This window comes from Bremerella cremea (assembly GCF_039541315.1).
Taxonomy (GTDB): Bacteria; Planctomycetota; Planctomycetia; order Pirellulales; family Pirellulaceae; genus Bremerella; species Bremerella cremea.
Map to the genome: position 1 here is coordinate 1,728,399 of NZ_BAABFZ010000003.1, position 115,343 is coordinate 1,843,741.

92 protein-coding genes and 1 tRNA gene (2 of these 93 cut by a window edge) are annotated in these 115,343 nt (G+C 57.1%); 48 read left to right on the forward strand and 45 right to left on the reverse strand.

The window, feature by feature from the left end; all coding sequences use genetic code 11:
* The 5 genes from ABD890_RS09225 to ABD890_RS09245 all read left to right on the forward strand — a co-directional run.
* Positions 1-574, forward strand: the final stretch of a protein-coding gene (locus ABD890_RS09225) for a glutamine synthetase III family protein (RefSeq protein ID WP_345088099.1). Its footprint begins 1,640 nt before the window's first position; the window shows 574 of its 2,214 coding nt (coding positions 1,641-2,214); its start codon lies beyond the left edge, outside the window; it ends in the stop codon at positions 572-574.
* 269 nt (positions 575-843) lie between these two features.
* Positions 844-2,757 carry a M48 family metallopeptidase gene (locus tag ABD890_RS09230; protein WP_345088101.1) on the forward strand — a complete coding sequence of 638 codons (1,914 nt, stop codon included), beginning with the start codon at positions 844-846 and terminating at the stop codon, positions 2,755-2,757.
* Positions 2,758-2,962: 205 nt separating this feature from the next.
* Positions 2,963-3,655, forward strand: coding sequence for a hypothetical protein (locus ABD890_RS09235; RefSeq protein WP_345088103.1), 693 nt, complete (start codon positions 2,963-2,965; stop codon positions 3,653-3,655).
* Entirely contained in the window at positions 3,648-5,231 is a 1,584-nt protein-coding gene (locus ABD890_RS09240; RefSeq protein WP_345088105.1) for a methyl-accepting chemotaxis protein, read from the forward strand. The genes ABD890_RS09235 and ABD890_RS09240 overlap by 8 nt, the downstream gene beginning before the upstream one ends.
* Before the next feature lie 221 nt (positions 5,232-5,452).
* Positions 5,453-7,354: a M48 family metallopeptidase gene (locus ABD890_RS09245; protein WP_345088107.1), complete on the forward strand. Its 1,902-nt coding sequence runs from the start codon at positions 5,453-5,455 to the stop codon at positions 7,352-7,354.
* 33 nt (positions 7,355-7,387) lie between these two features.
* Here the strand turns inward: ABD890_RS09245 and ABD890_RS09250 are convergent, their stop codons facing one another.
* The 7 genes from ABD890_RS09250 to ABD890_RS09280 all read right to left on the reverse strand — a co-directional run bounded on the left by ABD890_RS09250 (position 7,388) and on the right by ABD890_RS09280 (position 13,708).
* Positions 7,388-7,888 carry a DUF1569 domain-containing protein gene (locus ABD890_RS09250; protein WP_345088109.1) on the reverse strand — a complete coding sequence of 167 codons (501 nt, stop codon included), beginning with the start codon at positions 7,886-7,888 and terminating at the stop codon, positions 7,388-7,390.
* A 185-nt stretch (positions 7,889-8,073) separates the two neighbouring features.
* Positions 8,074-9,114: a DUF1559 family PulG-like putative transporter gene (locus tag ABD890_RS09255; RefSeq protein ID WP_345088111.1), complete on the reverse strand. Its 1,041-nt coding sequence runs from the start codon at positions 9,112-9,114 to the stop codon at positions 8,074-8,076.
* 592 nt (positions 9,115-9,706) lie between these two features.
* Positions 9,707-10,120 (reverse strand): hypothetical protein, encoded by a 414-nt coding sequence (locus ABD890_RS09260; protein ID WP_345088112.1) that lies wholly within the window; start codon positions 10,118-10,120, stop codon positions 9,707-9,709.
* Between the two features lie 170 nt (positions 10,121-10,290).
* Positions 10,291-10,713: a transthyretin-like family protein gene (locus tag ABD890_RS09265; protein ID WP_345088114.1), complete on the reverse strand. Its 423-nt coding sequence runs from the start codon at positions 10,711-10,713 to the stop codon at positions 10,291-10,293.
* 41 nt (positions 10,714-10,754) lie between these two features.
* Complete coding sequence (locus ABD890_RS09270; RefSeq protein WP_345088116.1) at positions 10,755-11,735, reverse strand: DUF1559 family PulG-like putative transporter; 981 nt, start codon at positions 11,733-11,735, stop codon at positions 10,755-10,757.
* A gap of 486 nt (positions 11,736-12,221) precedes the next feature.
* A complete protein-coding gene (locus ABD890_RS09275) occupies positions 12,222-12,962 on the reverse strand; it encodes an SDR family oxidoreductase (RefSeq protein WP_345088118.1) in 741 nt (246 codons plus the stop codon).
* Positions 12,963-13,072: 110 nt separating this feature from the next.
* On the reverse strand, positions 13,073-13,708 hold the full coding sequence (locus ABD890_RS09280; RefSeq protein WP_345088121.1) for a DUF4272 domain-containing protein: 636 nt from the start codon (positions 13,706-13,708) through the stop codon (positions 13,073-13,075).
* 196 nt (positions 13,709-13,904) lie between these two features.
* On the opposite strand from ABD890_RS09280, the gene ABD890_RS09285 reads away from it, so the two are divergent.
* The 3 genes from ABD890_RS09285 to ABD890_RS09295 all read left to right on the forward strand — a co-directional run bounded on the left by ABD890_RS09285 (position 13,905) and on the right by ABD890_RS09295 (position 15,673).
* The gene (locus tag ABD890_RS09285) at positions 13,905-14,489 is read left to right on the forward strand and encodes a TetR/AcrR family transcriptional regulator (RefSeq protein ID WP_345088123.1); all 585 of its coding nucleotides are present in this window, start codon (positions 13,905-13,907) and stop codon (positions 14,487-14,489) included.
* Positions 14,490-14,569: 80 nt separating this feature from the next.
* Positions 14,570-15,040 (forward strand): nuclear transport factor 2 family protein, encoded by a 471-nt coding sequence (locus ABD890_RS09290; RefSeq protein WP_345088125.1) that lies wholly within the window; start codon positions 14,570-14,572, stop codon positions 15,038-15,040.
* 90 nt (positions 15,041-15,130) lie between these two features.
* The gene (locus tag ABD890_RS09295) at positions 15,131-15,673 is read left to right on the forward strand and encodes a carboxymuconolactone decarboxylase family protein (RefSeq protein ID WP_345088127.1); all 543 of its coding nucleotides are present in this window, start codon (positions 15,131-15,133) and stop codon (positions 15,671-15,673) included.
* An 80-nt stretch (positions 15,674-15,753) separates the two neighbouring features.
* On the opposite strand, the gene ABD890_RS09300 is transcribed toward ABD890_RS09295, so the two are convergent.
* The 5 genes from ABD890_RS09300 to folE2 form a co-directional block, all read right to left on the reverse strand.
* Positions 15,754-16,404, reverse strand: coding sequence for a LysE family translocator (locus tag ABD890_RS09300; protein WP_345088130.1), 651 nt, complete (start codon positions 16,402-16,404; stop codon positions 15,754-15,756).
* A 200-nt stretch (positions 16,405-16,604) separates the two neighbouring features.
* On the reverse strand, positions 16,605-16,820 hold the full coding sequence (locus ABD890_RS09305) for a hypothetical protein (protein WP_345088132.1): 216 nt from the start codon (positions 16,818-16,820) through the stop codon (positions 16,605-16,607).
* Positions 16,821-17,296: 476 nt separating this feature from the next.
* Entirely contained in the window at positions 17,297-17,644 is a 348-nt protein-coding gene (locus ABD890_RS09310) for a nucleotide pyrophosphohydrolase (RefSeq protein ID WP_345088134.1), read from the reverse strand.
* Entirely contained in the window at positions 17,641-18,579 is a 939-nt protein-coding gene (locus tag ABD890_RS09315) for a sugar phosphate isomerase/epimerase family protein (protein WP_345088136.1), read from the reverse strand. The genes ABD890_RS09310 and ABD890_RS09315 overlap by 4 nt, the downstream gene beginning before the upstream one ends.
* 38 nt (positions 18,580-18,617) lie before the next feature.
* Positions 18,618-19,628, reverse strand: a complete 1,011-nt coding sequence (folE2, locus tag ABD890_RS09320; RefSeq protein ID WP_345088138.1) for a GTP cyclohydrolase FolE2 — start codon at positions 19,626-19,628, stop codon at positions 18,618-18,620.
* Positions 19,629-20,036: 408 nt separating this feature from the next.
* On the opposite strand from folE2, the gene hemB reads away from it, so the two are divergent.
* The 6 genes from hemB to ABD890_RS09350 all read left to right on the forward strand — a co-directional run bounded on the left by hemB (position 20,037) and on the right by ABD890_RS09350 (position 25,563).
* Entirely contained in the window at positions 20,037-21,047 is a 1,011-nt protein-coding gene (gene hemB, locus ABD890_RS09325) for a porphobilinogen synthase (protein WP_345088140.1), read from the forward strand.
* A gap of 179 nt (positions 21,048-21,226) precedes the next feature.
* Entirely contained in the window at positions 21,227-22,096 is an 870-nt protein-coding gene (locus ABD890_RS09330) for an EboA domain-containing protein (RefSeq protein ID WP_345088141.1), read from the forward strand.
* Positions 22,097-22,161: 65 nt separating this feature from the next.
* Entirely contained in the window at positions 22,162-23,076 is a 915-nt protein-coding gene (locus tag ABD890_RS09335) for a TatD family hydrolase (protein WP_345088144.1), read from the forward strand.
* A gap of 199 nt (positions 23,077-23,275) precedes the next feature.
* The gene (locus ABD890_RS09340) at positions 23,276-23,782 is read left to right on the forward strand and encodes a DUF1569 domain-containing protein (RefSeq protein ID WP_345088146.1); all 507 of its coding nucleotides are present in this window, start codon (positions 23,276-23,278) and stop codon (positions 23,780-23,782) included.
* A 217-nt stretch (positions 23,783-23,999) separates the two neighbouring features.
* The gene (locus tag ABD890_RS09345) at positions 24,000-24,785 is read left to right on the forward strand and encodes a YceH family protein (protein WP_345088148.1); all 786 of its coding nucleotides are present in this window, start codon (positions 24,000-24,002) and stop codon (positions 24,783-24,785) included.
* Positions 24,786-25,203: 418 nt separating this feature from the next.
* Positions 25,204-25,563 carry a helix-turn-helix domain-containing protein gene (locus ABD890_RS09350; protein ID WP_345088150.1) on the forward strand — a complete coding sequence of 120 codons (360 nt, stop codon included), beginning with the start codon at positions 25,204-25,206 and terminating at the stop codon, positions 25,561-25,563.
* Positions 25,564-25,815: 252 nt separating this feature from the next.
* On the opposite strand, the gene ABD890_RS09355 is transcribed toward ABD890_RS09350, so the two are convergent.
* On the reverse strand, positions 25,816-27,465 hold the full coding sequence (locus tag ABD890_RS09355) for a vWA domain-containing protein (protein ID WP_345088152.1): 1,650 nt from the start codon (positions 27,463-27,465) through the stop codon (positions 25,816-25,818).
* 258 nt (positions 27,466-27,723) lie between these two features.
* On the opposite strand from ABD890_RS09355, the gene ABD890_RS09360 reads away from it, so the two are divergent.
* From ABD890_RS09360 to ABD890_RS09370, 3 genes are read left to right on the forward strand one after another with little or no spacing between them, the layout of a single operon-like run.
* Entirely contained in the window at positions 27,724-28,260 is a 537-nt protein-coding gene (locus tag ABD890_RS09360) for a type 1 glutamine amidotransferase domain-containing protein (RefSeq protein WP_345088154.1), read from the forward strand.
* A 3-nt stretch (positions 28,261-28,263) separates the two neighbouring features.
* Positions 28,264-28,650 (forward strand): VOC family protein, encoded by a 387-nt coding sequence (locus ABD890_RS09365; RefSeq protein ID WP_345088156.1) that lies wholly within the window; start codon positions 28,264-28,266, stop codon positions 28,648-28,650.
* A gap of 17 nt (positions 28,651-28,667) precedes the next feature.
* The gene (locus ABD890_RS09370; RefSeq protein WP_345088158.1) at positions 28,668-30,131 is read left to right on the forward strand and encodes an ArnT family glycosyltransferase; all 1,464 of its coding nucleotides are present in this window, start codon (positions 28,668-28,670) and stop codon (positions 30,129-30,131) included.
* On the opposite strand, the gene ABD890_RS09375 is transcribed toward ABD890_RS09370, so the two are convergent.
* Positions 30,128-30,967 carry a purine-nucleoside phosphorylase gene (locus ABD890_RS09375; protein ID WP_345088160.1) on the reverse strand — a complete coding sequence of 280 codons (840 nt, stop codon included), beginning with the start codon at positions 30,965-30,967 and terminating at the stop codon, positions 30,128-30,130. The two genes, ABD890_RS09370 and ABD890_RS09375, sit on opposite strands and share 4 nt — an antisense overlap.
* 66 nt (positions 30,968-31,033) lie before the next feature.
* Entirely contained in the window at positions 31,034-31,864 is an 831-nt protein-coding gene (locus ABD890_RS09380) for a purine-nucleoside phosphorylase (RefSeq protein ID WP_345088162.1), read from the reverse strand.
* A gap of 260 nt (positions 31,865-32,124) precedes the next feature.
* Between ABD890_RS09380 and ABD890_RS09385 the strand changes: the two genes are divergently transcribed.
* Both ABD890_RS09385 and ABD890_RS09390 read left to right on the forward strand, forming a co-directional pair.
* On the forward strand, positions 32,125-33,420 hold the full coding sequence (locus ABD890_RS09385) for a hypothetical protein (RefSeq protein ID WP_345088164.1): 1,296 nt from the start codon (positions 32,125-32,127) through the stop codon (positions 33,418-33,420).
* A 645-nt stretch (positions 33,421-34,065) separates the two neighbouring features.
* Complete coding sequence (locus tag ABD890_RS09390; RefSeq protein ID WP_345088166.1) at positions 34,066-34,908, forward strand: sugar phosphate isomerase/epimerase family protein; 843 nt, start codon at positions 34,066-34,068, stop codon at positions 34,906-34,908.
* A gap of 93 nt (positions 34,909-35,001) precedes the next feature.
* Here ABD890_RS09390 and ABD890_RS09395 read toward each other — a convergent pair whose 3' ends face one another.
* The 11 genes from ABD890_RS09395 to ABD890_RS09445 form a co-directional block, all read right to left on the reverse strand.
* Entirely contained in the window at positions 35,002-36,435 is a 1,434-nt protein-coding gene (locus ABD890_RS09395) for a sulfatase (RefSeq protein ID WP_345088168.1), read from the reverse strand.
* A gap of 43 nt (positions 36,436-36,478) precedes the next feature.
* Positions 36,479-37,117: a TMEM175 family protein gene (locus ABD890_RS09400; RefSeq protein WP_345088170.1), complete on the reverse strand. Its 639-nt coding sequence runs from the start codon at positions 37,115-37,117 to the stop codon at positions 36,479-36,481.
* A 33-nt stretch (positions 37,118-37,150) separates the two neighbouring features.
* Positions 37,151-37,945 carry an ABC transporter permease gene (locus ABD890_RS09405; protein ID WP_345088172.1) on the reverse strand — a complete coding sequence of 265 codons (795 nt, stop codon included), beginning with the start codon at positions 37,943-37,945 and terminating at the stop codon, positions 37,151-37,153.
* 114 nt (positions 37,946-38,059) lie between these two features.
* Positions 38,060-39,127: a type 2 periplasmic-binding domain-containing protein gene (locus ABD890_RS09410; RefSeq protein ID WP_345088173.1), complete on the reverse strand. Its 1,068-nt coding sequence runs from the start codon at positions 39,125-39,127 to the stop codon at positions 38,060-38,062.
* Between the two features lie 52 nt (positions 39,128-39,179).
* Positions 39,180-39,992 (reverse strand): hypothetical protein, encoded by an 813-nt coding sequence (locus ABD890_RS09415; protein ID WP_345088174.1) that lies wholly within the window; start codon positions 39,990-39,992, stop codon positions 39,180-39,182.
* A 51-nt stretch (positions 39,993-40,043) separates the two neighbouring features.
* Positions 40,044-40,763: a hypothetical protein gene (locus ABD890_RS09420; RefSeq protein ID WP_345088175.1), complete on the reverse strand. Its 720-nt coding sequence runs from the start codon at positions 40,761-40,763 to the stop codon at positions 40,044-40,046.
* Positions 40,764-40,799: 36 nt separating this feature from the next.
* On the reverse strand, positions 40,800-42,347 hold the full coding sequence (locus ABD890_RS09425) for a phosphate ABC transporter substrate-binding/OmpA family protein (protein WP_345088176.1): 1,548 nt from the start codon (positions 42,345-42,347) through the stop codon (positions 40,800-40,802).
* Between the two features lie 93 nt (positions 42,348-42,440).
* Entirely contained in the window at positions 42,441-43,352 is a 912-nt protein-coding gene (locus tag ABD890_RS09430; RefSeq protein ID WP_345088177.1) for a vWA domain-containing protein, read from the reverse strand.
* A gap of 85 nt (positions 43,353-43,437) precedes the next feature.
* On the reverse strand, positions 43,438-45,276 hold the full coding sequence (locus ABD890_RS09435; RefSeq protein WP_345088178.1) for an ABC transporter substrate-binding protein: 1,839 nt from the start codon (positions 45,274-45,276) through the stop codon (positions 43,438-43,440).
* 153 nt (positions 45,277-45,429) lie between these two features.
* Positions 45,430-47,205, reverse strand: coding sequence for an AAA family ATPase (locus ABD890_RS09440; protein WP_345088179.1), 1,776 nt, complete (start codon positions 47,203-47,205; stop codon positions 45,430-45,432).
* The gene (locus ABD890_RS09445; protein ID WP_345088181.1) at positions 47,202-48,296 is read right to left on the reverse strand and encodes an aromatic ring-hydroxylating oxygenase subunit alpha; all 1,095 of its coding nucleotides are present in this window, start codon (positions 48,294-48,296) and stop codon (positions 47,202-47,204) included. Before ABD890_RS09445 ends, ABD890_RS09440 begins: the two co-directional genes overlap by 4 nt.
* 102 nt (positions 48,297-48,398) lie before the next feature.
* On the opposite strand from ABD890_RS09445, the gene ABD890_RS09450 reads away from it, so the two are divergent.
* The 3 genes from ABD890_RS09450 to ABD890_RS09460 all read left to right on the forward strand — a co-directional run bounded on the left by ABD890_RS09450 (position 48,399) and on the right by ABD890_RS09460 (position 54,056).
* Positions 48,399-49,307: an ABC transporter ATP-binding protein gene (locus ABD890_RS09450; protein WP_345088183.1), complete on the forward strand. Its 909-nt coding sequence runs from the start codon at positions 48,399-48,401 to the stop codon at positions 49,305-49,307.
* 228 nt (positions 49,308-49,535) lie between these two features.
* Entirely contained in the window at positions 49,536-53,636 is a 4,101-nt protein-coding gene (locus ABD890_RS09455) for a WD40 repeat domain-containing protein (protein WP_345088185.1), read from the forward strand.
* A 192-nt stretch (positions 53,637-53,828) separates the two neighbouring features.
* Positions 53,829-54,056, forward strand: a complete 228-nt coding sequence (locus tag ABD890_RS09460; RefSeq protein WP_345088187.1) for a coiled-coil domain-containing protein — start codon at positions 53,829-53,831, stop codon at positions 54,054-54,056.
* 57 nt (positions 54,057-54,113) lie between these two features.
* Here the strand turns inward: ABD890_RS09460 and ABD890_RS09465 are convergent.
* The 5 genes from ABD890_RS09465 to ABD890_RS09485 all read right to left on the reverse strand — a co-directional run bounded on the left by ABD890_RS09465 (position 54,114) and on the right by ABD890_RS09485 (position 59,072).
* Positions 54,114-54,186: transfer RNA gene (locus ABD890_RS09465), tRNA-Lys, on the reverse strand.
* A gap of 194 nt (positions 54,187-54,380) precedes the next feature.
* Positions 54,381-56,309 (reverse strand): sigma-54-dependent Fis family transcriptional regulator, encoded by a 1,929-nt coding sequence (locus ABD890_RS09470; protein ID WP_345088189.1) that lies wholly within the window; start codon positions 56,307-56,309, stop codon positions 54,381-54,383.
* 355 nt (positions 56,310-56,664) lie between these two features.
* Positions 56,665-57,684, reverse strand: coding sequence for a S1C family serine protease (locus ABD890_RS09475; RefSeq protein ID WP_345088190.1), 1,020 nt, complete (start codon positions 57,682-57,684; stop codon positions 56,665-56,667).
* A 91-nt stretch (positions 57,685-57,775) separates the two neighbouring features.
* Positions 57,776-58,495, reverse strand: a complete 720-nt coding sequence (locus ABD890_RS09480) for a hypothetical protein (protein WP_345088192.1) — start codon at positions 58,493-58,495, stop codon at positions 57,776-57,778.
* A gap of 22 nt (positions 58,496-58,517) precedes the next feature.
* On the reverse strand, positions 58,518-59,072 hold the full coding sequence (locus tag ABD890_RS09485; protein ID WP_345088194.1) for an RNA polymerase sigma factor: 555 nt from the start codon (positions 59,070-59,072) through the stop codon (positions 58,518-58,520).
* Between the two features lie 379 nt (positions 59,073-59,451).
* On the opposite strand from ABD890_RS09485, the gene ABD890_RS09490 reads away from it, so the two are divergent.
* Together ABD890_RS09490 and ABD890_RS09495 are read left to right on the forward strand one after the other, a co-directional pair.
* A complete protein-coding gene (locus ABD890_RS09490; RefSeq protein WP_345088197.1) occupies positions 59,452-60,495 on the forward strand; it encodes an aldose epimerase family protein in 1,044 nt (347 codons plus the stop codon).
* A gap of 224 nt (positions 60,496-60,719) precedes the next feature.
* A complete protein-coding gene (locus ABD890_RS09495) occupies positions 60,720-63,134 on the forward strand; it encodes a serine/threonine protein kinase (protein WP_345088199.1) in 2,415 nt (804 codons plus the stop codon).
* 27 nt (positions 63,135-63,161) lie between these two features.
* Here the strand turns inward: ABD890_RS09495 and ABD890_RS09500 are convergent, their stop codons facing one another.
* The gene (locus tag ABD890_RS09500; RefSeq protein ID WP_345088201.1) at positions 63,162-63,596 is read right to left on the reverse strand and encodes a SufE family protein; all 435 of its coding nucleotides are present in this window, start codon (positions 63,594-63,596) and stop codon (positions 63,162-63,164) included.
* A gap of 64 nt (positions 63,597-63,660) precedes the next feature.
* Complete coding sequence (locus ABD890_RS09505) at positions 63,661-64,239, reverse strand: thioredoxin family protein (protein WP_345088204.1); 579 nt, start codon at positions 64,237-64,239, stop codon at positions 63,661-63,663.
* A gap of 1,068 nt (positions 64,240-65,307) precedes the next feature.
* Here ABD890_RS09505 and ABD890_RS09510 point away from each other — a divergent pair.
* On the forward strand, positions 65,308-65,646 hold the full coding sequence (locus ABD890_RS09510) for a P-II family nitrogen regulator (protein WP_345088207.1): 339 nt from the start codon (positions 65,308-65,310) through the stop codon (positions 65,644-65,646).
* 129 nt (positions 65,647-65,775) lie between these two features.
* On the opposite strand, the gene ABD890_RS09515 is transcribed toward ABD890_RS09510, so the two are convergent.
* Complete coding sequence (locus ABD890_RS09515) at positions 65,776-66,174, reverse strand: GlsB/YeaQ/YmgE family stress response membrane protein (RefSeq protein WP_345088209.1); 399 nt, start codon at positions 66,172-66,174, stop codon at positions 65,776-65,778.
* Between the two features lie 288 nt (positions 66,175-66,462).
* Here ABD890_RS09515 and ABD890_RS09520 point away from each other — a divergent pair, with 288 nt between their 5' ends.
* Positions 66,463-67,071: a hypothetical protein gene (locus tag ABD890_RS09520; RefSeq protein WP_345088211.1), complete on the forward strand. Its 609-nt coding sequence runs from the start codon at positions 66,463-66,465 to the stop codon at positions 67,069-67,071.
* 64 nt (positions 67,072-67,135) lie between these two features.
* Positions 67,136-68,230 (forward strand): bifunctional transcriptional activator/DNA repair enzyme AdaA, encoded by a 1,095-nt coding sequence (locus ABD890_RS09525; protein ID WP_345088213.1) that lies wholly within the window; start codon positions 67,136-67,138, stop codon positions 68,228-68,230.
* 10 nt (positions 68,231-68,240) lie between these two features.
* Here ABD890_RS09525 and ABD890_RS09530 read toward each other — a convergent pair whose 3' ends face one another.
* The 3 genes from ABD890_RS09530 to ABD890_RS09540 all read right to left on the reverse strand — a co-directional run bounded on the left by ABD890_RS09530 (position 68,241) and on the right by ABD890_RS09540 (position 72,103).
* A complete protein-coding gene (locus tag ABD890_RS09530; RefSeq protein WP_345088215.1) occupies positions 68,241-69,413 on the reverse strand; it encodes an HD domain-containing phosphohydrolase in 1,173 nt (390 codons plus the stop codon).
* Positions 69,413-70,633, reverse strand: coding sequence for an HDOD domain-containing protein (locus ABD890_RS09535; protein ID WP_345088218.1), 1,221 nt, complete (start codon positions 70,631-70,633; stop codon positions 69,413-69,415). The genes ABD890_RS09530 and ABD890_RS09535 overlap by 1 nt, the downstream gene beginning before the upstream one ends.
* Positions 70,634-70,891: 258 nt before the next feature.
* On the reverse strand, positions 70,892-72,103 hold the full coding sequence (locus tag ABD890_RS09540; protein ID WP_345088220.1) for a sensor histidine kinase: 1,212 nt from the start codon (positions 72,101-72,103) through the stop codon (positions 70,892-70,894).
* A 586-nt stretch (positions 72,104-72,689) separates the two neighbouring features.
* Here ABD890_RS09540 and ilvA point away from each other — a divergent pair.
* On the forward strand, positions 72,690-74,279 hold the full coding sequence (ilvA, locus tag ABD890_RS09545) for a threonine ammonia-lyase, biosynthetic (protein WP_425548471.1): 1,590 nt from the start codon (positions 72,690-72,692) through the stop codon (positions 74,277-74,279).
* 2 nt (positions 74,280-74,281) lie between these two features.
* Here the strand turns inward: ilvA and ABD890_RS09550 are convergent, their stop codons facing one another.
* The gene (locus tag ABD890_RS09550) at positions 74,282-75,094 is read right to left on the reverse strand and encodes a c-type cytochrome (protein ID WP_345088222.1); all 813 of its coding nucleotides are present in this window, start codon (positions 75,092-75,094) and stop codon (positions 74,282-74,284) included.
* A 365-nt stretch (positions 75,095-75,459) separates the two neighbouring features.
* Between ABD890_RS09550 and ABD890_RS09555 the strand changes: the two genes are divergently transcribed.
* The 8 genes from ABD890_RS09555 to ABD890_RS09590 all read left to right on the forward strand — a co-directional run bounded on the left by ABD890_RS09555 (position 75,460) and on the right by ABD890_RS09590 (position 89,642).
* Positions 75,460-76,413 (forward strand): DUF1559 family PulG-like putative transporter, encoded by a 954-nt coding sequence (locus ABD890_RS09555; RefSeq protein WP_345088224.1) that lies wholly within the window; start codon positions 75,460-75,462, stop codon positions 76,411-76,413.
* A complete protein-coding gene (locus ABD890_RS09560) occupies positions 76,414-76,836 on the forward strand; it encodes a hypothetical protein (RefSeq protein WP_345088226.1) in 423 nt (140 codons plus the stop codon).
* Positions 76,837-77,120: 284 nt separating this feature from the next.
* A complete protein-coding gene (locus tag ABD890_RS09565; RefSeq protein ID WP_345088228.1) occupies positions 77,121-79,034 on the forward strand; it encodes a chloride channel protein in 1,914 nt (637 codons plus the stop codon).
* A 215-nt stretch (positions 79,035-79,249) separates the two neighbouring features.
* The gene (locus ABD890_RS09570) at positions 79,250-81,256 is read left to right on the forward strand and encodes a hybrid sensor histidine kinase/response regulator (protein ID WP_345088230.1); all 2,007 of its coding nucleotides are present in this window, start codon (positions 79,250-79,252) and stop codon (positions 81,254-81,256) included.
* A 78-nt stretch (positions 81,257-81,334) separates the two neighbouring features.
* Complete coding sequence (locus tag ABD890_RS09575) at positions 81,335-81,976, forward strand: 3-keto-disaccharide hydrolase (protein ID WP_345088232.1); 642 nt, start codon at positions 81,335-81,337, stop codon at positions 81,974-81,976.
* Positions 81,977-82,053: 77 nt separating this feature from the next.
* The gene (locus ABD890_RS09580) at positions 82,054-86,463 is read left to right on the forward strand and encodes a DEAD/DEAH box helicase (protein WP_345088234.1); all 4,410 of its coding nucleotides are present in this window, start codon (positions 82,054-82,056) and stop codon (positions 86,461-86,463) included.
* A gap of 104 nt (positions 86,464-86,567) precedes the next feature.
* Positions 86,568-87,563 carry a 3-keto-disaccharide hydrolase gene (locus tag ABD890_RS09585; RefSeq protein WP_345088236.1) on the forward strand — a complete coding sequence of 332 codons (996 nt, stop codon included), beginning with the start codon at positions 86,568-86,570 and terminating at the stop codon, positions 87,561-87,563.
* 132 nt (positions 87,564-87,695) lie between these two features.
* A complete protein-coding gene (locus tag ABD890_RS09590; RefSeq protein ID WP_345088238.1) occupies positions 87,696-89,642 on the forward strand; it encodes a carboxylesterase family protein in 1,947 nt (648 codons plus the stop codon).
* On the opposite strand, the gene ABD890_RS09595 is transcribed toward ABD890_RS09590, so the two are convergent.
* The 4 genes from ABD890_RS09595 to ABD890_RS09610 all read right to left on the reverse strand — a co-directional run bounded on the left by ABD890_RS09595 (position 89,639) and on the right by ABD890_RS09610 (position 93,771).
* Positions 89,639-90,223, reverse strand: coding sequence for an HD domain-containing protein (locus tag ABD890_RS09595; protein WP_345088240.1), 585 nt, complete (start codon positions 90,221-90,223; stop codon positions 89,639-89,641). The two genes, ABD890_RS09590 and ABD890_RS09595, sit on opposite strands and share 4 nt — an antisense overlap.
* A 123-nt stretch (positions 90,224-90,346) precedes the next feature.
* Positions 90,347-90,823: a PilZ domain-containing protein gene (locus ABD890_RS09600; protein ID WP_345088241.1), complete on the reverse strand. Its 477-nt coding sequence runs from the start codon at positions 90,821-90,823 to the stop codon at positions 90,347-90,349.
* Positions 90,793-91,770: an HD-GYP domain-containing protein gene (locus ABD890_RS09605; RefSeq protein WP_345088243.1), complete on the reverse strand. Its 978-nt coding sequence runs from the start codon at positions 91,768-91,770 to the stop codon at positions 90,793-90,795. The genes ABD890_RS09600 and ABD890_RS09605 overlap by 31 nt, the downstream gene beginning before the upstream one ends.
* Before the next feature lie 276 nt (positions 91,771-92,046).
* Positions 92,047-93,771, reverse strand: coding sequence for a pentapeptide repeat-containing protein (locus tag ABD890_RS09610; protein ID WP_345088245.1), 1,725 nt, complete (start codon positions 93,769-93,771; stop codon positions 92,047-92,049).
* A 158-nt stretch (positions 93,772-93,929) separates the two neighbouring features.
* Here ABD890_RS09610 and ABD890_RS09615 point away from each other — a divergent pair, with 158 nt between their 5' ends.
* Positions 93,930-95,726, forward strand: coding sequence for an ABC-F family ATP-binding cassette domain-containing protein (locus ABD890_RS09615; protein ID WP_345088247.1), 1,797 nt, complete (start codon positions 93,930-93,932; stop codon positions 95,724-95,726).
* 232 nt (positions 95,727-95,958) lie between these two features.
* On the opposite strand, the gene ABD890_RS09620 is transcribed toward ABD890_RS09615, so the two are convergent.
* The 3 genes from ABD890_RS09620 to ABD890_RS09630 all read right to left on the reverse strand — a co-directional run bounded on the left by ABD890_RS09620 (position 95,959) and on the right by ABD890_RS09630 (position 100,235).
* On the reverse strand, positions 95,959-96,570 hold the full coding sequence (locus ABD890_RS09620; protein ID WP_345088248.1) for a hypothetical protein: 612 nt from the start codon (positions 96,568-96,570) through the stop codon (positions 95,959-95,961).
* A gap of 1,015 nt (positions 96,571-97,585) precedes the next feature.
* Positions 97,586-98,599, reverse strand: a complete 1,014-nt coding sequence (locus tag ABD890_RS09625) for a hypothetical protein (protein ID WP_345088250.1) — start codon at positions 98,597-98,599, stop codon at positions 97,586-97,588.
* Positions 98,600-98,753: 154 nt separating this feature from the next.
* Positions 98,754-100,235 (reverse strand): Gfo/Idh/MocA family protein, encoded by a 1,482-nt coding sequence (locus tag ABD890_RS09630; protein ID WP_345088252.1) that lies wholly within the window; start codon positions 100,233-100,235, stop codon positions 98,754-98,756.
* 367 nt (positions 100,236-100,602) lie between these two features.
* Here ABD890_RS09630 and ABD890_RS09635 point away from each other — a divergent pair, with 367 nt between their 5' ends.
* The 11 genes from ABD890_RS09635 to ABD890_RS09685 form a co-directional block, all read left to right on the forward strand.
* Positions 100,603-101,259 carry a hypothetical protein gene (locus ABD890_RS09635; protein WP_345088254.1) on the forward strand — a complete coding sequence of 219 codons (657 nt, stop codon included), beginning with the start codon at positions 100,603-100,605 and terminating at the stop codon, positions 101,257-101,259.
* A gap of 198 nt (positions 101,260-101,457) precedes the next feature.
* Positions 101,458-103,014, forward strand: a complete 1,557-nt coding sequence (locus ABD890_RS09640) for a DUF1549 and DUF1553 domain-containing protein (protein ID WP_345088255.1) — start codon at positions 101,458-101,460, stop codon at positions 103,012-103,014.
* A gap of 14 nt (positions 103,015-103,028) precedes the next feature.
* Positions 103,029-104,348 carry a DUF1501 domain-containing protein gene (locus ABD890_RS09645; RefSeq protein ID WP_345088257.1) on the forward strand — a complete coding sequence of 440 codons (1,320 nt, stop codon included), beginning with the start codon at positions 103,029-103,031 and terminating at the stop codon, positions 104,346-104,348.
* A 1-nt stretch (position 104,349) separates the two neighbouring features.
* Positions 104,350-106,095: a hypothetical protein gene (locus ABD890_RS09650; RefSeq protein WP_345088259.1), complete on the forward strand. Its 1,746-nt coding sequence runs from the start codon at positions 104,350-104,352 to the stop codon at positions 106,093-106,095.
* Between the two features lie 366 nt (positions 106,096-106,461).
* A complete protein-coding gene (locus tag ABD890_RS09655) occupies positions 106,462-107,433 on the forward strand; it encodes a PstS family phosphate ABC transporter substrate-binding protein (protein WP_345088261.1) in 972 nt (323 codons plus the stop codon).
* A 129-nt stretch (positions 107,434-107,562) separates the two neighbouring features.
* Entirely contained in the window at positions 107,563-110,262 is a 2,700-nt protein-coding gene (locus tag ABD890_RS09660; protein WP_345088263.1) for a hypothetical protein, read from the forward strand.
* Positions 110,259-112,748, forward strand: a complete 2,490-nt coding sequence (locus tag ABD890_RS09665; RefSeq protein WP_345088265.1) for a phosphate ABC transporter permease PstA — start codon at positions 110,259-110,261, stop codon at positions 112,746-112,748. The genes ABD890_RS09660 and ABD890_RS09665 overlap by 4 nt, the downstream gene beginning before the upstream one ends.
* A 42-nt stretch (positions 112,749-112,790) precedes the next feature.
* Positions 112,791-113,645 carry a phosphate ABC transporter ATP-binding protein PstB gene (gene pstB / locus ABD890_RS09670; protein ID WP_345088267.1) on the forward strand — a complete coding sequence of 285 codons (855 nt, stop codon included), beginning with the start codon at positions 112,791-112,793 and terminating at the stop codon, positions 113,643-113,645.
* A gap of 36 nt (positions 113,646-113,681) precedes the next feature.
* Complete coding sequence (locus tag ABD890_RS09675) at positions 113,682-114,515, forward strand: hypothetical protein (RefSeq protein ID WP_345088269.1); 834 nt, start codon at positions 113,682-113,684, stop codon at positions 114,513-114,515.
* 31 nt (positions 114,516-114,546) lie between these two features.
* Positions 114,547-115,242 carry a phosphate signaling complex protein PhoU gene (phoU, locus tag ABD890_RS09680; RefSeq protein WP_345088271.1) on the forward strand — a complete coding sequence of 232 codons (696 nt, stop codon included), beginning with the start codon at positions 114,547-114,549 and terminating at the stop codon, positions 115,240-115,242.
* A gap of 100 nt (positions 115,243-115,342) precedes the next feature.
* Position 115,343 carries a 1-nt sliver of a winged helix-turn-helix transcriptional regulator gene (locus ABD890_RS09685; RefSeq protein WP_345088273.1) on the forward strand. 716 nt of this gene lie beyond the right edge of the window, so a 1-nt sliver of its 717-nt coding sequence is all that appears in the window; only part of the start codon is in view: it crosses the right edge, with 1 base visible at position 115,343; its stop codon lies off the right edge, out of view.

Consider the following 115,343-nt stretch of genomic DNA (forward strand, 5'->3'; position numbering starts at 1 on the left):
GGTCGTGTTCAACGGCGACGGTTACTCGGAAGAATGGCACCAGGAAGCTGAAAAGCGTGGTCTGCTGAACCTGAAGACCACCGCCGATGCTCTGCCTTTCCTGGAAAAGCCAGAAGTCAAAGACCTGTTCACCAAGTACGGTGTCCTCTCGGAACGCGAGCTGGAAAGCCGTCTGGAAATCTACCTGGAACAGTACTGCAAGTCGATCAGCGTCGAAACGAAGCTCACCGTCGAAATCGCTCGCACGATGATCTTCCCAGCTTCGATCCGCTACCAGAACGAACTGGCTTCGACTTGTGCGAACCTTCAGGCTCTGGGTTACGATTTCGACAAAGACACCCTGGACAAGATGACCACCCTGGTCAAGTCGCTCCAGGACAGTGTCGCCACCCTGGAAGCTGCCGCTGCCAAGGCCGACGAAATCGAATGCTGGCACAAGAAGGCCAACGCTTGCTGCTACGATGTCCTGCCGGCGATGAACGAAGTTCGTAAGTACGCCGACGAACTGGAAGGCTACGTTGCCGACGACCTGTGGCCACTGCCAACCTACCAGGAAATGCTCTTCATCCGCTAAGCGGAAGTTGGCGTTGCCAATTCAATCTTTCCACGGAAGCAGGCCGAGACTTCACATCTCGGCCTGCTTCTTTTCTTGGGATTCACACCAATTCTTTCTGGCGCTAATTGCCTCTATCGTGCAAGTTTAGCCCCCTAGTCCAATCGGATCATACACTCCCATTAGGGGAGTCTCGTTAGGCCGTTCCAATCTTCTCGGCCGCTTATTCAGCTTGGGCTCCTACGAACCACTCGCACACTGTCTCTCTTCGCCCAGGAGACTCTCTCGCCATGCCACAGCACTCGCCACCGCTCTCGCTAGTACGCTCATTCGTATTGCCGGCCCTGACCCTGTTTCTAATTCCAATCGGTGCCCTGCTGGTCTGTGGCCACTTTCAACCTGAATTTGAACAGCAACTGGCGGCGCGGTTTCAGCGTGCCATCAATACCACCCCTGGGCTCAATCTGCAGCAGAAGAACAGTGCCCTGAAAGCCCTGGAAAAGACCTCGACCTGGTCGATCCTCAACAAAGAAAACAAGACGTTAAGCCGCTGGGACAGCGAACTAAGGCCGCTCGATATTCCAACCTATTTGACCTACAAAGGGGTCGTTCTGCTGAGTTGGGGCTGCATTGGATTGGGGCTGGCGACGCTGCTGCTTATCTCGATTGGCTCAGGCCTTTCGATTCGCTCGAACGAAATGCTTTACTACTCGCTGCTCGGCGGATGGTATCTCATCAGCATCGTTGGCCTGCTGGAGCTGATCGCTCAAACGACCATCATCATCGGCTTGATCTCGGCGTATCTCTTCTCGCATAGCAGCCTCGGAGCGACGAAGTTCCTTTTCTTCATCGGTGGCGCTGGCCTCGCAGGCGTTGGTGCTGCGGCGGCTGCCATGTTCAAACGTGTCGACCTGCGCCATGAAGTCTCTGGTGTGCTCATCGAACGTGAGAGCGCCCCGCTCTTCTGGGATGACCTGGATCGCTTGTGCTTCAAAGCAGGAACATCACCACCCGACTATGTCGTCGCAGGCATCGAAGATGGATTCTGGGTAACCGAGTGCCCGGTCGTATTGCCGATCGACGATGTCATGCGACGCACGTTACGTGGAAGAATCTTGTACGTCAGCCTACCGCTACTGAAGCAGTTGCCTGACCACGAAGCCGACGCGATCCTGTTGCACGAGATGGCTCACTTCAGCGGCAATGACACGATTTATTCACAGCGAATCGCTCCACTGTTCGAACGACACTACGCCTATGCCGAGAGTCTTTACGAGCACTGGCTGACGCGCCCGATTCATCACCTGGCGATGCTGCAACTAGTGATCAATCACTCGCTCCATGGCAAGGTTGCTCGCGATCGCGAACACCGCGCCGATCAGATTGCCGCTCGATATACATCGCCGGAAGCGTTTGCTTTTGCCTTGCTGCGTGCTGTCGCGTTTTCGCAGTATCGCGACCAATGCGAAGAAGAGATCTACGAAGCCGCAGCGATCGACGCCAACTCAACCATCTCGAAACGGCTGGACGAAGGCTTCCGCCCCTTCGTGGAAAGTTATTTCGACGACCATCCCATTGGCGAGTTGACCTCGGTGCATCCGTTCGACTCGCATCCTCCGGTGCAGCAGCGACTCCAGTTCATCGGCTTTCAGGCCGACGCCCACACGCTACGAACGGCCCTGGCGGACGAGTCGGCTGGGCCTTGGTATCGCAATATCTACGATGCCGAAGAGATCGAACGCCAGCAGTGGAGTGTCTACGAAGCGGAGTTCCGAACGTTCCACGAAACGATGCTCGTGCATCGCTATCTCCCTTCCAACGACACCGAACGGGCGCTCGTCGAAAAGTATTTCCCTCCGATCGATATCCCCGTGGCCTATGGACGGCGACTGTTTCTCGACTTCGAGAAGATGTCATTTGAAAACTGGGAGCATCCCATTTATTACCACGAGGTCGAAACGTTCGAGATCTTCCGCGAGGAGCAAACCTATATCATCGTCTCGTATCGCCGCATGGAGATTCCGTTGAAGGTGAAGATTCCACTTACCCGCAACGATGTCGAGCAGGAAATGGCCGTTCGTGAAAATATGGAACGGTACTCCAACCGCAGCGATTTTGCCCATGCCTACCAGGCCGAATGCGAGGCCGCCTTAGCCTCGCAAAGCGATAGTCGGCTGATCGATCCGAGCCTGGCGACCTCCTGATCGCAAGGCTTTTGACGGGGACTGGACTACCTCGAATCAGGGTGCGTAATCGCTACATCCGATTCGACAGGTAGAACGTCACCATCATCGTCAGCAAACGATGCGAGGTGATACTCGGGTTGCCGTAAACGTGCAGCCTTCTGATCCCTGATAACCTAGGCTCTCGAAAATTCTTAAATTTTCCGGAACGTTCGGGAGCCCCCTCATGACGGCCCTACCTACGTCGAATCGAGGAAGCTTGGTTGCCTTTGGTGTCTGGCTGTTTGCCGTGCTGATCACGTTTGGTTGGTTGACGCAATACGGCTCGACTCCCGGCGTTGCCATGCGCCCCCCCGAGAACTGGCCGAACGACTCTGCGATTCATCACGAGTCAGGCGAGTCTTCGCTGCTGGTGTTTCTGCATCCTGATTGCCCCTGTAGCCGTGCTACTCTCGACAATCTTGAACGCATCGCGGAACAACATACGATCGCGATCACACTGGTCTGCCTGAGTGATTCGCATCACGAAACATTCGAATCGAATTGGCTGACCACCGGCAGTTGCCGCGGACATGTGGCACGCTGGCAGTCGCGTCCATCCATTGAAGTTCATCGTGATATCGACGGCCACGAAGCAGATCGCTTTCGCGTGACTACCAGCGGCCATTGCCTGCTGTTCGATGAACTGGGCAATCTTCGCTTTAGCGGAGGCGTGACCTCTCGGCGGGGCCATGAAGGCAATAACTCCGGCCTGGCCTGCCTCAGTTCGGTGATCGAAGGCTGGTCGACTGGTCGCAAGCAGTTCCCTGTGTTTGGCTGCCCACTGAAGGGAAGCGAGCCGCTTGCGACGTCGAATCTGGCCTCGGCCGAAACGTTCATTCCTTCCCCATGCTGCGAAAATGGGAACCATCATGAATAAAATTTTGTTTCCACAATACGAAGGCCTCGATCCGCAAGAGACCGCCCTCGTCCTTCAAAGAGAAGTGGCAGCCGACCAACGAACCAATCGCCTGTTTGCCAACCTTATGTTGCTGCAGGCGGCCATCGCCCTGGCTCTAGCCATCTTCCTGACACCACGGACCTGGGCAGGCCATGAAAGCAGCATCCACAATCACGTGTGGGGCTCGGCGATTCTGGCGATCTTGCTGGGCGTTCTGCCGGCGTACCTCGGTTACTACCGCTCTCGCGATCGCATGACTCGCTACGTGATGGCGATTTCGCAGGCCGCTTTTTCGGCATTGTTCATTCACATTAGTGGCGGACGCACGGAAGTCCACTTTCATGTCTTCGCATCGCTGGCGTTCCTTTCGCTTTACCGCGATCCCCTGGTGCTGCTGGCCGCCACCGGGTTTACGGCTGCTGATCACTTACTGCGTGCGGTGTTCTGGCCGTACTCGATCTTTGGCCTCTCGGATCCAGCCGTTGTTCTAGCACTGGAACATGCCGCGTGGGTCGTGATTGAAGATGCGGTCCTGCTGGTTGGCATTTATGCTTCCCTACACGATTCGTCGAGCCTGGCTCGCGAGCAAGTTGCCAGCAGCCGCCAGCACGAAGCCCTGCGATCGGCGATTGACTCGCTCCGCCCGGTCTTTGATCGAGCCAGTCATGGCGATCTGACGGTGACGATTCCAGAAGTGCACGATGGCATGGTGAGATCACTGCGAACCGACATCCAACACACGATCGAATCATGGAACCAGGTGATTGCCACTTTCTCGCGCAGCGTGAAAGGCGTGACCTCGAGTTCGACACAACTGCATACCAGTTCGTCGACGCTTTCCGATGGTATCACCAGCCAGGGACATTCCCTGAACCACATGGCAAACGAAGTGATCGCGATCAACGAGTCGATTCAAGCGATTCGCGAAAATGTCTCCCAGGCCGAAGCGACTTCGATCGCAGCCAACCAGATCGCTCATCTCGGCTCCGAAGCGCTCGCCGACTCAGAAAGATCGATGAAAACGATTCAAGACAGTGCCGACGAAATGATCTCGACTATCGGCACCATTCAGGAACTTGCCAAGCAAACCAATTTGCTCGCACTGAATGCCTCGATCGAAGCGGCACGTTCCGGCGAAGCAGGCCGCGGATTTGCGGTGGTGGCCCAGCAAGTGAAAGAACTTGCCGGCCGCTGCGATCACAACATCGCCCAGGTCACCGCCTTGATTGAACAAACCCGGCAGCACATTCAGACAGGTGTTGAGAAAAGCAACCGAACCGCCGAACAATTCAAACAGGTGGTTGCGTCGGTCGAGTCGATCACTTCGCAAACGACGAGTATCGGCCACCTGACTCACTCGCAAGCCGAGTCCGCGATGCGTCTTCAGTCGCAATTGACACGACTGCAGGAGGCCCAATCGATCACACGTAGCAACGGGGACCAGCTCTCTGATGAAGGGGACGTGCTGGCAAACCTGGCTCAAGAGCTTAGCCAATGCGTTGGTAAGTTCCAATTCCGCGACACCGACACCCGGCAATTAGCGAGCTCGCCGTAGGCCGCTCGTCTACCGTCGAACAACCACTCAGGCCGCTTCCTGATGAAGGAGGTGGCCTGCTTTCTTTTCGAACCGAAAGTTTTTCTTGCCCTGGAACGCAAGCTTCCTCATACTGCGAGCATGCCAAGATAACGCAAGACGCGTCTTTCCCTTCTCTGCTGTCCACTGCGAACGTTTCGTGCCCCATCGTACGAACGGTTCCCACGCAGGCACCTTGTCGCATGTCGCAAAACTTTTCGAGTCTCGGGTTCGTTAAAACTTACATCTATCCGGCATTGGCTCTGTTCCTGATTCCGGTGGCGTGCCTGTTCTTCTACGAGCATGTTCAAGGGACGTACGACGAATTCTTCCGCCAAGGCATGCGGGACGAAATCAAAGCCGATAGGACGCTCAATCCACAAGAGCGAGCCGAAGAATTGGCTCAGATCGAGAACGTCGATCTGTCGTCGCTGCTGGTCTCCAGCGAGCCGGAACTGGTCGCTTGGCGAAACGGATTGCCGGCCGATTACCTGTACATGCAGCTCTCGATCATCTGGGCGATTCGCGTTGCGTGGTTCTGTATTCTGGCGGGCGTAGGGACCTGTATCCTGATTGGAATCAGCGTCCTGCTCTCGCTTCGTTCGCAAGCGATGCAGTATTACAGCCTGCTGGCCGGATGGCATACTCTACGCCTGTTTTGCACACTGGAAGTGATCGCCCAGTCGCTGCTGGTGTTCTCGCTTTCATTCTGGATCCCGGCCTTTTTCTTCGAGATTTACATCATCAAACTGCTGGTGGTGTTTGGCGTAATGGCCCTCGCTGCGATGGGTGCCGTGGTCATGGCGATCTTCAAGAAGGTCGACGGCGACTTCGTGATCGAAGGACACAAGATCACACCCGAGATGGCCCCGCAGCTTTGGTACGACCTGGAACGGCTCAGCGCGGCGATGCAAACCGCCCCGCCGGACCATGTAATTGCGGGGATCGACGATAGCTTCTTCGTGACGCAGTGCCCCGTGAAGCTGAAGGTGAAAGATAGCGACGAACTGGAAACCTATACCGGGCGGACACTGTTCGTCAGCCTCTCCCTTCTGAAGAAACTGCCGGGGGACGAAGCAGACGCGGTGCTGCTGCACGAACTGGCACACTTCAACGGCGACGACACCCTATACACGCAAAAGATCAGCCCACTGCTGGCCAAGTATGGCCACTTCCTACAAGGTCTGCACGACGGGGGTATTTCGCTACCGGTCTTCTACTTCGCCGTGATGTTCCGCATGCTGTTTGAAGTCTCGTTGGGCAGTCTCAGCCGCCAACGCGAGTTCAGAGCCGATCGCCTGGCCGCCAGCGGCACCTCGCCGCAGTCGATGGCCCAGGCCCTGCTTCGTATCACCGCTTACTCGTACTATCGCAACGAACTGGAACAAGAGTTCTTCGACGCCGATCAGGCTCACCAACAAGTCAATTTATCGCAACGAATCGACGGCGGCTTTCTTGAGTATGCAACCGCTTTCGTCGACAAACGCGACGCCGGCGAACTGACCACCACGCATCCGTTTGATTTCCATCCCCCGCTACACGCTCGCCTGGAAGCCCTCGGCTTTTCCGCGACCCCAGATGTCATGCGACCTGCCTTGGGAGACGACTCGCTGGGGCCTTGGTTCCTGAAGATCGAGCGAGCCGACGACCTGGAACGAGAGCAATGGGAACATTACGAGGAACAATTCCGCCAGTTCCACGAGAACATCCTGGCGTATCGCTATATCCCCTCGAATGCTGAAGAACAGGAACTGGTCGAGAAGTTCTTCCCGGCAGTCGACGCCCCTGCCAATAAGAACCGCACGGTGTACTTTGACTTCGAGAAGCTCACGTTCGAGGACTGGGACCAGCCGACCTATTACCGCGAGATCGAGAGCATGACCCTTGAAAATCAGTGGGGTGCCCGCCTCGATTTGGTTGTGAAGCGTGACGGAAAGAAACGGACCATCAAGCTGCCACTGAGCGGCAAGCAAGCCGAACAGCAGCAAGCGATTCATATCCTCGAGCAATATTATGCCCGGGCCATGTCGGCCATCGCCTATCAGCAGTCGCAGGAGGAGCCTGTGAACGTCGCTGAGCCTGGCGAGACCTTCTCCTTCGATTAGGTCTCGGAGGGCGTCAGAGCGGCTCTCGGACGGTTAAGCATCGGCCATTGCTGACGATGCGACGTCTTGCTGCACCTTGAGAAAGCTCATGTGCATCTCGCAGTGCCGCAACTGGAACTGCGTCCACTCCTCGGGCGTCAGCTTACCGAAGATCGGGTGCAGTGCTCGGCGTGGGTCCTGCAAGTAGCGACCAATCGCATCTTCCAGCCTGGCGAGACCGGCATCGGTGTCGATCGGCTCTGGCACGAAGCGTTCGTTCGTTGGCAGTCCAGGTGGTAACCCTCGTTCCAGAAACTTTCGCTTCAGAAACAGCGTCGCAAACCACCGCAGCAGAAAGAAGGCACGAAAGTTGGCACCATCGATCGCCATATCAAAAGCCTTTGCCAGATGATCGAAGATCTGTCCAGGACTCCAGTTCCCCAGCGTCTCGATATGCTCGGCTTCGGCAAGCTGGCGTGCATCGGCCAAAACCTCTTGCGGCGTGCGATAGTGTACTTCGCGTCGCCCCTGGACTCCCTTCGTGTTGACTGCCATCGCCTCTGCTCCTTCTGCTTTGCTTCGATTGGCCCCGCCTTCAAGAATCGCGCTCTGCAGGAAATACTTCCGTCGGTTAGCTTACAGTTTCAGCCATGACTTAGCGAAAATCGGCGCATAAAAAAAGCGAGAGCATCGATGGATGCTCTCGCCTTCTGGTGAATCAAGCGGTTAGCCCGTGACCATTAATAATCCGGGATAACGTTGCCGTCTTGACGGTTGGCCAAGCTGACCAGAACCTGACCGGCAACGGTTTCCGAGATGAACTGGCACGAACCATCGGCCAGAACGGTCAGCACACCACCTGGGTGAGCTGCAGTCAGCGGAATCGCAGCGTTGCCTTTAGCGTTGCCCAGAACTGGCGAGCTGCCGGCGTTGACGCCCGAGTTGATGTTACCCAGGTAAGGAACCGTAGTGTTGCTGGTTGGATCGAGGTCGATGAACGTAACGTTCTGAGCAGTCGTGACCGTACCGGTACCGGTGCTGGTGAAGCCCAGACCGTTCCAAGCACCACCGACGCTGTTTGGCCCCATGCTGGTACGAATGGTGTCAACTTGCTTCACGCGATTGGCATCGTAGAAGTAGTTGCTGCATTCGCTGATCATCATGGTATTGCTGGTGCCGTCGGTTGCACTTTCCAAACCGATTGGGTTCGAACCGTCACCCTTGGCGACCACCATACCGTTGTAGTACTGGGCCTTCTTGGTCGAGTCGATGTTCTGAACCGCGGCAGCCGAGGTGCTCCACTTCTGAGCAGTACCACCGATACCGGTGTAGCTGGTCAGCTGAACATTGTTCAGGGTTTCTGGCAGTGGGCTCGATGGGCACCACAGGCCGTCAACACGCAGGGCCAGCAGTGGATCGCCGGTCTGGGTATTGTCGGTGATGAAGGTACCGTTGTTGAAACCGCTCCAATCCAACGCATCGTAAGCAGCGTTCTGTTCGACGAACGGCAGCAGACGCACGAAGAACGATGGAGCAGTGGTGTTGCCCGACCCGCTGATGTAGCACGAGTTGAAAGGCAGTTTGCTGATGTACGTGTCGTGGTAGTTGTGCATGGCCAAACCGAGCTGCTTCAGCTGGTTGTTGCACTGAATACGACGAGCGGCTTCACGAGCCTGCTGGACCGCCGGCAGAAGCAGGGCGATCAATACGCCAATAATGGCGATCACAACGAGCAGTTCCACCAGGGTAAACCCCCGGCGGGCATTCCAAGAATGAGTCACGAACGTCTCCTTCTCTGTCCCCAGAGAGATGCAAGAAAATTAGAACTAGATGTGAGTGAGCTCCCGCCGTTGAACTGATGCGAGAACCGGTAGTACGACCCCGGAGAGTTGATCTCCCCGTGCCTCTATGGCCGTGTTACCCAGCGAGGTTTGCAGAGAGATTGATGAGAAACCCTACTGCATGAAAAGCGCTGCGTATTTCTTTATACTCAACTTTCTTATCTTCACGAGTGCTAATCAGGCAACAAAAACAAACTAATTTACCTAACAGGTATCGCACCCCCTTAATGTACGAGAATCGCTCCTTGGTATTCGTCAGCAGCGTATCTACCGACTAAGGGGGCACCTTCGAAATATTTCTCAGGCAATTTATCCATTTTCTTCTGACTACACCATGAGAAAATATGACGAATAAATAGGTTCGTCACCGTTAAGATCTCCCAGCATCAATTAACGCGAGATAATCCCCCGTTGACAAAATACAGAGCTGAGGTGGATGAGCGGAAAGCTTAAACTTTGTTCTAGGCAAAACTCAATTTGCCACCTCGTTGCTGCACCATCATAAGTCATAAATCAACACGCTTTGCGACAACTACGATTCAAGGCTTTTTTCTTCCTTAATCGATTCTCGGCGCTCACAAAGCGCAACGAGTCGCGTATGAGGAGTACTCATGATTCCGCCACCAACCCAAGAGACCCATTTTACGTATTCGATCGCCATGGCAGGCTCAGCTCGATAGAGGGAGGCATAAGATCTCTGTAAAATCCAATAGCCGACAAATACCAACGCAAACGCTGGTAACACGCGGACGAAGAATGGTGTCGCGACGACGGTGGTTGTGCTGATGGCAATCAAGAAGACCGGCACCAACAGATACAACACCGCCACGCTAAACAGATCGCGGAGCTCGCCGTCGATCTGCCGTAGCGACATCGTTTCAACCGGCATCCGATATGGCTCGTCCGGCTCTGGGACATCAGGGAGGGGCTGTTGTTCTTCGATCATCTCTTACTCCGTTTTCGATGGGGTAACATTGCCATCCTATCGGCGCAAGGCGATTCAACGAAAGATGTCCCCGGCAATAGTAGGGGCAAGAAGAGAAGAGAGCGGTGCCAGATCAGGTTCGATCCAGCACCGCTCGTCAAGAAGGTGGAGGGAGAGTGACTGAGCGGGTGCTATTTGCCCTTTAGGTCAAAGTCGAAGTTGTTCGAGCCTTTTTCGACTTCCGCCGTTAGCTCGGTCACCCGGTTGTACTTCGCGGGAATGGGATCTTTGAACGCAGGACCTTGGTAGGTGTCGGACTCGACCGGGGCGACGGTCACAATCGAAACCTTGTGCGAGCCAGGTTCGGCGCCCTTGGTATCGCGAATGTAAAACAGTTCGTAGACACCGTTCTCGTCGGTCATCCCGCTGGAAGGGCGACCTGCGGCTGGTGTAAATGTGACCTTGGCATTCGCATGCGGCTTACCATCCAGCGTGACCGTACCGGTAACGCCGCCAAGCGAGCCATAGCTTTGCTGAGAACAGCCAAGCACCAGCAGCATCAGGGCGGCCGTAGCCATGGTGGCCCCGATGCTGGTCAGGGTTGGAATCTTCATTGTTCCGCCTCTCATCTGTTCAGTTCGATTCTGCGTTTGGATTAGAATTCACCCAGCACGTTGCCGTCCTGGCGATCGCCCAGGCCAGTCAGAATCGCGAAGTTCGTTGTTTCCGAAAGGAAGCGAACGCTGGCGTCCCCGAGCAGAATCATCACGCCGCCTGGGTGGGCCGAGATTGGCGGAATGTTGACGTTGTAGTTCGCGGCATTCCCGGTTCCCCCTTCTTCGCCAATGGCATAGCGAATGGTGGTTACGTTCGAGGTCCAGTTGCCTGCCCCCGCCCCGTTGGCCCACGAACGGCCGGCATGCCCCGAGCTACGACGGGCAACCTTTGTTCCGGAAGAGTTGATGAAATAGTCGCTTTGCTCGGTGACCATCATCGTGTTGCTGGTCCCATCGGTGCACGCGGCCAGATTGATCGCGTTGCTCTTGGACGAAAGCGGAACGATCATCCCGTTATAGACCGCATCGCCGTAAGAGTTGTCTTGTGGCGAGCCCGATACGACATTGGTCGTGCCACCCTTGTAATACGAACCGGTGATACCGATGTAGTTCACGACCTGCAGCGAGACGGTACCGTTGGCATTGGTCGATTGCGATTCGAGCTCTGGCAGCGGGCTCGAGGGGCAATTGAATCCTGGCACCCGCAACTGTCCCAAGATCGTCGCATTCGGGCTTGGTCCATCCTGCATCGACCAGTCGCCGGTGAATTGGAACTGATCGTACGCGGCGTTCTGCTCGACGTACGGCAACAGACGAACCAACCACGAAGGGCCACGCTGCACTGGAGTGGTGCTGACCTGCGGCACCGCGTTGTATGGCATCTTCAGGTAGGTGTCGTGATAGTTGTGAATCGCCAGACCGATTTGCTTCTGGTTGTTGGTGCACTGCATACGGCGGGCAGCTTCACGAGCCTGCTGCACGGCCGGCAGCAGCAGAGCGATCAAGACACCGATGATCGCGATGACAACCAACAACTCGACGAGCGTGAAAGCGCGTCGTGAGCGAAACTGGATGGTCATTGTGGGGAGTTCCTTAGCAAATGATGGCGGTTTGCCAACGGAGCTCGGGCCTCCGTTAGCGAGATTAACAGCCTGGGTAAATCAAATGCCGTTCCATTTCGCCACAAGTGTCTCGCAGTTCGCGAATCGATTAGAGAGAATTTACATCAACGCGCTATCATTTATCGTTAACCGCTGATTTTCAGTAGGTAGTGAGATATTCCCTTCGATAGACATTTACAATTTCACATTGTTTCTGTCTTACCACCCTCCAGCGAGAGGCCTGATGCTCTGAAACAAGGCATGGTTTTAGAACTGTTGCTTAAACAAGCGACTATCCCGTGATATTTACCCACCACTTCGACTACCATCGGACGCCCCACCAATCGGGCACTCTCATCGAACGCATGGTGGACGCAACCCCTGCCAAGGAAGTACGCGGAAGATAATCCGCCATTAAGGCCCCCCCGGGACCGGGGCCTTACGCTGGGAATACCGCAGGACGGACTAGGCTGTTCCGCCGTTCACGGGGAGGACCTGGCCTGTGATCCAGCCCCCATCGTCGCTGGCGAGAAAGAGGACGACCGGGCCCATGTCTTCCGATTTGCCAAGCCGGCCGAACGCGGACAGGCTTCGCATTCGCTCGATCTTGTCCTGGTCGTTGTTGTCCATGAATAAGTCGGTCTCGGTCGGACCTGGCGAAACCGCGTTGACGGTGATCCCACGCTTCCCCATCTCCTTGGCGAAGCTACGCGTCATCTGCTCGACCGCTCCCTTGGTGGCACAGTACGGACCGTAGGTCGGCAGCATCATGCGGACGGCGGAACTGGAAATGTTAATCACGCGGCCTCCTTCGGCCAGGCGTGTTGCCGCTTCTCGCAGAGCATAGAAGACGCCGTACGCATTGACCTGCATGACCCGGTCGAACTCTTCGTCGCTGGTTTCTTCAATCGTTTTGTAATGCACGATGCCGGCATTGTTGACCAGGATATCGACCGGCCCCCACTGCTGCTCCGCGGCATCGAACAGTTTCCGTACGTCCTCGACCTGAGAGACGTCGGCCTGAACAGCAATCGCAGCGCCGCCATCCGACTCGATCTTGGCGACCACCTCGGCTGCTGCTTGATGGTTGCTGGTGTAGTTCACAACCACCTTGGCCCCAGCCGCTGCCAATGAAGTGCAGATATTGGCACCAATCCCTCGGGATCCGCCGGTGACAATGGCGACCTTGTTTTCCAACTTGTGCATCGAGGTAACTCCAATCGAAACCATGTCTCGCAGCAAACGAGTGCCGCGTCTTGTGCCGGGGCGGCCCTGATCCTTCAGCGATCAGGGCGAAGCTGCGTTGCCAGAGAGAACTACGTATCGAGGTGCACTTCGTCCCAAGGATCGTCGCAGACCAGCCACTCCAGGGCGAGGCGTCGATTGACGATGATGTAGGGGCGAATCCGTTTTGGCTTCTTGGGAATCTCGGCCTTGTTCAGCGATTCGTAGCCGACGGCCCAGTGCAGGCAGTATGCCAGGTCGATCTTGGGCACCACTTCTTCCAGGTCTCGCAGTTGGCACTTGCTGCGGAAGGCTTCGCTGGATGCCGACGCCTTCAGGTTAGGAAACATCGAAACCATTTCGTTCGTACAGGTTTTGTCGAACTCCAACTCGTCCTGAAGACCAGCGATCCAGGTCATCGCCCAGATCGTTTCGACGTGCGTCTTATACTTCTCGCCGGCGTCGGGATCTTTCTCGCGGAGATATAGCGATTCGCCGGTGGTGACTTTCTCGAGCAGGCCTTCCTGAGCCAGCCAGGCCCAGCCCATCTTCTTTGGCAGCCCATACGAACAAGCCACGCATGTGTAGAGACACAGCATCCGATCGACGAACTCTTCCAGCGAGCGTTCGATCTTGATGTCGCCCAACAGCGGCAAATGCGAATTGACCGGATACCCCAGCCGCTTCGCCTTCGACAGACTCTTCTGCCGGATGGCCTCGTTATCCATGAATACTCCATTTTTGATAAAGAAAGATCGCCAACATGCTACCAGGGACCGCGATTGGTGGCTACGAGCGTTTCTAACCTGCCAGCTCGCTTTTCCCATGGGCTTTTTAAGTGATACTGCCAGCCAGGCCCCCCTGGGAGAAGCCCTTCTAAACTTTCCACTTGACGCAACATAGACAGACCTGTATATTTTTAACATGCAAGACACCAAACCCAAGTCGAAAGCCCGCGAGCGAATCGTCGACACGGCACTCCGTTTGTTCTATTCCGATGGAATCAATTCCGTCGGAATAGATCGCATCATTGCGGAAGCGGATGTGGCGAAGATGACGCTGTACAACCACTTCAAGTCGAAGGACGACTTGATCCTGGCCGTTTTGCAGCGACGCGACGCGATCTTCTTTCAGTTCTTTGACGAACAGATCGAAAAAGGTGCCTCGAAAAAGGGTGGCCGGCTGGGCGGTTTTTTCACCGCCTTGAAGAAGTGGTTCTCGGCTCCTGAATTCCGAGGCTGCATGTTCATCAACACGGCGGCCGAAATCGCCGACTGCAACCATCCGGCGTTTCAGTACTCCGTGGACCATAAGAAGCGTTTCAACGACTTGCTGGCCGATGCCATCAAAGCTTCCGCCCCGGATGCTCCGGCTCAGGTTGTGCCGGCGATCGAGTTGATCGTGGAAGGTTCGATTGTGACCGCCGTGATGCAGCACAGTCCGAAACCTGCCGATCAGGCGCGTAAGGCAACCCGGCAACTGCTGGGGGAGACCTGGCTCGACGAGTAATCGACTACTCTTTTTTTGGCCACATCCATACAGACCGTCCTACCTATCCTGATTTGCAATTACCAATAAGGAGAAACTCGATGACCACACCGACATCGATCCGGCCCCCCTTCACCGAGGCGACCGCCTTGGCGAAAGTTCGGGCCGCGGAAGATGCCTGGAACTCTCGCAACCCAGAGCGGGTCTCGCTGGCCTACTCAATCGATTCCCAGTGGCGAAACCGAGATCGGTTCGTCACCGGCCGCGACGAGATCCAGGCCTTTCTTGCCGACAAATGGGAACGTGAGCTGGACTATCGCCTGGTGAAGAACCTCTGGTCGTTCACCGACAACCGGATCGCGGTTCGCTTTCAATACGAATACCACAACGCCGACGGCCAGTGGTTCCGTGCCTATGGCAACGAGCTATGGGAATTCGATGCCGACGGTCTCATGCGACGCCGGGAAGCAAGCATCAATGATTATGCGATCACCGCCGACCAGCGGCGACTGGATTGGCCGGAAGACGCTCCGCGGCCTGCCGATCACCCTGGCATCCCGGAAGTATTTTAGTTTCGCTGTAACCACCTTCTTTTTTTGGCATCACACAATACAGACCTGTCTGTTTTATTTGCCACCTGTTTTTTCACAAGGAAATGGATCATGCCACGCCTACAACCTATCGCCCCTGCCAACGCCACCGATAAGACCAGCCAGCTTTACGATCAAGTGAAGCGTGCCCTCGGCAAGGTGCCCAACATGATGCAAACGCTCGGCCATTCGCCCGCGGCACTGGAAGGCTACTTGAGCCTCAGCCAATCGCTGGGACATGGCGTGCTGTCGGCCCAAGACCGCGAACGTGTCGCCTTGGCCTCGGCTCAGCAGAACGATTGCGGTTACTGCCTGGCAGCCCACTCGATGCTGGGGAAGATGGTTGGTCTTTCGGCAGAGGAAGTCGTCGAGGCTCGCAAAGGTGAGTCAGACGATCCGCAGGCCGATGCCCTGCTCCGCTTCACGCAAAGCATCCTCCGATCGCAGGGACACGTTGAAGACGCCGAGTTGGCGAAATTCCGGGAAGCTGGTTATGACGATGCCGCCGTCGCCGAAGTGGTCGCCCATGTCGCCCTCAATGTGCTGACCAACTACTTCAATAGCGTCGCGGAGACGGAAGTCGACTTCCCGCAAGTCGATGCAGTCCCGGCGTAATGCGTTGGTGTGATCTTCTCTGCGTGGGTGCACGTTGGGCTTGCCTGCCCGCGAGGCATCCACGCAGGGAATCACGCGCGTTACGACTTCTGCCCGGTAAAGATCAAATGGAGTCCCAGGCCGACGAATAGTCCACCGGTGACGCGATCGATCCAGCGTCCAGTCGCCTGCCGGCCGCGTAACCAACTGCCAACGACCCCGCAGTAATAGCCCAACAGCGAATAACTGAGCGTCGTCCACAGCCAGAACACCACGCCCAGCACCAAAAGCTGCGACCAGGCTGGTTGCTGCGGATTGATGAACTGGGGCAGGAACGCCAGAAAGAAGAGTCCGACCTTGGGGTTAAGGGCATTGCACAGAAAACCACGCATCGCGGCTGGCCAGAATCCTTGTCGCGTAGTGCGTTTCTCAACAGCGACTTCTTCGCTTTCCTCCCCGATCGAACCAGGCTTGAGCAAGGCTTTCGTTCCGAGATAGATCAGGTACGATGCCCCTGCGTAAATGATCCCACGAAACGCCCACGGCGAAGTGGCGACGATCGCCGAAATGCCAACAACCGCCAGCAGTGTATGAAAGAGTGTTCCCAGGCCAACGCCGAATGCGAACCCCATGCCGGCCTGACGTCCGCGGGCGATGCCATAGCTGAGAATCCCCAGCATATCTGGCCCTGGCGTAATACTGATGACGAGCATGGCCAGGAAAAAGTAAGGCAGTGATTCGATGGGCGGCATGACAATGAATTCCTGAATGAAGCCCTCTGGCGAAGTCCCCATGGAGCGTGAACACGACGCCCCCAGAATAACGCAGAACGATCGATTTGACACCGACGGAGCGGCCGCGGCTTAATGCGGGCATAAAAAAAGCCGGGCAGACTTCTGGTTGTGAAATCTGCCCGGCGATTTATATGGGAACTCGACCTGATTCGGTCGTGTTATTTTCCGCAAGTACGCATGGCCTGGAAGCCAGCATTGGTCAGGCTGTAAGCCCCTTTGAACGTTTCAGGTACCAAGTATTCCCGCTTGACCAGCTTGGAAAGAGAATTCTTGTGAGTCGCGAGCATGGGACCTGTGAAGCAGAGCATTCGGCCTGGATCCATCAAGTATTGGCGGAATGTTCTCAGGACTTTCTTTTCGCCTTCGGTCAGCATGGGAAGCTCCTATGATAAGGATTCGAAGAGCTCAGCCTCCTGCTATAAAATTGGCGACTCCGTCCATAAAGTCGGGTGCCGTCTGCTCGAAATCACCACACATCATGCGACTGATCGAACAGCAAGGAATCCAGAGAGATAGCCCCTGGAGGCTCCTTGCCCCAGGTAATCCATCGCCATTTTTTCCACAGCATCGACTATCGTACCATTATTCACACCCAATTACTAGTACCTCATAGTTGGGGATTTTCCGGCCTGGCGCTTTCTCGTACATCGAAAATAGCGGGAACACCCGAGGTTTTCGAGCGTTGCCTGACGGAATCTCGCCCCTTCTTATTTCGAGATAATGGGCAATCCAGGGCCTCCGAAGATGCTCAAGGAACACAATGGGGGCTTTAACGCGACTATCCGTTGGCGGTGGCAACGGATCCGCGGAGAGATGAACCCAGCTCTGGCATACCCCTGAGCCGGCCAGGCTACTTTAACTTCTCGTTTTGCTGGTGCCGGGTCGCATCGCGTTTGTTCTTCTTGTCCAGATTTCGGCGGAGCGCTTCGGTCAGATCGACTCCGGTTTGATTGGCCAGGCAGATCACCACAAACAAGACATCTGCCAGTTCGTCTGACAGCTCGACCTTCTCGTCGGAAGGCTTGAAGCTTTGCTCGCCGTAGGTTCGCGAGATGATCCGCGCGACCTCGCCCACTTCTTCGACCAACTGGGCCAGGTTCGTCAGTTCCGAGAAGTAACGAACACCGATGGTCTGAATCCACTGGTCGACATCAGCTTGAGCCTGGCGAAGCGTTAGCGGCGAATCATTCTCGGTCACGAAGAAGCCCATTGGCTGAAGGTTTGTTGTGCGTAACGGCGGCCCAACGTGTGGGCCTCGACGGCAGACATCGTCTGCGGAGACTTTCCCTCCACCGCTTGTTCTAACACCAGCAGCGGAGGCGATTCCAGCCCTGCCAACAGTTCGGCCAATTTGCTGTAGTCGATGTCGCCAGCGGCAAACGATTCCGACCAGACGCCACCGTGCGATTGCCTCAGATGCAGTTCGATCACGCGCGAGGCATACAGCCGAGCCACATCGAACACCGCGACCTCCGAGTCGCCACAGCCTCGAAAGATCCAATGCGCATCCAGGCAGAACTTCACATGGTCGGGATTGGTCGAGGCCAACATATGATGCAGTTCGCGGGCACCGCTGCGTAGCTCCGCATCGTGATTATGGTAGGCGAGCTGTTGACCGTTTTCCCTCAAAGCGGCGCCCAGCCTGTCGAGGGCGTCGGCCTGGGTTCGTAGTTGCAGATCTGATTTATCGTCTTTCCCGCCCCAAGCCAACGGATTGGGATTGGTCACGACGATTCGCGTTCCGCAGGCTTCCTTGGCAGCGGCCGCGATTGCCAGGACCGCATCGATTGAGCGTTTCGCTTCGTCCGCTGCATGGAGCGAACTGTTGACGTAGATTGAAGGGACTTCCAGGCCGATTGCCTTCGCCTGGGTCGCCACCGCTTGGATATGCTCGGGCGAAGCGGCGATCGGCTCGAAAGCGAAGAGGCCGCACGATTTCACTTCGGCAAGCATCGCCGAAAGATCGCGTACATCTTTGCCAGAGCGGCCGTAGAACGTTCCCCACGGATACTGCTGCGTGGCGATCGGTACGCCGGCAGATTCGGCTGCGTGAACGACGTTTGCGAGGTCAAGAAACGAAGAACAAGCTGCCGCAGCGACAGCTTGTTTCAAGATGGTTCGACGACTGAGCATGGTTTTCTCAGCGGGTTTAGGAGGGCAGCGGTCGATCGTTACGGGACCAAACCACCAGGCACGCCCTTCACCACGATCGCCACGGCATCGTGCGGATGCAGGCTCTCGAAGTGGCTGGCTTGAATGCGATAGTCAACAACGCCTGGCATTGGGTCGATGGCCGACTTCATACGTCGCGCGGCATCTTCGCAGAACATCAGGTTCTCGCCATTCAAGCGAGCGAACTCTTGTTCGTCGGCTCGTTTGACCGCAGCTTGAACGGCCGTGTTCAGCACGCCTTCGGTTCGCTTGATGATTTCGTCGAACGGCAAACCATCGCGCGAGCCATCCAGGTCAACCGTGATGTCGGCATGGCTACGTTGGCTGTGCGGAACCGCGATTAGCGTGTTGTTCGATCCGAGCCAGTTCAGCACGGTCGAGGCACTCAGCCAGTTGTGACCATCGAACTGTTCTTCAAACTGCTGCTGTAGCAGCTGCCGCGACAAGGCTGCCGAGCATGGGCAAGCGCTTGAGTAGGTCAAGCGAACGTGAATGCGATACTTGACCTCGGTCCCCTTCTTCAAGGCTTCGACTTGAATTGGGTAGCTTCGCCAGGCGCGGTTGTCCGACAGCAGCGAGGCCCGCTGGATCATATGCTCGAACGAGAACTTCAGGTAAGCCGAATGGCTCATCTCGGCATGGGTTTCCAGGAACCGGCCCAGGATACGTTCGATCTGCTTCCGCGAGAACTCGGTGTGCAGTTCGTTCTGCAGACTCAAGTACAACCGCGACATGTGAATGCCCTTGGTCGCCGGATCGTCGAGACTGACGTAGGCGTCGACCTTGGCCGGCGTACGCATCAGCACGCCATCCTCGCCCTTCAACAAGATGGCGACTTCGATTCCGGACATGCCGACACGATCGATGGTCGTTTGGAACTGCGGAGCCGTATCGTTGGCAACATCCGGGAGCAACCGTGGCGAGGTATCCATCGTCAAGGGGCGAGTAACTTCAGACACCACGGAGGGATCCGAAGCGGCTTGCGTGGAAGAAGCAGGCTGAGAGGACATGAAGATTTCCTTGACGGAGTGAATCGTGCGGTCGTTATTTGCCAGGATCAAGACCGGCATAATCGCGGTGGGGCAACCGCATTTCTAGACAATGTATCGGCGACCTATCAGGCCAGAAACGAACCATTCAGGGCATTTATCATACTGCAATCAAGTCGCCACGTCTTGAGATGCCAGCCGACGTAACTCGTTACAGCGACCTGGATACTGCCCACCGAGGCATAAACTGAGTACACTAAGGACTATCCTGCCTCCCGAAGATAATTGTTGCCCACGGACCGTCCGGGCTCAACAATTCTTATCGCGACTGGCCTGTCGATGTGACGATAACTCATTGACAGATAATCGTTTCCTGTCGGCTGCAAAAGTCAATCGACACCCCTGATTTGCCCTGGGAAGACCGCCAATATGACTGCCATGGGTCCATTTGGAGACTATCCGCACACTCGGCCACGTCGCAATCGTCAGACCGATTGGTCGCGACGTATGGTTCGCGAAAACAGGCTGACGGTGGATGATCTAATCTGGCCGATCTTCGTACAGCCTGGCAAATCACAGCGAACAGCTATCCCTTCTCTGCCCGGGGTCGACCGTCTGACGATCGATCTGGCGGTGGAAGAAGCCCAGCGAGCTGAGTCGCTCGGCATCCCGGTTCTGGCCTTGTTTCCGGCGACACCTTCGGAACTGAAGACGCCTGATTGCGAAGAAGCGGTCAACCCAGAGAACCTCGTCTGCGAAGCGGTCCGAGCCATCAAAAAGCTGGGGCTGAACCTCGGCATTCTGTGCGATGTCGCTTTGGACCCTTACTCGAGCCATGGTCAGGACGGCCTCGTTCGTGATGGGTACGTGGTGAACGACGAGACGGTCGAGATGCTTTGTCGGCAATCGCTCGTCCAAGCCCAGGCCGGCTGCGACATCATCGCTCCGAGCGACATGATGGATGGCCGCATTGGCGAGATCCGCAAGGCGCTCGATCACAAGGGTTACCAGCACGTTCAAATCATGTCGTATGCGGCCAAGTACGCGTCGGCGTTTTATGGACCGTTCCGCGATGCGGTCGGTTCGTCCGGCAACCTGGGTGGCGGCGACAAGAAGACTTACCAGATGGATCCGGCCAACACCGATGAAGCGATTCGCGAAGTCGCCCTCGATATTCAAGAAGGGGCCGACATGGTGATGGTGAAGCCAGGCATGCCTTACCTCGACATCGTGCGCCGCGTGAAGGAAACCTTCCACCAGCCGACCTACGTGTATCAGGTCTCTGGCGAGTACGCGATGTTGCACGCCGCGGCAGGCAATGGCTGGCTCGATCTGAACAAGGTGATGCTCGAAAGCCTGACCGCTTTCAAACGAGCCGGCGCCGATGGAATTTTGACCTACTTCGCCCCAGTGGCGGCCGAAATGCTGAAGAGCGGTTAGCATTCAGGCACTGCGGAACGAAGGCCCACCAACGAACGATTTCACAGCATCCTACGGGAACTTACGGTCGAGGCGGCAACATCTTGCCTCAGCCCTGACTTAGACTTACGCTAAAAGAGGAGCCTTAACGCTATTTCGAGCGGTAAGATTCTCTCCATTTGACAATCAGGTCGAACGCTATGTCCTATACACCAATTCAATTGCTCGAGAATTGGATTCTCCGCCAGGCATCTGACGCCGGCCAAGAGTGGCTTGATGCCCAGCGCCAAGCGGTCGCTCAAGGCGACATGAAGGCGTTGTACATGGGCTTTGGCTTTGCTCCGCGTAAGGTCGGCAAGGCAGATCTTCAGCTTACCGAACGCGATCTCAACGATGCCGCCGAAGCCCGCGAAGGTTGGATGCCACATACGTGGACGATTGATCAAGCGGCTCGTGTTCTTCTACTGACCTCGTTGCCATCGGAAGACGACGCGGCCTACTTCGCCACGATCGAAAAGCTATTTCAGACCGCCGAGATCCGCGAGCAAATCTGCTTGTATCAAGCGTTGCAATTGCTGCCGCATCAAGAGTTGTTCGACGATCGCCTGGCGGAAGGAATTCGCACGAATATTAAAAGCGTGTTCGAGTCGATCGCCCACAACAACCCGTTGCCGATGGAACTGATGCAGGAGCCGGCCTGGAACCAGATGGTGCTCAAGGCACTTTTCATCGGTGCGGCACTCGATCCGATCGAAGGGCTCGATCGCCGAGTGAATCCAGAACTGGCGCGCATGCTGATCGACTTCGCGCATGAACGCCGCGCCGCCAAGCGTCCGATCCCGGTCGAACTGTGGCGTGTCGCTGCTCCGTTCGCGGACGAGATCGCTCTGGAAGACATGCGAGCATTGTATGCTTCAGGCGAACAGCTCGAGCAGTCGGCGATCGCGCTCGCCCTGGTATCGAGTGCTTCTGATGAAGCGGATGTTATTCTGAAAACCCACCCTGAAATCGCGGCTCGTGCGGAACGGGGGGAAATTACCTGGCGCACAATTGCCGAAGAAGCTTATTAGTCGGTCGCGACCTTCATTCCCCAAGCCAGCTTCCAATGAAGCCACCAACCGAATCGAAACCAACCATGAAATTCATCGACCCGCACATTCACGTCACCTCGCGAACCACCGACGACTACGAAGCGATGGCAGCAGCCGGCGTGGCGGCCATCATCGAGCCCGCCTTCTGGTTGGGCCAGCCCCGTACCAATGTCGGTTCGTTTCAAGACTATTTCAGCAGCCTGGTTGGGTTCGAGAAGTTTCGCGCGGCTCAGTTCGGTATTCGCCACTACTGCACGATCGGCCTCAATTCCAAGGAAGCCAACAACGAGGCCCTAGCCGAACAGGTCATGGAAATCATGCCCCTCTTCCTGGCGAAAGAGAACGTGGTTGCCGTGGGTGAAATCGGCTTCGACGACATGACAGCGCTCGAAGAGAAGTACCTTCGCTTGCAGCTGGAAATGGCCAAGGAAGTGAACCTTCCGGTCCTGATCCATACGCCCCATCGCAACAAGAAGCAGGGAACGTATCGGAGCATGGACATCATTGAAGAACATGAAATCCCGCCCCATCTGGTGGTGATCGACCACAACAACGAAGAGACCTGCGAAGAGGTCCTGCGGCGAGGGTACTGGGCCGCATTCACCATCTATCCCAAGACCAAAATGGGGAACGAACGGATGGTGGAAGTAGTCAAGAAGTATGGACCTGAACGAATCATAGTCGACTCCTCCGCCGACTGGGGTGTTTCCGACCCTTTGGCCGTTCCCAAAACGGGAAATTTGATGCTAGAGCGGGGTGTTCCCCAGGAGCACGTTGAGTTAACCTGTTACAAGAACGCCCTGGCCGCCTACAGCCAGAGCGGTCAGTTCGAGGAATCGGATTGGCTCGACCCGGAACCCATTGATCAACGTACGCTGTTCGAGGGTAATAGCGTGCTCCGGGGCGGTCAGGCTCCTCGAGTCGATGATAAGCAAGAAGACGATCGTATCATTCAATAAGCTCATACGTCTTTGTGCTCATCCATAACCCTCTCGCTTCCCTCGGGAAGTCAGGACAGAGAACGCTAGGCACCACCAAAGAAGAATTGGCAACGCGTCGGAACCGCGTTGACTGTTCGTATCCAGAGGCACCCAGCACATGCCTTGGGTCCGCTACCGTTGCGGACTGAAACCTGGACCAGCTTTTTTACGGTGCAATATGAGCTTTCATCGAAACGGTGCTAGCGACAAGTTGTCGCGGCGCCAGCTTCACCTCCAGTCCTTTGACGAGGTACTGTCGGAGGCTCGAAGCCTTTCCCGTGTCGGCTATCATCGCGTAGCCAAATGGTCGCTAGGGCAAATTTGCGATCATGTTTCTCGATTCATGGATGCGTCGATTGACGGGTTTCCGCCATCGCCGTTCTATGTCGCTTTGATTCGTCCATTCGCACGGATGACCCATCTGGGTAAGATCCTGCGGAACGAACATCTGCCGGCCAAGATGCCTACGCTTAGCGTGTTCATGCCAGGCGAGTGGGCCGAAGACGAGAAGGCGCTTCCACAACTGGAAGCTGCCATTGCTCGCATCCAGGATCCGAACGTTCAGTTCGTTCTTTCGCCGCTGTTTGGCAAACTGACGCCAGAAGAGTGGCGGAAGGTTCACCTGTGGCATTGCCAGCATCACCTGGAATACCTCATTCCAGCGGCTCGCGACGTCTCGTCCTAGAGGCCTTTCCAGTCGTTCCAGGTCGCCTGACTGCCGGTCGCTGCCTGGGCTCAACGCAATATCGCAAGCATGGCTACGCGCTTCGTTAGGGCGAGCCATCTTGCGGTCGTGTGCCGGCGTGAAAACGCCTTCTGAAACGTGGCACCGCTTGCCATGAGACATCGCTCGTCGTATCCTGCGCGACAAACCTCTCGTCGCTTATCCAGGAAGGCCCCTCATGTCGCAAGAGTTGGAATCCCCCGCACCCGCCTGGCGCCCGCTCAACAAAGTTCAGCGCCGCGTACTGGGTGTGCTGATCGAGAAAGCCAAGACGACACCAGACGCTTATCCCATGTCGCTGAACGGTCTGACGACCGGATGCAATCAAAAGAGCAATCGCGATCCCCAGATGAACCTCGAAGGCTGGGAAGTCGAAGAAGCGATCGACCAACTGCGCGAGATGGGCGCCGTTGCCGAAGTGCATGGCGATGGTCGCGTCGTTAAGTTTCGTCATTACGGCAAAGACTGGCTCGGCTGCGAAGGGAACGAGCTCGCCATCATGGCCGAGCTTCTGCTGCGCGGGCCTCAGACCGTTGGCGAACTCCGCGGACGTGCGGCCCGGATGGGCAAGATCCCGGACATGGGCTCGCTGCAACCACTGCTCGACGAACTACAGCAAAAGAAGCTGGTCGTGCCGCTCACTCCGCGTGGACGTGGCCAGGTTGTCACGCATGGCCTGTTCAACGAGAAGGAACTGAACGAGCAGCGACAACAAATGGGCGACGGTCGCCCAGTCGCCATGGAAGAGACAGCTCCGCCGGAATCGCCTTCAGCTCCAGCCCCTGCGGCTCAACCGGTTGCTGCTTCCATGCCGGCACCATCCGCCCCCGCCTCTCCTGCCCCGGCTTCGAGTGCGGCTGACTCCCAAGAGATCGCCGCGTTACGGGCAGAAGTCGCGGAACTGAAAGCCGAACTGGAACGCGTGAAGAAAGATGTCGAGGACCTCTGGTCGAGCATCACCTGAGTTCGCTTCCGCATCGTATCTAAGAAACCCAAAAGACCGCTGTCGCATCGCTCGACGGCGGTCTTTTTTTGTGCGATTTCATCGCGGTGACCAAAGGGGTGCGCGTTGTGCTTCGGCCTGCCTGTGTACCCACATCTTGGGTCTGGTTTTGCTTGTCATCACTACTGATATTTTGTACAGTATCGCTTATCTGATTTAGACAACCTCGTCAGCCTGGGCGCTGCCGGCTGTGATCGCCGTCCGATCGCATCTTTGTACCTGACTTGCTCGCGAATCGCTCGATTTGAATCGACGCGGCGAGCCCTCTTTCAGGATGTTGTTTCGCACCAGTTTTATCTTGCACGTTGGGGCAGACGGGAAGTCGTGCGCGCCGACGTGACGTTTGAAAATCATTCACCTTTGTGGAGCCAGGGAAATCATGTCGCGACGAATCCGCAATTCTCGCAACCGGCTGCAATCGCATCAGATCGCTGAAGTTCATCGCCTTCGCGCCGCCGGACACACGCACATGGAAATCAAACGCCAGACAGGCATCTCGCGGACGACGATTCATTTGATTTTGCATGGTCAGCATTCGTCGTCGCATGCTCAAGAAAACAACGAGCCGATCGACGATTCGACGCCATTTTTCGATGGCCCGATCGAACGCTGCCCGCGTTGTGGTCGCCGCGTTCACATGCCTTGCATGCCGTGTCGCATCAGCAGCATGGTCGACTCAGGCCAGCTCGAACGCTCTGAAACCGACGACCGCGATCGTCGCCAGCGCGGCCAATGGTAGTGGCCAGGCATTGCTCACAAACCCAGCGTAAGTGGCAAATTCAGCCGACGAGATTAACACCATTTGAAGGTGCGTTTTAGATTTGACGAATCAGGCCTCGTGATTGCCTGAGCGGATTGAACTCCGCCTCGCCCTGATGACAATAGATCTCGCTGTGAAGCGTTCCACTGGGGTCGGCATTCAACATTTTGATGCCGGCCCTGGTTTATTTCGAACGGTCGCTTGTCAGAAACGACCCTTGCTTTGACTGGATTAATACTCGGCCCACTTCCAACCGATCGGCGTTTCCAGCTCTTTTTCGGCGTAGTAAGCCCAAGGCGTGTCAGGATGCTCTTTGATGATACGCTCCAGGTATTCCTTCGCCTGGAGACGCGTCTTCTCGAGGCGGCTACCAGCTTCTTCCAGCGTATCGGCTGGCTCCAGCTTCCAGGTATTGTGCGACGGATCCTCGAACTTGCGGCCACCCTTCAAAATGGCGAGCATCTGGTTGTAACCGTCGGTACGTGCCTTGGCAGCGGCAGCGCGGCCGAGTGCCAGGTCGTAGCTGGCCTGCCATCGCTTGTCGGTGATCTTGTCGCGATCCTTCTCCCCTTCGGCCAGCGGATCGTAGATCGCGTTCACCAAAGGTTCGAGCCGGGCTGCCGTACGCTGAGCGCCATCCAGGGCGTTCTTCAATCGAGCTTCATCTTCCACAATGAACTGCGACGCCGGATAGGTCATCGCTTCGACCTGCCCTTGCTGGGCAGCGCGATCGAGTGCCGCCAACGCTTTGTTCTCGGCCAGCTTCGCTTGGTACTGAGCCTCGGTCAAATACTGCGGAGGATACTTTCGCATCGTTTCGTCATCGAAACGCATCGAGCTGCCAGGCCATTGCGACGAACGGAGTCGCGAGATCAGAAACGCCCCGTTGGTTTTGTTCGTCAGGTAGCCGAGACTGAAAGGCCCGTACCCACTGTCGACGTCGTCGCCACCGAAACCGCCACTGCTGAACTTCATGTCGACACGCTGCGAGTAACGTGTTTCGGGTCCTTGCAACATGGCTGGCATACCGTCGGAGCGAGTTTCCTGAGCAGCCACCTCCGGACGCTTTCGTCCCAGCGGTGCCGGCACGCCGATCGCATAAACGCGAGCCCCCAGGGCATTCGCCTTTTCGGTGACGGCATCGACCTGCATCCAGTCGTCGCCAGCTTCGTCGGAAACAACCACGACGAGCAACTCGCGGCTTTCTTTCTGTTTGACCGGGCCGAAGGTGTCGAACACCTGGCTCAACGTCGCGAAAGTATTTTCTTTGCCCGAGTTGTCGGTTGGGATCGCGGTTCCTACCTTGCTGACAACCGCGGCCAGATCGGTCGTCGGATCTTGCAGAATGATCGTCTTTTCACCGAAGGCCACCACCGCGGTCGAAAGGCTGTCGGAAGCCTTGCCGCCAGGAAGTCCATTGGCCTGGAAGTCGGAGTAAAGCTGCTTGGCGGCGGTCGACCACGACTGCCGCATTTCCGAAGCACTTTGCGTCGCATCGACCACCCACACGATCAACGTCGGCGCGAAGTCGATACTGCTGGCGATTTCGGTCCGCAGGCGATCGACGTTCTGTTCGACGGTTGAGTTCGCTCCGACCGACTTGCCACTGCTGAAGCGGCTGGTGCCACCACGAATCGATTCGGTACGAATCATGGTCCGGCGAGCAAGCTCTTCTTTGGATGGCCCTGGCTTGGCTGCCGGGGCGACAGGCTTGGCGGCGGGGGCAGGTTTTGACGTGGCTTGCGTTTGCGCCGGCTTCTTCGCCAGAGGATTATTAAACTTGACGTTCTCGCCACAGCCAGACACCGCGACCAAGGTAATCAGCGTCGCGGAAATCGAGCCCAGGCTGGCAATTTCAAACGATGGGAATCGGCGAGACATGTCGGGGGACACTCCTCTAGGGACGAGAAAGAAAGGTAGGTCGATTCGCCATTTATTCTACCCCTCAATTCAGCCCGGTCGAGTCACTGGTCAAGATTCCCCTGCCAGCACCTCCCCCTCGATAGCAAACACCTGGGATACCTCAAAGCCCGTAACTTACCGCCCTGCCACAAAAGCATGCGTTCTGTTGATTAAGGGGGTCGCAATCGTAACGATTATTCGAAACAATAGCCCCACGCTTACGCACAAGGACACACCATGCCATCGCAGCCAACCCTCGCCGGAAAACGAATTCTCATCTTCGTCGGAGACATCTACGAAGACCTGGAACTGTGGTACCCGCACCTTCGCTTGAAAGAAGCCGGGGCCGAATCGGTCCTGGCAGGGCAGGACGCTGGCGAGGTCTACGCCGGCAAACACACCTACCCTGCGAAGTCCGATGTGTCGTTTATGGACGTCAACGCGAACGACTTCGACGGCGTGATCTGCCCTGGCGGCTTCATGCCGGACAAGCTGCGACGTGAAGATAAAGTGAAGGAACTCGTTCGTCAGTTCCACGAGCAAGGCAAACTGGTTGCTGCGATCTGCCATGGCGGTTGGTTCCTGGCATCGGCCGGCATTTGCCACGGTACGCGTCAAACAGGGTCGCCTGGAATCAAAGACGACATGGTCCACGCTGGCGTTAGCTGGGAAGACGCCGAAGTCGTGGTCGATGGCAACATTGTCACCAGCCGCCGACCAGACGACCTGCCAGCCTTCTGCCAGGCGATCATCGACGTGCTGGAGAAACAATAGCCGATGCCACTCGCACATCTGACGATCGCCACCGCCGATTCCGCGGCGACCTCCAAGTTCCTGCAAAATGTGTTCGACTGGCCCGAAGTCCATCGGCCCGGCAATGTGGACCTGACAACCTATTGGCTCGACATCGGCCAAGGCCAGCAAGTCCACGTTCTGCAAGTCGAAGGATTCGAAGTGTCGCCCTTCGAGAAAGAGTTCGGCCGTCACTTTGCCTTTCTGTTTCCAGCCCCTAAGCTGGCGGAAATTCGGCAGCGACTGGAAGAACTTTCCGTGAGCATCATCCCGCCGATTCGGCCGACACCGTTCGAGCGATTTTTCTTCTACGACCCTAACGGCTACATGTTCGAAGTGATCGACCAGGACAAGTTCGTCCAGGAACAGTAGCCCCGCGAGACACTGCAGTGGAAGCGACGGATTGCCATGATGTTCACGGATGGACAACACTGCAGCGTTTTTCTCTGGCAGCCGTCTTAGCGGCGACCTTCTTCTTTCACTTGGCGATGCAGCGTGAAGGGCATGAATGGGGTGGCGACTTCGCCCAGTACCTTGGCCATGCCCGCAACCTCGCGACGCTGCACGACTACGCCGATACCGGATACATCTACAATCCCGATGCCCCCGTCATCGGGCCGCGTGCCTATCCGCCGCTGTTCCCCATGTTCCTGGCCCCGATCTACGCCGGCTTTGGAATGGACCTCGACGTGTTTCGCTTGGCGATCTTGCTGGTCTTCTTAGCCACGCTCGGCATATCGGCGGCACTTTTCGCGCGGAAGCTTTCTCCCTGGTCGGCGATTGGAATTGCGGCGATTCTCGGCTCCTCGCCGGTCTTTTGGGAATTCAATCACATGCTCGACTCCGAGCATCTGTTCTTGTTCTGGTGGATGCTGACGATGCTGGTTTACCAGATCGATCGTGGCGATCATGCGAAACCGTGCGAACACTGGGGACCAGCGATCGCGGTTGGCGTGCTGACCTATCTGGTGATCGGCACGCGAACAGTTGGCATCGTTCTGCCGCCCGCCTTGCTGCTGACCGAGGTTCTCGTCTTTCGGCGACTGACGCGATTTGCGATGGTCAGTTTGCTGACGGCGATCGCCTGTTACGCGTCACAGAAATTGCTGTTGCCGATGGGCGGCTCTGGTTATCTCGATCAGCTTTCACAAATCACCGCGCAGTCGCTGGCCTCGAATCTTTACCACGATGGCATCTCGTTTCTGTACATCTGGCGGAACGGTCATGCTCGCGGCATCGCAGCTGTCAGCGGCGTGATCTTCAGCCTGGTGGCCGTGGTGGGCTATCTGCGCGATACGCTTCCTCGGCCACAACTGCTGGGCGTGGCGACCTTGCTGTACATGATTCTGATTGTTGTCTGGCCAGGGGCGAATGGCATCCGCATGGTGCTACCGATGCTGCCGGCTTTTCTGTTCTGGATCTTCTTTGCGATCGAATGGCTGATCCCGCGACCTCACTGGCAGCGGATCGCCGTGGCGGCACTGGTGATCTATACGCTGGCGTGTGATGCCCGGCACTACAAATACGAAGACTACAACGCCTTCCCTGGTCCGGAATCGGTCGCAGCGAAAGAGATGTTCGATCACGTCAAACTGACGGTCGATCCGGACGAGGCCTGTTTGTTCTTCAAGCCACGCGTCATGGCCTTTTACGCTCGCCGCCGCACGGTCGGCTTCCCGATCGTGCTTTCCCTGGAAAGCCTTCGGCGAACGCTCGACCTGGGCGATGTTCGCGTGGCGGTGACGACCAATCAGGACCAAGAATCGGTTGCGCCGCTGCTGGAACAAGAAGGCTTCGCCATCGATTGGCACAACGACGAGTTTCAGCTTTGGCGGAGGAAGCCGACGAACTAGCTTGCCGCCAGCGGCAACTGCTCGTTGAGCACTTCACGGACAATCAAGCGAAGTCGCGGCTCGGCGGCCTGGGCGGCGTGGATCACATCGTACTTGCCGACCGAACCGAGGTTGTCTGGCAGGCAAATGTTGGTGACCGTCGACAAAGCCAACACCCGCAGACCGACCTGCGACGCCACGATCGCCTCAGGCACAGTGCTCATGCCAACGACATCGGCTCCGATCTTTCGCAGAAAACGGTATTCGCTACGGGTCTCGTAGTTCGGTCCGGTCATCGCGGCATAGACACCCCGGTGGCACACGATCCCTTCCCGTCGAGCGATTCGCGTTGCCGCTTCGAGCAGCGACTCGTCGTAAGGGCTCGACATATCCGGGAAGCGTTTCCCGAGATTCGGATCGTTGTGCCCAGTCAGCGGATTTTGCCACATCAAGTTGATGTGATCTTCCATCAGCATGATATCGCCGCTCTTGTAAAACGGATTCATGCCGCCGCTGGCATTGCTGACCACCAGAATGCCGGCGCCGAGTGCTTTCATGACTCGGACCGGCAGAGTAATCGTTTCTAACGAGTACCCTTCATAAACATGAAAACGGCCCTCCATGACCAAGACCGGGACTGAACCCAGCCGTCCACATACCAATCGCCCTTTATGACTAAGGGCCGTAGAGGAAGGAATGTGCGGGAGATCTTCGTAATCGATCGTTGCTTCGACATCGATGCCGTCGGTCAACGATCCGAGCCCGGTACCAAGGATGATGCCAGCCAGCGGACGCTCGTTCCATCGACGTCGGATGGCGGCCGCCAACTCTTCGACCTGGGCTTTCAGTTTGTACAAACAACCACTCCTGTTCTCTTGCTGCGATCCTTGCCGCACGAGAATGCAAACCAGAGAGCTGCCCCGTTAGCTGGCGGCAATTTCCGATAGAACGCCTTTGACCAAGGTGCGAAGTTTCGGCTCGGCCTTGTTGGCGATCGAAATGATCTCGGCCACGTCGGCTGGCTTCAATGCATCGGGCAGGCACATGTCGGTCACGATCGAGAAACCCACCGTCTTCAAACCGCAGTGCACCGCGACAATCACTTCCGGAACGGTGCTCATGCCGACCAGGTCTGCGCCGATGGCACGCAGGAAACGGTATTCCGCACGGGTTTCGAGATTCGGACCGGCGACCGCAACGAATACACCGCGATGCGCGACGATGTCTTCCTTACGAGCGATTTCCAGGGCCTTGTCGATCAGCTCGTGATCGTAAGGAGCACACATGTCTGGGAAGCGTGGGCCGAGGCGATCGTCGTTGATCCCAATCAGCGGGTTATCGCCCATCAGGTTGATGTGATCATCGATCAGGACAATGTCGCCGCAGTTATAGAACGGGTTCATACCACCGGCGGCGTTCGAGCAAAGCAGCAGTTCGGCACCCAAGGCTTTCATCACGCGGACTGGCAGCGTGATTTGCTTGAGCGAGTAGCCTTCGTACATGTGGAAGCGACCTTCCATCGCCACCACGGGCACACCGCACAGCATGCCACAGACCAGGCGACCACGATGGCTGGTGGCGGTCGATGCGGCGAAGTGAGGGATTTCCGAGTATTCGAACGAAGCTTCTTCTTCGATTTCTTCGACCAATCCACCGAGGCCAGTCCCCAGAATGATGCCGGCCTTCGGGGTCTTGTCCCACTTGGCACGGATAACTTTGAGGGCGTCTTCGATTTTGTCGTAGAGATCGAGCATGGCGGGGTTTCCCGGTTTTGATCGGCGGTCAGGTCAACTTAGCCCCCGATTATGCCACGTTCCCTCCGACCGACAAGTCCCGGCCCTGACTGGGGGCGAACTGAAAGTATTCGCGAAATCGGATCGCGAATGCGATGTTTCGTATACCTCTCAGCGAAACTTGCCGGGCAAAGGGATGAACCTCCCGATTTGCCGGGCGAATCCCTTATACTAAAAAGCGTGACTTGCTAAACGTTGCTTTGTTTTCTCAATAGAACAAGATGGCTGAATCCAACGCTGCTGAACTTGCGTGGCATCACGATGTCCCCTGCCCTGGCTGTGGCTGCCTCTGCGATGACCTTTCCATCGGCATTGCCGGCAACCAGGTGAAAAGCATCGAGCCTGCCTGTCCGATGGCGGCTGCCTATTACCGGCAACCAATTGCCACGAACGACAACTGCCAGATCGACGGCCAGCCAGCGTCGAACGAAGATGCCGTGAAGCGGGCAGCCGAGATTTTGAACGAAGCCAACGCGCCGCTCTTCTTTGGCCTGGGCGAAACCAATAGCGAAGCAGTCCGCCGAATTGTGGACCTAGCCGATCGTGTTGGCGGAATCGTCGACGCGACGCATCCCACCTTTTTCGATCCCACTGGTCGCATCTTACAGACGACCGGCATGGTGACCTGTTCGCTGGGCGAGATCCGGCATCGCGCCGACCTGGTGATCTTCTGGGGCTGCGATCCGAAGACAACGCATCTGCGGCACTGGGAACGCTACAGCGTCGACGCCACGGGACGCTTCATCCCGAATGGCCGCACCGATCGAACGCTTATCGCAATCGGTTCGCCCAATGCGACTAGTGCGTCATGCGATACCCAGATTCCGCTGGACGACACGCAGCAGATCGCGGCGCTGCATCACCTGCTATCGCTGGCCACCGACAAACCAACCGATGCCGGCCGGGTCGAATCGCAATTAAAAGAAGTCGCCCCCGCCCTGGCGAAGCTTCATGGGCAGATTCAACAAGCGAAGTACTTTGTCTTTGTGCTTGGTGATCGCTTTTTACGAAGAGAGGCAGGTCGCATCCCGCTGGAGCTCCTCGCCCAGTACGTGCGGCCGCTGCACGAGCAAACGCGCGGGGCGGTCTCGATCTTGCGGCCTGGGCCCAACTGGGTCGGCGCTGGCGGCGTGATTGCTTCGCGAACCGGATATCCTGGCGGAGCTTCGCTGATGCAAGGCGTTCCGCAGTACGATCCCGACAACCTCTCGGCCATCAAACTGTTGACGCAACAGCGCGTCGACGCAGCGTTCGTGATGGAAGGCCCTTGGCTGGCCGACTTGCCAGCCGAGGCAATGCAAACGCTTAAACAGATTCCGACCGTGATGCTAGGGCATCGACCAAGCGAAACGATGCCTGGTAATGTGTTTCTGCCGATTGCCAGACCAGGCCTTACCAGCGGAGGATCGATGTCGCGAATGGACGATATGCCGCTACCGATCCGGGCGATCGCCGAACCTGAATGTCGTTCGGCGGAAGAAACAATTCAAGCGATCTTAGAGAGAGTCCATGCTTGAACCAAAACTGCTTCCACTACGTTATGGAAGCAGTGCAATCGTGAATCCAAGCCCATAAACAAGGGCATGTACTACGAGAAAAGTCGTGTACTGACGAACTTCCGAGGTCTGGGCAATTTGATTTTCAGGACGCAATGCGATCTCCTTTTCCATAAGAAATGCAGTGGGAAGCGGTTTCCGTGAAATGCTTCCTCCCGAGTCGGAATCGCGTCCTGCGACTATGCACATACTCTGCTTGAGTGCCAATTCCCACTATAGGGATCACTGGTTCCAAGTTAAGGGCTATTCACACTTATCCCCTGATTTTTCTGTACGCGCGATCGCTTTGGAACTGTTGCAGCAACTCTGCTGCATTGTCATGGCACGAAATCAGGGCAGTATCGCCCGATATTTCCAATCTTAGGGGCGGTGCATTCTACTTTGCCAGAAATGATGGGGGGAAATCGCGATTTCTTACCACGTGGTGGACTCGTTGCCCCCTGCAAGAAATCAGGGCCGAGGTCGCCCCCAATGCTGTCATCCCGCACCAAATTAGCAAGATCTAGTGCTTTTCCCCTAGACACCGCTGAAACCAGTTTTTGCGGCAGGTATACTGATAAACCGATATTCCCCGCCCTACGCTCATCCATCCAAGGATCTACCACTATGCCGATTTCTCGCCGTCGCTTCCTGGCAGTTGCCTCCGCTGCCATCGCCGCAACCACGCTGCCAGGCCGGGTCTGGGCCAAGTACGACCAGGAACGTTTCCCAGGCTTCAAGGTTGGCCTGCAAAGTTACTCGCTGCGTGCCTTCGACGTCGACAAGGCGATCAAAACGGCAGGTGAACTGGGTTGTGCCCATCTCGAATTCTTTGGCGGTCACTTCCCGCTGAATTCGACGCCAGAACAAATCGCCGCGATGAAGCAGAAGATGGCCGATCAGGGCATGACGATCTATGGTCACGGTGTGAATCACTTTGGCAGCGACCATGCCAAGAACGAAGAGATCTTCAAGTTCGCCAAGGCAGCCGGCATCAAGAACCTGTCGGCCGACCCAACGCCTGATTCGTTCGATAGCCTCGACAAGCTGGTCGATAAGTACGACATCCGCATCGCCATCCACAACCATGGTCCATCGCATCGCTACAACACGGCATTGGACGTGCTGAATGCGGTTCGCGATCACGATCCTCGCATCGGTGCATGTGCCGATCTGGGTCACTTCATTCGTAGTGGTGAAGACCCCGTCGAAGTGATTCGCCTGCTGAAGGGCCGCGTGTTCGGCATCCACCTGAAGGACTTCGCCGAGCAGAAAGAAAAGACCAAGGGGGTCATCCTCGGTAAGGGGCACCTCGACGTCGTCGGTGTGTTCCGGGCACTGCGTCAGGTCGACTTCCCAGCCGACGGCTGCTTGTCGCTGGAATACGAAGAAAACCCAGCCGATCCAGTCGCCGACATTCAGGAATGCCTGGCAGTCGCCTCGGATGCCTGCAAGACGGCTGCCTCGTAACGGCCAGCCAATTCGCTCAATCAATGCACAGGCACGTCCATTTCGGGCGTGCCTGTTTTTGTTAATGGACGCAGCATCCGCGACTGCGGCCGCTTACTGGATCTCGGCCAGCTTCTGGTCGAGCTGGCTTTGCAGGCCAGCCAACGTCTCGGCATGTTCAGCCTTGCGAGCCAGGTTCGTAAACTGCTGCGGATCGTTCTGCATGTCATACAGTTCAACGCTGTCGTTTCCATAACGAATCAACGCCCAGCCTTTTGTTCGCAACAGATGATCGTTCTTGTTCCGCAGCGTGTAAGTGGCGTCGTGAATCGTTGCCTGCGGGTCGCTCCAGACCGGGGCGAGACTCTTGCCTTGGACATGCTCGGGAATGCTCAGCCCGCACAGTTCGGCCAGGGTCGGATAGATATCGATCTGCTGACTGAGCGAAGCCGTCGTCCCCTGCCCTTTTCCAGGGACGCGAACGATCAGCGGAATTCGCGTCGACTCTTCGTGAAGGCTCATCTTCTGCCAGAACTCGTGCTCGCCGAGATGGTATCCATGATCAGCCGTGAACACAACGATCGTATTCTTCGCCAGGCCTAAGCGGTCGAGGGCATCGATCATCTTGCCGACCTGAGCGTCCATGAAACTGACCGAAGCATAGTAGGCCTCGAGCACTTTTTGCTTCTTGATCTGCGTATCGAGGCCGCTCGACTTGCTGTTCTTGATGATGCCAGGCTTCGGAATATCGTCCCAGTCGCCATCGACCTGCGGCGGTAGTTCCATTGCTTCGGCCGGATAAAGATCGAAGAAACTGCTGGGGGCTACCAACGGAACATGAGGTCGCACCAGCCCAACCGCCAGGAAGAATGGCTGCTTGTCTTTGGCACGAGCCTCGAGGATTTCAATCGCCTTGGCCGAAGCTTTGACATCGGCCTGCTCCGCACCATCGCCAGGCGTTTTGACGGTATAGAACGCTCCGCCATAGCCAAGGTTGAAGTGGATGTTCTGCTTGGGATCTGGCTTCAGCTTCTCTTTGGTCAGATGGGCATGTTTACCTTCGCTCCACTGCTCGGGGGCCTGGCAGTTGAAACGCTCGGTCCACGATGCCGCGTGGTCGGGGCCATCGGTCCCGGCGGTGATATCGCCGGGGATTCGCATGTGATAGATCTTGCTGACGCGTGCCGTGTAATAGCCGTTATCGCGAAAGTGCTGGGCCATGGTCGGACGGTCGCCGAGGTTCTTCGTGAACTTGTCCGACAATCCGTTCGAGGTCACGCCGATCGCTTGGGCGTACATGCCGGACATCAGCGAAGCTCGCGATGGACCACACACAGGATACTGCGTGTAGGTGTGCTCGAACTTCATCCCTTCGCCGGCCAGACGATCGATGTTGGGAGACTGGCACTGGGCATTGCCATAGCAGCCGAGCGACTGGCTGCCGAGGTCATCGGAAATGATGAACAGCACATTGGGCTTTTCGGCCTGGCAAAGAGTGGCAACCAGACAGACCAATAGCAACGTACCAAGACGAATCGGGGCAGGCATGGTAGAACTCAGGCGAGAGAGAATCGGGGATGGGTTCGCCCGATTATAGTTCTTCCGAACTTCGCTGGCCAACATTGCCTTGCTGCTGAGCGACTTCCGCGCGTTGTGCTTCGACCACCGCTCGTTCAAAACGCTGGTCCGGCACCAGCCAGACGACCGCCAGCACCGAATAGACCGCGATCGCGAACCAGGGAGAAGCAAACGCCACGAGCGTTCCGAACAGATAGGCCATCATCGAGGCCTTTCCCTTGATGTCGATCCCGACCGCCTCGCGGAGTCGCGATTGGGCACCATCTTGAGCGACCAGCGTCGACTGCAAGATCCACCATGCGACCGAGCAGCAAAACAGCACCACGCCATAGATCGCGACCGGAAGATCGACGAACTCGCTTTCATGCATCCAGGCCGTCGCCACCGGAATGAGCGACAGCCAGAACAGCAGATGAAGATTCGCCCACAGCACACCACCATTCACGCGTTGCGTCAACTGCAGCAAGTGATGGTGATTGTTCCAATAGATCGCCAGGTAGACGAAGCTCAGCACGTAGGTCAGCGTGCCGGGCATCATGGCCATCAGCCCGTCCCAGGTATGCATTTGTGGGGCCTTCAAATTGAAGACCATGATCGTGATCAAGATTGCAATCACGCCATCACTGAATGCTTCGAGACGTCCTTTTCCCATGATGCCGTTTGCCCTTTGCCGTGGCAGCTTGAACTAATCGCCGAACCAAGGGCACAGCTTGCGTCGCATCAAGATCAAGCACCAGTCGATCGCGAGCCCGGCCACACCCAGAATGATCAGGTAAGTGTACACAATGTTCAGGTTTTGTAGACGCGACTGCATCCGCAGCGTGTAGCCAAACCCGACATCGGCCAGGGCAAACTCGGCGGCAATCAAAAAGACCATTGCCGGTCCGATCTGCAAACGAGCGTTCTCGATAATACGAGGCAGAATCTGACGCACGACCACTTCCCAGACCACCTCGAAGTGCGAGGCGCCGAGGGTGTACGACTTGTAGACGGTGTGCTCGTCGACATCTTTTTGGGCGGCCTGGGCAATCGACTGAGCCAATGTAGGAAAGATGCCGAAGGAAATCAACGCGACAAAGATCTTCATCCCGGTCACGCCGAACAGCACGAAGTAAACCGCCAACATCGCCGTGGGCGGGATCTTGGCGAAGAACGAGATCGGCGGCAGCAGCACGGCTTCGACCTGGGGGATGCACCCCATCGCCAGCCCGATGACAAAGGCGAGCAGAACACCAATTCCAACGCCGACGGCCAGCCGGGTGGACGACGCCTTCACGTCATCCCAAAACTTGATGCCCCCATCGCCGGTGGCCATCTTCTGCCAGCCATCTTGAAACTGCGAAAAGTTGGGCAGCGTCTTGTTGCGAGGGTTTTCGACATGGGCGCGATGCGACATCCAAGCGTAACCGAGCAAGATCACAACAAAGCTGGCGAATCCCAGCAGCAGGCGAGTCCGTTTGCTAATGGGCCGGCGAATCATTCGGGGCAACTTTCAGGCAAGTGTGGGGCGAAGGTTGTAGGCAACGCGCAAAGGCACGAAGCATTGCCTCGTGCCTTTGACATCGGTTTGCGAAAGCATCTTGGACGGACGAGTTTACTTGCCCGCTTCGACCTGCTTCATGTACGACGCATCGAAGTTCAACTGAGCGTCCACTTTGCCGAATCCGATCGAAGACTTCTCGTCGACGATGTCGTGCGTGACACAGAAGTCGACAACCGTTGGCATCGTCTTTTCCTGAAAGTCTTTGTTTTCAAACAAAGCAATTCCGTCGGCAGGCGTCGGGTACATCTTGGTTTCCTGGACAACCACTTCCATGTCCTCGACACCCAGGCTCGAGAACTTTTCGCCCAGCGCCTTCAGCGTATCGGCACGGGTGCTGTCGTCTTCCAGCATCTTGTTGACTTCGTAGAAGGCGTCAATCACGGCGCCGGCGAACTTGTCGCCACCTGGCTTCGCGAGGCTGGCCTTGCTAACCACGACCATGTCGATGATTTCTTCTGGAATCTTACGCGAGTCGAACAAACGCTTGGCACCGTCACGATCGCGGAGGGTCTGCAGGACAAACGGATTCCAAACCATGATCGACTTCATCGCTTCGTCGCCGGTCTGCATGGCCTGAGCCGCGACACCGGGATCCATGTTCTTGAATTCGTAATCCTTTGGATTGGCTCCTTCCAGTTCCAGGCAGCGTTCAAAAGCGTACTGCGAAACCGACTTCTCCAAACCATAGGTCGGAGTGCCCTTCAAGGCTTCGATCGAATCGACACCCACCGTGATACAAGCATCCGCACCGACACTGGTCGAAGTCGGCAAGATGGCAACCGAGTCACGGCCGGTCGCCGGAGCAAGGCTGTCCATGTTGGTCATGCAGACGGCATCGACGGTCGAGTTGCCATACTGGCTCAAGCAGGAATCGTAGTCGGCCTGGACCAGCACGATGTCGACGCCCCACTTCTTTTCCAGCTCGCCCATCTGGCCTTCATCTTTGTGAAGCAGACCTTTTTCGTGCGCGACACCGAAGACCGACCAGCTGGGATACTCGCTCCAAGCCAGGCTGAATACCGGGACGTCGCCTTCGCCACCACCGGCGGGCGTGCCGGAGTTGCAACCGACCACCAACGCGACGAGGGCGGCACACGCTGCTAGATTTCCAAATCTCATTGACTGCTTCCTTCTTGATAGGGTGTGTATTTTTCTCTGCGTCAGTTATTCGTTAGCTTTCCGGAATTCTTGTCTTTTCCGGGCCATCGCCGTCCGATTCTGGCGACTTGTTGGTCAGCCCGATCAAGGCATCGAACTCGTCGTTGGCCTGGCTGTTGACGGCAAAGTCCATGAATTCGGCTTCGGCCTGCTTCGTGTCGAGGCCGGCCAGTTCGCGGCTGACGCGGGCATTTGCCGAGGCTTTGTTCCGCAGATCGCGAAGCTCTCGCAGCTCTTCGCTGGTGCGGTCTTCGGCGAGGCCGGTCATCAAGTCGGCAATCTGCTTTTCTTCCTGGGCCGACAACATCGAAGCCACGGCATCGTGCTTTTCTTCGCCCAGCTTTTCCAACTCACGCATCTGCGTTTGGATCTGCAGCTTGTGACGGTTGACGTTTTCCACCAACTGTTCCAGATCCGATTCCAGTTCGGCGACGCGGGCCTGTTTCTCCGACAGCGTGCTGCTGAAATCGGTGAACGCGGACTGGCACTTTTGATATTCCGGATCGTTCCGGGTCGCTTCAGGATCGCCGTTATACTTCGAGGCAACCTGGCGAGCCTTCGCGGCGGCACCAGCTTTCAGCTTTTCGAGTCGTTGAATCTCTTCAGTGACGACCTTCAGCTTCTCCTTCTTGGTTTCCTCTTGGGCGATCATCGCGCTGATGGCGTCTTTGTATTGATTGATCCGGCTACGCTTCTCGGTGATGATCCGGTCGTAATTGGCCGATACGACGCCAGGGTTCATACGCAACGATTCACTTGCCTTGTCGATCCGAAAGGTCAACAGGTAGCCAATGGCTCGCATGTATTTGCCAATTGCTCGGAACATGGATCCCCTCACTTTGGGAAATAGCGGTCAAACTTGTAGATGAGCGATTATCTAGGATTCGTATTCGGACTCGTTATATTGCTTCGACGAATCGAGCGACTCTATAACTTCTTCTGCTCGTCTGGCGACTTCAATAGTGCGATCGAGTTCCTGGCGAAGTTTTGCCAATTCATCGTCACTATCGCGCAGTTGGAACGAGTGATACTGCTGCACGGTCCGTGCCAGATGCTCGACGGTCAGCACTACTTCATCCACCGCTTTGCGGCGTTCTTCCAACAGCGGCCGGCCGATCTTGCCGGGCAATCGATTGGCTTTGTCCCACAGTTCCAGCGAACGCTCGAGCTGCCGCACGGCTGCGTTGAACAGCTTGTCAACTTTCTCGCGAATGCTGATCGCGGCATGCCCCACCGGAGCATCGAGCTCCAGCGAGGTGTATAACGCCCGCAGCCGATTCAAACATTGCTCGCTGCGCGGGTCTTGGTCTTGTTCGAGCCGGCGGGCCAACTGGTCGAGATGTTGGTTTCTCTCGAGCCGCTCTTGTTCGGTCACATAGTTATGTGCCCGAGCGGTCAGGTCTTCGATCCCGAAGATCAATCGCGAGGCCTGGATTCCCATCCCGGCCAGCACCCCTGCCAGGCCGATCACATTGAGTGTCGTATTACCGTCGATGCCCCACGACAGCAGCCAAGCGCTCAGCCCACCGACGATCGGAATGACCGTCCAGGGCGAAACAAAGAGATCGAGTAAGACCTTCTTTTTGACGCTGTCCATCAGGGTATCGCTTTCATCCGCTGCTTCCCGTGGTGACTAATAGGGAAGCTCGCCCAGGACGAACGAAACCGACGTACTGCCGCTCGGCTCGACACCGATGGCTCGTATGCGATCGCGGTCGACACCCTGCGATACCAGGTATTGTTCCACTTCTTTGGCACGATCTTCGGCCAGCTTTTGGTTCGCTTCCAGGTTGCCCCTGCGCGAGGCATTCCCCCTCACAATCACGTAATAACGGGTTGCCTGAAGCGTTCCGGCGAGTTCGTCCAGCAGTACGCGGCTGCGTTCCGTTAAGCTTGCCGTTCCGCGAGCAAAGACCAGCGTTGGTGCCCGGGCCGTTCCGATTTGCACCAGCGAGCCCCATTGCTCGTCGGTCAGTGCCGGCATCGAAGTTCCACGAACCTCTTCCGGCTGCTCGCCAGGATGAAAGTCGGCTAGTTCCTTCAAGATCGAGTCGTTGTACAAATAGTTCGGATGGCCCATCGTCGGATCGGCGGCGATCGAGCCTGTTTCGACCAGCACGCTGGTCACGCCCGAAATCATGTCTTCGATGTGAGGCAAGTGCGAGCCACCTCGCTGGCCGACGTGGGCCAGGTTCTCTTGCGTGTTCTTCCACCAGACGCCTTCGACCAACTGAGTTGCTTCGGCCTGGGTTAGTTTAGTACCGGTAGCAGCGGCGTCTTTCACCACCAATTCAATTCGCTGGGCATCGTCGCGATAGGCATAGTTTGCCTTGAGGTACGCCTTCACCACTTGGGCTACGGTGTCGCGGTTCTTGGCGATGAAGTCGTCACTGACCACCAGCACGTCGACGATCGCGGACGGAAAGCGAGAACTATCAACCACGACGTGCATCCGATCGTTCTGCAGCATCTTGGCTATGAATGGCTGCCAGACGACATACGCCAACGGATCGCCCGGTTTGGCCTGCTTGTACTTTTGCATCACCTCCGCGGCGTCGGCTACTTTGATGAACGGATCTTTCTCGAGCTCCGAAAGTTGAAACCGCGAGATCACCACGCGTGCCAAGGTTTCGCTCGGCGAGTCAGGCGTCAACACGAACCGCGTATCGGTTCGGTTCAAGGAATCGACGTTCGGGTAGGTATCGCGATAGGTGACAATCGCGTCGGCTCCGACCGTTTCGTCCACAATCGCCACGATGGTCGCCGGAAGATCGCCGGCATCGGCACTGGTCGCCACCAGGGCGTCGATCGTCATCACGGCCATATCGACCTTGCCACTGCGTAGCGCTTCCAGCCGAGCCGAATAGTCGGCGCCGTCGTCGCTCAGCTGAAGCTTGATTCCCTGCTTGCTTAGTTCGTCAGCGAACTCGGGACTGCGAAAGACGGCGTATCCACTGAATCCATCCAGGGCGAGATTGACCTGAGTACGATAACGACTATCCGTGCCACCACGGCGCAATTGATTGTCACGCTCGGCCCGAGCTTTCTCGGCCTCGATTCGCTTTTGCTCTTCGAGCGAGACTTCCACGGCCGGCGCGAAGACGACTTTCCAGACAGTGACACCAGCCGCGAGAATCAGCAGCCACACAATGCTCACGGCAAGCAACTTGCCTTTGGACACTCAACTGCTCCTGTTGGATTTCAACGTTGCGAAGATATTGGCCATGCCGCCGAGATCGTCGTTAAGAAAACATAGATCACTATTTTGACGGTCTTAACGGGCTTTGACAATCGAGGCGAACACCCGAAATAGTATCACGATTACGAAGCCGATCATCAGAAAAGTCCCAAAACCAGGGCCTCCACCACGATTCGAGCCGTTGTTGGGGGCATTGGCCGGCTGCGGCGGCTGATAAGTATTGGGCAGACCGGTCACCGAATCGCCAGAGAACACGCCGATGGGTTCGTTGTGTGGGGTGGTCAACGCTTCGAGCGACACGGCGGCCACTTCCGACGGCACCGAGGCTAATAGGTCGAAATCGCTTTGTCCGGTGTTGTCGTCGGTGTCGGTCGAACTTTCACCGAGCACGACCTGCGAGATCGCTTTCTCCAGCGAAGCAGGATCGTCGGCGTTGCGGTAGGTTGCCGTCCGCGTCGCCAGGCTATGCTGTTGCCCCATCGCCACGCCGATCACATCGACCAGAATGCCGCGAGCTTGAATCTGAGGTAAATACTGCTCGACCAAGGCTCGATCGGTTGCTTCGCCGTCGGAAATGATCAGCAGTTTATAAGTGCCATACTTCTGCTTGTCACGAAGTTCCAAGAGTGCGTCGGCCGCTTCTTTCATCGTGGCTCCCAGCGGCGTATTGCCGGCCGCCTTGAGCGACTCGACCGCCTCTTGGGCAACGGAAGGCTCGACGGGGCCAAGCGGTACCGCCCACTTCTTATTCCGGACCGGATTTAATAGCACGACGCCGATCTGTGCGTCCTCGGGTGCTTGAGAAAGAACTCGCCACATCGCTTGCTTGGCGGCGACGATCCGCGTGCCTCCCCGATTCATGGCCTGGTTCATCGAACCAGAGTTATCGAGAATCACCACGACATTCAATTCGTTCGCCGCCGAAGCGGATTGGAGCGGAGCGAAGAGCCCACACACCGCGCATACCAGTAGTATCTTTTGAATCATCGCGTCCCCCCAAATCGTCGATAAGAGATCCTCTTCGTGCTGCCTTGACCGAATCGCTCGGCCAAGGCAGCGAAAGAAGATTGGTTTAGAAATCGAAGTCGGTTTCGGAAAGCTCTTCCGGATTCACCTTCACGATCCGGAATTCGACTCGCATGTTCTGCTTCGCTTCGGCCATGTTGGATGGCTTGGAGATCACCGGGTCGGAGATCCCTGCCCCCAGCGGCTGAAGTTGCGACAAGTTGACATTGATGTCGCGTTGTTCGGCATAGTTGATAATCGCTTGCTTGACCTGTTCGGCACGAGCCTGCGAAAGGTTCAAAGCGGCCTGCATCGTTTGCAGCGGGCTGTCGGCAGCACCTTCGAAGGCGCCACTCTTGATCAGTTCCACCATCGCGCCGGTCTGGCTCAAATCGAGTTCCTGGGTGCCCTGCTTTGTATTGATGAAGTAGCGATAGTTGCCTTGCTGGCCGGTGCGGCGAATAACACCCTTTTCCAAACCAGCCTTGATCAACTGGACCAATGTCTTCGTTGGGTCCGAGTGGCCTCGAATCACGACGGCCGCACCGCCGAACGTACTGGCCGACTGCAATGCCCGATCGAACTCGGCGCCGTACCGATCGACCGAGAAGTCGGTCTGGTTCGGCTCGAACGAGATCGTAAAGCTGACAATCGTGCCGGTATCGAGATCGTCGCCAGGGAACTCGGTGAGGCTTTCCCCTTTGACAATCTTCTGCGGTTCGGCGTAAGGAACGCCGGCGGAACTAGCGACCTTCTTATAGTCGAAGTTTACCGGCTCGAATCCCATTCGAGCTCCGGCGTAACCCCAGTTGGTTGCCAGGTCGAGGGCCGCTTTCATCTTAGCGTCAAAGCCGCTCAGGTTCCCGCTTTGCTTGAAGAAGGCGATCTGCCCCGGTAAGCCGACAAAGTTACAGTCCAGCAGCAGACCATGGGCGTCGACTTCCAGCGTCGGCAACACCTCTTCGCCAAAAATCTTCTGGCACGTGGTCAGCAGCTTGCGATACTCCGGCGACATCCGCTGGGTTTTCTCGAAGTCGTCACGCATCTTTTTGACTTCGACCGTGGCCTTTAAATAACCGACAACGAACTTCTCGACTTCTTCTTTATGAGCGTTGTACCAGTCGCTGCGAACGGCGTAGACGTCGGCGATCGATCGCGACATGTTCTGGGTCGAGACGAGCACATGAGCTCCTTCGACCGTTCCCTCGGCACCTGTTCCGGCGGAATCAACACCACCAGTGAGACCGATCATGTCTGGCGTAATCACGCAGCAGGCATCGATGGTCGGATCTTTGCGGAACTTCTCTGCGGCACCGTTGGCACCGGTCAGATCCTCCACGAAAACGATCTCGACATCTTTGTTGGTCAACTGGGCGGCAGCCAAGGCGTCGTACAGCAGACCGACGTGCGGACCACCTTGCTGGCAAGCGATACGAACTTTCTTGCCATCCCGCTTCAGGTCGTTCAAGGTCTTGAAACCTTCGCGAGAGACGATATGGTCACCGGCACTCCACGATAATTGCAGGATGACGACCGGCTTGGTGCGGGGATCTTTGCCGATTACTTCGCTGGCCTGGCCCAGCATGCGGAAGGTGCCACGCAAAAAGGGTGACTTGCCTCCCATGTAATCTTTCACCTGCTGCACGAAATCGTCGCCCGGTGTCAGCTTCAACTTCAGCCCGCTCTTGCCGTAGATCGAGTCAGGCGTCGTATCGAGCCCCCCGTTGGCGAAGAAGGTCGCGGCATCACCACCCCAAGTAATGAATGGGACGTTAACCTGGGCACCGCTTTGAACTGGTTTCACATCCAAAGGGCCGGTAATGCTCGAAAACTTCTGTTGAGCATGCCCTGGCGATACCAGAAATAGACTCGCGATCGTCAGCGCGAGAAGCAAATTGCGATACATCTGTGTCTCCCGAAAATTGGTTCGACAAGGTATTCGTCGAGTGAGCGTCAATCTTGCAAAGAATCGGGCGAATTGTTGTCGCGTTCCGCCTACGCAGGTCGCGACCCCAGGCCGTTCGCCTGCCAATCTACCACGCTGTCAGGGGCAACCCAACTAGCGAATCCCTTGCAACTCGAGCTGGTGGATTCGTTTTTGCCACCCTTCCCGCGTTTCATCCGTAATGTTGGGGTCCGGTAACAACGATCGACGTGTGCAATTCAACAAAGCTTGCAATGTCTGATATTCGCGAGTTGCGCCGATTGCTGGTGGAATCTGATCGTGAATCGCAGCACGAACTGCTTCCCAGCTATCAGGCTCGATCGCTTTGAGCAGCGATCGCAGCGACGCGAACGCCGCCGCCGAGTAGTTCTCTTCCAGCACGCTTTGATCTAACTCCTCGATAAACGCCTCTTTGGTTTGCTCCCCAGGTGACTTGATGTCTATTCCCTGCAACACCCACTCGATGAACGCCTGGCGATCTTCCCCTTCTGGGTCAAGCACCGGAATGATCAAGTCACCCACGCGACCTGGCCGGCGGATGTCAGGCGAAAGCAAGTGAATGCGAGCCGTCATCAACAGCCACAGCACCCGACCCCGCAGCATCGGATCGCTCATCATCGCTTGGATCTTGCCGGTCAGCCGCCGCTCGGTTTCATGGGCGTTCGCGTCGACGCGGCCAAACTGCGTGTCGGCTTCATCGACGAAGATGACCACCTTTTCCAGGGCATCGAGAACCCGCCGGAGCCGTTCGAAGATCACATCGGTCTGGCCGAACCATTGGCTGCGAATGTTCTTCAGCACCAGCACCGGCAAGTCGAGCTCGGCGGCAACTGCCTCAAAGATAAACGTCTTGCCGCTACCAATCGCCCCCGCCACGGCCGCCCCGGGAAGAGCTTTGGCTCCCTTCGCCCGAAAGCGAGGGATCAGCTCGCGACCGAGGAACTCTTTCAGCTTCGTGAAACCAACGACATCTTCCAGCGAATGCTCTGGCTTCTTGAAGTCGACGACATCGTCCCCAAGCTGCGTGCGGATGAACTCTTCGACCTTCGTGAAGACGCTGTCCGCCGTGAGTGGATCGCCAGTGTACGCTGCGCCGGCCAGCATCTGCCGCAAGGCTTGAATCGAAAGCCCTGCCGTGCATTCGCCCAGGGCCTCCGGTGTCGACCATAACTTCGGAGTCGGCGTCTTACTTTCCAGGTAATGCTGAATGTACGCCACGCGATGCTCCAGCGAAGGTGCCGGCACGTCGACACTCAAAACCTGAGGCATGCGAGAAATGCGGCTGTGAATCAGCGTTCGCGATTCAGCCAGCAGAACAACCGAGTCGTTCCCTTCGACAAACTCAGGGTCGCCAAACCAGTCGTGTACGATGCTGATTCGATGGAGTTGACGGTCGTTCAGCGAGGCGAGCGAACCAGCTTCCGGCAGCAGCATGTCGGCCGCTTCGACGATGATCAGCAGATTCTCTCGCAGCGAAGCACGCGAGCAGATCGTCAGTTGTCGCAGCAGTTCCAATGCGAGTGTTGGATTTCCGGTCGCACTTTGCAGATGCCGATCAAACTCTTGCTGGAAAAACTCGAGCTTCGATCCCTTCGACTGCAGATCTTGCAATGCCAGTGTGTTGGCATCGACGCCAGACTTCCACTCCACCCACGCCCCGCGCAGCTTACCGAGCGCGGCGTCGTCGATGCGAATGGGGCCATTCAACTCGTAAACCAGCGGAATCAGACCAGGCGTTTTGGTCTTTTCCAGCAGGAACGAATTGAGCGGCACATACTGCGTACCATCCCACTGCAGGTCATAGATGTTGCCGCACAGGATCACACTGCGGGCCTGACCCGAGTTGAGCAAACGTGCGAGTCGAGTGAAGAAATCGTAGTTGCTTGTCATGTTGGGAGGTCTTCCTTGATCTCGCTCCACAGCATCTGGTGGAACGCGTGGACCGATTGTTCGAGCTTCGACGAATAACGACCGCGATGAAACGATATCGACTGCAATCCTTTTTGCGTCGACTCGCAGATATCGACGTCTTCCTGCTGAATCACGTGGCTTTGTTGAATCGACTTGCGAATGGTTCGCTTGGCATCCCACTGCTCGACATCTTCGTAGTCGGCATAAAAGTCGAAGACGACCTGACAGGTATCGACCGTCAGCGGGATCACCAGGTTCGTATCCATCATTCGTCCATAACGATTGATGAAGAAGTTGGGATACAGCCAGGCATAGGTGACCTTCTCGCCCAGTCGATCGTCGGAACCGCTCGATCGACAAATCTGCACCGATGAGCGATCGTAGATGTGCGTTTCGTAGCCGTCGAACTCGAGCCCGGCCGCCAGTTGCTCGTGAGCATAGGCGACATGATATCCGCCATCGAGCGAGTTATCGACAAACACCTTCCAGTTACAACGAATCGTGTAGACGCGTCGCTCGATCCACTTCATCCCCTCGATGCCCAGCTCTGCCAGCGGAGCGACCAGCGGCTGAAAGTCGGCCGCCAGGTTACGCGGATTGTCTTCGCCCCCCAGCGGACCGTCCAGATCGATAAAGACAAACGGGCCCCACTGCGTCGCGCTGATCGGCGGTAGCGAGAACTGCTCGACATCGAAATCGGCCATCTTGCCCATCCGCGGAGCCTTTTTCAGCCGACCATCCAGTCGATAGGTCCAACCATGGTAAGGGCATACCAGTTCACAAGTTCGACCACACTCCTGGGCCACCAGCGCCGCATGATGTCGACAAACATTGTGCATCGCCCTAAGGTTTCCTTCCTCGTCACGAACTACGAGATAAGGATTGCCGACCAGATCGCCGGTGAAGTAGCTTCCCGGCGATGTAATTTGGTCGTCGCGTCCCACGGCGATCCAAGCCTTTTCAAAGACCTGGCGTTTCTCGGCTGCAAAGACCAATGGGTCGATGTACCATGACGCCGGCGGAGTCGGTGCGGCCTGAATGGGTATGGTTGGGTCGAAGTGGTAATCCATGACACGACGCTAAAAAGGCACCTACTGGTTTTCTCTCCAGGCGTTCTCGATAATCGGAACCCCTGGCACGTTCAATTTTGCTACCCCTTATTCGCTCGAACCATGGCCAACTTGGAAATTGTCGACGTTTCTCATGCCTACGGGCCGAAAAAAGTTCTCAACAACGTCAACCTGCGGGTCGGTGCCGGGCAAGTTGTTGCGCTCGTGGGACCCAGTGGCTGCGGCAAGTCGACCTTGCTCCGAGCGATCCTCGGAACGCATCCTCCACAGTCTGGCCAAGTGCTGGTCGGCGAAAAGGTAGTCGATGGCCCGACACGCGATGTCGGAATTGTTTATCAGCACTATAGCTTGTACGAGTTCCTGACCGCACGGCAGAACGTCGCCTTCGGATTGATGCTCGACCAAACATCGCTCCCGTTCCGCGTGTTCAATTATTTCGCCTGGCGAAAGCTTCGCAAGCAACACTTGGAACAAGCGGACGAGTTTCTGAAGAAAGTCGGCCTGTACGCTGCCCGCGATCAATATCCGAGCGAAATGTCGGGCGGCATGCGGCAGCGCGTGGCGATCGCCCAGGCCCTGATCATGCAGCCCAGCGTGCTTTTGCTGGACGAACCTTTCGGGGCGCTCGATGAAGCGACACGCGAAGAACTGCAGTTGATGTTGCTTCAGCTATATGCCGAAAATGTCCGAGCTCGCTCCGAAAATCGCGTTCCTCCTTATACCGTTGTGATTGTCACGCACGAACTAAACGAGGCCCTTTTCGTGAGTGACCGCGTGGTCGGTCTTTCGCAGTATCATGCCGACGGAGCGAATGGGGCAACCATCGTTTACGATCGCCCTGCCCCGATCTTCACGCCCGATGACGAAAAGGACCTCAGCCGCTTCGTGGAACAGAAGGAAGAGCTGATCCAGTGCGTCTTCAGCCCGACGGTGCAGAAGGATCACCTCAATTACATCACCTTCTGGAAAGAACACGAGAAGCACCCAACGACTTCGGGCGCCGACGTTTAACAGACACTTGCGTCTTTGTCGTATGCGAATACCCATGCCATGTCAGTAAAAACATGGCTATATCTATAAATCCCTGCTGCCAGCGAAACGAATAAAACTTATCGATCGAGATCGAATCGATGGTAGACTAGGTTTCTCCTAGCCCATCTCGGGACCTGGCCTTCCTGCGGGCTTTGCCTTGGCCTCCCCTCGTCGACTTCATCCTCCATTCGCTACGGTACGCATTCGATGACCGCGTCTAAGCTCCCGCGATTGACTCGCTGGCTCGCTCTCGGCTGGTTGTTTCTTCTGACCAGCAGCATTTCCACGCAAGCCCAAGATTCAGCCCGCAAGCCGGAACGCTTCGCGCGCGAGTACCCGGCGGTGAATGAGTTCCGCTTGCAGACCTTTCGTCCGACGCAGCTCTTCTTCGAAGACGAGGCCGCCAAGCGTCCCTTCTGGAATCCGATCACCGTCGGCAAGTCGGATGAACAACTGGTCGATGAGATTGAACTGCTGCGCACAAGCGACTTGCAGCCCAAGTTTGTCCATCAAGGTAAATTCTCGCTAGGCGACAAGCCGATCGTCGCGGCCGACGTGTCACTCGATGGCACGACACTTCTGACGTACGACTCCGATCGCCGGCTGGCGACCTGGAGCCTTCCCGATGGCAAGCCACTTGCCGAATACAAGCTGAACAATCCCTCGGCCCAGGCCGCCATTGCGATCTCGGCCGATGGCTCGCAGATTCTTTTCGGCGATGGCTCGACGAATGTGTTGCTAATCGATGCCAAGACTGGCCAACTGAAGTTCACCCACGATCAGCTTCAATTTCCGGTCGGTGCCGTGGCGTTCTCGACCAACGGTAATCGCATCGCAGCGGCCGACATTAAAGGCCAGGCCTACATCGCGGAAGCCTTAGCCCCTGGCAAGGTTCAAAGTAGCGAGAAGTTCCCTGACCTTCGCCCGGCCGTCGATATCTCGGTAAGCAACAGCGGCAACTACGCTACGGCCATGGCCAGCAAGGCAGGCGTCGTCTTTTCCACGAAGGCTGGCTATTCCACCGCGACTCTGCGAGGCCCACCCTTCCCGGTCGCCGCTACTGCCGCGAATGATCGTCAACTGTGGCTCGCCGACGATCGCGGCTTGTTCGAGTTCTATAAAGACCCCGAATCACTCAAGTACACCCACAAGCAAGACAAGTTCTTTTCGCCACCGCTCAACATTCGATTCGACTCGCAAGATCAAACGGCCTGGACAGCAACTGCCAGCGGTGTCGAGGTTCGCACGGCCAGCTACATGCCGCTGTTCGATCTGATTCGCTATCCGAAAATCGATTACGAAGTCGCCCACGTCCTGACCGCCCCTGACGACGACTTGCTGCTTTTCATCACCAGCGAAGGGGAGGTCGACCTTTGGCAACTGCATGACAACCAGGCCCGGCTGCATGCGGCCATGCTGCATAACTTGCAAGGCCTGCTAGAAGAGCATCGTTTTGAAGCGATCGAACTGCTGGCCAAGCGCTGGGCAGCGGAAGACTTCGACCTGTACGACAAAGAACAACAGACGCTCTATTACTTTCTGACCGACTTTGTCCGGAGTTATCACACCAACCACTGGGAAGAGAAAACGCAGTTTGCCACCTACAAGAAGTTCGTGGCCGAGCACCCAAGCTGCGAGTTCTTTCGCGTTGTGCTGACGATGGATGCGATCAAGATGGCTTGGGACTGCCGCGGCCGAGGCTTTGCCAGCGAAGTCGACGAACAGGAATCGAAGTTCTTCAAGCTCAACCTCGAACAAGCCGAGAACATGCTGATGCCTCTGTTTCAGCGAACAGCGGCCCCTTGCCCAGAAGCCTACGCCCAGGCGATGGAACTGGCCAAAGTGAGCCAATGGACGCCGGAGGAAACAGCCTACCTGATGGCCGAGGCACGAAAGAACGCCCCGACTTATCCTCGTATTTATGCCGAAGCGGCGATCGGCTTGATGCCTCGCTGGGGCGGCTCACAAGATGCTTCTTCCGACCTGGCCCAGGAAGTCGCCGATGCCGTCGGGGGCGATGAAGGCGACATTCTTTACGCCCACATCGCACGGGGCATTCGCAACTACAACGGCTGGTACGGCACCTTCGAGAGCCTCGGCTTCTCGAAAGAACGAGTCATACAAGGCTACGCCAAGATGGCTCTGCGAGACTCGACAAGGCAAAACATGCATCTCTCGATGGCGATCCAGCTCGCCCATGAACTCGAAGATAAGTCGATGGGAAAGCAGTTGGCCGAACGCTTTGAATCGGTGGGCGGCGTGCCAGTTCCTGAAGTACTCAACGGAGGCATTCCGGAGTTCGAGAAGATGATGACCTGGGCGCTCGATCGCCCCTATCAATTGGCTCGCCTGGAAGTGAAAGCTCCATCGGTACCGGCCGAGGAACTCGCTCCGACCGAATGGGAACTGGCCAAGGTCGAAGAACTGGATGCCCTGGTCCGAGCTTCCGATCGCGCCAGCTTTCAGAAAGGAAGTTCGTTCTCGGTCGGCAAGCAGCGTCCCTGGAAGATGGAGATCTCTGCCGACGCCACGCGTGCGGTCACCCTCGACGAGAGCGGCGACCTGCATGTCTGGGACATCGCCTCCGGCAAATCGATCTTCGAGCTCACTGCCGACAAGGCTCCTGGCAAAGGTGCCGTGGCGATCTCGCACGATGGCAAACTGCTGGTGATCGGGACCGAACAAGGCGGCGTCGAGCAGTACAACCTCGACACGGGCGAAGTGACTTATCAAGTTGCCGGGCTACCCGCCCCAATCCATGACGTTGGCATGTCGACCAACGGAGAACATTTCTACGCGATCGATGCTGCCAACGGCCTGCACACCATTCGTGATGGCGACAAGAAGCATGTCGATATTCGCCTGCTGAATCCGAAGAACGAGCCGATGCTCGAACCAATCTCCGGCAGCATCGACAACCATGGTCATTACCTGGAAGGGCGACGCTTCGCCGACCGGGTCGAAGTCTCGGTGCTGGTTCCGCAAGAGAAAGGGCTGGCCGGTCAAAAGGCGACCATCCACACGAACACCTCCATGCAGATCGCTTCGGGACGCTACCGCTTCGCCGTGCTCAATGGCAACAACCTGGTGAAGCTGCAAGTTACCAACCCGAAGAACGCCCAGTATGAAGCCTATTCGCAGCGAATGCTCCAGGACATTCGCCGCTGCAAGTTCGCTACGAACGGGCGGCAGTTCTGGTTTCTGACCGATCGCTGCATCGACATTCGCGACTGGGAAGGAAGCCGCCACGAGGGCCCGGTGAAGCTGCCTGCCGAGATCGAATCGGTCGAAGGGATCCGCCTCGCCCCCGATGCCGGCGTGTTCCTTGACTTCGACACCGAAGGAAACGTGACGACCTGGAACCTCGAAGGGAATCCCCTTTCGCGCGAGTACCTGCTGGCGATGGAACTGGTAACGCTGATGCAGGAAGGACGCTACAACACGCTTGAGCTTCTCAGCCAGCGATGGGAACGAGAGAACACGCCAGCCCTCGATGCGATTGCCGACAACCTCTATTCGTCGCTGATCCTGCGATTGAATCTGGTCTCGGTACGATCAGGCGAAGCGAAAGATTACGAAAAGAAGCTCCGCGATTACCTGGCCGTTCGCCCCGATTCCAAGCTGATCCGTCTCGCGTTGTTCGAGTTGAAGTACGACCTTGCCCGCAAGGCCCGGGGCGACAAGCCCGACGCGTCGACACCTGGCAATGTGCTGAGTGAGTATCGCGATCAGATGGAAGAGTGCAAAGAGATTCTCACGCCGCTCATTCAACGCGACGACGCTCCGCCGGAAGCCTTCGCCGCGGCAGTCCGTCTCGGCCGCGACTTGAATTGGACGCGTTCACAAATGAAGTTCGTGCTCGACCGCGCCGCTGACAAAGCCCCTTCGTATGCTCGCGTTTACGCCGAGGCCGCCATGACCCACTTGCCGAAAAATGGCGGCACCGATGAGGAAGCCGAAGCCTATGCCACGTCGATCGCCGACCGGGTCGAAGGACCACAAGGGGACGCCCTCTACTTCCAGATCGCCTTCTACCTGGCCGAGTCGGAAGGCTGGCCTGCCATGTTCCAAGAGCTGAACTTCTCGCGCGATCGCATCCTCAGCGGCCTGATCGAGATCGCGAAAGACTACCCCCGCCGCACGATCGTCCGCCTCGGCATGCAACTCGCCCAGGCCGGCAACCGAGAAGAAGCAGGCCAAACCCTCGCCAAAATCATCGAAACCCACGGCTTCGTCCCCGACGACCACGAATGGCCCACCGGCTCCAAGTCCTTCGACCGCGCAATGAAATGGGCGACGAAGGAGTAGATGGCCTGGTCGGCCCAGGTGAAAGCTGCGGCATGCTGGCACTGCTCGGCTTACCGAAGCCTGTCGGGGGGCGACTTGTCGATCAGGCCGAAATGGGGCAGTTGGAATTGACCCACTTTTGGGGGTTTGCGACGATCGCCAGGCTTTGACTTGTCTGGCCTTCGCTTCACCTCGGGAAGAAAGTCTCTCTCCATGTGTGCCCCACGACTGCTGCCATGCTTGCTGATTACTAGCCTGACTTTGCTTGCCAGCCCTGGGTGCTTAAGCCTTAGCTTCGGCAGCAAAACCTGCAACGGCGAGCACCCGGAAACCCAAGCCCGGGTCGACTCCCTCGAACAACGCATCGCCGCCCTGGAACAAATGTCAGCCGCCGTCGACACCCAGCCCTACCCTGCCGGCTACTACCCCGCGATGCCGTGAGATGGTTGAGCGAAAAAGAAAAACCTCGCCGTTGATAGCAACGACGAGGTTTCTGAGTGCTCCCTGTTGGAATCGAACCAACAACCTACTGATTAAGAGTCAGTTGCTCTGCCAATTGAGCTAAGGGAGCGATCTGGTTTTAGGAGGCTTGGGGGACCGAAATGGTTCGGGCTGGGCCTCTGATTTCGCCTAGTCCTTCTCGGACTCTGGTGACGAAACGCATACTTTACCGCTTTTCTCGGCTGGGGTGAAGGGGACGCTTGAAGAAATTCGTGGCGGGCCTGGGCTGGTGGGCGAATTCCTCGAAATCTCGGGGGAATTCACCTACTCCTTTTCGTCTAAAAGCCCTAGCTGCTTCATCTTCCGGTGCAAGTTCGAGCGATGCAGCCCCATGTTTTTGGCGGCCTGGGCCATGTTCCCACCGGTCCGCTCCATGTGATAGCTGATGAAGTCGGCCTGGAAGTGCTCGGTCGCGGTCGCCAGATCGAGTTGGGCCGGCACCTGATTCACCTGGGGGCCAGTCATCGCCTCGAGCGGGATCTGGTCGGCCGTGATGACGTCGCGATCGCACAGAAACGCGATGCGTTCCATCGTGTTACGAAGCTCGCGGATGTTGCCAGGCCAGGCATGCCCCAGCAGCCGCGACTTGGCGTCGCTCGAAAGCTGCGGGATCGGTCGCCGGGCCTTGCGAGAAAACAGATCGAGGAACTTCTCGGCCAGGATCAGAATATCGTTCCCGCGATCGCGCAGCGGAGGCAACGTCACCGAGACGACATCCAAGCGATAGAACAGATCCTGACGAAACTTGTTCTCTTTGACGAGCTGCGGCAGATCCTGGTTGGTCGCTGCGACGACGCGAACGTCGATCTCGATATCGCCCTGCCCACCCAGCCGCGTCACGACATGATTTTCGAGAACTCGCAGCAGCTTGGCCTGACCGGTGAGACTCATGTCGCCGATCTCGTCGAGGAACAACGTGCCACCGGAGGCAAGTTCGAACTTGCCGGCCTTCGTTTCATGGGCTCCGGTGAAAGCCCCTCTCTCATGACCGAACAGTTCGCTTTCGAGGAGCGTGTCCGGCAGCGCCGCGCAGTTGACCGCGACCAAAGGCTGGCCGCGACGATCGCTTTGATAATGGATCAGCCGGCTGACCACTTCCTTGCCGGTCCCGTTCTCACCCAACACCAGCACCGGCAACCTGGTCGCCGCAATGCGATCGATGTTGCGGCGAAGCTCGAGCATGGCGAGCGATTCGCCAATCAGCTGAATCTCGGCAGCTTGGGCCTGAGCGATCCGGTCGCGACTCTCGGTCAGCTCGGCGATCTGCTGCGAACTTTCGAGAACCGCTGCCGCGTGAACCGCGACTTCCGCCAGGCCTTGTTCATCCTTGGTGGTGAAGTTGCCGTCCTTCTTGTTGATCAGCTCGAACGCGCCGAATACTTTCCCTTTGCGATCTTTCAGCGGTACGCACAGCAGGCTGCGGGTATGAAACTCTAACTGCTTGTCGATCTCGCGATTAACTTCGTGCCCCAGCATATCGTCAACGCGACGCGGCTCGCCACTTTGCACGACCGCCCCGACGACACCTTTATCGTCTGGCACAACCAGCTTGCCATCGTCGACCCCGAGCGCTGGCCGGCCAATCAGTTGATGCTTCGCTTTGTCCCACAGAAAGATACTGGCACGTTCGGCACTGAAGAACTCGGTCGAGCACTGAGCCATCTCATTCAGTAGCGAAACCAGGTCGTCGGTATGATGCCAGCGCTGCACCATGTTCAGCATCGCTTTGAGTCGCTGGGCTCGATCGTTCTTGTTCTGATTTTCAATGAAACGATTGACCGCGAATCGGGCGACCTGGGCGATGGCGTGCAGCGAGTGAGCAGGAAGCGATTCGACACCTTCGAGAATTAGCAATCGCTGCGGCTCGTTAACCATTGGCAGCGAAACGGCCGCAGGGCTTCCAGTCGAGATCTCGGCTTGCAGCCATTGATCGATTTGCTGCGTGCGAACTTTGCCGTGGTTGCCGGCCGCGGCGACTGCTTTCCAGTCGCCTGACGATTGTTGCTGCAAGACTTGAGCGGCTGACTTGGGGAACGATTCGGCGAGTGCTCGACAGATTCCGGTGAACAACTGCGCGAGTTGGTCGGCCGTATCGAGTTGCCGCCAGATCTGCGTCAGCATGGTGGCCAGACGCGGATTCTCCTGAATCGCTGCTCCCAGCAGTTGGAATGGATCGTGGTCGGATCGAGTCATGCGATGGGTACTTGCTGGAACGGGCAACCATTGGATCGACTTCCGTGGGGCAATAGCGGCTGCGAGTCAATTATTAGGGTCGACCACGTTCCTTCAAGGTAGCGACATAACCAGGTATTGGAAAAGAAGAGGTAAAAAGATGTTCGTGGCTCGCCAGCACTTTGTTCTTTCAATTGCACAAAACAGACCGGAAAAACAGGCATTTTATCGCTTCAAGGCCAGTTAATCCGATCGTATCAGGCAGTCAGATTCAAGAACAAAAAAAGCCGCCCGTCTCCGATCCAAGACTGGCGGCCCAGATTGTTTCCTGGCGTAAAGGGTGGGGCCAGGAACTTTCGAGGTCTATCGTTCGGCGTTACGCTTCGCCGGGCTCTTCAGGCTGAGGTGGGACAGGAACAGCCTTCTTCATTTGGTCCATGCGCTGATGCATCTGCTTCATCATCTCTCGCATTTCTTCCATGTCTTTCTGAAGTTGCTTGTGGAATTTGCCGATTTCCGTAGTCCCCACAGCCGGGCCTTCGATGATCTGATGCGGCTGCTCTGCTGGAACCAAGGCACGCATGCGTTCTTGCATTTGCAGGAACGGAATACTTTGCTCGCCGATCACAATCATGCCAGCGCCACCTTCCAGATAGTTTCGAGCAAGCTCTTGCAGGTCTTCTGGCAGCTTGTCGATTTCTTTGTCGGTGATATCCCACGTCTTGCCATCACGTTCGATGTACAACTTGGTGGGCTCGTCGTTCTTACGCTCGACGCGAATGGTGGTGTTCTGCGGTAGTGTCTTGCCCAAGACCTTCACGCGAATTTGCTGAGGAACGACCTGACCAGGTCCAAAGAAACGGTAGCGAGCATTTGGCTCACCCATTTCGCCAGGAGCGATTCCGATGGCTTCCGGCTGGGGAACGGGAACCTGCTTCGAGAGCATGTCGGCCGGAGCTTCTTCCAGCTTCACGGTCAACGATTCCATCTCAGTGCCGCGAAGCACTTCAAGCGACAAGGCTTCTCCCTTGCTCATTTTAACGATGTCGACAACCTGGTTAGGCGAAGTCACGTCGTCGTCGTTCAGCTTCAAGATGTGATCGCCCGCTTTCAGGCCAGCCTTTTCGGCCGGGCTGCCAGGGGCTACGCCAGCGACCATGGCGGCGCCATCTTTCAATCGCTCGACGTGCGTCTTGAGAATCTCGGGAGTCGGTGCCAACTGCACACCCAGCCAATACTGCTTGGCGGCTGGCGCCTCGACTTCGGCCTCATCGACTTCTACTTCCACTTGCACTTCAGCTTTGGGGGCGTCGTCGGCGCGAGCCTGGCTGAGCATGGGGGACGCGATGACTCCCATCGCGAACAGTGTTGGTGCTAACCAAAACTGGACCTTCATGGTTCACTCCTTTTCTACTGTGAGGGTTTGACTTGTCTGGAACTGGGCAACGAATTCAATGCTGGAACCGCAGGGCAAATCGATCACGGCCTTAGTGGTACGGCAAGGCCGGCTGGTCATAAATCATCACGTCCTGCACCGGGACAACCACTTGCTGCCCATCGTCCATCGAAACTGGAATGAAACGATTCTCGGTCTTCAAGCGATGGCCGGCGTCCTGAAACTTTTGAACCTCGGCAGGCGACATCCCCCAAGTCGGATCCCAGTTTTGCTCGGGATTGAACTTGCGGGTCGGGTCAATCGGAATGGGCATGCCACTGCCACCCTGACCGTCCCACTGATTCACATAAACGAACTGCGGCTTCTTCACTTCATGCCGCGGAATATCGGCGGGCATTGGTGGGTCGACCACATTCGCCATCGTGCTGGGGCCTGGTCCTGGTGTCACAACGCCTGGGGTGTTTCCCCCGAGGTCCGAGATGTACCAGCCCAAGCCAAACGCAATTGCCACCGAGGCCGCGACGGCGGCGATGGTTTCCATGCGATGAAAGGAAAGAGAGCTCGATGGCGGCGGCGACGCCTCTACCGTCGGTGCCGCCTCACTCTGGGAGGTCGTCAAGGCGGGCTGCATCACCAGCGGCAGAGTCTGTCCCAACGCTTGAGATTCGAGAAACGCGTGGGCACAACGTCGCCAACCATCCGGAGCCTGATCCACAGCGACGAGCACCTGACGATACTCGTCCGGAGAGAGTTCGCCATCGACCAGGCGGTCAAGCATGCGGTCGTCGATCGAATTGGGTAAATCGTTCATGGTCTCAAAATTCGTTTTTGAACTAGGTGCCCGTGGAGATCACTTCCCGGGCCATCAGTCGTTCGCGCATTCGTTGTCGGGCTCGGTGGAGTCGGGCTTCGACTGCGCTGGTACTAATCCCGATATGCTCGCTGATTTCGCGATAGCTCCACTGCTCGGTGTATTTCAACAACAAGATCTCGGCATCGCGGCGAGGAAGTTCGCTCAGGGCGTCACGCACCATCTGGTTGCGTTCCTCGGCGAGAAGCCAGTCGAGTGGGTTGCGCCCGGAGTCGCCCCGAGGGGGCGCGTGCTCCTGGGCGTCTTCGTGTAACTTGCGAATCCGTCCTTGTTTACGGCGATACAACAATGCCTGTCGAATGGCGATTTTGTAGAGCCACGGTCCCGCAGCGCTAGGGTCCCTAATCTGCTGCCAATTCACCAGCGCCGCGGTAACCGTTTCCTGCATCACATCATCGACTTCCACCGAGTTGCGAAGTCGAGCGATCAGCGCAGTCCTCAGCCAGCGGTCATGCTGCTGGAGCAATGCTGCTGGCTCTGGCTTCACGTCGACTCCTGCAATCTCGGTGGGTGTCATCCTTTTCTCGCTGGGTTAGTTACCGGTCAGGCGAAAACCTTGCGGCCGTTTTTCGGAAATTTTCGCAAAATATCTCAGGTGCTGGTGCAATCATTCTCAAACAACTCTACTACGCAGGAAATTCCCCTATGGTTTGAACCGTAAATACCGTTAATCGCTAGACTTCTGAAAAACGGAGTCGGATAATAGTTCTCAATGCACGTCACCCTAGCTATTCCCTGGACGGTGTTTCACGCCGTCTCTCTACTAGCCCCAAATGTCTGGAGTTCCGATGATGACACGCTGCTTAACCTCTGTCGCACTGAGCCTTGCGGCAATCGTAATGACGGCAACCGGCCTTTCGGCCGCTGAGCCTGCAGCTAAAGGAAAGGACACCCCAATGAACGTGACCGCGAGCGAGTTCGGCCAACTGCCGGACGGAACCGTGATCGCAAAATACACCGTTGAAAACGGCAACGGCCTCGTGATGGAGCTGATCAACTACGGCGCCACCATGATCAGCCTCTCGGCCCCCGATAAGGATGGCAAGTCGGCCAACATCAACGTCGGTTTTGATAACCTGGAAAGCTACCTCGCCGGTCCTCCTTACTTTGGTGCCACGGTCGGTCGTTACGCCAACCGCATCGCCAAGGGTAAGTTCTCGCTGGACGGCAAAGAGTACACCCTGGCGACCAACAACGGCCCGAACACGCTTCACGGCGGTTTGAAGGGTTTCGATAAGGTGGTCTGGGCTGCCAAGAAGATCGAAACCGAAGAAGCCGTGGGCGTTCAGTTCGACTACACCAGCAAAGATGGTGAAGAAGGCTACCCTGGCAATCTGAAGGTCACCGTGAAGTACATGCTGACCCCAGCCAACGAGCTGGTCATGGACTACACCGCGACCACCGACGCCACCACCGTCTTGAACCTGACCAATCACAACTACTGGAACCTGGCCGGTGCCAAGAACGGCAAGAACTACGATCACGTTCTGAAGCTGGAAGCCGACAAGTACCTGCCGGTTGACGAGAACCTGATTCCAACGGGCGACCTGGCTTCAGTCAAAGGGACGCCGATGGACTTCACCTCGTTCAAGGCGATTGGCAAAGACATTCAGAAGACCGGTGGCGATCCGGTCGGCTTTGACCACTGCTTTGTCCTGAGCGATCAGACCGACAAGCTGGCGTTGGCCGCGACCGTCAAAGAACCGACCTCGGGTCGCGTGATGGAAGTCTGGACGACCCAGCCAGGTATCCAGTTCTACAGTGGTAACTTCCTGGATGGCAGCGACGCCAATGGCGGCCTGAACCAGCACGAAGCCTTCTGTCTGGAAACCCAACACTTCCCCGACACCCCGAACCAGCCAAGCTTTCCTTCGGCCACGCTGAAGCCAGGCGAAACGTTTCACGAAGTGACGGTTCACAAGTTCTCGGTCGAGAAGTAACGACAGTTGTCGAAACGGCCATTGATAAGTATGAAGGCGGCTCCCAGATTGGGAGCCGCCTTTTTTCGTGGAACGGTCGAATCGTCAGCAATTGATTCTAGAAAATCACCTCTTATTTCTTGGTTCGAGCCCTCTTTTTTTCCCACGAAAGCCTCATCAATCGGGCCGGTTCCCATTACCATGAGGGACGAATCCCACTTCGCTTAGACCTGTATTCTGGAAGCATGTCGCAGACGGATCGAGAGCTCGTTCAGAAAATAACCGCCGAGGCACGTCGACGGAGCGGGCAGGCTCGTCAAGATTTCCTGGACGATACCTGCGGCACCGACGTTATCTTGCGGCAGCGCGTCGAAGAGCTGCTTGTCGGCGGGCCGGCCAAGACGCCGGTTCCCCAGAGCCTTGAGATCACCACCAACGGCGCTGGTGGCGTCACTCCTTTGCAGCATTCCGTTCATCCCAAGCAAGGCAATAGCCGCCTTTTGCCGGGTACCAGCGTTCTGGTTCGTGTCTGGGCTTCGCGGGCCTATCGTACGATTGCGATTGTCTCGTTCGTCATGCTCATCGTGCTGCTGGGGATTGGTTCGCGATATGTCGTTTGGACCGAACTGTGCGAGATCCGTGAGCAGGAATTTAATGCCTTGCTGGGGGCCGACGTGCAAGCGTTGACCATGTGGATCGAAACCCGCAAAGAGAGCGCCGCGGTCGCCGCGCGCGACAAAGACGTTCAAGTTGCTATCTTGAGCATGCTCCGTGAAAAACGAGCTCGCGAAGATGACTACACGACGGCTGACATTCAGGAAGAGCTCGATTTCTTCGCCAGGCGTTTTCCGAACTTCTCGCACACGCAGCGCGAGATCACGCAGTTCGTTGAGACGCACGATCCCGTGACGCAGGCAGACGATCCAAACGAAACTCCTCAGCCTGCCGTTTTGAAAGACGAAGCGGTCTATATCGTTGCCGACACGACCGGAACGATCATCGCGTCGTCGGTCCCCGAAACGATCAATCACAAGCTTCGTGGGACGCGGCGGCTGCAGATTGTGTCCGACCTGTTTGCAAACAAGCCCGGCTTCATCCCACCGACCCGGTCCGACGACGAGATCTCGCTTCCCGCAGGCCTGCCAAACCTGGCTTATGTATGGGTCTACGCCCCCATCTATGATGAAAACCGCGTACCCGCGGCAGTCATCTGCTTCGGCTATTATTCGATCGGCAACTTCACTCATGCGCTCACCACGGCACGTACCGGCAAGACGGGCGAAGCTTATGCGTTTAATGCCGATGGCAAGATGCTGACCGAAAGTCGCTTCACTAACGATCTTTGGCAAAAAGGGATGCTGCCGGAAGGCGAGCCCGCCCGAGTCAACCTGGTGCTGCGTCCCCCGCATGCGGCGAATGCTCCCCCCACCTCGCCTCATCCGCGCTTCACGCGGCTGATTACCAGTGCCCTCAATTCGCACGAAGCAGGAATCAACGCGGGGATCATGCTTGATCCTTACGATGGCTATCGCGGGCACGATGTCGTTGGAGCCTGGCAATGGCTCGACGATTATAACTTTGGCGTCGCGTACGAAACCGAAGCCCAGGAAGCCTATCGTCCGTTTACTTACATTTCGATTGCCCAGATTGGTCTGCTGTTTCTGATCGCAGGCTTCGCCGGGCTGGCCTATTACGCGGCGACTTCGCTGGTGCACATGCGGCGAAACGTCGGCGAGAACGTCGTGATTGGTGCCTATCAACTGCTGCGAAAAGTGGGCGAAGGGGGCATGGGTCAGGTCTATCTCGCCCGTCACCAGATGCTCAAGCGTCCGACCGCCATTAAGCTGATGCGACCGGAGCAAACCGATTCGGCGCTGCTCAAGCGATTTGAACGCGAGGTGCAGCTTTCCAGCCGCCTGAAGCACCCCAACACGGTCGAGATCTACGACTACGGCAAGACGCCTGACAACGTGTTTTACTACGCGATGGAATACCTCGATGGGATCACGATCGAAGTGCTGGTGCGGCAATATGGTTGGCAGTCGGTGGCCCGGGTGCTTTCAGTCATGCGGCAAGTGGCCGCCTCGCTTCGCGAAGCCCACACCAATGGCCTGATCCATCGCGACATCAAGCCACTGAACATCATGCTCTGCCGCGTCGGTGGCGAGTTCGACGTTGCCAAAGTGCTCGACTTCGGCCTGGTGAAGAACTTGACCGCCGATCCGAACGCGACCGCCGTGACCACCACCACCGAGATCAGCGGCACTCCGATGTACATTCCGCCGGAACGGGTCAAAAACCCGACCCAGGCCGACCCTCGCGTCGACATCTACGCCCTCGGTGCGACTGCCTACTTCATGCTCACCGGGCAAACGATTTTCCACTCGACCAACGCCGTCGAAGTGCTGGTGCAGATCGTCACGCAACCGATCCCCACGGTTCACGAAGCCTCCGACCGAGTCATTCCAGATGCCCTGCAAGATTTGATCTCTCGCTGCCTGGCGAAAGATCCCAACGATCGCCCTCAGTCGGCCGACGAAGTTCTACAGGCGGTCGAAGCGATCATGGCAGAATATCCTTGGTCTCAGCAAGATGCCAAGGATTGGTGGGAACAGCACATTCCCACCAATGATCTAATGCAACTGGTCGATCAGAACTAAACCAGTTTCTGTCAGGCGCGTGCCGGGCTAGGCAACGGTGGCGGCGATCTCGTTGATTCGCCGCACCATCGAATGCAAACCGTTCGAGCGAGCCGGTACGAGATGCTTCTCGAGCTTCAACTGATCGAACAAGCCGCGCAGGTCGAAGTCGAGAATCTCTTGCGGGGTCTTTCCCGAAAGCAGCATCACCAGGATGCCCACCAATCCTTTGACGATGTGGGCATCGCTATCGGCCTGAAAGACGATCCGCTTCGGAGCCCCTTCCGCCTCGACGATTTCAGGAACGAGCCAAACCTGACTTTGACAGCCTTGAACCTTGAACTCTTCACGACGCAGCGGTTCCGGCAGATCCGGCAATTCGCGGCCTAGTTCAATAATCAGCTTCAAGCGTTCCTCTTTCGTATCGAGGAACTCGAAGTCATCGATCAGTTCTTCAGCGGTCAGGGAGGGAGGTTCGTTCAACGTACTTCTCGTCTTGGTTGGAAAGGCCGGATCGCTTCAGTTTCCCGGCAGATCGGTTTCTATTCTAGTCCCCGTGCTTTTCACGCAGTCGTGTCGAAGTCCGCAAAATCCATTGGTTTCGCTCGAACTGCCCGATCCACTCGGCCAGGACCTCGCCGGTGAAGGTGTCCATCTTGTCGCCACCGAGCGAAATGCCGGTACTACAGGCCGCCCCGGTCAGCTTCTCGACCATCTGGCGATAACGGGCCAGCGTCCGATCGCCGTACATCCCAGTGACCTGGAAGTCTTCGCTGAGGAAGACCACGACTGGCACACGGTTACCGCCACAAACCTTGATTGCTTCCTTCAGGCCAGGGTCGGCTTCGTCGCGATCGACGTAGCGAACTTCAATGTTCGGCGACGCTTGTTCAATCAGGTCGAACATCGGGCACTGATCGACGCAGTCGCCACACCAGGCGCCTGACAGGCAAAGCACATACATCTTGCGGGCAAAGCCCCCCAACAAGGACGTCTGTGCTTCGTTGAGCTCAAGCGTAAGACGTTTGGCCTCCCAGCGCTGCTGCTGATTTTCGTTGCCGTACTTCGCCAGGAAGTCACTGTAGCTATAGCCAGAGGAATACAAGGAGGACCAATCCAAAGACATTGCGAATCTCGAGTGGGGTAGAAGGAAAATCATGGAAATCGATCGCCGAAATAAGGATAGTCGGCGAAAAAAATCGCTTGGCAAAACGGCCGGTGGCCGATCGTGCCTGTTACTGCGATGCAGCCAACGGGCAATCGGTCTCGAACGGCAAGATAAACGACCGAGAAAAGGACGAAGCCGCAGGCCAAGCTGCCTGCAAAATGCCGTCATAATCACGGCCTCCCGCAAGTTCGGCGAGGCACGTTGCCTTAGGAGGCAGCACCTGCGTGCATTTTAGGCAGTTATCAGCTGGCCGATTAGGGGCGGTCTGAAAAAAGTACGCAGCATTTCACGCAAGAATACCGGGAAACAGGCCAATTTCGACACGTTTTTTGGGTCCGCGTCTGAATTGGCACACACCTTGCATCTAATGTAGGGCGAAAGCGAATCGCAAGTAGATTCGAGGCCCATCACGAAGGATCGTGACGCCCAGAAGCCAAGCTTGCGACTGCGATACTTCGACTTGCCCCGCACTTCTGAGATAAGGAGTGTCGTAAGAGGTGGGGCCAAGTTTGATCGCCTCGCTTTCCTCAACCGAACAAGCAAAAGAAGGTCGACAAAAAAGACCTGACCCGAACAGTGTGGAAGCATGATGGGGTGTTGTTCGCGTGCAGTGGGGCTGCCGCGAACGGTAGTCGAGGTTGAGGAGGTTTTGCCTCCTTAACCTCGGCTATTTTTTTGCGCTAAAGGATATTCTCGCGAACTTTTTCCTGTCACCATCTTAGGCAGGTGCCCCCCTCAATGCCAAATTGTCACGCAGAAGGCATTGGGCAAATCCCATTTTCCGAAAATGTTAGTTGACGTAACCGCTGATTATTCACATGGTTACAAGAAGCGATTGCTCCCGAATCGGTTAATTGGCATAACGGTTGCAAACGAACGGGGGCATCGGACAACTAGGCCGTAGACACATCATGCACTCGCTCTCCGCCTTGTTTGGTGCATGGCTCCACTTCGTAAGATTCGTAAGAGCATCAAGTTTCGGACCTGTCCACACAACGTCACGTCAGTTTGTTGGAGTATGCATTAATGAAGAAGATTGAAGCCGTCGTTCGCCACCACAAGTTGGACGAAATCAAGGAAGCCCTGGTCACGAAGGGGTTCGGTGGTATGACCGCTACGGAAGTCCAGGGATTTGGACGTCAGAAGGGACAGACGGAGACCTATCGTGGTGCGGAATACTCGATCGATTTCGTTCCCAAAATCAAAATCGAAATCGTCTGCACCGACGAGCAGTGCCAGGAAATCGTCGACACGATCATCCAGAAGGCTCAGTCAGGCCAGATCGGCGATGGAAAGATCTTCATCTCCGAGCTGACCGATGCCATCCGTATCCGTACGGCAGAAACCGGGTCGTCCGCCCTCTAAGGCAAACGCCTCGATTCGAGATAGCCGACGTGGCACAGCGCACGAAGTGACACTCACTCTCTCTCGAAAGCCGATCCAAAATCTGGATCGGCTTTTTTTATGCGCGGCTCACAAAGATCGCTCGGACGACTAATAGTCGTCGTGATGGGCACTACGCGTCGAAGCGCGACGGCGCGTGTTGTACAACCGCATGCGTTTCGGAGCCATCGGTTGAGCCTCGTCGACCACCTGCCCCGAAAGCAGGCGATAGAAAAACAGAATGAAGAACGCACCACCGGTCGCCACGACAAACCCAATCGGGCTGATCGGCGAAACCTGGTAGCCCTCGAACAGCAGCGTAACCATCCCGCAGCCAATCACTGAGCCGCCAATTCCCATCGCCAGCGTGGCAATCGGACCACCAGGATCGCGCCCAGGCATGATCGCTTTCGCAAACAGCCCCGTCAGCGTGCCGAACCCAACCCAAGCCAAAACCAAGTTGGCCCAAACTTCAAATTGCTGGGATACTTGAAGAGCGTCTTCACCCATAACCGTCTGCTCGTCTCGTGCTAGCTAAACGGGGACGATCGTCCCCAAAAGATAGGCGTCATCAATTTAGGTGTCGTCAGGACAGGCTCAAAAATTTGCCGATTATGCCGGTCAGCCCGGAAAAGTTCTGCCACGGGTGTCTAAGTCGTGGCAATCGTGGCCGGAAAGATATAATAAAGATGGAAGTTGGCCCAGGGCAGCATCGCCCTGCGAGGCACCTTCCGATCGATTCCCGGACGGATCGATCCTAATCTTGCTGATGCTCGGTTTTCTACTCGGAGGTGTCCCATGCGAACTCATCTCTCCCTGTTCGCCCTGTCGTTCTGCACAATCGCTTTGGTAGGCTGCACGAGAATCGAGACGCCCGATCTGGAGAGCGTCCCTGGAAATCGGATCGCGTCCGATGCGCGCACGTCGCGCGTCGTTTCGCTGCAACTTGGCGAACAGCCGGGTGCCTTTCAGGTGGAAGATGTCACGGGACCAGCCGCTGGTGAACACCTTTGCTATCGCTGCAAATATGCTGGCAAGCCGACCGTCGTGATCTTCACTCGCGAAGTGAACGATTCCGTCACGAGCCTGGTCCAGCAGATCGACCAAAAAGTGGGCGAGAACGCCGATAAGAAACTAGCCGCATTCATGGTGGTGATCGGCGATCAATCGGAAGCCGTGAAAGAAGACCTCCACCGCGTGCAAACCTCGCAGCATATCAAGAACACGCCGCTCACCATTTTTGATGGTGCGGAAGGCCCAGCCGGCTATGGCCTTGCTCCATCGACCCAAGTCCAGGTCATGATGTGGAACAACGATGGCCTGAAGGTGAACGAAGCCGTCTCGCCTCAGCTCTCGCCTGAGAAGATCTCGGAACTGGTCGCTCAGACCAAGACCATCCTGAATTAAGATTCCGAATTGTTTGTTCTCTTTTCGGTCGCCGGCACGAAGGTGGCGTTCGTATAGTACAGCCATGAACGCCACCGCTACATTGCCCAGCCCCGAACAGATGTACCAGGCCATCGTCGACCGCGACGTCGAGATGGAAGGAATCTTTATTGTCGCTGTGAAAACGACCGGCATCTTCTGCCGGCCTGGCTGCAAAGCGAAGACCCCCAACCGCGAAAACGTCGAGTTCTTCGCTTCCACCGACGAAGCCCTGGCTGCCGGTTACCGCCCCTGTAAACGATGTCGCCCGCTGGAACGCGCTGGCAGCGTTCCCGTGTGGCTTACTCCGCTCTTCGAGCAAATGGAATCGGCTCCGAGTCGCCGTTGGACGAATGCCGATTTGCAATCGCTTGGGCTCTCGCCGATTCGCGTTCGGCGTTGGTTCCAGGAACATTACCGCATGACATTTCATGCGTACCTGCGAACTCGGCGCATTGGTCTGGCGGTCGATGGCCTGCAGTCAGGAGACGATGTTTTGTCGGTTGCCCTCGATCATGGCTTTCAGTCGCTCAGTGGTTTTCGCGAAAGCCTTCGCAAGTGGACCGGCCACACGCCGACCGATGCCAAGCACAAAGATCCCATCCTGGTCGAGCGCGTTCTGACCCCGCTCGGACCGATGCTGGCTGCCGGCAACGACGCCGGGCTGTGCTTGCTGGAATTCGTCGATCGCAAGATGCTGCCCAAGCAGTTCGAGCGGATCAGCAAGCTCTTTTCCCAGCCGATCTTGCCAGGCTCGCATCCGGTACTGGCCGAGACGGCCCGGCAATTGGAAGAGTACTTTCAAGGCAAGCGAAAGACGTTCGACTTGCCGCTGCGGATGGATGGCACGCCGTTTCAATCGGCCGTCTGGCAACAGTTGCGCGAGATCCCTTTTGGCGAGACACGCAGCTATCAGCAGCTTGCCGTCAAGGTTGGCAAACCGACCGCCTCCCGTGCGGTCGGTCGCACCAACGGAGATAATCGTCTGGCGATTGTCGTCCCATGCCATCGCGTGGTTCGCAGCGATGGTCACCTGTGTGGTTACGCCGGTGGCCTATGGCGGAAGAAGCGACTTCTGCAGCTGGAACAAGCCACTTCTTCCGCCGGCCAATTAGCTTTGCCACTCGATATCGACGAGTAAAACCTCGTTATCAAACCACCGCAGGTTCGGCAGCAGCTTCGGCCGGAATGTCATCCGTATACTCCCGAACCGAAATTGGCTGCCGAACGCCCTGCGATCGCTCGAAGTTTTGTAGACGGCGAATGATCGATTCGTTCACCCACTGTCCTTTGGTCACCAGAATACTGCCGTCGACCGTCTGCACGTCTTGCTCGAACACCATCCCGAACTTCAGTTCCGGAATCTTTAACGATCGAGTCACGTACCCTTCGCCCACGATCTCTTTGAGTGTCTTGGTGATGGTCGGCTCGTACCAGGCTTTCCGATCATTCAAGATCACGCCCATCGCATCGGCCACCGACGACGCCGATAAGAGTGCGTCGTAATCGACGAGCACCTTCAACACCTTCGCACCGATCGGCACTTCTTCGACGTCTCCCCCCTCCCCTTTCTTCGGCTGGTCGAGCCGCACATTCTGCATTTCGATTAACTTGGCCACGCCTTGCAGACGAGGGATCTTGCGCACCAACCCTGCTCCGACTTGCGGATGCGCGTCGATCATCTTCTGTTCATCCTCGGTCAGTTTCTCCGCGGCGTACCACCTCTCCAGCGTTGCCTGGGGGACAGAGACGCAGCCAATCTTCGAGAGCATGGCGGCGACCTCCACCTCCCAGGCATTCGCGATGGAGAGCTTCGCGCACATCTGGCGTGTCAGGTTACGTATCCGGGTCGAGCTTCCAAACGCCGTCGGATTGACCAGCGAAAGAACCTCGGTCATCAAGCTAACGCTTCCACCAAGCGTCTTCGACAATAAGTTGTGTTCGGCCCGCACCAGTTGATAGTGCCGCAGGCCGGCGTCCAATGCTTTGGCCAGCACTTCTGGTTCGCACGGCTTGTTGAGGAAGCGAAAGATGCGTCCTTCGTTCACAGCGACCACCGCCGTCTTTTGATCGGCGTTGCCGGTCAGCATGATGCGGACCGTATCGGGATGCAGCTTGGCGGCATGGGCCAAAACCTGAACGCCACTGACGTCTGGCATTTGCATGTCCGAGACCACCACCGCATACGCTTCGTCTTGATCGAGCCGCTCGATGGCCTGGGTGCCGTTCTCGGCAACCTCGACATCGAACAGCTTTCGTAGATGACGTCGATATCCGTTTAAGATATTCGGCTCGTCATCCACCAGCAAAATACGTTTGCTCATTACCAGGTTCCTTGCGATGCGTTAGTGTGTGGACCTTGATGCCAGTACAATGGACACGATTCGTAATGGGGCGTCGCTTCTTCACTTTCCGCCGCTTTCCGTTCCTCGTGAACCTTCTGGAACAGCTGCTCCAACGAATTCCGGCGGCGCAGGACGTTTGCCACATGAACGGCCGTCACCGGGCGGAATTCGTCGAAGTCTTCATAACTACTGTGGGAACGGAAGTCGGCGACTGCTTCACAAATGGGCTCGGGGAGACCCCACAAACTCAGCAGATAACTACCGACTTCCGCATGACTGGTACCAAAGACCTGCATCTCGGCATGCCATAGACTCATTGTCCCGTTCTGAGCCAGTCGAACTGCTTCCTGATAGGCTGCCGGCATTGCGCTGGCCAGCACGATCTTGCCGATGTCGTGCAGCATGCCAGCCAGCCACGCATCGTTGATGGTCTGCTTGTTGCTGGTTTCCAACTCGGCGACCATCCGGGCACACGCCGCCACTTCCACCGAATGCCGGTTGATCTCTTCCAACGAAAAGCCTTCGATCCGCGAGAAGTCGACCGGCTGGAAGATACCGACCTTCAACACCAACTCACCCAGCAGTTCGCTTCCCAGCAGTGCAGCGGCTTGCTGTGGCGAGCCAACCCGTTGAGGCTGTCCGAAAAACGAACTGCTGACCAACTGCAAGATCTTGGCGGTCATGCCGATATCGGTGGCAATGATCTTGCCGAGGCGTTCGAGCGAAGGCGATGGCGATTCCAGTTCGGCCACCAGCTGGTCGAATGTTGCCTGCTGGCACGGTGCCGAGTCTAACTGCGAGACGACCCGTTTCAGCGCCGCGTTCGGCAAGCGATCGCGGAGAATGCTCGACTGCGAAACGACGGTTGTTAGACGATTGGCATCGCATGGCTTCGTCAGGTAAACGTGCGTTGGCCCCATCGCGCGGAGGATTCGCTCCGGTTCGGACTGCCCCGACAGAACAATCCGCACGATGGAAGGCCAACGCTCCCGAGCTCGCCGCAGGAGTTCTGCCCCATCAATGCCTGGCATCCGCATATCGGTCACCACCACATCAAAAGGCTTCTCCTCCAGCAACTTGATTGCCTCCATGCCACCGCTGGCGAATTCCATCTCCCATTCGTCGCGGTGTCCGTGCAGCATCCTTCTCAGGCCTGAAAGCACGTTGGCCTGATCATCAACAAACAAAATCTTTGTCATCACACTTCTCCTGCATGTTCCGTCGAACCAAGCGTCGTTGCAGGCAAACCGCCTCGTTGCCTGGGGGCCAACGGCGCTCGATTCCACGATAAAAGCTGCTGCCCTGGTGCCGCTCGACAACGTCGATCTGGCACCGATCACTTCCCCGCGCTCATCATGCGCTGACCAAGGGACCTACCCAATCGTCCCACAGGCATACGTGAAGTGCGGCGGAAGAAGATTCCGCATCGGCAAAGCGAATTGGCAGTGGCAGCGTACTCATGCCGGGACTCCACAGGCCAACGGCAAGCGAACCGAGAAAGTCGTTCCCTTGCCGATCTCGGAAGTGAAATCGATTTCGCCACCATGCTTTTCAACCACCACCGAATACGTGATGGCCAGCCCCTGGCCGGTTCCCTTGCCGACCGGTTTGGTGGTGAAGAAAGGATCGAAGATCCGACGTCGAATCGAATCAGGAATCCCATTGCCCGTATCGCGAACGAAGATCTCAGCGAAGTTATCCAAACGCCGTGTGCCGACGGTGATCGTTCCGCGTTCGGTCAACTCGCTGCCGAGCTTGTCGCCAATCGCGTGCGCCGCGTTGACGATCAAGTTCAGCAGCACCTGGTTCAACTCACCTGGCATGCAGGGAACGTCTTCCAGCGATTGATCGAAGTCGGTTTCCACCTCTGCGACGTATTTCCACTCGTTCCGGGCGACCGAGATTGTGGTCTCGATCGACTCGGACAGATTGACCATCGTTTTCGTTTCGCCGCCGGGGTGCGAGAAGTCTTTCATCGCGCGGACGATCTTTGCGACCTGTTCGACTCCGCTCAGCGACTGATCGATGGCCTGCGGAATCTCTTCCCGCAGATAGTCGACATCGGCCTGCTTCATCGCTTGTTCCACCTTCGCCAGCGCATCCGCATCGACACTGCCTGCTTTGACCGACTGCAGGAACTGGTCGAACACTTCCAGCACGTCGCCGATGTCCTCGAACGAGTCCTTTAAGAAGCGGATGTTGTCCCCCACGTACTGCGTGGGGGTGTTGATCTCGTGCGCGATGCCCGCGGCAAGCTGCCCGACCGACTCCAGCTTTTGCGATTGGGCCAGTTCCATCTGCAAGTTGATCATCCGCTGACCGACGCGAATCCGAGCCAGCAGCTCCGCTTCGCGAAATGGCTTGCAGACGTGATCGCTGGCACCTGCCTGGAATGCCCGGAGGATATCGTCTGGCGAATCCTTCGAGGTCAGCAAGATCGCATAGACCCAGTTGGCGACATGCGATTCGTGCAGTCGCTGGCAGATTTCGATCCCGCTCAGCCCAGGCATCATCCAATCGAGCACCGCCAGACGCGACTCGCCGCGGGAAATCGCATCCCAGGCCTGCAGTCCATCGGCGCAGGCGATGACCTCGTACCCAGCTTCTTCCAGCGTGTCTTGCAGCATGGCACGCACCAGCGCGCTATCGTCGGCAATCAGCACTTGCATCGAGGTACACCAGGTAAAGGGAAAGCGGAGAAGAATGGAAAACGAGATCACCTATCCGGGCCGCGCGTGTCTAACTTTCGATGAAACGCGGCTTGTGATGGTGCGACCATCAAGTTCACGGCGATACGTGTGGCAGCCAACAAGTTGAGCCAAGACCGAGCGTTTTAGGGGACGAGATGCACGCCGATCGGTTGCACAAAAACAGCTTGGCGCGTCGAACGCCTGCGCGACTTGTGCGATGTTCGAGTTGTCGAGAATGGATGGCGTTGGCCATTTTCAATCCTCATTTCATCCTGCAATCAAAACCGCCCCACTAAAAGGGCCCTAATGGCAAGCCTGTGATATAAACCGACTCGGTGAGTGCTGATACGATGGGGAACGGGTCATCTTGCATGAAACCACATCGTTCCTGCCCGTTGCTGGTCAGGACGCTCGGGTCGTATCGATCGTACGGGGCAACCTTTGCCATCGGAGCCCGGAACAACCTTCCCGGGCGGACCTCTGTCACGCTACGGCGGCGTACGTTTCCCACACATGTGGCTGGTGCCACTAGACCCTTTGCTTCGGTTTGCTTCCAATGGAAAGCATGAAACGCTCGACACGAACCAGCTCCGGACCCTCGACTCCTTCCTTGCGTGGCCTCGTGGGTGATGGCACCCATCTTGGACTGATGGATTACCTACGGAAGATTCTGAACGCCCAGGTCTACGAGATTGCTCACGAAACGGCGCTCGACCGGGCCTTGAAGCTCTCGAAGCGATTGAAGAACGACATCTGGCTGAAACGCGAAGACAGCCAACAGGTCTTCAGTTTCAAACTGCGTGGGGCCTATAACAAAATGGCCCAGCTTGAACCGGAACAACTTCAGCGCGGGGTCATTTGTGCTTCGGCTGGCAATCATGCCCAAGGGGTTGCCCTGGCCGCCAAGCACCTGGGATGCCAGGCCACCATCGTCATGCCGAAGACGACTCCCAAGCTGAAGATCGATGCCGTCAAAGCTTTGGACGGGAATGTCGTTCTGTTTGGCGAAAGCTACACCGATTCGTACCAGCATGCGATCGAGCTGAGCACAAGCAACGACATGGCATTCGTTCATCCATTCGACGATCCAGACGTGATCGCCGGACAAGGAACGATCGCGGTTGAAATTCTGCGACAACACCAGAAGCCGATCCATGCCATCTTTGTCGCGATTGGTGGCGGTGGGATGATCTCAGGCGTCGCGGCTTACATCAAAGCAGTTCGACCGGAGATCAAAGTCATCGGCGTTCAGATGAACGACTCGGACGCGATGATTCGCAGCGTCGAAAAAGGTGAACGCGTTCAGCTGACAGACGTCGGTTTGTTCGCCGATGGCACCGCGGTAAAGCAGGTCGGCGAAGAGACCTTCCGTGTGACCAAGGCCCTGGTCGATGACTACGTCGTGGTTGACACCGACGCCGTGTGTGCTGCGATCAAAGATGTGTTTGAAGACACCCGGAGTATTCTCGAACCGGCCGGAGCGTTGAGTGTCGCCGGCTTGAAACAGTATGCGGCCCGCCACGGTCTGCAGGACGAAACGCTCATTGCGATCACCTGCGGCGCGAACATGAACTTCGATCGCCTCCGGTTCGTTGCCGAGCGTGCCGAAGTGGGTGAAGAACGCGAAGCCTTGTTCGCCGTGACGATCCCGGAAGAACGCGGAAGCTTCAAGCGGCTTTGCGAAGTGATCGGTCCCCGTGCTGTGACCGAGTTCAACTATCGCATCTCCGACTCGAACGTCGCTCATGTGTTCGTCGGTCTGGCCGTTAGCAGCCGAGACGAAGCACTGCGAACCGCCGAACAGCTTCGCTCGCACGGGTTCGATACGCTCGACCTGACCGACGACGAGCTTTCGAAGCTGCACCTGCGGCACCTTGTGGGTGGGCACAGTAAACAAGCTTCCAGCGAGCAACTCTTTCGCTTCGTCTTTCCAGAGCGGCCAGGAGCGCTGATGCGGTTTCTTTCGGCGATGCCGATCGACTGGAATATCAGCTTGTTCCACTATAGAAACCAAGGTGCCGACTACGGACGGATCTTGATCGGGCTGCAAATCCCCAGCGACGCGACGACCGCCTTCCAAGACTTTATCGACAGCGTGGCATATCCATACGTCGACGAAACCGAGAACCCGGTCTATCGATTGTTCCTCGGTTGAACCTACGGCTCGGCGTTGTACTCGCCTCGCTTGTCATGCGCCGGCAGATGTTCTTCCAGCTTGAAGTGAGGTCGCTCGTGGCTATTGATATACGCCGCGAGATCGGCGGCCTCTTGCACGCTGAGTGACGGATCGCCGAGCGGCATGCCCACCTTCAGCCACGATGTCAGCTTGTCGTTTCGACTGAGCCCGGCTCCGTCGTTGTACGACTGCGGCCCCCAAACGGGAGGCCCGTCGGCGGTCCCTTCTCCCGCTTGACCATGGCAATCAAGGCATTGGGCTTTGTACAGAAGTTTGCCACGCTCGGTGCTGGTTTCGATCTCGCTTAAATCGACCGGCGGAACATGCTTCGGCCCCAGTGGCTTCTTGGGATTCATTTCGATCTGCGTTCCGCTCGAAAGCCAGGTGATGTATGCGGTGATCGCCACCGAGACCTGGCTTCCATTCGGAGGCCGCACGCCGTTCTGGCTGCGCATGAAGCAGTTCAGAACTCGATCTTCCAGCGTGATGACACGCTTCTCCCGTGGCGACCAGGCTGGGTACGCCGAGGCCGTCCCGATGAAACTACCGGCTTGAGGATCTTGGCCATCCTCTAAATGGCACGAGGTGCAGCTGAGTTGGTTGCCAACGTATGGCTTCGAAAGCGGATGGTCTTTGGTCTCGTGAACGAGCAGCTGTCCTAGGCGGACGACTTCCCCCAGCGGCCCGGCCGGGAAGTCGTCGGGCACCGAAAGTGGCTCGGCGGCAAAGAGCGAACCGTGACTTGCAAGCGCGATCGAGACGAGGACGAAGAAATATTTAGGCAGGCGATACATTGGCAGGTTCCATTCCATAAGTCAGAGCGAGCCTGTCGGGACAGGCACTTCTATTATCGCTATTCGGTGGCATGACAACCGTGAAGTTTCTTACGTAGCTTCTCGAAATTGAAGCAACTTCGGACCCTATTGGCCAACTGAGTTCCCTTAGCGTCATTCGACTCATGCTGAGGGATCTTGTCCCGTGCGACCGGATCAGCCCCCTACCTTCTAATACACCGGAACGATCTACGGTTTTCCCCAGGCTGAAATTTAGAAATTCATCCTTGAGCACATCATAAAATTGATATAAAAACCCGATATTAATGACACTCACCTTTCTCTCTCGAATCTTTCTCTTCTTCTTTATTTAAGAGACCCTTTCCATGTCTCGTCTGCATCGCTCGGGTTTCACCCTGGTGGAACTGTTGGTCGTGATTGCCATCATCGGCGTATTGATTGCGTTGCTTCTGCCGGCGGTTCAGCAGGCCCGCGAAGCGGCCCGGCGGATGAGCTGCACCAACCAACTGAAGCAGCTGGGCCTGGCGTTGCACAATCACCATGACACGTATGGCCAATTCCCTGCCGGAAGCCGCTTCACCCCGGAGATCGATTTCTCGACTTCCAACTGGTGTTCGACCGGCGGCGTCGATGGCCCTCGCGAACCATGGACCGTGGCGATCCTGCCGTTCCTGGAACAGACCACACTGTACGACCGATTCGATCTCAACGGCAAGTTCACGGCGACCAGCAACGTGCCGGGCGTGACCGCCAACAACAACATGTTCAAGCTGAGCAATAAGGCTTATCAGTGCCCATCGAACCCTGCCAGCAATGGCGACTGGAACTCGATCAGCTATTACGGTGTGCAAGGGGGTGGCCCGGCCTTGGAAGAATCGTGCTCGACCTCTTCAGGTCAGCGCGTCTTTTATCGCAACGGTGTGATGCACCTCAACTCGAAGAATGGGTTCCGCGACCTGACCGATGGTTCGTCGAACATTTTCATGGTGGGCGAAACGCGTTACTGCCTCACGCCAGCTGGCCGTGCCGACGGCTACCACAACGGCTGGGCCTCGTCGACGAAGCTCGACGCCTGGGGTACACCGCTGGTTCTGGCTGCGGCTCGCGAACAGATCAACTCGGACCCACGCGACGGGATGAAGACCGACACGCTCAACGTGATGACCAAGCTGTTCGGCAGCTTTCACCCAGGCGGATGCGAGTTCCTGATGGGAGATGGCTCGGTTCACTTCATCCCTGAAACGATCGACCTGGCCACCTACCAGACGCTGGCGAAGATCAGCGACGGTGCTCCGGCTTCCGGGATTGGGGGATTGTAAATGATTCGCTCGGCATTGATGCACATGCGAAATCGTCTTCTGTCAGGCAGCCTGGTTCTGGCTTGCCTGACCTTGGCAGGCTGCGGCGCCGGCGATACGTCGGTTCACTTGACCGGCAAAGTGACCTATCAAGGGAAACCGGTCCCGACCGGAACGATCACCTTCTCGCCCGACACCACCCAAGGCAACGCCGGACATGGCAGCAAGGCGATCATCCACGACGGTACCTACACCACTCGCGAAAGCTTCGGCCTGGTCGGCGGTCCGCATGTCGTCCGAATCGAAGGCTTCGACGGCGTCGCGGTGGGTGACAACCTGGATGGCAACCTGCTGTTCAAGCCGTTCGAGGAAAGCTTTGACCTGCCAAAGTCGTCCGGCGAATTCGATTTCGACGTGCCAGCCCAACGAAAGAAATCTCGCTAAAGCCGACGATAGCAGTTCGCTCGACAAGTTCTCTGCCAGGTTTTCTACGACCTGAAGGCCTTGGTTTAACCGCCGGCAAGACTTTGTATTAGGAAATGAAGTGCAAGCTGTCGTGGCAGCTGCGGCGGCAATCCGTGGGGGGTGATCTGTGGTCCACCCTTTAACCTGAGCGGCTTCCCTGATACGCTGAAATGCTTTCCTTGCCAATTGGGTTTCCTCCGGGATCTACGTCCGGGGGCTGTTTTCGAACGAGTTCTATGCATTGGTCTCGGGTTCGTGGGTGGATGGCGCCGGCTCAAAACTGGCTGGCCGTGCATTTGAAGCGCGGTACCATTCCTGCGCAACCACTGACCATCTTTCTGGCTGGCCTGGTCGGTGTGATGGCCGGCTATAGCTCGATCTTCATGACCTTTCTGATCGGCTGGATCCAGGACTACTCGATCCTTCCGTGTATGCAGTTGGCCGAAACCCACTGGCTGGGATTGATCGGTCTGGTGCTTTGCCCGGTGGTCGGTCTGGTGATTGTCTCTTGGTATACCCGAAAGTACTACCCGGAAGCGGTCGGTCACGGCGTGCCGGAAGTGATCAAAGCGATCGCCCGACGCGACGGGGTCATTCGACCGCCGGTGGCAATCGTCAAATTGCTGGCCAGCGCCCTCTGTATTGGTACCGGCAGTTCGATCGGCCGCGAAGGTCCAATCGTTCAGATTGGTGCCGCATTCGGTAGCTCGGCCGGACAATTGTTTCAGCTTTCTGCCCGCAGCATGAAAGTGCTCGCCGCCGCAGGGGCGGCGGCCGGTATCTCGGCCACGTTCCATGCTCCGATCGCAGGGGTGATCTTCGCCAGTGAAATCATTCTGGGCAACTTCGCCGTCGAAAGCCTTTCCCCGATCGTGATTGCCGCCGTGCTGGCGAATGTCGTCCAGCAGAACCATGGCGCGACAGGGGAGCACACGCCCGAGTTCCCTCACATCGACCATCAGTTCGACGGCGCCTATTACGAACTTCCGTCGTACATTGTGCTCGGGGTGGTTTGTGGCCTGATGGCGGTCGGCTTCACCAAGCTGCTGTATTACTTCGAAGACCAGTCGGAATATTGGATCCCCAAACATTGGGTCCGCGCGATCGCGTGCGGTCTGCTACTAGGGATCATCGGAACCGGCTACTACATGATCTACCCGATCGCTCCGGAACAGTCGGTAGCCGCCCAGCAAGATCCTGACCGCAGACACCCGATCCCGGTGCTGTATGGAACTGGTTACGCAGCGATCAGCCATACGTTGCACCTGGAAAACGCTCAGAAGCTGACCGATGCCGACATGACAGCTGAAGATCAGCATCACGAGAATATTCGCCTCTCTCGCCACCAAATGTGGCAGAACCTGATCTGGCTGCTGCCGCTGGTGATTGTGAAGCCGTTCCTTACGAGTGCCTGTCTGGCTGGTGGTGGCTCTGGCGGTATCTTCGCGCCTAGTTTGTTCATTGGGGCGACCACGGGCGCGGTGATCGGGCTGTTCTTGAACCTCTTCGCGCCGCAGTGGTGCGACCACCCAGGGGCATATGCGCTGGTGGGGATGGGGGCTGTCGTCGCGGGCACCACGCATGGAACCTTGAGCGCGATTGTCGTGGTGTATGAGCTGACCGACGACTATCGCATTATCCTACCGATCATGGCGGCGGCCGGGATCTCGAGCTTGATTGCACGCTGGATCGATCCGGAAAGTATCTACGAAAAGAAGCTTTCTCGACGCGGCGAATCGATCGCCCGCAGCCACGACCTGCACCATATCGAGAACATCGCCGTTCGCGAGGTGATGGTCCGCAAATTCCCCACGGTGCAGTACACCGACAACCTGATGCAGATCATCAAGATCGCCCGCGAGAACCCTCATATCGAGAGTCTGCCGGTGATGAATGAAGATGGCAGCCTGCACGGGATCATCCGTCCAGAAGACCTGCACCGGGTGCTCGACACCGATATCTCTCCGTACCTGGTCAATGCGCACGACATTGCCATGATCTCGCCAATCGCCGTTTCTCCGGACGAGAACCTGCTGGAAGCGCTGCGCGACTTCGGTTCGCGCGACGTCGGCACCTTGCCGGTCGAAATCACGACCGGTGGCAAACGCGTTCTGATCGGCTTGCTGGTCCGCGCGGACGTGATGGCTCGATATCGCGAAGAACTGCTGAAACACTAAACGCGTCTCTGACAGCCCCGATTTTTTCGACCTCGCGTCTAGCTGTTTTAGGTAGTTCAATCGCTACGATCGATACCACTATGGCTCGGTCTGGCCATATTCGCTCTGCTTATTAAGCAACTGGTCGTTCTGTGAAGTAACTTTGCCAAAGGGACTGCGTCGGTAGACGGCACCCCCTCAAAGTAACGAACTTCGAGCAAACATTGATTCACGCCGTGACCAACGAGCGTGGGGGCCAATCGATGATGGAATTCGACCAGATTGAAATTGCGATTGTTGCGGAAGCGATGCCTTCGATGAAAATCGTCGAGTTGCTCTCGTCGTGCGGCGTTTCGCAAGAGCATATTACCTTGGTCCGGCCCGATGCCTGGCCCGAGTTGATTCGCAATCGATTTGCCTTGTGTGTTTGGCGCGTCGCCAACCGCTACGGCGAGCCTTCGTTTCTGCCAGATCTGAAACGCACGCCCGAGTTCTTGGGCAACTGCTTGAACGTACGAATCGAAGACGAACCTCATATCGGCGCTTCACCCTATGTGTTGCGTTGGGACGAACTCGATTCGTCAGACCTTCGTGTCAAGATGCGTCAACTAATCGAAGAAGCACGCATACGACAGAACTTTCGTATGCACGAGCAGTGGTACCGATTGGCGGTGGCCGAAGCAAATGTCGGCCTTTGGTGGTGGGATCGCCACCTCAACTTCATCTACTTGTCGGAGCACTTCCAGCAGATGCTGGGGCTGACGCACGAACAGCTTCCGGCCAACGTAGAACAATGGCTGGAGTTCGTACATCCAGAAGACCGCGACACGCTGTACGGCACCATCGATATTCACTTCGATGAAGACGCCGGCCGATTTCAAGTGGAATGCCGATTAAAGCATGCCGATGGTGTTTATCACTGGTATAACCTCAGCGGGCAACTCCGATCGGATGATCGCAGCCGCTCGATGATTCTTGGTTCGGCAGTCGATATCACGCAGCGCAAAGAAGTAGAAATCGAACTGGCCCAGGCCCACAAGCAAGCCCAAGCCGCCATCATCGCCAAGAACGAATTCTTGACGAATATGAGCCACAATATTCGGACCCCATTGAATGCAATTCTGGGGCACGCCGACCTGATTCGCGACCTCACCAGCAGTTCGGACACCAACGATTCGGTCGACGCGATTTGCCGCAACAGCCAAGAGCTGATGAAACTGCTGGACGACATTCTGGAACTGTCTTGCATTGAAACCGTCCACCCAGCAGCCAAGCTCGAGAAGACCTCGATTCAAGAGCTGGTGCAATGTGGTGTGGAAGTGTTCCGCCCGAAAGCGACCGAGCACGGCTTGAAGCTGGCAGTCAACCTCTACCCCGATACACCGGACTATCTGTTCGTCGACTTCACACGCACGCGTCAAATCCTTTCGCGGCTGATCGACAACGCGATTAAATTCACGCAGGAAGGAGAAGTGGGTGTTGATATCAGTTTCCATCGCTACCCAACACCCACCCTCGAATTGATCATTCGCGATACGGGCGCCGGGATTCCGGCGGCACGGCTGGAATCAATCTTCGAGCCGTTCAGTCAGGCCGATAATTCCCCTTCCCGCAGCCATGCCGGATCGGGCCTTGGACTTTCGATTAGTCGCCGCCTGGTACATATCCTGGGTGGTTCGCTTGATATTGAAAGCGAAGTCGGCAACGGCACTTCGGTCCTGGTTCGTATTCCGGTCGAGGTTCCTAGCGAGTCCATTTTGCCTGTCCGTCAGCCAACATCCGAATCCAAGACGCCCGAGCTCCCGAGTCTGGATGGCTACCGCGTGCTTCTCGTCGAAGATGGTCGCGACAATCAGGTCGTCATCTCGACCTTCCTCCGCAAGGGTGGTGCTGAAGTCACCTTGGCCGAGAACGGTCAGGAAGCGGTCGACTGGGTCCGCAGCCATCGCCAGGAAGCCATTGCCGCGGGCCTCGAAGCCGACAGCAGTGTCGACCTCGTGCTGATGGACATGCAGATGCCGGTTCTCGATGGCTACGCTGCCACGCGTCTGCTGCGGCAAGAAGAGTTCACGAAGCCCGTCATCGCGTTGACGGCCCATGCCCTGAAAGGGGATCGCGAGCGCTGCCTGGAAGCTGGCTGCGACGACTATTTCACCAAGCCGATCAAACGAGCTGCCTTGCTTGAAATCGTGAAGCGATTCGGCGAACTCTCGCGTCAAGCGACCACCTCGACCTGCCAATAAACCCAACCGTTGCCAGGCCGGGCCTCACCTGCGAGAATCGAACAAGTCTCGCCCTTCCCTGATTCTTGAGGTTTGCCCATGCTCCGCGCCGCCGCGATGCTTTGCCTGTTTGCCCTTCCTGTTGCCACGCTTTCCGCGGAAGAGAAGCCTGCCCCGGCTGCAGCCAAGGTGCAAAAGCTGTTCGATGGCAAGACGCTCAAAGGATGGAAGGTCAACGACGAAGGCTTCTACGAAGACCACGGCGAGGTAACCGTCAAAGATGGCGCGATCCAGCTCAGCAAAGGGGATCCGGCAACCGGTATCGTCATCGACAGCAAGCCTCCGACGATGAACTACGAGGTTCGTCTGGAAGCGATGCGGGTGAAGGGTTCCGACTTCTTCTGCGGCCTTACCTTCCCCGTCGGGGAAGCCCATCAGACGCTGATCATCGGCGGCTGGGGTGGCGGGGTCACCGGAGTGTCCAACATCGATGGCATGGCGGCCGTCGAAAATGAAACCACCGGCTACACCGAATTCGAGAACAACAAGTGGTACAAGATCCGCGTTCGAGTCGAACCCACCAAGGTGCAAGTCTGGCTCGATGACGAAAAAATCATCTCGTATAACCCGGAAGGCCGTCAACTTGGCATCTGGATCGAGCAAGACACGACCAAGCCGCTCGGCATCGGAACCTGGAACACCGGGGCCGCTCTGAAGAACATCGAGCTTGAAACGCTGTAACCCCTCTGGCTGGCGGCTCGGGCACGTCCGCCGATAAATTGCTATGCACATCCGTACAGTGCGATATAATGCCCGGGATGTCGCTTCAGCTTTTTCATCCTGTTGTTCAGGCCTGGTTTACCAAGCGGTTTGGAAAGCCGACCGACGCGCAAAACGCCGGTTGGCCTTCGATTGCCGAGGGACGCTGCACGCTCATTGCCGCCCCGACCGGCTCGGGTAAAACGCTTGCCGCCTTCATGGTCTGTCTCGATCGGCTCTTCCGACGTTGGCTGGCCGGAAAGCTGCTCGACACCACCTACGTCGTCTATGTCTCGCCGCTGAAAGCCCTCAGTAACGACATCCATCGCAACCTCGATGTTCCGCTAATGGAAATCTGCGAGATGGCCGAGAGCATGGGCATGCTCCCGCCACAAATCCGCACCGCGGTTCGCACCGGTGATACGCCTTCGTCGCAGCGACAAGCGATGACCCGGCGACCTCCGCACATTCTGGTCACCACGCCAGAGTCGCTTTACCTGATGCTCACGGCCGAGCGAAGCCGGAAGACACTGCGGCATGTCGATACGATCATCGTCGACGAAATCCACGCCCTGGCTCGCGACAAGCGAGGGTCTCACCTGACGATCACCATGGAACGGCTCGAAGCCCAATGCATCGAGCCTCCTACACGCATTGGCCTGTCCGCCACGCAGAAGCCGATCGAAGAGATCGCCTGCTTTCTGGTCGGAGCCCAACGCGTCGATGAAGAGGGTGTGCCCGACTGTTCGATTGTCGATGGTGGTCACCGCCGAAAGCTTGACCTGGAAGTCAGCGTTCCCCCTTCTCCGCTCGAAGCGGTTTGCTCCAACGAACAATGGGGCGAAGTCTATGACGATCTGGTCAAACTGATTCAGTCGCATCACAGCACGCTGGTCTTCGTCAATACGCGTCGCATGGCGGAACGCATCGCCCACCGGCTGACCGAAGTCCTCGGCGACGAAGTGATCACCAGTCACCACGGCAGCCTCTCGAAAGAGATTCGCCACTCGGCCGAACAGCGGCTGAAAGAAGGCAAACTGAAAGCGATTGTCGCCACCGCTTCACTCGAGATGGGTATCGACATCGGCTACATCGACCTGGTCGTTCAGATCGGTTCGGCCCGCAGCATTGCCAACTTCCTGCAGCGTGTTGGTCGCTCTGGCCACTCGTTAACCGGCACCCCCAAAGGACGCCTCTTCCCGCTTACCCGCGACGAACTGGTCGAGTGCCTGGCCTTGATGCGTAGCGTCGAACGAGGCATCCTCGATCGCATCGAGATCCCTGTCGCGCCGCTCGATATTCTGGCCCAGCAAATCGTCGCGGAAGTGGCCGCCGAAGAACAAGACGAAGCAGCGTTGTACGAGCTGATCAAGCGCGCGTGGCCTTATCGCGACTTGACATATCAACGCTATCAAGACGTACTCGAGATGGTCAACGAAGGGGTTACCCGTTCGATCAAGACCGGGGCGCACATCCACCGCGATCGCATCAATGGCAAGCTGCGGCCACGTCGCGGAGCACGGATCAGCGCCACGACTTCCGGCGGCGCCATCCCCGAGATGCCGATCTACCGCGTCGTCACCGACCCCGAGAAACAAGTCGTCGGCACGGTCGACGAACACTTTGCCGTCGACAGCAAAGCAGGCGACGTCTTTCTACTCGGCAACACCTCTTGGCGAGTGCTGGCGATTCGCGGTAGCGATGTGATCGTGCAAGACGCCCAAGGCCAGCCGCCGAGCGTTCCCTTTTGGTTTGGCGAATCGCCTGGTCGCACGATCGAGCTTTCCAAGGAAGTCGCCGATCTGCGGGAAGAGATTGCCGAAAAGATCGTCGCCGCCCAGAACGATCCCTCGCGCGAACGCTTCAAACTGCAAGCCCAGGACGGAAGCCTGCTGGAGTCGTCCTTCGATCAAGTCGATGTCGAAATCGTGCGTTGGGTCGAAGGGGAATGCCACGCGACCACGTGGGCCGCGATGCAAGCCGTCCGGTACATTGCCGCCCAGTACGCCGCGATGGGGCTCGTTCCGACACAGAAGCAAATTGTGTTCGAGCGATTCTTCGACGAAGCAGGCAGCATGCAGTTGGTCGTGCACTCGCCGCTGGGAACACGCATCAATCGTGCGTGGGGGCTCGCCTTTCGGAAACGTTTCTGCCGTTCGTTCGACTTCGAACTTCAGGCCAGCGCCGACGACGACGGCATCGTGCTCTCACTCGGTCCGCAGCATAGCTTCCCGCTGGAAGATATGTTCAAGATGCTGAACTCGAACAACGGCCAGGCCTTGCTCGAACAGGCACTCCTGGCGTTTCCGATGTTTCAGATTCGCTGGCGTTGGAACGCGACCCGAGCCTTGGCCATCTTGCGATTCATGGGAGGCAAGAAGGTTCCGCCGCACATGATCCGCTTCCGCTCAGACGACCTGCTGGCGGCTGCCTTTCCCGATCAAGTCGGCTGCCTCGAGAACCATAGCGAAGACATTAAATACCCAGACCATCCGCTCGTTCAGCAGACGCTGCACGACTGCCTGACCGAAGGGATGGACGTCGAACGCTGGAAAGACTTGCTGCGTGCGGTTGAGGCAGGCGAAGTGCAGTTTGTCGCCCGGCAAACGCGCGAACCATCTCCCTTCGCCCACGAGCGAATCAACGCGAACCCTTATTCGTTCCTCGATCCGGCCGGGCTCGAAGACCGCCGCACGCGTGCCGTCACGACACGCCGCACGTTGGCCCCTGGCGAGATGAAAGAACTCGGCCAGCTCTCGCCCGAAGCGATCGCCACGGTGCGCCGCGAGGCCTGGCCGACGGCTCGCGATACGGACGAACTGCACGACGTGCTCAGCTCGATGATCGCTTTGCCTGCTTCCCAAGGTCAGGAATGGCAAAGCTTGTTCGACAAGCTGGTCAAAGCAGGTCGCGCCACCAGTTACGTGCGTGAAGGTCACGAGCCAATCTGGACCGCGACCGAGACGCTTCCAATTCTGACCGCAGCCCTGCCGGGCGGCACTGCGAAGCCGGCAGTAAATGTCCCGGCCAATGTCGCCCAAGAGATGGAGTCGCACGAAGCGTGGGTCGAGCTGGTCCGCAATGTTTGTCCTTACCTCGGTCCGTTTTCGACCGAAGAGCTCGCCCAGTCGTGGGGCCTGAAACACTCGAGCGTCATGGCCGCGTGCGAATCGGTGGAAGCGGAAGGTGTGATCTTGCGAGGTCACTACTCGACCGAAGGTTCGACACACGAAGGCGACTTGCAGTGGTGCGACCGCCGGTTGTTGGCTCGTATTCATCGCTTGACGGTACATGGTCTCCGCCAACAAATTCAGCCGGTCGAACGAGACGTATTCCTTCGTTTCCTGGTACGGCACCAAAACCTGCAACGCGAAACCAAATCGACCGGGGCCCGTGGGCTGAACGCGGTGATGGGTTTGCTGCAAGGCTTTGAAGCGTCGGCCGGCAGTTGGGAACGGAGCCTCATCGCCGGTCGCATGGACGACTACGATCCTGACTGGCTCGACGATCAGTTGACTTCCGGCGAATTGATCTGGGGACGTCTCCGTCCGCCGCAAGGCGACGCCGAAGAAGGCCCCAGCATGGCATCGCTGCGGCGCAGTGTTCCGATGGCGATTGTTCGCCGCGAGAACCTTGGCTGGCTGATCCCGGACGTTCGCCAGGCTGCCGATGCCTTGGCTCGTGGCAACGCTCAAGACGTGCTCGAAGCTCTCAAGGCTCGGGGAGCGTTGTTCCATCAAGACATCCGCATTCTGACCAAGCTACTACCAACGCACCTCGACGAAGCACTGCGGGAACTGGCCGCGCTTGGCCTGGTGACGTGCGATAGCTTTAGCGCCGTGCGAACGATCGTCGACGAGTCTGGCGCGAAGAAGTCTCGCAATCGCCGCAAGAGCAACGCGACAGCCCGGGCCGGACGCTGGTCTTTGTTCCCCGGCATTGTCGAAGAAGTGACCGCGGAAGACTATTTGCATCGCTGGTGCATGCAGTTGGTGGCCCGGTACGGAGTGCTTTTCCGCGACCTGCTTCATCGCGAAACGGCGGCTCCTTCGTGGGCTCAACTGGTACCGATGCTTCGCCGAATGGAACGCCGTGGCGAGCTGCGTGGCGGTCGTTTCGTGAAAAATGCCGGTGGCGAGCAGTACGGCACCGAACAAGCCATCTACGCCCTGCGTAAGCTTCGTGAGGCCGCAGCCGACGATCCTTGGGTCGCGGTCAGCGGCACCGATCCTTTGAACCTGGCTGGAGTTATGTCTGACGACGCCAAGGTTCCAGCGATCCACACGAATGCCTTGATCTGGCAGAACGGCCAACTGGTTGCCTTCAAACGCGGAGGCGAAATCCAGTTCCTGAAGCAGATCGAACCGGCCGAGCAAACCGAGATGACTCGGGCCCTGCACGCCGGTCGTCGCCTTCCGCCACAAACCATCCCGATCGGGTTCCCTCGCCGGCGATCTACCGCCAGCTAGGGGGATTCTGGGTGGATGGTTGCATCGTCGACCTTGGCAAACCACAATGAATCGTCCCTCTCCTTTGCACTTTCACCCCCCAGATAAACTACCGGGAGTTCATCATGCAGCGTCCCCTTGCCCACGCAATTCTGGCTGCCTTGTTCGCAGTCGCCGCTCCGCTGGCTTTGATTGCCGCGGACGACACCAAGACCTATACCACCCAGGACGAAGCTCCAGCCTCGTACCAACTGCAAGGCGAGTACTCCGGTACCGTCAGTACGGATGGCGAGCAGAAGAAGTACGGCGTCCAGGTGATTGCCCTGGGTCACGATAAGTTTCAGGCCGTTGCCTACCCAGGCGGTCTGCCAGGCGATGGTTACGACGGTGGCGACTACGGCGATCTGCTGAAGTCGGAAGGTACCGCCAGCGGTGACAAGGTCGAATTCAAAGGCATGAACTTTGTCGCCACCCTGACCCCCAGCGAAATCAAGATCGTCGGCGAAGATGGCACCGAAGTCGGTACGCTGAAGAAGGTCGTTCGCAAGAGCCCAACCCTGGGCGCCAAGGCTCCAGAAGGCGCCAAGGTTCTGTTCGACGGCTCGAGCGCTGAAGCTTTCGAGAACGGCAAGATCGTTCAAGAAGACCTGCTCCTGGCCGACTGTGCATCGAAGGACAAGTTCGGCGACCACCAGCTGCACCTCGAATTCCGCACGCCATTCAAGCCAGACGCTCGTGGTCAGGCCCGTGGTAACAGCGGTCTGTACGTCCAGAGCCGTTACGAAGTTCAGGTCCTCGATTCGTTCGGCCTGTCGGGCGAAGACAACGAATGTGGCGGTATCTACAAGATCTCGAAGCCACAAGTCAACATGTGCTACCCGCCACTTACCTGGCAGACCTACGACGTTGACTTCACCGCTGCGAAGTACGACGCCGAAGGCAAGAAGACCGAGAACGCCCGCGTAACCATCAAGCACAATGGCGTCGTCATTCACGACAATCTGGAACTGCCCAGCAACACGCCAGGCCGTCACCAGGAAAGCCCTGAAAAGGACGCGATCTACTTGCAGGGTCACGGCAATCCAGTCGTGTACCGCAACATTTGGGTTGTCGAGAAATAGTCGTTTCTCTGACCGAATGCTCTCATCGAGCTTTGGAATTTTCGGCAAGCAGGCGTCTCCTCTCCCGACTGTCTGCTTGCCGATTTTCCATCTCGCCTTTCTCCCTTCCTTTCCTTCCTCGTTGAGCCTGCCATGATTCGCCCCAGCGTCGCTGTCGTTCTGATTGCGTTGTTTGCCTCGTTCGTCGCGGCTGAAGATCCGATCAAGCCAATCCCGCGTCGCTTGCCCGCCCCAAGCAATTTCAAGCTGCCCGAAGAAACTCGGAAGTCGTTGGAAGCTGACCTGGCCAAAGCGGTCGAAGCTTGTGCCAAGGTCGAGGACCACGCCCTGGCTGCCGATGCGACCGTCTATTGCAAGGCGGTTGAATACGCCTTGAAGCACAACGAGTTCTACGGCGAAGGGGACATCAAGAAGGCTCAGGCCTGCTTGATCATGGCCCAGAATCGTGCCGCCAGCCTGGCCGCCGGCAAGACGCCTTGGAAAGATCAATCCGGTTTGCTGGTCCGTGGATATTCCAGCGATGTCGACGGAAGCGTTCAGCCGTATGGGCTGGTCATCCCGAAAGAGCTCGACCTCAGCAAGCCACAGCCGCTATACATTTGGCTGCATGGTCGTGGCGACAAGTCAACCGACCTGCACTTCATCCACGAACGCTCGACCAAGACCGGTCAGATCTCGCCGGAAGACGCGATCGTGCTGCATCCGTTTGGTCGGCAGTGCATCGGCTTCAAGTCGGCTGGCGAAATCGACGTGATGGACGCCATCGAGGCGGTCAAAAAACAATACAAGATCGACGATAAACGAATCGTCCTGATGGGCTTCTCGATGGGGGGTGCTGGCTGCTGGCATATTGGTGCCCACTACGCTGAGAACTTCGTCGCCATGAGCCCTGGTGCCGGCTTTGCGGAAACGGCCCGTTACCAGAACCTGAAGCCTGAGAACTTCCCGCCACAGTACGAGCAAACGCTGTGGAAGCTGTACGACGTTCCGAACTACACGACCAACTTGTTCAATTTGCCCGTCGTTGCTTACAGCGGCGAGAACGACAAGCAGATCCAGGCAGCTCGCGTGATGGAAGAAGCCTTCAAGAAGGAAGGCCAGCAGCTCACGCATTTGATTGGCCCTAAGATGGGTCACAAGTACGCTCCGGAATCGCTGGAACAAATCTTGAAAATGGTGAAGCTGGCTCGGGATGCGGGCCAGGAAGCCTACCCACAAAACGTCAGCCTTCAGACGCCGACGCTGCGTTATGGTTCGATGCACTGGGTCGAACTGCTGGAGTTGAACCGTCATTGGGAAGACAGCCGCGTCGGTGCCTTGTGGAAGTCGGATGACGAGCTGTTCGTAGTAACGCGAAACGTGGCCCGTATGAAGCTCGACGTGGGGGACAAGAAAAAGTTCAACCTCGAAATCGACGGCGACAAACTGCCCGTCGATCTGACGCAAGAATCGGCCGATGCGATCTATCTGACCAAAGGCGAACATTGGAGCGTCAGCACCAAGGACACGCCTGCCAAGCAGTTGATCAAGTCGCCAGGATTGCAGGGTCCGATCGATGACGCGTTCTATGGTCCGTTCCTGGTGGTGCTTCCTTCGGGCAAGTCGTCCAACGCGGCCGTTCAGCGTTGGGTCGATTTCGAGTCGAAGCATCTGGCCGATCGCTGGCAGGCCTTGTTCCGCGGCAAGCTGCGAACGAAGCTCGACAAAGACGTCACCGCCGACGACCTGAAGAAGTACAACATCGTGGCCTGGGGTACGCCAGAAACGAACTCGATTCTGAAGAAGAGCATCGACAAGCTTCCACTGAAGTGGGACGCCCAGGAAGTCGCCATCGGCAAGCATACCGCCGACGCCGCCAACCATGTCCCAGTGATGATCTACCCGAATCCGTTGAATCCGCAGAAGTACCTGGTGATCAACAGTGGTCCTACCTTCCGCGAAGATCACGATCGCACCAACAGCCTGCAGAATCCCAAGCTGCCTGACTGGGCGTTGATCGATATCTCGCAGGACCCGGACGGCTCGGCCCCTGGCAAGGTGTTCGCCGCCGACTTCTTCGACGAAGCCTGGCAACCTTAAGCCGGGCGAAGCGATTGGCGTAGATGGGCCTCGAACTGATCGAGGCCCGGCGTGACGAGGTTCGGCACCTTGGCGGTATCGTCCCAGATCCGCAGTTCGATCGCCGCTTCGTAGTGCGGGTTCGCTTCAAACTCTTGCACCTCGGCATCCGACATCGGTCCCCCTTGCAGCCGCAAACTGACCTGCGAGGGCTCGCTGAGCTGGTCGTGGTACCCTTCTCGGGTCGCACACAGGTAACGCTTCGCAGCGACATGCAGTCGCACCGGCTCGTAGGTCTCGGGACCGAAGTGCGTCTTCAGGAAGTGAAAGCCAACGTTCTCGTGATGATCGTCGATTCCCTGATCAGGGGCGTCGTCGGGCAGATCGTGCAGCAGGTGTCCCACGTCATGCAGCAGCGCGGCGGAAATTAGCTCGGACGAAGCGTTCTGCTCGAGACCCAACGTTGCCGACTGCAGCGCATGTTCAAGCTGTGTGACCGCCTCGAAGCCATACTGCGAGTTGCCTCGCTCTTGAAACAAGATGAGGATCGCGGCCACGATATCCGCGGCGTTTCCATCCAGATACTCTCGAGCCACGCTCACGGCCATTCTCCTTCGGGCAAACCAATGTGGGACTTGCCACCATGGATAAAGCACGCGTGACTATCAGTCAACAGACGTGAATGTCATTGAAAGAAAAGTTAACCGAAGCCGCGTATCGCAGGGCTAGTTCAAGAAGTCCTGGCCTGCGAGTGATTCTTGCTCGGGCGAGGCGACATCCTGGGGCGAATCGTAAGCAGGATCTTCGTCGACAAACGACGCTCCCACTTCGTAGCACGACTTATTCAGTCGTCGGCAACGGATCACGGTGCAAGTCAGCCGCTGGGCCGAGGTCCACAGCGTGACTTGTTCGCCAGGATAGAGTTCGGTGTCGTGAAGAAAACGAATCCCAGTCGACGAAATATCGACCGAGTAACCAACCACGTATTGATGGTTTCGCGGAACGCTTGGCAGCGAAGCGAACGATTCAATCAGCAATTTGCCGGGGCAATAGACGCGAGCCGCACGGCGCATATCATTCGACTGCGACGGCAAGACACCACGACGATGTTCCAGGTCGGCAAACTGGACTGGCAACTGGATCCGGCAACGCAGCCGATCCAACAGCAGCTTCATTTTTTGAGAATATACTGTTTCCAACATCGGTACATCTCTTGATCCAGGCCGTCCGACAAATGTTCGTCCATCATCGAGATTGCCTCGTGCAATGGATAACGTTTGCGGTAGGGCCGATTGCTGATAAGCGAATCGAATACGTTGACGACACTGCACAGGCGTGCCCAAGGATGAATTTCGTCGTCGCACGCGCCGACGGGATAGCCTCGTCCGTGCATCCGTTCATGGTGCTGATAGATCACCATCAACTGGGCGAATGAAATATCGACACGGCGGCAAAGCCGATTGAATCCCAAGGCAGGATGTTTCTGGGCGACGCGTTGTTCGCGACGCTGAAGTCGATCGTTCTTGGAAAGAATGCGATCGCTAACCGAGAGCTTCCCGATGTCGTGCAGAATGCCGGCCGCGGCAACGGCAGACAGTTCCGAGTCTGGCACCAGGTGCATCTTGCGGGCGAGGATCACCATCATGTAGGCAACATTCAGCGAATGCGTCGCCGTCTGAAAGTCGTGGTGCATCAGCGAGATGAGATCCCCTGCGGTCATCTCGTCTTCGCACAGCACACGTACCGCCAGCTGGCCGATCTCGGCACTGGAAGAAACGATCTCGTCGGTGTTATTCACCTCGAACGCCGAAGACAACACTTCGGTCACGATATCGTTCAGTTTACGGAAGCGATCTCGGATGCCGACCGAGTCGTCGCGGACCAATGCGTCCAGCTTGCGACGAATGACCATTTGCATTTCGTCCGGATCGATCTCGGCCGCGTAAAGCCAGTTGATCTGGGTCTCGGCAAGCTTGTTCAAGTCGTCCTGGGTGATCGGAACGTTCGCGGCGCGATACAACTGCAACCGGCCCGTGTTCAGGTCGCGTCGGTATAGATCTACCGCAGGCACCTCGTCAGGCGTCATGAGCGCCATCGGAACCGGCGTATAGCCGTGGCACTGGGTGGCAATGGGTGTAGTTGCAGACATGATTGTTTCTGGCCGAGTTCAGATCCAACACAGGAAAAGTTCGGCCCCAGATATCCCGTTGCCGAATGCTTCTTAAAGGTAGGTTATTGTGAGCCGGCCCGTACTGCGGAAACACGTGTCGATCCCCTAAAGCGGATGATTCTTCCGCGCAAGTTGGCCTCAAGATCGACCATCTGGCGCGGTCGTACCGGCTGTAGCGGCCAACACGGCACGTTTCGGATCGCCGCATCTGGGTGAAATCCGTGCCTAAGCACTGCACAATTCCGGCAATCTAGGCTATTGGCCGAAGTGCAATTCGCTTCCCAGCACCATCTCGATCACTAGACGGCAGATCAGAAAGAGAATGATCACGGCGATCCCCCAGGTCAGCGACTGGTTCATCCGGTCGATCCGCGTCATGCCAAGAGCGTCGATCCAAGAAGGAGGCGGCGATCGCTTGAGGTTCTCGGGGGTCGCCTTCCAAAGTGGCTTGATCGACCGCATCGCCGCGAGCCACCAGCCTGGGAACCCGGCCCAGCGCAGCGGTCGCATCGTCTGCTGCGGCTGCCCATGGTCGATCTGTTCTTCGACGACATGACCCTGCATCCACTTCGCGAACGCGAAGTACCAGCTATGCGGTTCTTCACCGATCGGACCGTACGGCCCCATGTACTCGTTCAGCTTGGGTGTCCGGCGAAAGATCGCATTCTGCGATTGCAGCCGCTGTATGCTTCGGGTCAGCGCCAACCGCTGCAGCAGGCATAACGTCATCGTCGTGAACGTGCACCAGAAGATCATCCCGTCGATCCCTCCCAGCGCCAGGTAGATGTGCGTCCAGCGACTGGCCAGGTTGTTGACCTGCGGAGCATAGAACTCGTCGTAGCGGAATCGCAGAAACTCTTCGATCTCGTAATCGGTGTGCGCCACTTTGAAGAAGTTGGCGGAGATCTCTTCGACTTGCCGCGGAATGGGACGTTCGATCAACTCTTTCGCCGATTTGAAATAACCTCCAACCGTAAATGGAATCGCAAGCAGCCCGAAGAAGAGACTGACCAGCACCAGGTTTCGCCAGGTGTACGTCTGCAGCAGCCGCGTCCAGGGGTCGTTCGCTTTCGCGTCGAACTCGCCGCCGGTAACAAACGTTTCGTCCAGCAGCAGGCCGATCGCCCCACGCAGGTCGCAGTTGCCAAGGTTCGCTTGTCGCAAGATGGCCGCGGTGAAGTCCGCTTTCTCGCAGTTGGCTCCGTGGGCCGATGCCCCGTGCAGATTCGCCCGCTGCAGTTCCGCTTGCTTCAGGCTGGCATTCTGCAGGTTAGCGTAGTTCAGGTCGGCATCGTTCAGGCTCGCCCCGTCGAGACAAGCCGAGTCCAGCGTCACGTCGGCCAGGTTGGCTCGCTCGAAGCTGGCCCTGGCCAGGTTCGCTCCGGTCAGGTCGGCAGCTACCAGTTTGCCACGGCCAAAGTTCGCCTCGGCCCCTTGGACCAGTTTCAGCTTCGCGGAGGTCAGGATCGCCCCGGTTAGATCTGCCTTTGCAAGATTGGCCCTCCGAAAATTCGCATGATCGAGGTTACAATCTTGCAGATCGCTCGCGGTCAGATCGGCTTCGGCGAAATCGCAGAACGAGAGATTCGCTTCGGTCAGGATCGCTCCGGCGAGACGGGCCCCCCGAAAGTCGCTGGCGGCAACGGTTGCGTCGCGAAGCACGGCCCCTTCCAGGTGAACGCCTCGCAGGTCAGCGCTTCGCAGCGAAATGCCTTCCAGGTGAACCACTTTGTCCTGCGGTTGGTCCCCTTCGAGGGCCTCGTGCCGCCACAGATTCCAGTCGCTAAAGCGTTGCGGATCGGAACCAGGCCGGCGAAGGCTTTGCTCCAACTGAACCAGATGCATCCAATCTCCCGTGAAATTCGGATGTTTTGCCTTTAAATCGGCCAGAACGGCAGGCGTCAGCTTGCCTTCGTTATAGGCCGTCTTGGACGCGGAAGCGGATTCCGCAACAATTACCGAAGATTGCGACTTGTTCATCTGGGCGATGGCTTCACACCGGCAAACAGACCCCACAAACGTGCTAGTTCCTTTGGACTCACCAAGATACGGTCCAAAGAAAAGATCCGATAGTCGCACTCGATGAAGATCGTGTTACGTCTTTTTTGAAACCTTGCTTTCCTGCGAAAACTGCTACCGTGCCTCCTGTCATTACCATTCAAAACGCGACGAAGCGATTCGGTCACAAAACGCTCCTCGACGGCGCCACGGCTGCCATCACCGACGACCACAAAGTGGGTTTGGTCGGCCGTAACGGGGCCGGCAAGTCGACCCTCTGCCGAGCGATCCTCGGTGACGAGGAACTAGAAAAAGGGGAGGTGGTGCTGCACCCCAAGACAAGACTTGGCTACCTCCGCCAGCACGACCCGTTCATCGCTGGCGAGACAGTCGTCGAGTTTTTGATGCGCGACAGCGAGCAGCCCGACTGGAAGTGTGGCGAAGTCGCGGCTCGGTTTGAAATCAAAGGCGCGATGCTGGACGTCCCGGTCCACAGCCTTTCTGGCGGGTGGCAAACGCGTGTCAAGCTAACAGCCCTGCTGCTACACGATCCGACGTTTCTGATCCTGGACGAACCGACGAACTTCCTCGACATTCGTACCCAGATGTTGCTGGAACGTTTCTTGAAGAGCTACAAGGGTGGCTACCTGATCGTTTCGCACGATCGAGGTTTCTTGAAGCAGACCTGTAACCAAACCTTGGAACTGTCGCGCGGCAAGCTGACGCTTTACCCTGGCACGATTGAATCGTACATCGAGTATCGTGAAGAGCGAAAGCAACACGATCAGCGGGTGAACGCCGCCACCAAGGCGAAGCAGAAGCAACTGCAAACCTTCATCGATAAGAACCGCGCCGGTGCCAATACCGCCGCCCAGGCGAAGAACAAGCAGAAACAACTCGACCGTTTGAGTCTGCTGGAAATCGAAGAAGAAGAAGCGAGCGCCTACATTCGTGTTCCCCAGGTCGATCCTCGCAAGGGAACCGCGGTCCGCTGCGAAGACCTTTCGATCGGCTATCCCGACAAACTGATTGCGGACGGAATTACCCTCGATATCGAACACCGTGCCCGCGCGGCGGTGGTCGGTGATAACGGTCAGGGTAAGACAACATTCCTTCGCACGTTGGTCGGTTCGCTCGACCCTAAGGCAGGCGAAGTGAAATGGGGCCACGGCACCGAAATCGGCGTCTACGCCCAGCATGTTTACAGCTCGCTACCGGCGAACGACACCGTTGAAGATTACCTGCTGAGCGTCCGCGATCCGTCGATCAATCATCAGCAACTGCTCAGCGTCGCTGGTAGCTTTCTCTTCCGCGGCGAAGACGTGAAGAAGAAGGTGAAAGTGCTCAGCGGTGGCGAGCGTGCTCGACTTTGCCTCGCCGGTCTGCTGCTGGGCAAATACAACATCCTGATCCTCGACGAACCAGGCAACCATTTGGATGTCGAAACGGTCGACTCGTTGTGCGAAGCTTTGGACGACTACAACGGCACCGTGATCTTTACCAGCCACGATCGTTACTTCGTGCGGCGAATCGCCACGCAGATTATCGAAGTGGGTGGCGGCAAAGTGACGCACATCCCGAGCGACTACGAGCATTACCTCTATCGCCTCAGCCAGGAAATCGACGACGAAGATGGTAACGTTGCCGCCGGTCAAAGCGGTGGCGACAACCGCGACGGTGACCTGGCCAAAGAAGAACGCAAGGCTCGCAACCAACAGGCCCGTGCCGCCCGCAAAGAGCTGAACAAGCTGGAAAGCAAGATCGCCAAGCTCGACGACGAACGGAAGGCTCTCAACAACAAACTGCTGACCATCACCGACCCCGCCGAAGCCCAGAAGGTCCATGCCCGCTTCACCGAACTGGCCGACGAAATCTCGGAACTGGAAGGCAAATGGCTCGAGTTCCAGGAACAACTGGAAGGCTGGGACGAAGGTTAATTGCTGGCCGCTTCGAGCGGGTCAGCGTCCGGGAAAAAACCTGAATGGCCGAGACTGACACTATCGGCCCCAAGCTGTTTGAGCCCTTTCGGAGTCCAGAAGTAAAACAGTTGTTGGGCCGATTGGCAGGTTCATACTGCTGAGGGCAGCAGTGGCACACCTCGGAAAGCCTGGCAAAAGGCTGAGATTAGCAGTGCCACCCAGCCGTGATTGGCAAAAGGTTCGGCCATACTTACCGCTCAGCTGCATAGTGATCTTCTGCCGTCTGCTGTCCGATATCATGCATCGTCGCCGCATAGATAGGCTCATCGTCCTTGATGGCCTGGAAAAGAAAGACCGTGTCATCCCAAGACAAATACTTTTTTGTAGTTGGGTTTTTTGGAAGGTAGAACTGTGCCAGGAACTGCATAGGGTTCCCATCGAACAAAGGCCATCTAGCTGCCCTCTCGTGACGTTTGGGCAGTGAGATCTTTTGCCGCTCCGACTTATCGACCTCTTTGACAGATAGCGTGTCACCTGATACCCCGCTCTCGGAATACGCCACGTTTCTCTGCTGAAATAGTCGGTGCATCTTCGTTTTCGAGTCACTGGGATCGACGATGAGAAAATGCAGGAAAAACCCAGAGGAAGGGTCAGTTAGACGCTTGTCGTTGTCAAAACGCACGCCCAGCAGGAAGATCTCCTTACCTGCTACGTTATTGCACGTTCCGATAAAGACAGGTTCCGGAGCGTATCCCGCTTCCCATTTTACCGCCTTCGTGGAGTCGGCAGGCGGAGGTGTAATTTGCTGCGGCATCGCAGCTTCAACGGTCTTCGACTTAATCGGGGATCGTACGTGCAACATATATCAGGTTCCAGGATGCGGCTATAAGAACTCTAAGATGTCATAGCCTGTAAGAGATTCAGGGGCCAGGGCTCTTTCTTCCTGTTCGTCGCCCATTGGCCTGCTCATCGCGTCGGCAAAGTTAGGTGTGAGCGAATCCCCATCCCAATATCCCATGCGTTGCTTTACACGTAGATCGGATACAGGGGTCCCCTGGGCCATTTCCAGGCCGGCAAGTTTCCATGTTGACGGGGCTAATGATTTGCCAAAGTCGGCGCCAGGAACCCACAAATTTGCGAGTTCGCTCTGGCCGGCCATCGTCAAACGAGTAACTTACTTCCTCAGTGACGGCATCGCAAACGTTTCTATTCCATCAAGTCCGAGAAAAGAGTCCTGCCTCAGACCTAGTCAAAGGCCGAATTCACACTATCCGCGCGTTTACTCACGCGACGTCCTTCCCAGGCCTGGTTTATCATTTTCAGTAGTCCTTTCCGCAGTCGGTCCAAGAAACTATCCGTAAGTCTCGTTCGAACGATTAACCAATCGTGGCTGCGTTCGGAGATTTCGACAAATCGGTTCACGACAGTCATTAAAACGATCGAGTCGGACGCGTTACGAAGACCACCTGCAACCAAATCGGGAAGAATGATCAAGAACTCTTCATTGCTTAGGATTGGCAACGGACTACCGTCATCCCAAACCGACTCCATCAGAAAAGTAGGCCGTTGCGAATCCTTTTGCACTTCCCTTAGAAACGCATGCATAGCGGGGTACTCAGATTCGACCTCCGAACCCAAGGCATTCGACGGGCCCTTGTAGCGTAACATCTTACATGCCAAGAGATGGTACTCATCCAGTTCTTGCTCGCTGAAATGCTCTTGGTTTTCCATCCAGATCAACCAGTCGAGTATCCGTTGGAGAAAGATTAAAGGGTCGGAAGATTCATACCCCGCTTCACCGAACTAGCCTTCGAGATCTCGGAACTGGAAAGCAAGTAGCTGGAATTCCAGGAACAACTCGAAGGCTGGGACGAAGGTTAATCGCTGGAGGCTTGTAACGTTTCCAGCGAATCAATCTTGCTCATCAGGTCAGACACGTCTTGCGGAAGGATGATTCGTTTTTCCTTTTGCCCTGGTTCGAAAAGCTGGATCAGGGCTCCTTTCGAGGCAGACACGGCAAAGTCTTTCTCCTTCAGGGAAATGTGCTTCGCCTCGGCATCTTTCAGACGAATCATTTCCAGGCGTCCGTGGTTGAACGATCCGTCCTTGCTGTTTCGAAACAGGCACATTCGTAATTGGATCGTGGGCAACTCATACAGTCCCACCTTATGATATCCGGCCCAGAAAGTCTGATCGATGGAACTGCCGGAATCGGTCACGTGCCGCAGAACGTTTCCTTGCGCATCGAGCGTGATGCTTCGCGATTTGAAGTGCCCTTCTTCGGGACGAACAAACAACGTGCGTTCCCCTTTGTCCTTGTCTTTTTGCAGTTGAAGCCCGGCTTTCAATTGCTGAGCATGCTCTTTGAAGGCTTCCACTTGAGGCAGCAGGTTGTTGAGCCCTTCCAGCATGTAGCTGGTGCGGTTGCGATAAACGAGAATCGTTTCGTGGGTCTGGTCGTCCACAAAGAACTTGTTGTGATCGATCGTGTGCTGACGGTTCTGCACGATCGTTTTCATGTCGCCAGTTAATCCAATGTGGCTGTTGCTTGTCGCGGTTCGATCGGACAAAACGATCATGTTGCGTTGATTGAGAAAGAAGACCGGAGCTTCAATTTCCGACTTGGGTGGAATCAACGAAGCAAATAGCGTTTCGATCTGCTGGGGAGAATCGAAAGGTGCATGCTGGTCAACTGCTTGGATCATTTTGTCGAGCGTGGGACACGACTCGACACAGGTCAGGCGCTGCAGATCGATGGTAGCGCTGATCGACTCAATAGGAAGTGGTGGCGTCAGCTCGGCCAGCGCATCAGCGACTTCATCGGCCAAGACCGCTCCGCCTGCCAGCCCCCAAACGAGAATCATCCCTACCCAACCAAACCACTTCGCCATACCACTCTCCCTATGTGTTCGATTTACCAGGCACATTATCCCGGAGGGAAAATGGCATCGCAAACGTTTTGATTCCATCAAGAAACAAAAAAAGGGAAGGCCTGCTGCTTCCAGCCATTGCCTTCCCTTCTTCCGATTTCAGTCGACTACCGATTTAGCCAGCCGGATCTTTGCCGTTGATCCAGGGACCTTCCAGCTTTTGGTAATCGGGATCTTGGATGGTCGAGCCTTTGTCGCCAGCCTTCCAGCCAGGGACCTGCTGGGCCGAGCCACGTTCTTTCGAGACCTTCTCCCAACGCTTCGACCACGAACTGTCGGCGTCGCTGATGGTCATCGTTTCGTCGTCGAAGTGATAGATCTTGCCTTCGCGGTAGCTACGAGCACCCAGGTTCACCAGCACGATCGCCGCCGCACCCAGATCTGGCGGGTTGTTACACGAATCGGGCGTGTTGTTCTCGATCGCTGCGATCCAGTTCTCGAAGTGCGCCTTGGTTTGATCCTTCGGTGCTTCCTTCTCCGTCTTGATGATCTGCTTCTCGTAAGGCAGTTCGGTCGGACTGATGTGCGTGACCTGAGGTCGTTCTGGCACGAAGGTGAATTCCGAGGCACTTGGGTTATCGAAGACAATCGAACCGTTGTGACCACGGATGAGCTGCTTGATCGGGGTTTCCGACGCACCCATCGTTGCCGTCACCAGGCCTTGGCAACCTTCGTTGAACTCCGCAACCACGGTCGCCACATCTGGCACTTCGCGGCCATCGTATTCCAGATACAAACCACCGCTACCAGTGATGCGGGCCGGATAACGGAGGCCGGTCGCCTTCATCATCTGGGTCGTACGATGCACGAACAGGTCGGTGAACATGCCGCTGCCAAATTCCCAGAAACGACGCCACTGGGCGAACACAGCGCGGTCGAACGGTTGGTCTTCCGCCAGCCCTTCTTCGACGCCGAGGAATCGCTTCCAGTCGATCGTCTTAGGAGTCATGTCTTTCGACAGCTTGTAATAGCGCCACTGGCCGATGTCGGAGTTGCGGAAGTATTCGGTCTGATACATCAGTACTTTGCCGAGCAGACCTTCGTCGATCTTTTCACGGGCCGCATCCCAAACCGGCAAGCTGGTTCCCTGGACGCCGACCTGCATGACCATGCCGGTATCTTTCCAGACCTTGACCAGTTCGATGGCGTCTTCCACCTGCTTGACCATCGGCTTTTCGCAGTAGACATGCATGCCACCCTTCATCGCTTCCATGGCTTGAATGGCGTGCCAATGGTCCGGCGTACCGATGCTGACGGCATCGAGGTTTTCCTTCGCGTACATCTCGCGGAAATCGACGTAGCGGGCAACCTTGCCGCCGTTTTCTTTTTCGATGTAATCCGCGGCGCGGTTGCGATTCGCTTCGTACACATCGCAGACGGCAACCAGCTCGATGTTGGCTCCCTCTTTGGCAATGGCCGAAAGGCTTTTCACATGGGCACCGAAACCACGACCACCCACGCCAACGAAACCGATTCGGAGTTTCGAGTTGGCGTCAGCAGCTTGCGACTTCTGGCTTTGCATCACGAGGGTTGTCGCCGCCATACCGGCAGCGGTGGTCTTCAAGAATGATCGACGCGTGGCATCGGGTGAACTCATCAGCAGAGGTCTCCATCGTTAGGTGGGATCAAGAAAGTAGATTCTGGCGAGGCGGGTCGCACGTTCTATAAAACCAAGCCCCACGTGCCAAGGCAATACATTTAGACACCTTTTACGGAGAGTTGCCTGAGCAGCGCCATCGATCTACTCACCAAGCACTCGTCACGATTCCCCCAGATTTGGCCAATAAACTGCCGAGAATGGCGAATACCTGGGTGAGACAGAACATTCGCCACATCTTTGCGGGGTAAGCCCTTTTTTCAGGTTCCCCAACGAATTGAGCGTTGTTTTTTGCTCACTGGTAACTGCCGAGTCGAACTGGACATCGGCCGTTTTCTGTTCGTTTCCCAAGATGGAGGTGGAAATCATGTCTCGAATTATGGCATCGCTTGGATGGGTCACGCTGGCGACACTGCTGGTCGCGATGCCAGCACTCGCACAAGAACCGGCGTCGCCGGAAACTCCGGCCGTGCAAAATGCGGCCATCGAAGAAGCCGCGACACCGGAAGCTGGTCAACCGAAAGCAGATACCGGCGAAGCAGCCGCAACGCCTGGTCACATGTCGCAACAACTGGAAGACATCGCCAGCCAGGTCGATCAAAGCGAAGCAGCGCAAGAAACGACCGCCGGCATCCTGACGCCAATCTACCAAGTCGCTGAAGCGCTCGAGTTTCCCGCCTTCCACTGGATCGCCTTCGCCGTGATGCTGGCCGGTGTGATCGGTTTCGCGATGCAACTGGTGATTGGCAAGCTGGTAGTCGTTGCCCACATGGGCTTTAGCGTTCGCGAGATTCTTTCGGACGTGTTGAGCTTCGCGATCAGCTTGATCGGCCTAGTGCTAACCACCCAGGCAGCCGCCCAGAACTCGACATTCACCCAAAGCCCTTTCGCGGTGCTGTCTTCCAGCCTGGTTGGCCTGGTGCTGGGGGTGATGCTGTACTACTGGGGTCAGTCGCAGGAAGTCGATGCCGTTCGCGGTCGCCGAGCCTTGGCGGCGGAACAGATGGCTCGCGAAAAGAAGTAACCTTCGGCAAGCGTTTCCGGGTGCACGGTTTTTGCCGTAGGCACCCGGACCTGGCTGCGAGCGGGTAAAAAGCCCCGTTTGGCTGGCGGCATTTTTCTATCATGCCCCGGCAACAATTGCTAAGATGACGTCAGGCCGGGTGGTTCGATCCCCAGCCTGTCGTCTTATCGTTTAGCTCCTTTGGTCAAAGGCGAAATCATGCTTCGCATGCGTCATGCGCTGTCATGCTGGCTCGTTCTTACAAGTTGGCTTTTGCTCGCGCCGCTGCACGCAGAAACGTCCGACGAAGATCGCCAGGCCGAGATGCAAGCGATGGCCGACCGTATCGACGCGTTGGTTCAGGCTCGACTCGATGCCGAAAACATCCAGCCTGCCCCGCTCGCTTCCGATGGCGAGTTTCTGCGGCGAGTCTCGCTGGACCTAGTCGGCAGCATTCCAACAGTCGCCCAAACGCGAGCTTATCTCCAAGACACCGCACCGGATAAACGGCAGAAGCTGGTCGAGTCGCTGGTTCACTCCCCTGCCCATCCAACCCACATGGCGACCACCTGGCGGTCGTTGATCCTGGAGCCAACCGATGACCCGCTCTCGCTGCAAAACGAATCGGGACTGCAAACCTGGCTGCGTGGCAAGTTCGCTCAGAATGTGCGGTACGATCGTTTGGTCGAAGAGTTCTTAACCGCCACGCAAGGCAACGATGGTCCCGGCTACTTTTATGCCGCCCAGGAACTCAAGCCAGAACTACTCGCCGCCGAGACCTCGCGTATCTTCCTAGGCCTGCGACTCGAATGTGCGCAATGCCACGATCACCCGTTCGATCGCTGGAAGCAGCACGACTTCTGGGGCATGGCCGCGTTCTTCGCTCAGCTTGAACGCCCGGGCGATAACAACATTGGCCTGGCAAGGTTTGATATCGTCGATCGCAATCGCGGCGAAGTCACTCTGCCCGAGTCGGACGAAGTCGTTCCGCCTGCTTTCCCTGGCACGACGGTCAGCTACGCATCGCTGGGGGGAACACGTCGTCAGCAATTGGCGATCTGGATGGTCTCGCGCGACAATCCTTTCATGCCCCGAAGAGCGGTAAACTGGGCCTGGTCGCACATGATGGGTCGCGGGTTCGTACATCCGGCGGACGACATGTCGCCGCAGAATAAGCCCAGCCACCCGGAACTGCTCGACGAACTGACGACTTACTTCATTCGCTCTGGCTTCGACCTCCGGCAGCTGCTGCAGACGATCGCCCTGACCGAAACCTATGCCCGTAGCAGCGAGGCCGTTTCGCAGTCTCAGGCCCCCGACGAACTGTTCGCCCGGATGGCAGTCAAGTCGCTAACGCCTGAGCAGCTCTTTGACGCGCTGTTGAAAGTTGGCCTGCTTCAGCCCCCCAACGCCATGGTCGAGAACGATCCTCAGCGTTCGCAGTTTGTTGCCCGGATGCGAACCGCTGGCAAAGACCGCACCGAGTTCGATACCGGTATGCCTCAGGCACTCGCCGTCATGAATGGTCCTCCCGTTTCGACGGCGACCAATGTCGAAACGAGCGGCCTGTTGAAAGCGATGAGTGCTCCGTTTCTTTCCGACGAGCAGCGATTGAATGTGCTGTTTCTGGCAGCCTACAGCCGAACGCCCAACCAGCAAGAGCTGGACCGATATAAGCAGTTTCTCGCGGAAGCCGAGCCAGATCAGCAATCGGCGGCGCTCGGCGACGTGCTGTGGGTCTTGGCCAACAGTGCCGAGTTCATGCTGAATCACTAACCCCAGGCCTATCGATGAACGCCTTCGATCAATCGCGACGTCGTTTCCTGCAAACCTCGGCTGGCCTTGTCGGCGCGGCAAGCTGTGCCTGGCTGCCTCGACTGGCAGCGGCCGCGGCCCCGAATCCTGATCGCAAGCGAAGCTGTATCTTGCTATGGATGTCAGGCGGACCGACGCAGACCGATACCTTCGACATGAAGCCAGGGCACGCCAACGGTGGCGAGTTTAAAGAGATTGAAACCAGCGTCCCAGGCCTGCGGTTCAGCGAACACTTCGCCGGTCTCGCCAAGCAGGCCGATCGCCTGGCCGTGGTGCGTGGCATGAGTACCCGCGAAGGTGATCACCAGCGTGGTACATACCTGATGCATACCGGCCAACGCCCTGGCGGACCGCTGAACTATCCTTCGATCGGTGCTTCGTTGGCGAAGGCGATGCGGCCTGACTTCTCGACGCTCCCCAACTACGTCGCCGTCAATCCGAGTGGCGTCTTGAATGGGTCAGCCCTTGGTCCTGGCTTCCTGGGTCCACGCTACGCTGCCGCCACGGTCGGCGTGCGAGCAGCCGCCGATGCTGAAAGCAACGAGGCCCCAGCGAACCTCGGTGTCGACTTCCTGGCGCTTCCCGCTGGCGTCGATCAGAAGCGGCAAGATGCTCGCCTGGCAATGTGGAAAGCGCAGCAGGATCAGTTCCTTTCCAGCCATCCTTCTGGAGCCGCCGAAGCACAAGCGACCATCTTTCAATCGGCCGTGAAGATGATGCATCCCGATGCAGCCTCGGCGTTTGATCTGTCGCAGGAAGCAATGGCGACTCGCGAAGCGTACGGCAAAGGCACGTTCGGCCAAGGCTGTCTCATCGCAAGGCGTCTCGTGGAACGGGGCGTCCCATTCGTAGAAGTCACCCTCGGCGGGAATGGGCTCGGCTGGGATACGCATCAAGGAAACTTCCCTGCGGTCGAACGCCTATCCAAAGAACTCGATCAAGGCTGGAGCACGCTCATGCGGGAACTGGCCGAGCGTGATCTACTGGAAAGCACCACCATTTGCTGGATGGGCGAGTTCGGACGAACGCCCAACATCAACAACACGGCCGGACGCGATCACTTCCCGGATGCGTGGACCTGCGTATTGGCTGGAGGTGGAATCGCCGGCGGTCAGACCTATGGACAAACAGACGAAGCGGGCATGGAAGTCACTGACGGCAAGACCGAGGTGCAAGATCTGCTGGCGACCTTATGTCAGGCCGTGGGAGTCGATCCTTCGATCGAGCACTACTCGCCGGAAGCTCGCCCGATCAAAATCTCGGAAGGCAAGCCGGTCGAAAAGCTGTTGGCCTGATATGCGTACCACTTTCGTTCCACTTCTGTTGGCAATCGTTCTGCTGGTTGGCTCGGGCTGCCGAGAGCCGTCACCGCCATCGGTCACGCCTGTCGCCACGCCGGCGGAAGTCGAACCGGCCCAGGAAGAAGTTGCAGCGGTACCGGAAGTTTCAATCGAGGACGCCGCCATACCAGTTGCCGGTCTTCCCTTCGAGCTAGAGCCGTACGTCGAGCCTCAACGTCTGCTGGTTTTTGTTTCCAGCGGGCCAATCCGCGTCGACGTTTGTTTGTGGATCGACAACCAGCCATTCGATCAGGCCCTGGAAGAATTGATCGACCACATTCTGAAACTCGCCGACAGCGACCAGGACGGCCGGGCCACCTGGGATGAGCTGGCCGACCATCCGCAACTGGGGCGTGGTCAGTTCGGCAATCTCTCATTCGAAGACCCGCGACAACGCCAACAGAACATCAACCGCTACGACACCAACCGCAACGGCTGGGTCGATCGCTCCGAGGTCCCCCGCCTGGTCAGCCGTAGCAGTGCCCGGACCGAGGCGTTCTCGGTTCGTCGAACTTCGTACGCTGCTCAGCGAAGCCGAACCGATTCGACCTTGCGGCAATTGATCGACCAGAACGGCAACGGCACGCTGGAACACGAAGAGATCGAACTGGCTGCCGAGCGGATCCAACAGCGTGACCTCGACGACAACGAAATCGTTTCGGTCCCGGAACTGATGACCTCGATGGGGCAGATGCCCAGCGACATGTCGCGCAACGATCGCCGCCGCTTCTTTGGCGGTCAGGCCATGTTCACGCTGAGCAGCGATACCCCCTGGAACGACCTGTTGTATGCCATGCAGCAGAATTATGTGCATGGGCAACGGCTCGACCTGAAACAGTTTCCGCCGGAGAACCTTCTGCATCAGATCGATCGCAACCAAGACGGCAACCTCAGCAACGACGAACTGCAGCAACTGGTCGACCTGCCGGCCCAATACGTGCTGACCATTCGCTTCGGCGAGCGAGACGATCGGCCTCGTCTTACCTTCGAGCCTCAGCCAGGCGTCGGCGGCGAAACGCTGACCAGCGAAGAGCAGCTGACCTGTCACCTGGGCAACGATTGGCTCGTTTTCAAAGTTCGTGATGGGGTCAATCTCGAGCAACTCGAACAGCAGGCCTCCAGCCTACTAGAGCTTTACGATCGCAACCGGGATGGCTACCTCGAACCGGACGAACTTCCCGATGAAGGGGCCCCGATCACCTTCATGGCGGCCGATCAAGACAACGACAACAAGGTATACGCCCAAGAGATTGAAGTCGCCTTGAAGCAACAAAACTGGTTCGACCGCTGTCACATTCGCCTGCAAGGGATCGATGGCGAAGACCCGCTGTTTCGTTCCGTCGATCAAAACCGCGATCAGCGACTGTCGGCCCGGGAACTGGGTCAGTTGGCAACCAACCTGCTGGCGATCGATCAGAATCAGTCCAATGCCATCGAATTCGACGAGATTCCGGCCTTGCTCGAGTTCGAGTTCTTCCGTGGCGATCAAGACAACGCCGCGATTGTCACGCCTGGTTACTCTCAGCCGCCGTCCCGGGCCCAAGGCTGGGATTCGGCTCCGGCCTGGTTCGTGGGGATGGACTACAACGGCGACGGCGACATCAGCCCCCGCGAGTTCCTCGGGACGCCCCAGCAGTTCCAAAAGCTGGACCTCGATCAGGATGGTTTCGTGACGGGAACCGAGGCCCTGATCGGGAAATAATCGAACCGCTGGGACCCGGCCTGCGTGCCCCTCGAAGGTCCCCATTCTGACCCGCTTGCCACCGGAACGTCTCCCCCGAAAGGTGCTACGGGATTGCCCCAATTATTAACGTTGTGTAAATATAACCGCTCGAAAGATGTAAGGGCTTTCTTTGGCGCGTGATATTCCAGAAGATGAATCGTTGGTCAATCTAGCGGAAAACCCCGTATAAATAGGGACTTCCACCACGGCTGACCCTCGACACCACGAGCTTGTCGTAGTGTTAGCGCTTTGTTAATGCTGATTTCGCCCCCCTGCGGAATGCTGGCAGCACCGCGCACCGAAATCATCTGTCGAATGCCCATGCTTCTGGAAGGATTTAGCCCGATGTTGCGCCAATCTTCGCTACTGCTGTCCGTGGTACTAGCGTGCTGCTCGCCCACCATGCTGTTGGCTCAACTTCAGGTCGATTCCGAACTCCCGGTTTACGAGCGCGTCTCCGGCGTTTCTGGCACGATCAAGAGCATCGGGTCGGACACGATGAACAACATGATGACCCTCTGGGCGGAAGGCTTCCAAGAGATCTACCCGAACGTGCAGATCGAAATCGAAGGCAAGGGTTCGTCAACCGCTCCGCCGGCACTGATCCAAGGCACCGCCACCTTCGGTCCGATGAGCCGTCCGATGAAGGCAAACGAGATCGACGACTTCGAGAAGCGTTACGGCTATAAGCCGGTCGAACTCGGCACCAGCATCGACATGCTGGCGGTCTATGTGAACAAAGACAATCCGATCAAAGGTCTGTCGCTGCCACAACTCGACGCTATCTATTCGACCAACCGCAAAGGGGGTGCCGAGAAAGATGTCACGCGCTGGGGCGAACTTGGTTTGAGTGGTGCGTTCGCTCAGTCACCGATCAGCCTGTATGGTCGCAACTCGGCGTCCGGCACCTATGCCTACTTCAAAGAGAACGTGCTGTTCGGGGGCGACTATAAGCCAACCGTCAAAGAGCAGCCTGGTAGTTCGTCGGTCGTTCAAGGGGTAGCCACTGACAAGTCCGGGATCGGCTACAGCGGCATCGGCTATAAGACTTCCGACGTCCGCGTGCTTCCTCTATCGATCGAAGGGACCGACTTTGTCGAACCAACGGCCGAAAACGCCGACGATTATCCGCTGTCCCGTTTCCTGTACATCGCCGTGAACTACCGCCCTGGCAGTGAACTCGATCCACTGCGTCGGGAGTTCCTGAAATACATTTACAGCCAACAAGGTCAGAAGGCCGTGGTGAAGGAAGGCTATCTGCCAATCCCCGCCGTGATTGCCGCTGCCCAGTTGGAACAAGTCGGCATCAAGAACTAATCCGATCCAACTAACCTGCCATCACCTCGACGACATGCCCTCGGCTTTGCGGCCTGAGGGCTTCGTCCTATCCACCACATCACCCCCCCTCCGGCCTGACAAGGCGGTTTCAAGGTTTCTCGCGATTTCATGACGGGCCCCCAGCCAAGATTCACCGGACGCAAACGCAGGCTGAAAACCCACTGGAGTGTGCGGTTCTCAGACATCGTTTCCGAAGGGGTTATCACGGTCGGCGGGATCGGCACGATCGTGGCAGTCTGCCTGGTGGCGTTGGTTCTGGTGATGGAGGTGCTGCCTCTATTCCGCTCGGCGAAGGTGTCGGAGCTTAGCGTTCGCAAGACCTCCTGGCAGTCAGGCGAAGTAGTTCACTTCGAGGTGAACGAATACCAGACCATGGGCTGGCTGCTGACCCGCGACGGCACACTGCAAGTCGTTCGCCTGATTCCGCCGGACGCCAAAGGGACGGCGGAAAAAGACAAAGCGGTCACCTCGTTCGATGTCGTTCACGAGAAGAAGTTGATCGACGACGGCGAAATCTCCGCCATCTCGACTTCCACCGGCGAGACCGGGCTGGTCCTGGGGATGACGGACGGAACGATTCGCACGGCCGACCTCAGTTTTCAGACCCAGTTTATCGATCCGGTTGAAATCAAAGACTGGCTTCGCGAAACGCCTGCAGCCCAGCTTAACGAACCAGGCGACACGGCGATCTTGAAAGACCAGGTCGTGCAAATGACCTCGCAGGGACAGTACCGTGCCCAGAAGGTTCAAGCAACGCTGACCGATCCGGTGAAAGTCGCCGACGCACCGATCCGCTTGCTGGATCATCTGACCGAGTCGACTGGACGCGGTAGCCTCGGCGGGCGTTCGATTACCTTCGTCGCCCTCACCGAAGATGCCCAGCTCAAGCTTGGCAAGGTCAGCGAAAAGAAGAGCCTCTTGACCGGCAAAGCGAAGTGGCAGTCGTCGCTGTTCGACGTTCCCGAAAATGCGACCGGCAAGCCGCCGAAGTTTGTCCGCATCGATGGCCTGGGCAATCACGCCTACGCAATCGATTCGCAAGGGATGCTGACCCGGCTCGACATTCGAGACACGAAGAACATTCACGTTGCCGAGAACGTAGACCTGCTGCCAGGCTCCGATGCCACGGTGACCGCATGCGACTGGATCTTAGGGCGAGAGACGCTCTTCGTCGGCGACAGCAGCGGCAATGTCTCAGGCTGGTTTCCGATTCGCCTGGCCGACCGCACGGACGACGCGTTCGCCGACCGCGAAAGCAGCGATGGTTTTGCGTTGGTGCAGGCCCACCTGTTTCCGATCGGGCCTGGGGCGGTCTCGACATTCGATGCCTCGTCGCGAAGCCGGATGTTCCTCGTCGGTTACGACACGGGCGACTGCTCGCTCTATCACATGACCACCGAAAAGCATGTCGCCGACATTGCCATGGATAGCCCTGGCAAAGTAACGCTTGCCCAGATCGCACCACGTGACGATGGCCTTTTGATTGAAGCCGACGGCCAGTTCGCACACTTTGCACTTTCGCCCGGTGCCCCTGACATCACGCTCACTTCGCTCTTTTTCCCGGTCTGGTACGAAGGCTACGCCGAGCCGCTGAACATGTGGCAAAGTTCTTCGTCGAAGATCGAAGACGAACTGAAGTTCTCACTCTTTCCGCTCGTCTCCGGCACGTTCAAAGCGACGTTCTATTCGATGATGTTCGGAGCACCAATCGCCCTGTTGGCCGCAATCTATACCAGCGAATTCAGCACGCGTCGGACGCGGCTATTGGTAAAGCCGACCGTCGAGATGATGGCAAGCCTACCGAGTGTTGTACTTGGTTTCGTCGCGGCACTCGTGTTCGCGCCGATCGTCGAGCAGATCATACCGGCGTGCCTGGCCTCGATCTTCACGGTTCCATTTACGATCCTACTGGGGGCGTACCTATGGCAACTGCTGCCTCGGTGGTTCACGCTTCGTTTACAACCATTTCGGCTGTGGTTCTTGATGCCGGTGCTGATGCTGGGGATCTATCTGGCTTATCAACTTGGTCCGACGGTTGAAGGTTGGTTGTTCTTAGGGAACATCAAGTTCTGGCTCGTCCATCCTGACAAGGGCTCTGGTGTCGGCGGTTGGCTGATAATCCTGCTGCCATTCAGCGCGCTGGTGATGATGGTGATCGATGGCTATGGCATCAGCACTTATTGGCGAAATCGCATCGCGAAGATGCCCCGTCTTCCGTTCACGTTGCTTTCGGTTGCCAAGTTTTTGGGACTGACGCTCGGGACGCTGTTGTTGGCCGTGATGCTGGGCAGCCTGTTGGACCTGGCAGGCTGGGATCCCCGCGGCAGCTACATCGGTGAATACGACCAGCGGAACTCGTTGATCGTCGGCTTCGTGATGGGCTTCGCCGTGATTCCGATTATTTATACGATTGCCGACGACGCCCTTTCGACCGTTCCGGCTCACCTTCGTTCCGCGTCGCTCGGCTGCGGTGCGACGGCCTGGCAAACGACGCTGCGGATAGTGATTCCGACGGCGATGAGCGGTTTGTTCTCGGCCATGATGATCGGCCTGGGACGCGTCGCTGGCGAAACGATGATTGTCTTGATGGCTGGCGGCAACACGCCGATTGAAGACTGGAACATCTTCAATGGCTTCCGCACCTTAAGCACGAACATTGCGATCGAACTTCCCGAAGCGGTTCAAGGAAGTTCGCACTATCGCGTCTTGTTTCTGTCGGCATTGGTCTTGTTCCTGTTGACCTTCCTGATCAACACGGTGGCCGAGGTCGTACGCCTTTACTTCCGGAGGCGTGCGTACCAGCTATGAGCCAAGCTCGCGACAAACAAGAGAGCCCACCCCAAAAGTATCGCCGTACGGTGCGTCCTGGTTTGACCGTGCTGGCCCAGGGCGAACCGATGATCTGGCTTTCCGGCGGCGCGCTGACGCTGGCCTTGCTGATGATCTTCGGCCTTTTGGCGATGATCGTCTATCAAGGCATGTCGAGCTTCTGGCCTGGGCAGCTTTACGAGATCACCCTGCAAGATGGGACCGTCTTGCTGGGCGAACTGACCGACGAAGAAGACTACACGGTCGAATCGTCGAACACCGATAGCGAGCCGCAGACTTCGCATCGCCGCCAATACCGAACCGACAACTTCGAATTCCAGGGATCTGGCGGAACGTATCGCTGGATCACCGATGCGGAATTGAGCGACCAGCCCGCCACGCAGCCGGAATGGGCGATGCTGTTCGAGCGAACGAAGCTTGGCCGCTTCATCGGCTTTCCGGAACGGTTCGTGATCAATTATCCCCGTCCCATTTCGTCGGACGAAGAAGACCTGGCCAATATCCAAGACTTCTATCGCAACCAGAAGTCGCGGCTCGTTGCCCCTTCCGAAGCCAGCGAAGAAGAATTGAAAACCTGGAGCACCACGCTCGAGAGTCTCGACGGCGAGATCGCAGAAATCGGCGAGCAACTGGCCCACCTCGAAGCCGAAAATACCCAAGGCTTCGTCACACAAAAGCAGAGCGGGCAAAGTGGCTTGATTGGCGTGCTGGCGAGTGGCGAGACCGTTCAATTAAACGCCGTGGAAGATGGTCAGAATCTGACTGCCGTGCAAGAGATCTACGATGGTCCGGCGGAGACCTATGCGGCCTATCAGAAGCACCATGCCACGGCCCGGGAACGTGTCGAGGCGATCGATCGAATCGCGCGATATGAAGTGGGCGAAAGCAGTCGCCACCAGGAACAAGCTCGCTTGAAACTGCGCGACGAAGAGATTCAGCACGACGTTTTTGTCGAAGGGCTGGCAAACGAGATTTATAACCTGCGAATCGAACTGAAGCAGATTCAGGACGAAAAGCAAAAAGACATCCGCATCGTCCAACGCGCCGAACGCATCCTCGGCAAAGACTCGGCAATGGCCAAGCTGGGACCTGATCTGGTCGCTGCCCTCAATGCGGATCGAACCGTCCATCAAGAGCGGATTGAGTCGCGACTGGTCGAGATCGATGCCTTGCTTCGCGAAGTTCCCGATTCGGCCCGCCGCGCGGTCGATCATTATGTCGACGTCCGATTTGACGTTGATAACCAGATCGCGGCGATGCAAGATCGCATCAACGAAATCCAAAAGCAGAACGATCGCTATGGGCTGCATGCCAAGACCGCGGAAGGGACCGAGACCGTTTTGAAATTAGGCGACATCGTCCGGGCCTTCCCAGCCAATCAGCTCGATAACTGGGGCCGTCTGCAGGTTTACTTTGCCCGTTGGGGCGAATTTCTGCTGGCCGATCCACGGGAAGCGAACTCGGAAGGTGGCGTCTTTCCGGCGATCTGGGGTACCGTCGCGATGACGATGATCATGTCGCTGATCGTCGTTCCGTTCGGTGTGCTGGCGGCACTGTATCTTCGCGAATATGCCAAGAGCGGCCCGGTCGTCAGCATCATCCGCATCAGCATCAACAACCTGGCAGGCGTGCCGAGTATTGTGTTTGGTGTGTTTGGCTATGGCTTTTTGATCCTGGTCGTCGGGGCCTATATCGATGGCGGTCCGGCTAACGCCAACTTGCCAACGATGCCGAAGCTTTGGTGGTGGATTACCGCGACCGGCCTGGCGATGACCGCCTTCACGGCGTTCATCACGACGTCGTACTCGCTGAGTAGCCGCAAGGTATTGACCCGGGTGCGAACGCCTCATCTCGGGATCATCAGCCTGGTCCTGTGGATCGTTTCGACGATTGCTTTCGTCGCCTTGATCGCGTTCACGCCTGGTTTCCACGGCTTCTACCAGGCAGGTCTTCCGAACCCAACGTTCGGCAAAGGTGGTTTGCTATGGGCCAGTTTGACCTTGGCATTGTTAACGCTACCCGTCGTGATTGTCGCCACCGAAGAAGCCTTGGCCGCCGTACCGAATTCGCTGCGAGAAGGATCGTATGGCTGCGGTGCGAGCAAGTGGCAAACGATTCGTCGCATCGTGCTGCCGCACGCCTTGCCAGGCATCATGACCGGCATGATTCTGGCGATGGCACGCGGCGCGGGGGAAGTCGCTCCATTGATGCTGGTCGGAGTGTTGAAGCTGGCCCCAGAACTTCCGATCGATACGCAAGCACCTTTCGTCCATCTCGACCGCAGCTTTATGCACCTCGGGTTTCACATATTTGATCTCGGTTTCCAAAGCCCCAATAGCGAGGCGGCCAAACCGATGGTCTTCACGACGACTCTGTTGCTGATCGCCGTGATCGCCACCCTCAACCTGTTTGCGATCTGGCTGCGGGCTCGGCTCCGCAGGCGTTTCCAGTCAGGCCAGTTTTAATCGCCGCCCGCCTTCCCTTGTGAACACCAGAAGACGAACTCCATGAGCCAGATTTCTTCAGGATCTTCCGAAACAAGCCGCCTCGAGCTGATCGCCCAGGGGCAAGACTTCGCGCCGGTCGTCCACGATGCGGTCTATCGCGAAGAGAACGCGTTGGAGATCAAGAACTTCAACTTGTGGTATGGCGACAAGCAAGCCTTGTTCAACATCAACATGCCGATCCCTCGCGGTCAGGTCACCGCCTTGGTCGGGCCATCGGGCTGCGGCAAGTCGACCCTGCTGCGCTGCGTCAATCGCATGAACGACCTGATCGATACCGTGCGGATCCGTGGCGACATCTACCTCAACGGAAGCTCGATCTGCGATCCGGGCGTCGATGTCATCGAACTCCGCAAGCGAATGGGAATGGTTTTTCAAAAACCTAACCCTTTCCCCATGAGTATCTTCGAGAACGTGGTTTACCCTCTGCGGATTGACGGCGAGCGAAGCCGCAGCGTGCTGGAAGGCGTTTGCGAACACAGCCTGAAAGGTGCCGCGATCTGGAGCGAGGTGAAAGATCGTTTGCACGAAAGTGGCCTGAGCCTCTCCGGCGGTCAGCAGCAACGTTTGTGCATTGCCAGGGCGATCGCCAGCGAACCAGAAGTGCTGCTGCTGGACGAACCCTGTTCGGCACTCGATCCGATCGCCACCGGCAAGATCGAAGACTTGATCCGCGAGCTGCGCGGCGAGTATTCCATCTTGATCGTGACCCACAACATGCAACAGGCATCGCGAATCAGCGATTACACCGCGTTCATGTACCTGGGCCGGTTAGTCGAGTATGGCCCGACCGTCGACATTTTCACCAAGCCAAAGCTGTCTGAAACCAACGCCTATGTAACCGGTCGATTCGGTTAATCGTATCGTTCTCCCCTTCGCGAAAGGACGCCGACCATGCTGCCTCGTTTGCCAGTTCTTACCGGACTGATCACGCTGCTTGTCGCTTTCGGTATGCAGGAAGCCATGCCACGGACTGCCGGTGCGGAAGACGCCGCCGTTCGATCGACCGAGCACCAGCAGTTCGCCGAAGACTTCTGGAACTACCTTAGCGACCGCCTTCCCGAGTGGCAGACGGTCGAGGCGATTCCCGCGTCGGCCCCGACGCCCGAGGCAGGCAGCGAGGGGGTCATTTCGTTGAACTCGATCGCAAGCCGAGATCCCAGCAAACTGAACTTCGGTTCGATCGTGGTGGTCCAGCATCAGCGCGACGGCAATCCTTTCGCAACAAGCGTGCTCTATCGCAGCCGCCCCGGCGTGAACCCGAAACGTGACGATTGGTACGAACTGTACTACCTGGCGGATGGTACCCTGGTGAAGTCTTCGGGCGACCACGCTTCATTCAACCGAGTCGGCTTCTTCACGAAGCTGATCGATGGCCGCTTGTGGGTGCTTTCGCTCGATAGTCCCGACGTTGCCAAGCTGGTGCACGGAGAAGGTCCCGAGAAACATATCACGCTGCCCGGCGCCGGTCCCGACCGCAAGACGTTGAAGTCAGACAGCCGCGAGACCGCGATTGGTTACCTGTTTACCAAGCCTGGCTTTGTCACGCGCTTTGAAGATGGCCGAGCGTGGGTCTTCGCCCAGGGAAGCGACGCCGCCAACGCGTTGCCGGAAAAAGGCTTTCCGGAAAAGCATGTCACCCGGATCGGAGCTGGCCCGCTCCGTACCACGATCAAGGCCCCCGATGCCGGAACGATCGATTCGTTCCTCGGCGTCCCTAAGCAGTAACGGCCACGCGAAGATTGGAAAGACCGCTCGAATGACACGTCATTGGATTCGCCAGATCGAAGGTATCCGCTCTCACTTGTTGAGCATGGGAACCCATGCCGAAACGCAAGTTAAAGAGGCGACGCTGGCCCTGTTAGATCTCGACCGAGACCGCGCGATCGAGGTGATCGCCAACGACGATGAACTCGACGACATGGACGTGGGACTCGAAGAAGAGTGCCTGCATTCGATCGCCTTGTTTCAGCCGGTCGCCTCGGACTTGCGATTGATTGTGTCGTCGATGTCGGTCGGGCACGAACTGGAACGAATCGGCGATCTGGCCGTGAACATTGCCGAATGCGTCAATCGCTTACGAGACAGCGGCGTCACACTGCAGCAGATGGTGTTGCCAGAGTGCTTGAAGTTAGCCAGCCAGAAAGCGATGGAGATGCTGCGAGACAGCCTCGACGCCTTTATCACTCAAGACACCGACATTTGCCGCCGCTTGATTCGCCAAGACCGCGAGCTCGATCGATTGCATCGCGAGATCTTTCAGTGGTTGAAAGAAGGCATTCAAGCGAGGCCGACCGAGATCGACTGGATGATCGAGATCACCGGCGTCTCGAAACATATCGAACGGATCGCCGACCATGTGACGAACATCGCCGAGATCGTCATCTATTGGGTCGAAGGTGAAATCGTTCGGCACCGCGAATTACGAGACAGTCCCGAGGGAAGCTCTTCGTGAGATTTCCCTTAACGCCTTCAGGAAAGGACACCCCCGGCAAAAAGGCTTCCGAGTTCCCTTTACCCTAGCGTGATGACAAATTGTGGCCCAGCGAAGTATCT

What these genes read in the sequence shown, in the direction of transcription:
- ABD890_RS09625 (WP_345088250.1), bottom strand. Translation starts at nt 98,599, where the DNA reads ATGGCGAAGTGGTTTGGTTGGGTAGGGATGATTCTCGTTTGGGGGCTG.
- ABD890_RS09605 (WP_345088243.1), bottom strand. Translation starts at nt 91,770, where the DNA reads ATGTCTGCAACTACACCCATTGCCACCCAGTGCCACGGCTATACGCCG.
- ABD890_RS09340 (WP_345088146.1), top strand. Translation starts at nt 23,276, where the DNA reads ATGAGCTTTCATCGAAACGGTGCTAGCGACAAGTTGTCGCGGCGCCAG.
- ABD890_RS09535 (WP_345088218.1), bottom strand. Translation starts at nt 70,633, where the DNA reads ATGACAAAGATTTTGTTTGTTGATGATCAGGCCAACGTGCTTTCAGGC.
- ABD890_RS09610 (WP_345088245.1), bottom strand. Translation starts at nt 93,771, where the DNA reads ATGAACAAGTCGCAATCTTCGGTAATTGTTGCGGAATCCGCTTCCGCG.
- ABD890_RS09455 (WP_345088185.1), top strand. Translation starts at nt 49,536, where the DNA reads ATGACCGCGTCTAAGCTCCCGCGATTGACTCGCTGGCTCGCTCTCGGC.
- ABD890_RS09515 (WP_345088209.1), bottom strand. Translation starts at nt 66,174, where the DNA reads ATGGGTGAAGACGCTCTTCAAGTATCCCAGCAATTTGAAGTTTGGGCC.
- ABD890_RS09560 (WP_345088226.1), top strand. Translation starts at nt 76,414, where the DNA reads ATGATTCGCTCGGCATTGATGCACATGCGAAATCGTCTTCTGTCAGGC.
- ABD890_RS09555 (WP_345088224.1), top strand. Translation starts at nt 75,460, where the DNA reads ATGTCTCGTCTGCATCGCTCGGGTTTCACCCTGGTGGAACTGTTGGTC.
- ABD890_RS09450 (WP_345088183.1), top strand. Translation starts at nt 48,399, where the DNA reads ATGGCCAACTTGGAAATTGTCGACGTTTCTCATGCCTACGGGCCGAAA.
- ABD890_RS09405 (WP_345088172.1), bottom strand. Translation starts at nt 37,945, where the DNA reads ATGATTCGCCGGCCCATTAGCAAACGGACTCGCCTGCTGCTGGGATTC.
- ABD890_RS09470 (WP_345088189.1), bottom strand. Translation starts at nt 56,309, where the DNA reads ATGACTCGATCCGACCACGATCCATTCCAACTGCTGGGAGCAGCGATT.
- ABD890_RS09635 (WP_345088254.1), top strand. Translation starts at nt 100,603, where the DNA reads ATGTCTCGAATTATGGCATCGCTTGGATGGGTCACGCTGGCGACACTG.
- ABD890_RS09345 (WP_345088148.1), top strand. Translation starts at nt 24,000, where the DNA reads ATGTCGCAAGAGTTGGAATCCCCCGCACCCGCCTGGCGCCCGCTCAAC.
- ABD890_RS09250 (WP_345088109.1), bottom strand. Translation starts at nt 7,888, where the DNA reads ATGGCAGTCAACACGAAGGGAGTCCAGGGGCGACGCGAAGTACACTAT.
- ABD890_RS09510 (WP_345088207.1), top strand. Translation starts at nt 65,308, where the DNA reads ATGAAGAAGATTGAAGCCGTCGTTCGCCACCACAAGTTGGACGAAATC.
- ABD890_RS09645 (WP_345088257.1), top strand. Translation starts at nt 103,029, where the DNA reads ATGAACGCCTTCGATCAATCGCGACGTCGTTTCCTGCAAACCTCGGCT.
- ABD890_RS09245 (WP_345088107.1), top strand. Translation starts at nt 5,453, where the DNA reads ATGTCGCAAAACTTTTCGAGTCTCGGGTTCGTTAAAACTTACATCTAT.
- ABD890_RS09630 (WP_345088252.1), bottom strand. Translation starts at nt 100,235, where the DNA reads ATGAGTTCACCCGATGCCACGCGTCGATCATTCTTGAAGACCACCGCT.
- ABD890_RS09360 (WP_345088154.1), top strand. Translation starts at nt 27,724, where the DNA reads ATGCCATCGCAGCCAACCCTCGCCGGAAAACGAATTCTCATCTTCGTC.
- ABD890_RS09495 (WP_345088199.1), top strand. Translation starts at nt 60,720, where the DNA reads ATGTCGCAGACGGATCGAGAGCTCGTTCAGAAAATAACCGCCGAGGCA.
- ABD890_RS09315 (WP_345088136.1), bottom strand. Translation starts at nt 18,579, where the DNA reads ATGCTCAGTCGTCGAACCATCTTGAAACAAGCTGTCGCTGCGGCAGCT.
- ABD890_RS09280 (WP_345088121.1), bottom strand. Translation starts at nt 13,708, where the DNA reads ATGGATAACGAGGCCATCCGGCAGAAGAGTCTGTCGAAGGCGAAGCGG.
- ABD890_RS09490 (WP_345088197.1), top strand. Translation starts at nt 59,452, where the DNA reads ATGAACGTGACCGCGAGCGAGTTCGGCCAACTGCCGGACGGAACCGTG.
- ABD890_RS09240 (WP_345088105.1), top strand. Translation starts at nt 3,648, where the DNA reads ATGAATAAAATTTTGTTTCCACAATACGAAGGCCTCGATCCGCAAGAG.
- ABD890_RS09440 (WP_345088179.1), bottom strand. Translation starts at nt 47,205, where the DNA reads ATGACAAGCAACTACGATTTCTTCACTCGACTCGCACGTTTGCTCAAC.
- ABD890_RS09520 (WP_345088211.1), top strand. Translation starts at nt 66,463, where the DNA reads ATGCGAACTCATCTCTCCCTGTTCGCCCTGTCGTTCTGCACAATCGCT.
- ABD890_RS09400 (WP_345088170.1), bottom strand. Translation starts at nt 37,117, where the DNA reads ATGGGAAAAGGACGTCTCGAAGCATTCAGTGATGGCGTGATTGCAATC.
- ABD890_RS09590 (WP_345088238.1), top strand. Translation starts at nt 87,696, where the DNA reads ATGATTCGCCCCAGCGTCGCTGTCGTTCTGATTGCGTTGTTTGCCTCG.
- ABD890_RS09275 (WP_345088118.1), bottom strand. Translation starts at nt 12,962, where the DNA reads ATGCACAAGTTGGAAAACAAGGTCGCCATTGTCACCGGCGGATCCCGA.
- ABD890_RS09235 (WP_345088103.1), top strand. Translation starts at nt 2,963, where the DNA reads ATGACGGCCCTACCTACGTCGAATCGAGGAAGCTTGGTTGCCTTTGGT.
- ABD890_RS09385 (WP_345088164.1), top strand. Translation starts at nt 32,125, where the DNA reads ATGGCTGAATCCAACGCTGCTGAACTTGCGTGGCATCACGATGTCCCC.
- ABD890_RS09665 (WP_345088265.1), top strand. Translation starts at nt 110,259, where the DNA reads ATGAGCCAAGCTCGCGACAAACAAGAGAGCCCACCCCAAAAGTATCGC.
- ABD890_RS09350 (WP_345088150.1), top strand. Translation starts at nt 25,204, where the DNA reads ATGTCGCGACGAATCCGCAATTCTCGCAACCGGCTGCAATCGCATCAG.
- ABD890_RS09285 (WP_345088123.1), top strand. Translation starts at nt 13,905, where the DNA reads ATGCAAGACACCAAACCCAAGTCGAAAGCCCGCGAGCGAATCGTCGAC.
- ABD890_RS09585 (WP_345088236.1), top strand. Translation starts at nt 86,568, where the DNA reads ATGCAGCGTCCCCTTGCCCACGCAATTCTGGCTGCCTTGTTCGCAGTC.
- ABD890_RS09365 (WP_345088156.1), top strand. Translation starts at nt 28,264, where the DNA reads ATGCCACTCGCACATCTGACGATCGCCACCGCCGATTCCGCGGCGACC.
- ABD890_RS09600 (WP_345088241.1), bottom strand. Translation starts at nt 90,823, where the DNA reads ATGTTGGAAACAGTATATTCTCAAAAAATGAAGCTGCTGTTGGATCGG.
- ilvA (WP_425548471.1), top strand. Translation starts at nt 72,690, where the DNA reads ATGAAACGCTCGACACGAACCAGCTCCGGACCCTCGACTCCTTCCTTG.
- ABD890_RS09355 (WP_345088152.1), bottom strand. Translation starts at nt 27,465, where the DNA reads ATGTCTCGCCGATTCCCATCGTTTGAAATTGCCAGCCTGGGCTCGATT.
- ABD890_RS09335 (WP_345088144.1), top strand. Translation starts at nt 22,162, where the DNA reads ATGAAATTCATCGACCCGCACATTCACGTCACCTCGCGAACCACCGAC.
- ABD890_RS09445 (WP_345088181.1), bottom strand. Translation starts at nt 48,296, where the DNA reads ATGGATTACCACTTCGACCCAACCATACCCATTCAGGCCGCACCGACT.
- ABD890_RS09565 (WP_345088228.1), top strand. Translation starts at nt 77,121, where the DNA reads ATGGCGCCGGCTCAAAACTGGCTGGCCGTGCATTTGAAGCGCGGTACC.
- ABD890_RS09410 (WP_345088173.1), bottom strand. Translation starts at nt 39,127, where the DNA reads ATGAGATTTGGAAATCTAGCAGCGTGTGCCGCCCTCGTCGCGTTGGTG.
- ABD890_RS09390 (WP_345088166.1), top strand. Translation starts at nt 34,066, where the DNA reads ATGCCGATTTCTCGCCGTCGCTTCCTGGCAGTTGCCTCCGCTGCCATC.
- ABD890_RS09330 (WP_345088141.1), top strand. Translation starts at nt 21,227, where the DNA reads ATGTCCTATACACCAATTCAATTGCTCGAGAATTGGATTCTCCGCCAG.
- ABD890_RS09480 (WP_345088192.1), bottom strand. Translation starts at nt 58,495, where the DNA reads ATGAACGATTTACCCAATTCGATCGACGACCGCATGCTTGACCGCCTG.
- ABD890_RS09540 (WP_345088220.1), bottom strand. Translation starts at nt 72,103, where the DNA reads ATGCAAGTGCTGATTGCCGACGATAGCGCGCTGGTGCGTGCCATGCTG.
- ABD890_RS09640 (WP_345088255.1), top strand. Translation starts at nt 101,458, where the DNA reads ATGCTTCGCATGCGTCATGCGCTGTCATGCTGGCTCGTTCTTACAAGT.
- ABD890_RS09295 (WP_345088127.1), top strand. Translation starts at nt 15,131, where the DNA reads ATGCCACGCCTACAACCTATCGCCCCTGCCAACGCCACCGATAAGACC.
- phoU (WP_345088271.1), top strand. Translation starts at nt 114,547, where the DNA reads ATGACACGTCATTGGATTCGCCAGATCGAAGGTATCCGCTCTCACTTG.
- ABD890_RS09290 (WP_345088125.1), top strand. Translation starts at nt 14,570, where the DNA reads ATGACCACACCGACATCGATCCGGCCCCCCTTCACCGAGGCGACCGCC.
- ABD890_RS09575 (WP_345088232.1), top strand. Translation starts at nt 81,335, where the DNA reads ATGCTCCGCGCCGCCGCGATGCTTTGCCTGTTTGCCCTTCCTGTTGCC.
- ABD890_RS09260 (WP_345088112.1), bottom strand. Translation starts at nt 10,120, where the DNA reads ATGATCGAAGAACAACAGCCCCTCCCTGATGTCCCAGAGCCGGACGAG.
- ABD890_RS09300 (WP_345088130.1), bottom strand. Translation starts at nt 16,404, where the DNA reads ATGCCGCCCATCGAATCACTGCCTTACTTTTTCCTGGCCATGCTCGTC.
- pstB (WP_345088267.1), top strand. Translation starts at nt 112,791, where the DNA reads ATGAGCCAGATTTCTTCAGGATCTTCCGAAACAAGCCGCCTCGAGCTG.
- ABD890_RS09525 (WP_345088213.1), top strand. Translation starts at nt 67,136, where the DNA reads ATGAACGCCACCGCTACATTGCCCAGCCCCGAACAGATGTACCAGGCC.
- hemB (WP_345088140.1), top strand. Translation starts at nt 20,037, where the DNA reads ATGACTGCCATGGGTCCATTTGGAGACTATCCGCACACTCGGCCACGT.
- ABD890_RS09620 (WP_345088248.1), bottom strand. Translation starts at nt 96,570, where the DNA reads ATGTTGCACGTACGATCCCCGATTAAGTCGAAGACCGTTGAAGCTGCG.
- ABD890_RS09380 (WP_345088162.1), bottom strand. Translation starts at nt 31,864, where the DNA reads ATGCTCGATCTCTACGACAAAATCGAAGACGCCCTCAAAGTTATCCGT.
- ABD890_RS09580 (WP_345088234.1), top strand. Translation starts at nt 82,054, where the DNA reads ATGTCGCTTCAGCTTTTTCATCCTGTTGTTCAGGCCTGGTTTACCAAG.
- ABD890_RS09650 (WP_345088259.1), top strand. Translation starts at nt 104,350, where the DNA reads ATGCGTACCACTTTCGTTCCACTTCTGTTGGCAATCGTTCTGCTGGTT.
- ABD890_RS09430 (WP_345088177.1), bottom strand. Translation starts at nt 43,352, where the DNA reads ATGATTCAAAAGATACTACTGGTATGCGCGGTGTGTGGGCTCTTCGCT.
- ABD890_RS09675 (WP_345088269.1), top strand. Translation starts at nt 113,682, where the DNA reads ATGCTGCCTCGTTTGCCAGTTCTTACCGGACTGATCACGCTGCTTGTC.
- ABD890_RS09460 (WP_345088187.1), top strand. Translation starts at nt 53,829, where the DNA reads ATGTGTGCCCCACGACTGCTGCCATGCTTGCTGATTACTAGCCTGACT.
- ABD890_RS09475 (WP_345088190.1), bottom strand. Translation starts at nt 57,684, where the DNA reads ATGAAGGTCCAGTTTTGGTTAGCACCAACACTGTTCGCGATGGGAGTC.
- ABD890_RS09550 (WP_345088222.1), bottom strand. Translation starts at nt 75,094, where the DNA reads ATGTATCGCCTGCCTAAATATTTCTTCGTCCTCGTCTCGATCGCGCTT.
- ABD890_RS09395 (WP_345088168.1), bottom strand. Translation starts at nt 36,435, where the DNA reads ATGCCTGCCCCGATTCGTCTTGGTACGTTGCTATTGGTCTGTCTGGTT.
- ABD890_RS09660 (WP_345088263.1), top strand. Translation starts at nt 107,563, where the DNA reads ATGACGGGCCCCCAGCCAAGATTCACCGGACGCAAACGCAGGCTGAAA.
- ABD890_RS09655 (WP_345088261.1), top strand. Translation starts at nt 106,462, where the DNA reads ATGTTGCGCCAATCTTCGCTACTGCTGTCCGTGGTACTAGCGTGCTGC.
- ABD890_RS09305 (WP_345088132.1), bottom strand. Translation starts at nt 16,820, where the DNA reads ATGCTGACCGAAGGCGAAAAGAAAGTCCTGAGAACATTCCGCCAATAC.
- ABD890_RS09230 (WP_345088101.1), top strand. Translation starts at nt 844, where the DNA reads ATGCCACAGCACTCGCCACCGCTCTCGCTAGTACGCTCATTCGTATTG.
- ABD890_RS09530 (WP_345088215.1), bottom strand. Translation starts at nt 69,413, where the DNA reads ATGAGCAAACGTATTTTGCTGGTGGATGACGAGCCGAATATCTTAAAC.
- ABD890_RS09415 (WP_345088174.1), bottom strand. Translation starts at nt 39,992, where the DNA reads ATGTTCCGAGCAATTGGCAAATACATGCGAGCCATTGGCTACCTGTTG.
- ABD890_RS09435 (WP_345088178.1), bottom strand. Translation starts at nt 45,276, where the DNA reads ATGTATCGCAATTTGCTTCTCGCGCTGACGATCGCGAGTCTATTTCTG.
- ABD890_RS09270 (WP_345088116.1), bottom strand. Translation starts at nt 11,735, where the DNA reads ATGACCATCCAGTTTCGCTCACGACGCGCTTTCACGCTCGTCGAGTTG.
- folE2 (WP_345088138.1), bottom strand. Translation starts at nt 19,628, where the DNA reads ATGTCCTCTCAGCCTGCTTCTTCCACGCAAGCCGCTTCGGATCCCTCC.
- ABD890_RS09505 (WP_345088204.1), bottom strand. Translation starts at nt 64,239, where the DNA reads ATGTCTTTGGATTGGTCCTCCTTGTATTCCTCTGGCTATAGCTACAGT.
- ABD890_RS09485 (WP_345088194.1), bottom strand. Translation starts at nt 59,072, where the DNA reads ATGACACCCACCGAGATTGCAGGAGTCGACGTGAAGCCAGAGCCAGCA.
- ABD890_RS09265 (WP_345088114.1), bottom strand. Translation starts at nt 10,713, where the DNA reads ATGAAGATTCCAACCCTGACCAGCATCGGGGCCACCATGGCTACGGCC.
- ABD890_RS09420 (WP_345088175.1), bottom strand. Translation starts at nt 40,763, where the DNA reads ATGGACAGCGTCAAAAAGAAGGTCTTACTCGATCTCTTTGTTTCGCCC.